The following is a 114,828-nucleotide window of genomic DNA, read 5'->3' on the forward strand; positions in this document are numbered from 1 at the left end:
TACGTCCAGGGCCAGGAGATCCACTACCGGCGCAACCCCGCCTACGCCTGGCCCCCCGCCGGAGCGGCCCACCAGGGCCCCGCCCACCTTTCGGAGATCACCTACCGGTTCCTGCCCGAGGCCGCTGTCCGCGTCGGCGCGCTCACCTCGGGCCAGGTGCAGGTCATCGAGGGCGTCCCCGCGACCGAGGTCGCCCTCATCGAGAAGGACCCGGAGCTGACCCTGCGGACGGCGCTCAACTCCGGCACCGCCTACTCCTACTACTTCAACACCTCCCACGCCCCCTTCGACGACCGGCGCGTACGGGAGGCGTTCCGCGAGGCCGTGGACCTGGACGCGGTGCTGAGATCCGTCTACCAGGGCACCGCCACCAGGGCGTGGAGCATCGTCGGCAGCGAGAGCCCCTTCTACGACCCGTCCCTGGAGAACACCTACGGCGGCGACGTGGCCAGGGCCAACGCGCTGCTCGACGCCGCAGGGTGGAAGGAACGGGACGCCGAGGGGTTCCGGGTCAAGGACGGCGAGCGGCTCACCGTGCGCGAGGTCGCCTCGGCGCCGTTCGTCCGGGACCGCCGCGACATCCTCGCCCAGGCCATCCAGGCCCAGGTCAAGCAGAACGCCGGCATCGACTTCCAGGTCAAGATCCTCGACCAGGGCAGCGCGCAGCAGGCCGTGGACGACGACGCCTACGAGGTGTTCGGCAACTCCCGCGGCGACTCCGACGCGGGCGCCGCGCTCAACCTCATCCTGCCGGAAGGGGCCGCCATCAACCGCACCCGCTTCGCCGACCCCGACCTGGACAAGTGGCTCGCCGCCGCCTCCGCAAGCTCCGGCCAGGCCGAACGCAAGGAGCTCTACGCCAGGGCGCAGCGGGCGGTCGTGGCGGACCACGCCGTCGTGTTCCCGCTCTACGTGCCCGCCGACCAGATCGCCGCGAGCAAGAACGTCCAGGGGCTCGGCTTCGATCCCGCCTCCGGCACCCCGGCGAGCGCGTACGACGTGCGGATCGGCACATGATCAGACGGCTGGGCGCCGGGCTGGCGGTGCTCTGGGCCGCCGCCACCGCCTCGTACGCCGCGCTGCTGCTCGCCCCGGGGGACACCGTCGACATCCTGGTCGGCGACGGCCCCGACACCCCGGAGATCCGGGCCGGGATCGTCGCGGAATGGGGGCTCGACCGGCCCGAGATCGTGCAGTACCTGTCCTACCTGTGGCGCCTGCTGCACGGCGACCTCGGCCGCTCGTACCAGCAGCAGCGCGGCGTCGGCGAGATCCTGGCCGGCCAGATCGGGCCGACCGCGCAGCTCACGCTCGCCGCGGCGGCCACCGGCGTGGTGCTGGCCGGCCTCATCGCGATCGGCACGGCGGGCAGGGGGCGGTGGCCGCGTGCCGTCGCCTCGGCCGCCGAGCTGGTGTCGGTGTCCGTGCCGCCGTTCCTCATCGGGATCGTGCTGCTGTCGGTCTTCTCGTTAACGCTCGGCTGGTTCCCCGTGTCCGGGGCGGACGGGCCGGCGGCGCTGGTGCTGCCCGCGCTGGCGCTCGGCCTGCCCGTCGCGGGCGTGCTCGGCCAGGTGCTCCGGGGCGGGCTGGAGCGGGCGCTGGAGCAGCCGTTCGCGGTGACGGCCAGGGCGCGCGGGCTCACCGAACGCGCCCTGGTCGCCCGGCACGCCCTGCGGCACGCGCTCATCCCGGCCGTGACGCTGGCCGGCTGGTTCACCGGCGCGCTGCTGGGCGGCGCGGTGATCACCGAGGTGCTGTTCGGCCGGCCCGGGCTCGGCCAGGTCGCCATGCAGGCCGTGACCGGTCAGGACATGCCCGTCGTGATGGCCGTCGTGCTGCTGTCGGCCGTCGTGTACGTCACGGTCAGCACGCTGCTCGACCTGGCCTACCGCGTCATCGACCCGCGGATCAGGGGCTGACCGCCGATGTCCCCGACCTCCCGCGGCACCGCCCGCCCCGCCGACACCCCCTCTCCCGACGACCCGCGCCGCGCCGTCGACTCCTCCCACCGGCCCGCTCCCGAAGTTCCGGGCGGCGCTGTCGGCTCCTCCCATCAGCCCGCTCCCGAGGACCTGCGCGGCGCTGTCGAGCCCTCCCACCGGCCCGCTTCCGAAGATTCGCGCCGCACTGTCGAACCCGCTCCCGAGGATTCGCGCCGCGTCGGCCGGTCCTCGCGTGAGGGCCGGGGGCGTGGTGGGCGGTTCGGGTCTGTGGGGCTGCGCCGCCTCTTTCGTCCTGCTGTGCGCGGGAACGTCCTGGGGTGGCTCGTACCGGGTGCTCTGCTCGCGCTGCTGGCCCTCGCTGTCGCCGCGCCCGGTCTGCTGACGGCCGCCGACCCCCTGGCCGCCGATCCGATGGACGCGCTCGCCCCGCCCGGCGGCGCCCACTGGTTCGGCAGCGACCACCTCGGCCGCGACGTGCTGGCCAGGGTCGTGTACGGGGCCCGCCACTCCATCAGCATCGGCGTGGCCGCCACCTTCCTGGCCGTCACCTCCGGCGTGCTGCTCGGCCTGGCCGCCGGGCTGTCGCCGAAGTGGCTGGACGAGGCGCTGGCCCGCTCGTTCGACGTGCTGTCCACCCTGCCCGAACTGCTGCTCGCCCTGCTCATCGTGGCGATCACCGGCCCGGGGACGACGAACGTGATCTTCGCGATCGCCGTCGCCCAGATCCCCAGCTACGCCCGCGTGGTCCGCGCCCAGACCTTCGTCGTCCGCCGTTCCGGCTACGTCGAGCAGGCCGTCACCTTCGGCCGCTCCCGCCTGGCGATCACCGCGGGGCACGTGCTGCCGAACGTGCTCGGCCCGATCCCCGTCCTGGCCACCATCGGACTCGGACAGGCCGTGATCGCCGGTTCCGGGCTCAGCTTCCTCGGCATGGGGCCGCAGCCGCCCGCCGCCGAGTGGGGCGCGATGCTCTCCGAGGCCCGCAACTACCTGCGGGTCGCCTGGTGGGAGGCGTTCTTCCCGGGCCTCGCGATCACGCTCACCGTCGTCTGCCTGACCGTCGTCGGACGCCGCCTGCAACGCCGTTTCGAGGGGAGGACACCATGACCTCGCTGGTGACCGTGGAGGACCTGCGGGTGAGCTTCGGCGGCGCCGAGGTCGTGCGCGGCATCTCGCTGTCGGTGGCGCCCGGCGAGTGCGTGGCGATCGTCGGCGAGTCCGGCTCCGGCAAGAGCGTCACCGCCCGCACCCTGCTCGGCCTCGCCGGGCCCGGCTCGGAGGTGCGTGCCGGGGCGTTCCGGGTGTCCGGCGGGGACGCCCTCGCCTTCACCCCGGCCGACTGGCGGCGGCTGCGCGGCGGGTTCGCCGGACTCGTCCTGCAGGACGCGCTGGTCTCGCTGGACCCGCTGCGCACGGTGGGCGCCGAGATCGCCGAGGTGCTCGCGGTCCACGACGTCGTGCCCCGGGCCCGCCGCGCGGACCGGGTGCTGGAACTGCTGGACGCGGTGGGCGTGCCCGAGCCCGCGACCCGCGCCGGCCAGTATCCCCACCAGCTCTCCGGCGGGCTGCGGCAGCGGGCCCTGATCGCCTCCGCCATCGCCGCCGACCCGCCGCTGATCATCGCCGACGAGCCGACCACGGCGCTCGACGTCACCGTCCAGGCCCAGATCCTGCGGCTGCTCGCCGAGCGCCGGGCCGCCGGGACCGCGCTGCTGCTGATCAGCCACGATCTGGCCGTGGTCGCCTCGATCGCCGACCGCATCCTGGTCATGAAGGACGGCCGGATCGTGGAGGAGGGGCCCGCCCGCGACGTGCTGTCCGCGCCCGCCCACGACTACACCCGGGCGCTGCTGGCCGCCGTCCCGTCCGCGGCCTCCCGCGGCACCCGCCTCACCACCGGCGCCCCGCGCGCCCGTGCCACTCCTGACCTGTCCGCCCGGGTCCTCGCCGGGACCGGGCTCGCCCGCTCGTACGGCTCCCGCCGCGTCGTCCACGACGTCTTCTTCACCCTGCACGCCGGCGAGACGCTCGGCGTCGTGGGGGAGTCCGGGTCGGGCAAGACCACGCTCGCCCGGCTCGTACTCGGCCTGCTCGAACCCGGCGCCGGCCAGGTCACCCTGCACGGGCAGCCGTGGAGCCGCCGGCCCGAACGCGCCCGCCGCCCGCTGCGCCCCCGCATCCAGCTCGTCTCCCAGAACCCGCTCGACTCCTTCGACCCGCGACACACCGTCGGCCGCCTGATCGCCGAGCCGCTCCGCCTGCCCCGGGCCGGACGCCGCGAGCGCGTCCTCGACCTGCTGGCGCGCGTCGGCCTGCCGCCCGGGACGGCCGCCCGCCACCCCAGGGAGCTGTCCGGCGGCCAGCGACAGCGCGTCGCCATCGCCCGCGCCCTCGGCCCCCGCCCCGACGTGCTGGTCTGCGACGAGCCGGTCTCCGCGCTCGACGTCTCGATCCAGGCGCAGGTGCTCGACCTGCTCGCCGACATCCAGGCCGAGTACGGCACCGCGATGGTGTTCATCTCCCACGACCTGGGTGTGGTCCATCACGTGGCCGATCGCGTGCTGGTCATGAAGGACGGCCGGGTCGTGGAGGAGGGCGACGTCACGGAGGTGTTCGCCCGGCCGCGCGACCCCTACACACGCGCCCTGGTGGCCTCCGTGCCCCGGCCGGCGCGGGCCGACGCCGCGTGGATCAAGCCTGGAGCCGGGCGGTGATGGACGGGCCGGAGGCGGCCACGAACAGGTCGACGTCGCGCATGGCCTCGCTGAACACCGGCGCCGGCACGTCCGTCAGCGGCGCGGCGCGCCACCCGCCCTCCACGAGACGGTCGAAGCCGACCTCCCCCGTGATCGCGTGGTCCTCGTCGTACAGGTGGTGGCTCAGCCTCGCCCGCCACCGGCCGCCCGCCATCACACGCCGGGCGTCGCCGTCGAGCTCGGCGCCGTCCCACGCCCCCAGGAAGCCGGACGTCCAGCCCCGTTCCTTGAACAGCGCGCGGAGCCTGCGGTAACGCACCACCTGCTCGGCGAACCGGTGGGAGGAGACGCCGCTCTCCTCCGCCGGCGTGAGCAGGTAGACCTCGCGGAAGGCCTGCTTGAACGGCTGGCGCAGCTCCTCGCCCCGTACCACCTCCCGCCAGGCGCGCACCTCCTCGGCCCGCGCGCGGGCCGGATGCCACAGCCGCACCGGCACGTCCGGCACGGTCAGCCCCAGCTCGGCGCGCCACACGCCGGGCGAGATCTCGAACTCCCAGATGAGCCGGTCCGTGATCGGATGCCCCTTTAGTAGTCGGTACGGCGGAGCCGACGTGCCGGCGCACCCGGCTTCCAGCGCCCTGACCAGGGTGGCCCGCTGCTGCCGGGTCCGCTTGACCAGCTCGCGCAGCCGCTCGACCTCCTCGGGGTGCTCCCGCGTGACCGCCACGGGAACCGTCTTCAGCTTCCGGTCGCCGTGCCACCACGACAGCTCGACCTCGTCGTCGGCCGAGATCACCGCCGTGTGCTCGCCGACGGCCTGCCGCACCGGCCCGTCGGGCAGCCGGAACGCCACCTCCAGCCGGTCGGCCAGGGCGGGCTCGACGCGCTTGAGCATGCGGGCGAGCCGCCTGGGCACCCCGGCGTGCCGGGTGGCCCGGCTCGCGGCGCGGAGCGCGGAGACCACCTCGGGGGTCGGGTGCTCCTCGGCCGCGCGGGCGATCTCGAACAGCACCGCCTGGGAAGGCAGCGTCCCGGCCCCGGTGGGCGCCACCGCGACCCCGCGCACCAGCGTGTCGAGCAACCCGGGCAGCCAGGGCTCGTCCCGCCGGAGGGCCAGCCGCACGGCCCGGCCGATGGCAGCCTTCTCCCCGCTGCCGAACGCCTTCTCCGCCTCGTACGGGATCTCGCCGGCCTGGATCGCCGCGACGCGGGCCGCGGCCGTCTCCAGAGCCGTCCGGGCGAACTCCGGGTAGCCGGGCAGGCCGCCGAGCCAGTCGGCCAGGCCGGGCGGCGGCGGCCCGTCCGGCCGCACCGCCTCCCAGAACAGCGACCGCCGCTCCACGTCCCAGCCGAGCAGCACGTCCAGCTCCGCGACCGCGATCGGCCCGCGCTCCCCGGCGAACCGGGCGCGCACCTCGGCGTCCATGCCGGCCAGCCCCGCCGCCACCACGACCATGACGGGGTCGTCCGACCGCCGCCCGTCCTCCAGGAGGCGCCCGACCAGCTCGCGGGCCGGCGCGACCAGCACCTGCCGGGCAGGCTCGCCGAGCGCGTACCGGACCGACACCGGGATGCCGTCGCCGTCCGGGATCGGCGAGCCGCCCAGCCCGACGAACCCGACGCTCAGCCGGGAGGCGTCGGGCCAGTGGGTGGGGTCGTTCGCGGTGCCGGTGAGCAGGTTGAGAAGACGCTGCGCGAGGGGGGAGAGGTGCATGCGGATCGTCCCTGTCGGAGGCGGGTTCGGCGGTGCAAGATCTAGCAGCAGCGGGCGACAGAATGAGACCGCCGCGGGCGGGCGGCTGCGCGCGGGCTTGTGACGGCTCCCGCCGTTGATCGAAGATGGCCACGGGCAAGGCACGCGGCGTCTCGGGCGCGGCCGGAGAGGACTGGCGATGGACACGACGTTCTGGGAGGAGGCGGACCGCCTCCTGGTCCGCTACGGAGGCACTTTCACCCCGCGGGTCATCGAACGGGCCTCCGGCGCGCATGTCTTCGACCGCCAGGGCAGGCCGATCCTCGACTTCACCTCGGGGCAGATGAGCGCCATCCTCGGCCACGCGCACCCCGACATCGTGGCCACCGTCTCGTCCGCGGTCGCGTCGCTCGGCCACCTCTACAGCGGCATGCTCAGCGCCCCGGTCGTGGACCTCGCCGCCAGGCTCACCGCGACCCTACCTCCGGCGCTGGGCAAGATGCTGCTGCTCACCACGGGGGCGGAGGCGAACGAGGCCGCGATCAAGATGGCCAAGCTCGCCACCGGCCGCTACGAGATCGTCTCCTTCGACCGCTCGTGGCACGGCATGACCCAGGGCGCGGCCTCGGCGACCTTCTCGGCCGGGCGGCGCGGCTACGGCCCGCCGACGCCGGGCAACCTCGCGCTGCCCGCGCCGAACGCCTACCGGTCGCCGTTCCGGTCCTCCGACGGGTCGCACGACTGGGAGGCGGAGCTCGCCTACGGCTTCGCCCTGGTCGACCAGCAGTCGGCGGGGAGCCTCGCCGCCTGTCTCGTCGAGCCCATCCTGTCGTCGGGCGGGATCATCGACCTGCCGCCCGGCTACCTGCGCCGCCTCAGGGAGCTGTGCGACGAGCGCGGCATGCTGCTGATCCTCGACGAGGCGCAGACCGGCCTCGGCCGCACCGGCGCCATGTACGCGTTCGAGCGCGACGGCGTCGCCCCCGACATCCTGACGCTGTCGAAGACCCTCGGAGCCGGGCTGCCCGTGGCGGCCGTCGTCACCACCGCCGAGATCGAGCAGGTCTGCCACGACCGGGGCTTCCTCTTCTACACCACGCACGTCTCCGACCCGCTGGCCGCCTCCGTCGCGCTGACGGTGCTGGACGTCATCGAGCGCGACGCCCTCGTCGAGCGCGCCGCCCGGCTCGGCGACCGGCTCGCCGACCGGCTGCTCGATCTCCGCGACAGGTACGAGGTCGTCGGCGACGTCCGCGGCCGTGGCCTGCTCCAGGGCATCGAGCTGGTGGAGGACAAGCGGAGCAAGGCGCCCGCCGACGCGCTGGGCAACGCCGTCACCTCGGCCTGCCTCGAACGGGGCCTGCACATGAACATCGTCCAGCTGCCCGGCATGGGAGGCATCTTCCGCATCGCCCCGCCGCTCACGATCACCGACGACGAGCTGCACACCGGCGTCGACATCCTCGAAGCGTCGCTCAAGGCCGTGGCCGGGTGAGATGACCCCGGATATGGTGCTGCGGTGATCCGGGACGCTTCGGCCGCTTCCGCGCCGCGCCGCGCCGGCATGCGGCAGGTCGCGAAAGAGGCGGGCGTCTCCCCGACGACCGTGAGCAACGTGCTGAACAACCCCGAGCTCGTGGCCGAGGAGACGCGCCGGCGCGTGCACGCGGCCATGGAGCGCGTCGGCTACCTGCCGAACGACGCCGCCAGGCGGTTACGGGGCGCGCCCAGCCCGCTGGTCGGCGCGGTGACCCTCGACATCGCCGGCCCGTTCTTCACCGAGGTGTGCCGCGGCGTCGAGGACAGGCTGCTCCAGGACGGCTGCATGCTCATGACCTGCAGCACCGACCTGCAGCCGGGGCGGGAGCAGCACTACCTCCAGGAGCTGGAGAAGCAGGGCGTGCGCGGGGTGCTCATCACCCCGGTCGAGACCGACCTGGACCCGCTGGTCACCCTGGCCGGGCGCGGCGTCCCGGTGGTGCTGCTGGACCACAGGTCCGACGGCCGGCTGTGCTCGGTGTCGATCGACAACCAGTGGGGCGGCGAGCAGGTCGCCACCCACCTGATCGAGCTGGGGCACCGGCGGATCGCCCTGCTGGGCGCGTCGATCGAGGTGCAGCAGACCGCCGAGCGCCACGCCGGGGTGCGCAGGGCGTTCGAGCGGGCCGGCCTGGACCCCGGCAGGGGCGTGCTGGACGTCCGGGTGCCGTCGCCCGACATCACGGTGACCGCCGCGGCGGCGCTGGAGGACGTGCTGAGCGCCGCCGACCCGCCCACCGCGATCCTCTGCCTCAACGACGCGGCGGCCCTCGGGGTGATCGGCGGCCTGCGCGAACGGGGGATCGCGGTGCCGCAGGAGATGTCCGTGGTCGGGTACGACGACGTGGCGTTCGCCGCGCAGCTCGCCCCGCCGCTGACCACGGTGTGGCAGCCGAAGCGCGAGCTGGGCCGGGTCGCGGCGGAGCTGCTCCTGGACGAGGCCCGGCCGGGTCACCGGCACCAGAAGCTCGTCTACCGGCCGCGGCTGGTCGTCCGCGAGTCGACGGCGGCGCCCCGCCGCTGAGCGCGCCGATCCCGAAAGTTTCACGCTTCCGCGCCCGGCCCGCCGCTCTGACCTGAAAGGTAACAACCCGGCCCGTCAGGAGAGCCCGGCCACGATTGAACTCTGAGCAGGGGATTTCTACGGTGTAGGCGCTCAGCGGTCCATCGAAACCTCCCTTCTGATTGGACGCTCAATGAAACGTTTATCCCGTCCCACGCACCTCGTCGCGGCGCTCGGCAGCACGGTCTGCCTGGTGGTCGCGGGTGCCGTCGCCCTCCCCTCGCACGCCGCGGCGGTGGCGTGCGAGGTCGACTACGCCGTGGCCGCCCAGTGGCCCGGCGGGTTCACCGCCAACGTGACCATCCGGAACGTGGGCGAGGCGGTCGACGGCTGGCGCCTCGACTGGTCGTTCACCGCCGGGCAGCAGGTCAGCCAGGCGTGGAACGCCACCGCCACGCAGAACGGCTCCGCCGTCAGGGCCGTGGACGCCGGCCACAACGCCGCGATCCCGCAGGGCGGCAGCGCGACGTTCGGCTTCAACGCCTCCTGGAACGGCTCCAGCAACCCCGCTCCCGCCTCGTTCGCGCTCAACGGCGTCACCTGCACCGGCGACCCCGGCGAGCCGACCCCCACCGTGACCCCCACGGTGACCCCGACCGTCACGCAGACGCCCGTGCCCGAGGGGAACAAGCAGGCCGAGGACCTCGACCGCGGCCTGATCAGCGTCCGCTCCGGCAGCGGCAACCTGGTCTCCTGGCGGCTGCTGGGCAACGAGGCGCGCGCGACGTCCTTCAACGTCTACCGGGGCGGCACGCGCGTCGCGACCGTCACGAACTCCACCAACTACCTGGACTCCGGCGCGGCGAGCGACGCCTCCTACACGGTGCGCCCGGTCACCGGCGGGACCGAGGGCCCGGCCTCGGAGCCCGCGCTCCGGTTCGCGAGCGGCTATCTCGACGTGCCCATCTCGCCGCCCAGCGGCGGCCACCACGCCAACGACGCCAGCGTGGGCGACCTGGACGGCGACGGCCGCCTGGACCTGGTGCTGAAGTGGGAGGCGAACAACTCCAAGGACAACTCCCAGTCCGGCGTGACCGACCCCGTCTACATCGACGGCATCAAGCTGGACGGCACCCGCCTGTGGCGGATCAACCTGGGCCGCAACATCCGCGCCGGCGCGCACTACACGCAGTTCCAGGTCTACGACTACGACGGCGACGGCAGGGCCGAGGTCGCGATGAAGACCGCCGACGGCACCGTGGACGGCCGCGGCACCGTCATCGGCGTCGCGAGCGCCGACCACCGCAACTCCAGCGGCTACATCCTGTCCGGCCCCGAGTATCTGACCATGTTCAACGGCCAGACCGGCGCCGCCATGTCCACGGTGAACTACGACCCGCCCCGCGGCACCGTCTCCTCCTGGGGCGACAACTACGGCAACCGGGTGGACCGGTTCCTGGCCGGCACCGCCTACCTGGACGGCCGGCGGCCCAGCCTGATCATGGCCCGCGGCTACTACACCCGCAGCGTGATCGCCGCCTGGGATTTCCGCGCCGGCGCGCTCGTCAAGCGCTGGACGTTCGACTCCAACGCCTCCGGCAACGGCTCGTACGCCGGCCAGGGCAACCACGCGCTCACCATCGGCGACGTGGACGGCGACGGACGCGACGAGATCGTGTACGGCGCGGCCGCCATCGACGACAACGGCCGCGGTCTCTGGAATGTCGGATGGGGCCACGGCGACGCCGCTCACCTGGGCGACCTCAACCCCGCCAGGGCGGGCCAGGAGTACGTGAAGATCTCCGAGTCGGCGAGCCGGCCGGGCCTGTACATGGTCGACGCCCGCAACGGCCAGGTGCTGTGGCAGACCGGCACCGGCTCCGGGTCCGACGGGGAGGGACCGGGCCGCGGCGTGGCCGGAGACGTCTACGCCGGCAGCCCCGGCGCCGAGTCCTGGGCCGCGGGCGCGGGACAGAACGGGCTGCGCAACACCTCCGGCACGGTGGTCGGCCGCCAGCCCTCCTCGGCCAACTTCCTGTCCTGGTGGGACGGCGACCCGGTGCGCGAGCTGCTGGACCAGACCCGGATCGACAAGTACGGCACCGGCGGCGAGAGCCGCCTGCTGACCGCCTCCGGGGTGCACAGCAACAACGGCACCAAGGCGACCCCGTCACTGTCGGGCGACATCCTGGGCGACTGGCGTGAGGAGGTCATCTGGCCCACCACCGACGACCGCGCCCTGCGGATCTACTCCACGCCCCACGCGACCACCACCAAGATCCACACCCTGCTGCACGACCCGCAGTACCGGGTGGCCCTGGCCTGGCAGAACACCGCCTACAACCAGCCGCCGCACCCGAGCTTCTTCATCGGCGACGGCATGGGCACCCCACCCCAGCCCGACGTCTACCTGCGCTGATCGCCGGCGGAGGCCGCGGGAGAGCGGGCGCCGACGGCGGGCGCCAGGAAGACGGCGGAGACGACGAAGGCGAGCACCACCAGCATGGCCGCGCGCAGACCCCAGTGGTCGCCGAGGAAGCCGAGCGCGGGCGGGCCCACGAGGAAGGCGATGTAGCCGATCGTGGCCACCAGGCTGACACGCGCGGTCTCGTCCGGTCCCGACTCTCCCGCGGCCGACAGCGCGACGGGGAAGCCCAGCGACGCGCCGAGACCCCAGAGCAGCACCGCCGTCCCCGCCAGGACGGCGTGGTCCGAGAAGATCACCACGAGGAGGCCCAGCGCCCCGAACACGGCGCTGGCGCGCATGACGGCGGCGCGCCCGTAGCGGTCCAGGAAGAAGGCGCCGCAGAAGCGGCCGACGGTCATGGCGGCGGCGAACCCGGTGTAGACCAGGGAGCCGGACGCGGCGCTGAAGCCGTGCCCGTCCACCATGAGCAGCGGCAGCCAGTCGTTGGCGGCACCCTCGGCCAGGGCCATCGCCAGCACGATCGCGCCGATCAGGAGGAGCCTGCCGTCCTTCCAGACCTGCGGCTTCGACCGGCCGGTGCGGGTCTCGTCCGGCAGGCTCCTCCCGGTGCCCGCGGGGATGGCGCGGATGGCGTACCAGAGGATCGCGGCGGTGATCACGGTGACCGCGGCCAGGTGCCAGTGGACCGGGAGGCGGGCGGCCGTGGCCGCGATGCCCGCGCAGGCGCCGATGACGGTGCCCAGGCTGAAGCAGCCGTGCATGGTGGGCATCGTCGTCGTGCCGCTGATGCGTTCGACGTCGGCGCCGTCGACGTTGATGGCGACCTCGCCCGCTCCCATGCCCGCGCCGAACGCGAACAGGCCCGCCGTGACCAGGAGCGCGGACGACGTCAGGGCGCCCGCCGCGATGACCGCCGTGCTCGCGACGATCAGCCCGGTGCCGGCGCCGATGACCGGCCGGGTCCCGTAACGGGAGACGAAGCGGCCGGAGCACAGGATCCCGATCATCGAGCCGAGCGACAGGCCGAACAGCACCAGGCCCATCTGGGCGGTGGACGCCTCCAGCCGGTCGCGGAGGTCGGGGGTGCGGGTCACCCATGACGACAGCGCGATCCCGGGGAGGAAGAAGAACAGGAAGAGGGCGTGCCGGCGCCGGCGCGTGGCGAGGTCCATGCGGGGAGATCTCCGTGGGGGTGCGGACAGTCCGGCAGGTCTGGGGCTTCCGCGCCCACCGAGCGTACAGAAGCATGTTAATGGGGACGTTGATGCACATTCTGCCCCGATCCGATCTTGTCGTGCCGGGCCGGATGTGCGCGGCAAGATCCCAGCTATTGACGCCGTACGGCACTTGTCTGCATCTTCTTATGCGAGTTGTCGAACACGTGTGAGCAGCCATCGAGCGTTGCATCCGGTGGGGCGTCGCACCAGCAGGGAAGGTGATCGCTTGTCCCGGCCCGGTACGGCCCCCGCTCCGGCGCGGACGCCCGCGTGGCGCTACGCCATCGGGATGTTCGGCACATCGATCCCGATCAACATGATCAAGGGATCGATGATCCTCTTCTACGTCGACATCCTCGGGCTCGACGTGCGCGCCTACGGCGTGGTCATGGTGATCTACGCGATCATCGACGCGATCGACAACCCCGTGCTCGGCCACCTCTCCGACCGCACCCGGAGCCGGTTCGGCCGGCGCCGGCCGTGGTTGCTCGTCGGCGCGCCGATGCTCGCGGCCTGCATGATCGGCTTCTTCTCCGCACCGGCTTCGCTGGACGGCATCGGCCTCCTGCTCTGGTTCGCGGTGTTCGCGATCCTCTGCGAGGCCTTCGACTCGATGCTCAACGCCAACTACGGAGCGCTGCTCCCCGAGCTCTACCCGCGCGAGCGTGACCGCGCCGTCGCCAACGGGCTGCGCCAGGGCTTCCAGCTCGTGGCGCTGGTCATCTCGCTCGCGGTCACCCCGTTGCTCACCACGCAGGTGTTCGGCACCGAGGAGACCACCCAGGGCTTCCGGACCACCGCGATCATCTACGGCGTGATCGCGCTCGTCGTGATCGTGTTCATGGCGCTCGGCGCCCGCGAGAACCCCCGCTACTCCACCCGCGAGCGGCCGCCGCTGCTGCGCAGCGTGTGGTCGATCGTGCGCAACCGGATGTTCTGGACGGTCGGGCTCACCGGCGCCTGCTACGGGATCGCCATGGCGCTCGTGCTCTCGGGCATCCAGCTGTACGTCCGCTACTCGCTGGGGCTCCCGGTCGGCAACGCGCTCTACCTGCAGGGCATCGTCATCCTCGTCTCGGCCGGCGGCCTCGTGGTGTGGACGCGCGTCGTCGCGCGCCGCGGCGCCCTGTGGGCCTGGCGGGTCGCCTTCGCGGTCCTCGCGGCCAGCTTCGCCGCCCTGTTCCTCGCCACCGACCTGGTCACCGCGATCGCCGCCGGGGTGCTGGTCGGGACCGGGTGGTCGGGGATGCTCGCGACGAACGACCTCATCGTCGCGCGGGTGCTGGACGCCGACGCGGCGCGCAACGGAGAACACCGCGAAGGGCTCTTCCTGTCGGCGTTCGGCTTCTTCGGCCGGCTCAACGGGATCGTGACCGGGCTCTCGCTCACCTCGCTCGGCGTCTTCTTCGGCTACAACTCCGGCGACGACCCCGGCGCCGACCCCGGCCTCGCGTTCCGCGTGTACCTGTGCGTCTACCCGTTCATCCTGACCACGATCGGCGCGGTCGCGGCCCGCTTCGTCTCGGTCCCCCTCGAAACACCCCCCGAAGCCTCCGAACCACCCCCCGGCTCGGCCGCGGAGCCACCACACGGTTCGGCGGCGGAGCCGCCTTCCGGTTCTGTGGGCGGGACATCCGGCTCGGTGGCCGGGCCGCCTCCAGGTTCGGCGGGGGAGCCACCCACCGGTTCGGTGGCCGGGCCGCCATCCGGTTCGGTGGATGGGCCGCCCCTCGGTTCGGCGGCGGAGCCGCCTTCCGGTTCTGTGGGCGGGACATCCGGCTCGGTGGCCGGGCCGCCTCCAGGTTCGGCGGGGGAGCCACCCACCGGTTCGGTGGCCGGGCCGCCATCCGGTTCGGTGGATGGGCCGCCCCTCGGTTCGGCGGCGGAGCCGCCTTCCGGTTCTGTGGGCGGGACATCCGGCTCGGTGGCCGGGCCGCCTCCAGGTTCGGCGGCGGAGCCACCCACCGGTTCGGTGGCCGGGCCGCCATCCGGTTCGGTGGATGGGCCACCCCCCGGCGCGGCGGCGGAGCCGCCTCCCGGTTCTGGGGGCGGGGCGTCCGTCAAGCCTGTGGCGGAGCCGTCATCCGGGGTCGCGGACGAGGCTGTGGAGGGGCCGCGGTGAGGCGCCGGGTCGTGATCACGGCTGATGACCTCGGGCGGGAGAGCGGGACGACCGAGGTGATCGTGTCGCTGCTCGCCGAGGGGCATGTCAGCGCGACGACGCTCATCTGCGTCTCGCCGGTCGCGGAGGAGGCGGCCGGACAAGTACGGAAGCTCGGCGTACTGCCTCGGGTGCACGTCACGCTCACGAGCGAGCGCGGCGTCCCCCGGTGGCGGCCGCTCGACGGCGCGGCGAGCCTGGTCGAGCCGGACGGGACGCTCAGTGTGGATCCGATGGCTCTGGGCGCTCGCGGGGAGGCCGAGGATGTCATCGGGGAGGCGGACGCGCAGCTGCGGTGGATGCGGGAGCGGGGTTTCACCCCCGTGGCCGCCGACTCCCACGCCGGCACCCTCTACGGCCTGCACGGCAGGTCGTGGCTCGCCGAGGCGCTGGAGTGGTGCGCGCGCCACGGCCTCGCCTTCAGGCTGCCCCGGGACCCGGCGCCGTACTTCGGCGGGCCGCTCCCGCCGCCGCTCGCGGCCCTCCACGAGCGCGCCGTCGCGCACGCCGACGCGCTCGGCGTGGCCATCCCCGAGACGATCGCGACCAACCGGAGCACCGCGTCCGAACTCGGCGCGTACGAGCGACTCCGGGACGACTACCTCCGCCGGCTCGCCGCCCTCCCCGAGGGCACGAGCGAGTTGTTCCTGCACCCGTCACGCGAGGACGCGGTCGAGGGACCGGACGGCGTCGTGCGGTCCTGGGAGGCCCGGCTGCTGCGCGACCCGGTCTGGCACGACGCCCTCCGGCGGGAGGACGTCGAGGTGGTCGCGGGCTGGTGGCCCTGACGCGGGCTTCCCCGTACGGACGATCGAGCCCTACGCGGCGTCCACCTCGCCGGAGGAGGCGGCGCGGGCCGGGAGGACCAGGGCGGTGATGACCACGACCACGGACAGCGCCGCGCCGATCACGAAGGCCAGCCGCATGCCGCCGAGGTCGGCGAGCACCTCGGTGACCCCCGCCGCCGCCAGCGCTTCGGAGCGCGTGCTCATCACGGTGATCACGAGCGCGGTGCCGAAGGCCGCGGCGACCTGCTGCAGCGTGCTCAGGATCGAGCTGCCGTGGGAGTAGAGCCGCGGCGGGACCGCGCCGAGCCCGAGGGTGAACACCGGGGTGAACGTCGCGGCCAGGCAGACCGACAGCAGCGTGTGCAGGCCGAGGATCTGCCAGTAGGGCATGGTCATCGAGACCTGGGTGAAGCCGGCGAGCGTGAGCATGATGCCGATCGCGCCGGGGATGACCAGCACCCGGCCGCCGTACTTGTCGAACAGGCGGCCGACGGCCGGGCCGAGCAGGCCCATGGCGAGGCCGCCCGGCATCACCAGCAGCCCGGTCTCCAGGGCGCTGAGCCCGCGGACGCTCTGCAGGTAGAGCGGCAGCAGGATCATCGAGCCGAGCATGGCCATGAAGGACACCGCCATCATGATCAGCGCGATCGTGTAGGTGCGGTGGCGCAGGGTGCGCAGGTCGAGCAGCGGCACGCCGCGCTTCTGCAGCGACAGCTGGCGGAAGACGAAGACGGCGATGGTCGCCAGCCCGGCCGCCACGATGGCGGCGGCCACCCGGACGTCACCGCCCTCGAACCGGCTGAGCCCGTAGACCAGGCCGCCGAAGCCGGTGGCGGCGGCTGCCACGCTGAACCAGTCGACACTGCCGAGCTGGGGAGTGCCGACGTTCTCCAGCCGCTTCAGGCCGCCCCACGCGATCAGGGCGGCGATGGGGAGCACCACGGCGAACAGCAGACGCCAGGACCCGAACTGGAGGATCACCCCCGAGACCGTCGGGCCCATCGCGGGCGCGACCGACATGGCCAGGGTGACGTTGCCCATCACCCGGCCCCGGTCCTCCTGGGGCACCACCCGCATCAGCGTGGTCATCAGCAGGGGCATCATCACGGCCGTGCCGGACGCCTGGACGATGCGGGCGGCCAGCAGCACCTCGAACGACGGCGCGACGACGGCCAGCGCCGTGCCGGCCAGGAACAGGCCCATCGCGGTCGAGTAGGCGGCGCGGGTGGTGACGCGCTGCAGGAACCAGCCGGTGATCGGGATCACCGCCGCCATGGTCAGCATGAAGGCGGTCGAGAGCCACTGCGCGGTCTGCTCGGTGATGTGCAGCGCGGCCATCAGCTGGGGTATCGCGTTGATCATGATCGTCTCGTTGAGGATGACCACGAACGTGGCGAGCACCAGCAACCGGATCACGGCCGGTGTGCGGCCCGGGGTGGTGGCCACGGGCTTGGCAGGTGGGTCGAGCAGTCGGCTGGACACGGTACCTCGATCGGGATAGTCAGGCGAGACATGGTCATGGCCGGCATCCCGGCACTGTGACTCACTGGAAGTCGTGGTCATGTACAGACTGACGGACGCCACTGACAAAACTCATCGACGACGCCCAGCCTTCCGTCACTCGCCAGGAAATGTCACCCGATTTTCCGCTCGAGAAAACTATGTACTCCAGATAGGGAAACGGCTTCGTCAAGGAGTCGCCGCAGAGGTCAGGGAGCGAGGAGGGCCGCCGCGAGCACGGTGGCGAGCCATTCCTCGTACTCGGCCTCGCTCCACCCGCACACCTCGGTCAGCTTCTCGAAGTTCTCCGTCGAGGTGAGCACGTAGATCTGCGCGGCCGCCCTGCCGGGGTCGAGGCCCGGGCGCAGCGCGCCGAGGGCGTGCAGATGCTCGGCCGGTCCGCGGCTTCCGGTCAGCCTTTCCCGCTCGATCCCCGCCAGCACGTCGCGCAGCCCGGTGTCGGACGGGGCCGCGGCGGCCGCCGCGCGCAGCACGCGGTGCACGGGGGTGACGCGCCGGAGGATCGAGGTGGCCATCGCCGCGTATCGGGCCAGCTTGCGTGCCGGGTCGGGCTCCTCGATGATCGCCCGGACCCCCGGCCGGTCGCTCTGCGGCACGGGCACGGCGTCCCCGGCCAGCGTGATGTCGTAGACCAGCTTCGCCAGCGCGGGCTTGCCGCCGGGGCAGGACGTGTAGAGCGTCTGGACGGCCACGCCGGCGTCGCGCGCGACCTGCGCCATCGTGGTGTCGGCGTACCCCTTGCCGACCATCAGCTCCCGCGCCGCCGTCGCGATCCGCAGCCGGGTCGCCTGCGCGTGCTCGCGGCGCAGGCTGCTGGAGTACGAGCGGCGCTTCCTCAGCTCAGTCATCGCCATCATGCTTCCAGATATATTGACTGGATTCATCTCTAATGAAAAAGTGCTGATCCAGCCAAAAGGAAGGCATGCTATGTCCCTGGCTCTCAGCGCGTCCAGGATGGTGGCCCTGTTACTGGTAGGCGTGTACGCGGGCGGCGTCCTCTTCGTGGTGCTCGCCCCGTCCGTCGGCCGGATCCCGGGGCCCGCGTACGTCCGCTACTGGCAGGCGCTCAACGCCGACTACGGCCAGCGCATGCCGCCGCTCCTGCTGATCAGCGTCGCGGCCCTGCTCGTCGTCGCGGTCCTGTCATGGCAGCGCGGATGGCTCGTCTTCGGCCTGAGCGCGGCCGCCCTGATCCTGGTCGTCCTCACGGTCGCCCTCACCGTCGCCGGGATGGAACCCCTCAACCAGGTCGCGAACGCCTGGGACCCCGACGCGCTGCCCGCCGGCTGGGACGAGATCCGTCAGCGGTGGCTCAACCTGCACCTCGTACGGACCGGGCTCGCCCTCGCGGCGTTCGCGTGCCTGATCGTCGCCCGGACCGCCGACTGAAAGGTGCTATTCGAACAGGTCCGCGGGCCCCGTGCCGTGACGGAGGATCTCGGGCTCGCCCTGCGAGAAGTCGACGACGGTCGTCGGGGTGGCGCCGCACTCGCCGGAGTCGATGACGGCGTCGACCGCGTGGTCGAGCCGCTCCTTGATCTCCCAGCCCTGCGTCAGGGGCTCGGTCTCGTCGGGCAGCAGCAGCGTGCTCGACAGCAGCGGCTCGCCCAGCTCGGCCAGCAGGGCCTGGGTGACGACATGGTCGGGGATCCGCACGCCGACCGTCTTCTTCCTGGGGTGCAGCAGGCGCCGCGGCACCTCCTTGGTGGCGGGCAGGATGAACGTGTAACCGCCGGGAGTCGCCGCCTTGACCAGGCGGAACACGGCCTTGTTCACGTGCACGAACTGACCGAACTGGGCGAAGTCCCGGCACACCAGCGTGAAGTGGTGCTCGTCGCCGAGGCCGCGGATCTCCCTGATCCGGTCGATGCCGTCCTTGTTGCCGATCCGGCAGCCCAGGGCGTAGCACGAGTCGGTCGGGTACGCGATCAGCCCGTCCGCGTGCAGCAGATCCACCACCTGGTTGATCAGTCGGGGCTGGGGGTTGTCCGGGTGTACGTCCAGGTACTTCGCCACCCTTGGATCTTAGGAGCGGTCACGGGGTGACACGACACGCGGTCCCCGTACGGGGTCACACGCCGCCGGGCTCGGCCGTCCGCTCCCACATCGACCGCATCTCGGCGAACCCCTGCTCCATGATGTCGACCATGGCCTGCCTGGCCCGCTCGCCGTCGCGGCGCTGGAGCGCCTGGGCCACGTCGATGTGGAGCTGCAGCGCCTGCTCGTGGGGGTAGTGGGGCATCAGGTGGTAGTGGTGACGTCCGGCCAGCACCTCGGCGACGATCAGTTGCAGTTTGGCGAACATCTCGTTGCCCGAGGCGGCCAGCACCCGGCGGTGGAAGTCGATGTCCAGGCTGAGGAAGCGCGACTCGTCGCCGGCCTTCCCCGCGGCCCACATCTTGGCCGCGAGCCCGACCAGCTCGCTCGCCTCGTCGTCGCCGATCCGCTCGGCGGCCAGCCAGGCGGCGTGCGGCTCGATCGCGGTCCGCAGCTCGGTGATCGAGCGCATCTGCGCCATCCGCCCGCCGGAGGCGAGCCGCCAGCGGATCACCTGCGGGTCGAAGACGCTCCACGCGCCGGCGGCCTGGATCATGATGCCGACCCGGCGCCGGGTCTCGATGAGCCCCATGGAGGCGAGCACCCGCAGCACCTCGCGGATGACCGAGCGGGAGACCTGGTAGCGGTCGACCAGGTCTTCGATGCTCAGGACGGAACCGGCGGCCACGTCGCCGTTGCAGATGGCGGTGCCGAGATGGTCGAGGACTCGTGCGTGCAGCCCAGCCTCGGCAAGGGATCGCTGAGTGGGTGCGCCCCCTGGGGAGGACTGGTTCACGGCTGAAAGCATATCAGTTGACGCCAAGCCTTGAATAAATCAGCTTTTTTGCCCTAACATCCCGGCATTAGTCAGATGTTAGACGAGTGTGGCGCCCTTCAGGGGGGCGGCGGCCATGCCAGAAAGGCGAGATGACGTGCGACGTCGATCGATAACCGGTACTTCTCTGGCCGTGGTTGTCGCCATGAGCCTGACCGCCTGCGGCGGAGGCGACGGCGGCGGCGGCGCGTCCGACACGGTCCGGGTCACCCTGGCCAACCACGTGTGGACGGAGAACGTCAAGCAGGCACTGCCCGAGTTCGAGAAGCAGACCGGGCTCAAGGTGGAGATCACCCAGCTCGGCGAGGACCAGCTCTCCGACCAGTACAACGTCAAGCTCAACGCCGGCTCGGCCGACATCGACGTGATGATGTACCGGCCCCTGCAGGAGGGCAAGCTCTTCGCCAGGAACAAGTACCTGGCCGACCTCACGGAGCAGGTGAAGTCCGAGAGCTGGGACTTCAGTGACTTCCAGCCCGGCCCGGTGCAGTCCACCACGTACGAGAGCAAGCCGGTCGGCATCCCGATCATCACCGAGCAGGAGGTCCTCTACTACCGCAAGGACCTGCTGGAGAAGGCCGGTCTGAGCGCCCCGCCCAAGACCCTGGACGAGCTGAAGGCCGCCGCCGCCAAGATCAAGGAATCGGAGCCTGACGTCGCCGGCTTCGTCGCCCGTACGGGCAAGTCCGCGGCGGTCACCCAGTTCTCCAGCTTCCTCTACAGCTTCGGCGGCGACTTCGTCGACCAGAGCGGCAAGTCGGCGGTCGGCACCGACGCGGCCAAGCAGGCGTACGCCTACTACGGCGAGCTGATCAAGGACTACGGCCCCGCGAACGTCAGCACCGACATGGGCTGGCCCGAGGCGATGGCGATCTTCACCCAGGGCAAGGCCGCCTTCTACACCGAGGCGAACTCGCTCTACAAGAACGCCACCGACGCGGACAAGTCCAAGGTGTCGGACCAGGTGGGCTTCGCGCCGTTCCCGGCCGGCCCGGCGGGCTCGAAGCCGTACAACATCCCGTCGTGGGCGCTGGGCATCAACGACGCCTCCGAGAACACCGAGAACGCCTGGAAGTTCATCGAGTGGGCCACGGGCAAGGAGCAGACGCTCGCCCAGCAGAAGTCCGGCGTGCCGGGCGCCCGGACCTCGGTCTGGGCCGACCCCGAGGGCGTCTCGACCTTCCCCGAGGACCTGGCCGAGGCCATCGCGGCCAGCACCGAGAACGGCGTCGGCCATGACCGGCCGCTGGTGGTGAAGGTCGCCGAGGCCCGCGAGATCGTCGGCCAGCCGATCGTCGACGCGATCACCGGCAAGGACGCCGCGGCTTCGGCCGACACGGCCCACACCGCCTTCCAGCAGTTCCTGGACGACGAGGCCGAGTAAGCGGCACGCGCGGGCGGCGGGCCGAGCGCCCGCCGCCCGCCCACCCCTGGAGACCTCATGGCAACGATCACCAGCAAGGCGCCGAGCGGCGCCTCCGGCACGCCCGGCTGGGTGCGCTGGGTCAACGACCACCGCAAGTGGCTGTTCGCCGCGCCCGCGATGACCTTCGTCGCCGCGCTGCTCGTGTTCCCCCTGGCCTGGACGGGGTACCTCAGCCTCACCGACGCCGAGGGATCGGTCCGCGCCGAGAGCGAGTTCGTCGGCTTCCAGAACTACCTCGACGTGCTGTCCGACACCACCAGGTTCTGGCCCGCCGTCGGCCGGACCGCCACGTTCACCGGCGTCGCGCTGCTGTTCGAGATGGTCCTCGGGATGGCGATCGCGCTGCTGCTCTGGCGGCCGTTCAAGGGGCAGAAGTGGGTGCGGGTCGCGATCCTGCTGCCGCTCGTCGCCACCCCGGTCGCGGTCGGCATGATGTGGCGGCTCATCTTCGACCCGAACATCGGCATGGCCAACCAGGTGCTCGGCTGGATCGGCATCGGGCCGCAGCCGTGGCTCGCCGGCGAGCACACCGCCCTGCCCACCACGATCTTCATCGACGTGTGGCAGTGGACCCCGATGGTGGTGCTGATCCTGCTCGCCGGGCTCACCTCGCTGTCGGAGGAGCCGCAGGAGGCGGCCAGGATCGACGGCGCCAGCACCTGGCAGCGGTTCCGGCACGTCACCCTGCCGCTGCTGATGCCCACGGTGACCGTGGCGATCCTGCTGCGCGGCATCGACGCGCTGAAGACCTTCGACATCCTCTACGCCACCAAGGGCCGCGGGGGCGGCTCGTTCCACGAGGTGGAGACCCTGAACGTGTACGCCTACGGGCTCAGCTTCGACTACAACGAGTACGGGGTCTCCTCCACCGTCCTCATCCTGTTCTTCCTGATCATCATCGGGGCGATGTGGGCCCTGACCGCCCGGCGCAAGGAGGCGCGGCGATGAGGCCCAGTCTCGCGTACCGGGTGTTCCGGGTGGCGGCGCTCACCGTCGTGGTGCTCGCCCTGGTGGCGCCGCTGGTCTGGATGGTCGCCGCGGCGTTCAAGACCAACGTCGACATCTACGACCCGGGCAAGGCCCTGGTGTTCTCGCCCACCCTGGACAACTTCGGCAAGGTGCTCCAGCAGGCGAACTACGTCACGTTCATCGTCAACAGCCTCTGGGTGGCGTTCGCCGCCACGGTGGCGTCGCTGATCCTCGGGCTGCCGGCCGCCTACTCGATGAGCCGGTTCAACATGCGCAAGTCCGCGCTGGTGGTGCTGATGGCCCGGATCATCCCCGGCGTCTCGCTCCTGGTGCCCTGGTACTACGTCTTCTCCAACCTGCGGATGGTCGGCGGCTACGAGGTGCTGATCATCAGCCACATGTTCGTGTCGCTGCCGCTGGTGGTCTACATCATGATGGGCTACTTCGACAGCCTGCCCACGGAGCTGGAGGAGGCGGCGCTGGTCGACGGGCTGACCCACATCGGCGCTTTCCGCCGCATCACGCTGCCGCTGTCGGTGCCGGGCATCGCGACCGCCGGGATCCTGTCCTTCATCTTCTCCTGGAACAACTTCATGTTCGCGCTCGTGCTCTCCGACGCCGACACCAAGACGCTGCCCGTCGCGATCTTCGACTTCGTCGGGTACGCCAGCATCGACTGGGGCGGCCTGATGGCCGCGACCACCGTGGTCACCCTGCCGATCATGGTGATCGCCCTGTTCGTGCAGAAGTACGTGGTCTCCGGCCTCACCGCCGGCGCGACGAAGGGCTGAGCCGATGACGACCATCGCGCGCGTCGAGACCTTCCTCGTCGCCCCCCGCTGGCTGTTCGTCCGGGTGGAGACCGGCTCCGGGATCGTCGGCTGGGGCGAGGCCACCTGCGAGGGGCGGTCCGAGACCGTCAGGGCCGCCGTGGACCAGCTCGCGGAGCTGCTGATCGGCAAGGACGCGCTGCGGATCGAGGACCACTGGCAGGTGCTGACCAAGGGCTCGTTCTACCGCGGCGGCCCGATCCTGGCCAGCGCCGTGGCGGGCCTCGACCAGGCGCTCTGGGACATCGCCGGCAAGCATTTCGGCGCCCCGGTGCACCAGCTGCTCGGCGGGCCGGTCCGGGACCGGATCCGGGTGTACGGCTGGGTCGGCGGCGACGAGCCGGGCGAGGTCCGCGACCACGTCGCCGCCCAGGTCGAGGCCGGGCTCACCGCGGTGAAGATGAACGCCTCGGGCAGGATGAGCCCGGTCGCGTCGGTCGCCGAGCTGAACGGCGTGGTCGCCCGGGTGGCCGCCGCCCGCGAGGTGCTCGGCGACGACCGTGACGTCGCCGTCGACCTGCACGGGCGGTTCACCCTCGCCAGCGCCCGCCGGGTGGCGCCGCTGCTGGAGCCGTACCGGCCGCTGTTCCTGGAGGAGCCGGTCGTACCGGAGAACTCGCACCTCATCGGCGAGTTCGTCCGCTCGACCACCATCCCCGTCTCGACGGGGGAGCGGCTCTACAGCAGGCAGGAGTTCCTGCCCGTCCTCCAGGCCGGCATCGCGGTCGCCCAGCCGGACCTCTCGCACGCCGGCGGCATCACCGAGGTACGCAAGATCGCGGCGCTCGCCGAGGTGTACGACGTGCAGCTCGCCCCGCACTGCCCGCTCGGCCCGATCGCCCTCGCGGCCTGCCTGCAGGTCGGCTTCGCCACGCCCAACTACCTGATCCAGGAGCAGAGCCTCGGCATCCACTACAACCTGGGCGCCGACATGCTGGACTACTGCGTGGACAAGACCCCGCTGACCTTCGTCGACGGGTACGTCGAGCGGCTCACCGGGCCCGGCCTGGGCATCGAGGTCGACGAGCAGGCGGTGCGCTCGGCCGGCAAGCGGGGACACGCCTGGCGCGGCCCCGTCTGGCGGCACCGGGACGGCTCCTACGCGGAATGGTGACCATGACATCCGACTTCACCGCCACGCTCGCCGCCACCCGGCTGCTGGCGATCATCCGCGGCTCCGGCGGGGCGGCCGCCGTCGCCGCCGGGACCGCGCTGCTCGACGAGGGCGTCCGCGTGCTGGAGGTGGCCCTGACCACCCCCGGCGCGCTCGACGCCATCGCGGCCATCCGGGCCGCCGCGCCGGCCGGCACGCTGGTCGGCGCCGGCACCGTGCTCACCGAGGCGGACGTCGCCGACGTGGCCGCCGCCGGCGCGCAGTTCGTCGTCACCCCGGCCGTCGTCGACTCCATCGGCGCGGCGGCCAGGCGTGGGCTCCCGGTCGCCGCCGGAGCGCTCACCCCGACCGAGGCGTACACCGCGACGCGGATGGGCGCCGCCGCGGTCAAGCTCTTCCCCGCCTCCCTGGGCGGCCCCGCCTACCTGAAGGCGCTGCGCGACCCGTTCCCGAACCTCCTGTTCGTCGCGGTGGGCGGCGTCGGCCTGGCCGAGCTGCCCGGCTTCCTCGCCGCGGGCGCGATCGCGGCCGGCGTCGGGGGGCCGCTGGTCGGCGACGCGGCGTCCGGCGGCGACCTGGACGCCCTGCGCGAGCGGGCCCGCGCCTTCCTGGCCGCGACGTCGTGACCCCTCGTTGAGAAAGGCATCCACGTGAAGATCACCGCAGCGGACGTCATCGTCACCAGCCCCGACCGCAACTTCGTGACCCTCAAGATCACGACGGATGACGGGATCACCGGGCTGGGCGACGGCACCCTCAACGGGCGGGAGCTGGCGGTCGCGTCGTACCTGGCCGACCACGTCGCCCCCCTGCTGATCGGACGGGACCCGCACCGCATCGAGGACACCTGGCAGTTCCTCTACCGCTCGGCGTACTGGCGGCGCGGCCCCGTCACCATGGCCGCCATCGCCGCCGTGGACGTGGCGCTCTGGGACATCAAGGCCAAGGCCGCCGGGATGCCGCTCTACCAGCTGCTCGGCGGAGCCTCCCGGAACGGGATCATGGCGTACGGGCACGCCTCGGGCCGCGACCTGCCGGAGCTGTTCGACTCGATCCGCCTGCACCTGGAGCTGGGGTACCGGTCGATCCGGGTGCAGACCTCCGTGCCGGGGGTCGACGCGGTGTACGGCGTCGCCGCCCAGCCGAGCATCGGCGGCAAGCGGTACGACTACGAGCCGGCCCAGCGCACCCCGCTGCCCGCCGAGGAGGACTGGGACACCCGCGCCTACCTGCGCCACCTGCCCGGCGTCTTCGAGGCGGTACGGAACGAGTTCGGCCCCGAGCTGCCGCTGCTGCACGACGGGCACCACCGGATGACCCCCATCCAGGCGGCCAGGCTCGGCAAGGACCTCGAACCGTACGACCTGTTCTGGCTGGAGGACTGCACCCCGGCGGAGAACCAGGAGGCGCTGCGCCTGGTCCGGCAGCACACCACCACCCCGCTGGCCATCGGCGAGGTCTTCAACACCGTGTGGGACTACCAGACCCTGATCCGCGAGCAGCTCATCGACTACGTCCGCTCAGCCGTCACCCACACCGGCGGGATCACCGCCATGCGCAAGCTCCTCGACTACGCCGCCCAGTACCAGATCAAGTCCGGCATCCACGGCCCGACCGACATCTCGCCGGTCGGCATGGCCGCCGCACTCCACCTGGACCTGGCGATCCACAACTTCGGCATCCAGGAGTACATGCGGCACGGCGCGGCCACCGACGAGGTGTTCCGGCAGTCGTTCAGCTTCACCAACGGCTACCTGCATCCCGGCGAGCTGCCGGGGATCGGCGTGGAGCTCGACGAGGAGGCGGCGGCGCGCTTCCCGTACCAGGCGGCCTACCTGCCGTTCAACCGGCTCAAGGACGGCACCGTCCATGACTGGTGACCGTCCGCCCACCCGGCACATCGTGGTCATGGGCGTGTCGGGCGCGGGCAAGACGACCGTGGCCCGCGGCATCAGCGAGGCGACCGGGCTGCGGTTCGCCGAGGCGGACGAGTTCCACTCGGAGGCGAACGTGGCCCGGATGCGCGCCGGCGTCCCGCTGGACGACGCGGACCGCTGGCCGTGGCTGCGCGACCTGGCCTCCTGGATGGCCGACCGGCACGCCGAAGGCGTCTCCACCGTCCTGGCGTGCTCGGCGCTCAAGCGCGCCTACCGCGACGTCCTGCGGCAGGGCCCGCCGGACGTGGAGTTCGTCCACCTCGACGGGGCCCCGGAGCTGATCAGGGACCGGATGACCCGCCGCACCGGCCACTACATGGCGGCCAGCCTGCTCGACTCGCAGCAGCAGATCCTGGAGCACCTCGATCCGGACGAGTCCGGGATGGTGCTGGACGTGGCGCTGTCACCGGACGAGCTGGTGGCGGCGGCGCTCACCCGTCTCGGCCTGCCCGGCCGGATGTTTCCCTCTGGTGAAATTATCTGAACGTCCTTGTCCTTAATGCCCGGTTACCGGTACAACGTCAGAGATAGACAGGACTCTGACCGGTGAACTGGCACGCGGGAGCGTTCAGTGAACGGAAGGCCTGACTGAACACGTCGTCTCTTCCGTGTCCCCCAGGAGGACCCCCATGGCCGGATTCTCACGTGCGGTCGCCGCCGGCTCGCTGCCGATGTCGCGCAGGTCGGCGCTGCGGCTCGGCGGCGGCGTGGCGCTGCTGCTCGCCGCCGGGTGCGCCGCCGGGACCAAGGGGGGCGAGCAGCCGCAGCCGTCGGGGGCCGCGTCCGGCGGGGAGGGCGGCGCGCTGCGCATCGCGGTGGGCGGCTACGTCAGCAGCTGGGACCAGGACTTCGTGGGGTTCGACCTCACCGCGCTCATGCTGTTCAAGAACGTCTTCCCCTACATGATCGACTACGGCGTGAAGGACGTCGGCGGGGCGCAGATCCTCGACACCGAGAGCATCGCCCCCACCTTCGCCGAGTCGTTCGAGCCGGACGCCGACAACAAGGTCTGGACGCTGAAGCTGCGCAAGGGCGTCAAGTTCGCCAGCGGCAACGAGATGACCGCGGCCGACGTCAAATGGTCCAAGGACCGGGCGTTCGCCGCCAAGGCCAACGTCGCGGGCGTCTACCGGCTGATCGGGCTCACCGAGGCCGACCAGGTCAAGGTGGTCGACGACTACACGGTGGAGTTCCACCAGGCGTTCCCCAGCGCGCTCACCCGGCAGATCCAGGCCATCTCCCTGTACGTCTTCGACTCCGCCGAGGCCAAGAAGCACGCCACCGACGCCGACCCCTGGGCCAAGGAGTGGTTCGCCAAGAACCCGCCGACCGGCGGCTACTTCGAGGTCTCCAAGGCGGTCCAGGGCCAGGAGATCGAGCTCAGCGCCAACACCGGCTACCCCGGCCAGGACCCGGCCAGGCTGAGCACCATCCGCCTCACCGTGGTCTCGGCCGCCGCCACCCAGCGCCTGCAGCTGGAGGCGGGCGACGTGGACATCGCCCTCGGGATGAGCCGCCGCGACGTCGCCGACCTGAAGGACGCCCAGGGCATCAAGGTGATCTCCGCGCCGAGCAACAACCAGGTGGCCATCCAGATGTCGGTCGCCACCGCGCCGTTCGACGACGTCAAGGTGCGCCAGGCGCTGGCCTGCGCGGTTCCGTACGAGCAGATCATCAGCAACGTGTACGGCGGCGACGCCCGCCCGGCCAAGAGCCTGGTGCCGCTGGACATGCCGGGTTACGCCGAGACCGGCTACCCCTACGCCTACGACCTGGACAAGGCGAAGGCCCTGCTGGCCGAGGCCGGCAAGCCGTCGATCAGCTCCGAGCTCGTCTTCGAGGCCGACAACGCCGAGCAGCAGCAGATCGCCGTGCTGGTGCGGAGCGAGGCCAGGAAGGCCGGCATCGAGCTGAAGCTCGCCCCGCTGGACCCGGCGACCCTCGGCGAGCGCCGCGAGAAGAAGAGCATCCCGTTGCAGCTCACCGCCGGGCAGCTGTGGGTCAACGACGTCGAGTACATGCTCGGCACCAGCTTCACCAAGGGCGCCAACCTGAACTACTCCAACTACGTCAACGACGAGATCGAGAAGATCTTCGAGCAGTCGCACACCACGGTGGAGGAGGCCGAGCGGCTCAAACTGTGGGCCCGGGTGCAGGAGATCCTCGCGGCCGACGTGCCGTGGGTGATCATCTGCCAGCCGAACTTCACTCTCCCGGTGCGCGAGGAGGTCGCCGGCTGGGTCCAGCCGATGGACGGCCTGGCCCGCCTGCGTTACCTGACCAAGGCATAACTGTGCGGATCGCCCGATTCGCCGCACGGCGCCTGCTGCAGGCCGTGCCCGTCCTCCTCGGCGTCGTCGTGGTGACGTTCGTGCTGGTCCGCGTGCTGCCCGGCGATCCGATCCGGACGATCCTCGGCCCCAACGCCACCGAGGCCGACGCGGCGGCGGCGCGTGCCCGGTACGGGCTGGACCAGCCGATGTGGCAGCAGTTCGTGGACTACCTGGGCGGGCTGTTCACCGGTGACCTGGGCGTGTCCATCCAGAGCGGCCAGTCGGTGATGGGCGAGATGGCCGTCCGCCTCGGGCCCACGCTGGAGCTCGTCGTGATCGCCGTGACGATCGCGACGGTGCTGGCCACCGTGCTCGGCATCTGGTCCGCGCGCCGCGCGGGCCGCGCCGGTGACCACACGCTGCGGGTGCTGGCCCTGGTGGGCAACTCGCTGCCGGAGTTCTGGCTCGGCCTGGTGCTCATCCTGGTCGTGTACAGCGGCCTCGGCTGGGTGCCGGCGCCCAGCGGCCGGGTCGACCCGGACACGAACCTGTCGCTGATCACCGGCGCTGACCTGCTGGACGCGGTGCTCACCGGCAACGGCCCGGCGTTCGCGTCGGCCGCCGGCCACCTGGTGCTGCCGGTGGCGACCATGGTCGTCGTCATCGTGGCGCCGCTGATGCGCAGCGTGCGCGCCTCGGCGCTGGAGGTGCTGGGCTCGGAGGCGTACCGGGCGGCCGCCGCGCACGGCCTGCCGGAACGCACGCTGCTGCGCGGCTATCTCGCCCGCGCCGCCCTGGTGCGGCTGCCCGCGCTGGCGGCGCTGGTGTTCGGGTTCGCGATCGGGTCGACGGTGCTGGTGGAGTACGTCTTCTCCTGGCAGGGCTTCGGGCAGTGGGCGCTGCGCGGGCTGCTGTTCCGGGACTACCCGGTGGTGCAGGCGTCGGTCGTGGTGATCGCGCTGTGCTACACGCTGATCTTCCTGATCGCCGACGTGGTGCACGCCGTCCTCGACCCGAGAGTGAGGATCTGATGGCCGACCTGACCACGGCGGGGGAGGCCGGCCCGCCGCGCGCCGCCGCCGCCGCGGACCGCGGCTTCGCCACCACGCTGATCCGGACCGGGTCGGTGATCCTGGGGCTGGTCGTGCTCGCCGTGCTGATCGGGCCGCTGCTGGTCCGCTGGGGACCCGAGGAGATCGACGCGGCGGCCTCGCTGGCCCCGCCCGGCGGGGCGCACCCGCTGGGGACCGACGTCAACGGCATGGACATCCTCAGCCGGGTGCTGCACGCGGGCCGCCTGGACCTGGGCGTCGCCGTCGCGTCGGTCGCCCTGGCCGTGGTGCTCGGCACGCTGCTCGGGATCGTCGCCGGGTACCGCGGCGGGCTGGTCGACGACGTGCTGATGCGGATCCTGGACGTGTTCCAGGCGTTCCCGGCGTTCATCCTGGCGCTGGCGGTCGCCGCCCTGCTCGGGGGCGGCGTGCCCGAGCTGATCCTGGTGATCGCCCTGGTCAACGCGCCCGCGTACGCCCGTCTCGTCCGGGCCGAGGTGCGCACGGTGCGGGAGCTGCCGTTCGTGGAGGCGTCCAGGACGTCGGGATCGTCCGGCCTGGGCACCCTCTGGCGGCACGTGCTGCCCAACAGCCTCACCCCGGTACGCGTCATCGCGCCGCTGAACTGCGGCTGGGCCATGCTCACCCTGGCCGGGCTGTCCTTCCTGGGTCTCGGCGTCACCGTGCCGACGGCGGAGTGGGGGGCCATGATCAGTCTCGGCTCGGCGGACGTGGTCGCCGGGCGCTGGTGGACCTCGGTGCCGCCCGGCCTGCTCCTGCTGGTCAGCGTCCTCGGGTTCAGCCTCCTCGGCGAGGGGCTGCAGGAACGCGCGGGGGTCACCCGATGACCCTGCTCGACATCCGGGACCTGAAGGTCGCCATCGGTTCCGTACAGGCACTCGCCGGTGTGGACCTCACGGTCGCGCGCGGCGAGGTCGTCGGGCTGGTGGGGGAGAGCGGCGGCGGCAAGAGCATGATCGCCAGATCGGTCGTGGGGCTCCTGCCGGACGGCGCCAGCGCCACCGGCCAGGTCCTCTTCGAGGATCGGGACGTGCTGACGATGGACGCCGCGGCGCTGGCGGCGCACCGCGGCGCGGGCGCGGCGATCTGCTTCCAGAACCCGCGCGGCGCGCTCAGCCCGACCCGCGTCATCGGCCGCCAGCTCACCGACCGCCTGGTGACCCACCAGGGCATGGACGCCTCCCAGGCGCGCTCGGCGGCGGTGGACCTGTTCGAGAGCGTCGGCATCCGCTCGGCGGCCCGGCGGTTCGGCAGCTACCCGCACGAGCTCTCCGGCGGCCAGGCGCAGCGCGTCATGATCTCCCTCGCCACCGGCTGCGCCCCCGGGCTGCTCATCGCCGACGAGCCCACCACCGGCCTGGACGTCACCCTCACCCGCGAGATCCTGCTCCGGTTCCGCGAGGCGGCCGACGAGGAGGGCCGCGGCGTGCTCCTCATCTCCCACGACCTCGCGTCCATCGCGCGCATCTGCGACCGCCTCGTCGTCCTGAACGCGGGCGCGATCGTCGAACACGGCCCCACCACCTCCATCCTGACCACCCCAGCCGCCCCCTACACCCGCACCCTCCTCTCCGCCGTCCCCACCCTCCCCACCCCAACCCGACACCCCGCCGAGTCCGCAGAGTCCGCAGGCTCCGCCGATCGCGCCGATCGCGCGCGGGCCGCAGGTGCGGGGGTGTCCGCCGAGTCCGGCGAATCCGTCCCTTCCGTCGGTTCCGGTGATGAGGTTGTGCGGGTTGAGGATGCGCATGTGGTGTACGGGAGCCGGTTCGGGGCGGGGGGGCACCATGCGCTGCGTGGGGTCAGTTTGACTGTGCGGGCGGGGGAGACCGTGGGCGTGGTCGGCGAGAGCGGGAGTGGGAAGAGCACGCTGGCCCGGCTCATGCTCGGCATGATCACCCCGTCGCGCGGGGTGGTCACGCTGGCCGGGCAGGAGCCGTCACGTCTGCGCGGGCGGGAGCTGCGGGCCCTGCGCCGCCGCGCCCAGCTCGTGTTCCAGGACCCGATCGGCTCGCTCAGCCCGCGCCGCACCGTCGCCGACGCGGTGGCCGAGCCCCTGCGCGCCGCCGGGATCAAGGCGCCCGAACGGGCCCGGCGGGTCGCGGCGGTGCTGGAGCGCATGGGCCTGGACGGGACGTACGCGGAGCGCCGCCCGCACGAGCTCTCCGGCGGCCAGGCGCAGCGCGTCGGCATCGCCAGGGCGCTGGCCGGTGAGCCCGACCTGATCGTCTTCGACGAGCCCACGTCCGCGCTGGACGTGACCGTACAGGCGCAGATCCTGAAGGTGATCGGCGAGGTGACGGCCGAGCGGGGCCGCGGCTCGGTGTTCATCTCGCACGACCTGGCTACCGTGCGCGGCTTCTGCGACCGGGTCGTGGTGCTCTACCTGGGCCGGATCGTCGAGGAGGGCCCGGTCGAGGAGGTCTTCGCCCGGCCGCGGCATCCGTACACGATGGCGCTCCTGGCCGCCGTGCCCTCGCTGGACGGCGAGGAGGAGACCAGCCGGGTGCGCCTGACCAAGGACCCGGAGGAGGCCGCCCCGGGCGGCGGCTGCGCGCTCGCGCCGCGCTGCCCGTTCGCGGAGGACGCCTGCCGCACCGAGGAGCAGGAGCTGCGGACCCTGGGCCGCGCCCGCGTGGCCTGCCGCCGCGCCGGCGCGCTTCCCGATCTCGAAGGACCAGAGAGGTGACACATCCCATGCCCGCGATCAGGCTGGCCGTCGACATCGGCGGCACCTTCGTCGACGCCATGGAGCTGGACACGCGCACCCACGCGGTCCGCTTCCGCAAGGCGCCGACGACCCCGGCCCGCCCCTGGGAGGGCGTGCTCACCGCCGTCGAGCTGCTCGGCACCGACCTGCGCGAGGTGGAGCTGTTCATCCACGGCACCACGCTCGGGCTGAACGCGGTGCTGGAGCGGCGCGGCGAGACCACCGGGATCATCGCCAACGAGGGCTTCCGTGACGTCTTCCTGCTGGGCCGGGGCAACGTGCCCTCGGACCACATGTACGACTTCCAGTACCAGCGCCCGGAGAGCCTGGTCCGGCGCGCCGCCACGATCGGGGTGCGGGGGCGGCTCGACTACAAGGGCCGCGTCGTGGAGGACCTGGACCCGGACGACGTGCGGGAGGCCGCCCGGATCCTGGTGGAGGAGCAGGGGGTCCGGACGATCGCGGTCTGCTTCCTGCACTCCTACCTCAACCCCGAGCACGAGAAGCAGGCCGCGCGGCTCATCCGCGAGGCGTACCCGCAGGTCACCGTGTCGGTGTCGACGGACATCGTGCGCGAGTACCGTGAGTACGAGCGGACCAGCACCACCGTCCTGGACGCCTACATCCGCCCCATCTTCGAGCGTTACGTCGACCGCCTGGAAGCGGGCCTGGCCGAGGACGGCTTCGACGGCCGGTTCCTGATCATGCGGTCCGGCGGCGGTTCGATGACCTCGGGGGTGGCCAAGACCTCGCCCATGCACACCGTGCTGTCCGGCCCGGCCGGCGGCATCGTCGGAGCCGCGCACGTCGCCGCCGCGCTCGGCCGCGACAACCTGCTGACCTTCGACATCGGCGGCACGTCGCTGGACACCTGCGTGATCGAGCGGGGCGCGGCGGTGGCGGCCTACGAGGCGAAGCTGGAGCACTTCCCGCTGCTCATCCCCGCCTACGACATCCGCACCATCGGCGCGGGCGGCGGCTCGGTCGCCCACCTGGACCGCGGCCTGCTCAAGGTCGGCCCGCAGAGCGCCGGCGCCGACCCCGGCCCGGTCTGCTACGGCCGCGGCGGCACCCGGCCCACGGTCACCGACGCCGCCGTGACCCTCGGCTACGTCGACCCGGACCGCTTCCTCGGCGGCGACATGCGCCTGCACGACGAGGCGGCCAGGGAGGCGCTGCGCGAGCAGATCGCCGAGCCGCTCGGGCTCGGCGTCGAGGCCGCCGCGGCCGGGATCTTCGACGTGCTGCTGGCCAGGACGGTCGGCGCGGTCCGGCAGATCACGGTCGAGCGGGGCCATGATCCCCGGGTCTTCTCGCTGCTGGCGTTCGGCGGCGCCGGGCCGCTGCTGGCGCCGCTCCTGGCCCGCGAGATGGGCATCCCCGAGGTGATCGTCCCGTTCGCGCCGTCCGGGTTCTCCGCGTGGGGCATGCTGGCGGCCGACATCGTGGACGACGTGTCGCGTACCGTCATGGTCACCCTGGAGGACGCCGACCTGGCCGCGCTGGAGTCGGTGTTCGCCGAGGCCGCGGCCGAGGCGGCGGCCTCGCTGGCCGCGCAGGGCATCCCCGCCGGGCAGGCCGTGCTGGAACGCGCCATGGAGGTGCGCTACCTCGGCCAGGAGCACTCGCTGACGGTTCCCGTCGGCCGCGACCTGCGCCCCGACGTGGTGCGGGCCGCGTTCGAGGAGCTGCACCACGCCCGGTACGGGCACGTCATGGACAACCAGCTGCAGATCCTGAACCTGCGGGTGCGCGGCATCGGGCGCATCGAGAAGCCGGAGCTGCCCCGGCACGCCCCCGGCGACGGCGACGCCTCCCGTGCCCGCACCGGCCGGCGGGACGCCTACGACTTCGGGACGCGGGCGGTGACGGAGTTCGCCGTGTACGACCGGGCCAAGCTGGAGCCGGGCGACGCCCTGGACGGCCCCGCCCTGATCGACGAGGGCACCTCCACCACGGTCGTGCACTCCGGGCAGCGCGTCCAGGTGGACCCCTTCGGTCATCTGCTGGTCACTCTCACTCCGGAGGCTCGGGCATGAGCGAGGCGAACGTGCGGCTGGACGGCGCGACGGCCGAGGTGGTCCGCAGCTACCTGCTGGCCGCGGCCGAGGAGATGCGGGCCACCCTGATCCGCACCTCGTTCAACCCGGTGATCTACGAGGTGCACGACTTCGGGCTGTCCATGTACGACGCGGACCTGCGGCTGGTGGCCGAGGCCACCGGGCTGACGTTCTTCCTGGGGGCGAACGACTTCTCGCTGGCCAAGGGCGTGGAGTACGTGGGCAGGGAGAACCTGCACCGCGGCGACATCGTGCTGCTCAACTACCCGTACTGGAACGCGGCCCACTCCTACGACGCGACCCTGTTCGCCCCGGTGTTCCAGCCGGATCCCGCGGACCCGGAGGCCGACGGCACGCTGGTCGGGTTCCTGTGCGTGCGGGCGCACTGGATGGATCTGGGCGCCAAGGATCCGGGCTATGTCCTGGATTCGACGGACATGCATCAGGAAGGGTTGATTTTTCCGGGTACGAAGGTGTTCTCCCGGGGTGAGCCCGTGCGGGAGATCCATGAGCTGATCCGGTTCAACTCGCGGATGCCGGACCTGGTCATCGGTGACCTGCACGCCCAGGTGGCCGCCCTGCGCACCGGCGAGCGCCGCCTGCTGGAGATCCTGGACAAGTTCGGCCGCCCCACCGTGGACGCGGCCGTCCAGCGCATGGTCGAGGACGGCGAGGCCCGCACCCGCGCCGCCCTCGCGGCGCTGCCGCAGGGCACGTGGACGGCCGAGGACTGGGTCGACGACGACGGCATCACCGAGGACCCGGTCAAGATGCGGGTCACGGTCACGATCGCCGACGGACGCTTCACCGTCGACTTCGACGGCTCCGCCCCGGCCACGCCTGGCCCGATCAACATGCCGTTCGGCGCCACGGTCGCGCTCTGCAAGGTCATACTCAAGTCGCTGACCTCGCCCGACGAGCCGTCCAACCACGGCACGACGGTGCCGCTGGAGGTCCGCGCCGAGCCGGGGACGCTGTTCCACGCCGTCTACCCGCAGCCCACGTTCACGCTCTGGACCGGCATCGTGGCGGTGGAGCTCATCCTCAAGGCGCTGGCGCAGGGCATGCCGGACCGGGTGCCGGCCTCGTCCGGGGGTGACGTGCCCGGCTTCATGATGGTCGGTACGCATCCCGACACGGGTCAGATGTTCGCCGTCAGCAACAACGACCTGGTCGGCTGGGGCGCCACGCCGGACCACGACGGCATGAACGCGGCGACCCACGTCTCCGGCAGCGCCGGGCGGAGCACCCCGATCGAGGTGCTGGAGGCGCGTACCGGGATGTTCTTCGAACGCCTGGAGATGCGCACGGACTCGGGCGGCGCGGGCCGTCACCGGGGCGGAGTGGGCCTGCGGCGCGAGATCCGCTTCACCACGCCGGGCGAGTTCCTGTCGGTGATCAAGAAGACGCGGTCGCGGCCATGGGCCCTGATGGGTGGGCTGGAGCCTGACCCGAACCAAGTGATCGTGTTCCCCGGCACGGATCGCGAGGCCCGGGTCAGCACCAAGCGGGTCAAGGTCCAGCCGGGAGACCGCGTGACGCTGCTGACAGCGGGCGGCGGCGGCCACGGCGACCCGCGCGATCGCGATCCCGAGGCGGTGCGCCGAGACGTCGCCGAGGGCTACGTCTCAGCGGAGGCCGCCCGCGAGATCTACGGCGTGGACGATGGCTGACCCCACCACGCCCAGCCCCGCGCGGCCGAATCCCGCGACGCCTGGCCCCGCGCGGCCGGACCCCGCGACCCCCGGATCCGCACGGTCGGACGGCGGGGTGTCCGGGTCTGCGCGGTCTGGTGCCGGGGTTTCTGGCATCGCTCTGGACGGGGCGACGGCGGAGGTCGTGCGCTGTCATCTGGTCGCGGTGGCCGAGGAGATGCGGGCCACCCTGGAGCGGACCTCGTTCAACCCCGTCATCTACGAGGTGCGCGACTACGGGATCTCGGTCTACGACCCGGACCTGAGGCTGGTCGCCGAGGCCACCGGGCTGAGCCGGTTCCTCGGCGCGAACGACTACTCCATCCGCAAGGGCGTGGAGTACGTGGGGCGGGAGAACCTGCTGCCCGGTGACGTGGTGCTGCTGAACTACCCGTACTGGAACGCGGCCCACTCCTACGACGCGACCCTGTTCGCCCCGGTGTACGGGGACCCCGGGCTGCTGGGCTTCGTGTGCGTGCGGGCGCACTGGATGGATCTGGGCGCCAAGGATCCGGGCTATGTCCTGGATTCGACGGACATGCATCAGGAAGGGTTGATTTTTCCGGGTACGAAGGTGTTCTCCCGGGGTGAGCCTGTGCGGGAGATCCATGAGCTGATCCGGTTCAACTCGCGGATGCCGGACCTGGTCATCGGCGACCTGCACGCCCAGGTGGCCGCCCTGCGCACCGGCGAACGCCGCCTCGCCGACGTGCACGCCCGCTACGGCACGCCCCTGGTGACCGCCGCCGTGGACAGGGCCGTCGAGGCCGCCACCAGGTCGGCCGCCGACGCCGTCGCCGCGCTGCCGCAGGGCACGTGGACGGCCGAGGACTGGCTGGACGACGACGGCATCACCGAGGACCCGGTCAAGATGCGGGTCACGGTCACGATCGCCGACGGGCGCTTCACCGTCGACTTCGACGGCTCGGCCGCGATGACGCCAGGGCCGGTGAACCTCCCCCTGGGCGCCACCATCGCCACCTGCCGGGTCGCGTTCAAGGCCATCACCACCCCGTGGGAGGAGACCAACGCGGGCCACTTCGCGCCGCTGGAGGTACGGGCCGAGCCCGGCACCCTGTTCCACGCCACCTACCCCGCGGCCACGTTCACCCAGTGGACGGGCACGGTAGCGCTGGAGCTGATCTACAAGGCGCTGGCGCAGGGCATGCCGGAGCGGTTGCCGGCGTCGTCCGGGGGTGACGTGCCCGGTTTCATGATGGTCGGTACGCATCCAGACACCGGCCGGATGTTCGCCGTCAGCAACAACGACGCCGTCGGCTGGGGCGGCACACCGGACCACGACGGCATCGGCCCCGCCAACCACCTGGCCCAGACGCAGGCCCGCAACACGCCGGTCGAGGTGCTGGAGGCGCGTACCGGGATGTTCTTCGAACGCCTGGAGATGCGTACGGACTCGGGCGGCGCGGGCCGTCACCGGGGCGGAGTGGGCCTGCGGCGCGACATCCGGTTCACCACGCCGGGCGAGTTCCTGTCGGTGATCAAGAAGACGAGGTCGCGGCCATGGGCCCTGATGGGCGGGCTGGAGCCGGACCCGAACCAGGTGATCGTGTTCCCCGGCACCGACCGTGAGGCGCGGGTCAGCACCAAACGGGTCAAGGTCCAGCCAGGAGACCGCGTGACGCTGCTGACAGCGGGCGGCGGCGGCCACGGCGACCCGCGCGATCGCGATCCCGAGGCGGTCCGCCGCGACGTCGCCGAGGGCTACGTCTCAGCGGAAGCCGCCCGCGACGTCTACGACGTGGCGGCGCCGCTCCCCGTTCCCTCCCCACCCCCGACTGCGGGCGGCTCCACGCTCAAGCCCCCACCTCCGACGGCGGGGGGCTCCATGCTCAAGGAGATGCGATGAACACGGTCGTGATCACCGGCTGCACCGTGGCCGACGGCCGGGTGGCCGACGGGGCGAGCCCTGTCGAGGACGCCGGGATCCTTGTTCAGGGCGACCGCATCGCGGCCGTGGGCACCCGGCAGGAGATCCTGGCCGAGGTGGCGGACCGGACGGACGTGGACCGCGTCGACCTCGGCGGCGCGTACGTCACGCCCGGCCTGGTCAACATGCACACCCACCTGTCCCTGTCCCTCCCCGGCGCCGGCGGTGACCAGGTCAAGGACCTGAACCCGCACGAGCTGGCCCTCTACATGGCCGACGGCGCCCGCCGCACCCTCGACTGCGGCGTCACCACCGTGCGCTGCGTGGCCGAGAAGGACCACGCCGACTTCGCGCTCCGGCGCGCCATCGAGGCCGGCCGGGTGCCCGGACCCCGCATGTTCACCGCCGGGCGCGCCCTGGTCTGCACCGGCGGGCACGGCCACGAGGGCACCGACACCCTGGAGTGCGACGGCGTCGACGGCTTCAGGCGCGGCACCCGCGCCCAGCTCAAGGCCGGCGCCGACCTCATCAAGGTGATGATCTCCGGCGGCATCGCGGGACAGCACGAGTCGATCGACACGCCCCAGCTGTTCGCCGACGAGATGGCGGCGGTGATCGAGACCGCGCACGCCTGGGGACGCAGGGTCACCGCGCACGCCGGCCCCGCAGCCGTGATCGCCCAGGCCGTGGAGCTCGGCCTGGACTGCGTGGAGCACGGCTACCAGCTCACCCCCGAGGTGGCCGCCCGGATGGCCGCCCGCGGCACCGCGCTGGTGCCCACCCTGCTGGTCACCCGCTGCAAGGAGTTCTTCGACGAGCTGGGCGTGCCGGAGTGGATGCAGTGCCGCTCGCTCGGCGCCGGCCCCGCCCACCTGGACAGCTTCGCCACCGCGGTGGCCGCCGGGGTGGAGGTGCTGCTCGGCAGCGACATGCCGCCGTTCTGGTCGTTCGAGGGCACCAACGCGACCGTGCGCGAGCTGGAGCACATGGCCGAGGTGATCGGCCCGGCCCGCGCGCTCCACGCCGCCACCCTGGGCCCCGCCCGCTGGCTCCGCGCCGAGGCCGACATCGGCACCGTGGAACCCGGCCGGTACGCCGACCTGATCGCGATGGACGAGAACCCCCTGGCCGCGGCGTCCGCGTACCGGGGCGTCCACTGGGTGATGAAGGGCGGCCGCGTCGTGCGGACCGGCCCCCCGACCTCTGGAAGGAAGACACCGTGACCCTGGACGCCGAGGCGGACATCGCCGCCGCCATCGACGACATGTACGCCGCGTTCGTCGCCGGCGACCGCGCCCGCTTCGACGGCCACCTGCACCCCGACGTGACCACCTGGGAGACCCACCTGCCGGGCCCCCTGCGCACCCGCGCCGAGCTGGACGCCTACCGCGACGCCCGGGACGGCGCCGGCCGCCGGCCGGTCATGGACACGCTGACCGCCCGCGACAAGCGCATCGACGTCTGGGGAGAGGTGGGCGTGGCCCGGTACGTCCTGGTGGCCGAGCCGCACGGCGCCCCCGCCCAGCACACCAGGGTCACCGACGTGCTCCGGCACACGCGCGGCCGCTGGCTGATCGCCCACCATCACGCCGAGCTGCTGAGTGAGGGAGCATGACCACCGGCGACACCGACATGGAGATCTACGACCTGCGGGTCACCGTCGACACGATCGAGGGCCGCTCGGTCTGCGGCATGGCCGTCGGCGACTACTTCGAGCTGGAGAACAGCGCCCACCTGCGGATTCCCGACGGCCGCCACTTCTGCGTCTGGGCCCTGGCCGCCGTCCTGCCCTTCCTGGCCGCCAAACAGCGCGACCTCGGCCCGGGGGACTGGCTGGAACGCGACACCCTGTTCTGCTGCCCGGACCCGGAGGAGCGGCTCACCATGCGGCTGGAGCGCGTCCGGCGCCGCCCGATGAACTCGGCGGACCTCACATGAGCCGCGGCTTCGAGATCGGCATCGGCCTGCAGAGCGACAAGCGCCCGGGCGACTACGCCCGGCTGGCCCGCATCGCCGAGGAGCACGGCATCGACGTGGTGTCGGTGTTCGGCGACCTGATGTACCAGCCGCCCATCTTCCCGCTGCTGGAGATGGCCGCCGCCACCTCCCGGGCGCGCCTGGGCACGGCCTGCCTCAACCCCTACTCGATGGCCCCGTACGAGATCGCGGGCCAGCTCGCCGCGCTCGACCTGGCCTCCGGCGGGCGGGCCTACCTGGGCCTGGCCCGCGGCACCTGGCTGGGCGAGGTGGGGCTGGCGCAGCCGCGCCCGCTGACCGCGCTGGCCGAGTGCGCCGAGGTCGTGTACCGGCTGCTCGGCGGCGACACCTCCGGCTTCTCCGGCGAGGTGTTCACGCTGGCGCCCGGCACCGCGCTGCGCTACCCCGTACAGCGTCCCCGCCCGCCGCTGCTGATCGGCGCCTGGGGCGCTCGCGGCGCGGCGCTCGCGGGACGTCTCGCCGACGAGATCAAGGTGGGCGGCAGCGCCAACCCGGCGATGGTGCCGGTGATCAGGGAGCGGCTGCGTCCGGGTGCCGAACAGGCCGGGCGGTCCGCCGAGGACGTCGGCATCGTGCTCGGCGCGGTCACCGTCGTGGCCGCCGACGGCGCCGCCGCCCGCGCGAAGGCCCGGCGCGAGGTGGCGATGTACCTCGCCGTCGTGGCCGACCTGGACCCCACCGCGAACGTCCCCGCCGACCTGCTGGCACGGGTCAAGACCGAGACCGCGGCCGGACGCCACGACGAGGCGGCCGGGCTCATCCCGGACGACCTGCTGGACCTGTTCGCGTTCTCCGGCACACCCGACCAGGTGGCAGCCCAGGCACAGCGCCTGATCGACGCGGGCGTCCACCGCGTCGAGTTCGGCACCCCGCACGGCCTCACCAACGATCAGGGCGTGTCTCTGATCGGGGCGGAGGTCGTCCCCATGCTGAGGCCCGCGACGCGATGAGACCACCACGGGGTCGTGCCGACGCCGGGCGCGGCGACACGATCAGACCACCACGAGGCCGTCCCGACGCCGGGCGTGGCGACGCGATGACGGCTGTCACGATGCGGAGGTCCGCGACGTCATGACGACTGTTACCGTGCTCACCGCCCCCGGGCTCGTCGCGGATCTCGGGCTGCTCGGGGAGCTGGCCGTGCGCGAGTTCGCGGCGCTCGGGGTCGCCGGGCTGGTGGTCTCGCCGCCGGACACGCCGTCCTTCCAGGTCGCCCTGGACGCCGCCGGAGCGGACGGACTGGTGGTCGCGCTGCCCGGCGCCGATCCTGAGGTGCGCGGCCTGATGGATCCGCCCAGGCCGTACGCGTCGCGGCTGGTCTGGCTGGACCTGGGGGTGACCGGCCCGCACCCGGCCGGCGGCGCCACCCACCTGTACGGACGCGGCGCGCAGGGCCTGACCTGGGCCATCCGGCACGTCGTGCACCGCGCGGCGGCCCGGCCCCGCCGCGTCCCCTACGGCCCGCACCCCGACCAGTACGGCGAGCTCCACCTGCCGGGGACGCGGCCCGCTCCCGTGGCGATGCTGCTGCACGGCGGCTTCTACCGGTCCATCTGGGCCGCCGACCTCATGGACGCCCTCGCCGCCGACCTGGCCGCCCGCGGATTCGCCGCGTGGAACGTGGAGTACCGCCGCCCGGACAGGCACGGCTGGGCCGCGACCGTGTCCGACGTCGCCGCCGCTTACACGGCGCTCAGCACCCTGCCGGACCTCGACCGGCCGCTCGGTGACCGTTCGGACCTCGACCCCGCCCGCGTCGCCGTGATCGGCCACTCCGCCGGCGGTCAGCTCGCGCTGCGCCTGGCCGCCGACCTGTGGCAGTCGGGACGCCCGGCCCCCGCGCTGGCCGTCTCCCTCGCCGGGCTGCTTGACCTGGTGGAATGCGACCTGCGCGACCTCAGCGGCGGCGCGACCGCCATGGCGCTGGGCGGCCGCAGCACCGAGATCCCGGAGGAGTACGCCAGATCCAGCCCGCTGGCCCGTCTCCCGCTGGGCGGCCCGCAGCTCGTCGTGCAGGGCGCCCAGGACGACCCGGACCTGGTGGACTTCAACCGCCGGTACGCCGCCGCGGGGACGGACGACGACGTCACCTACCTGGAACGCCCCGGCGACCACTTCGACGTGATCGACCCGGCCGCCCCCATCTGGGACGCCACCGCCGAGCTGATCGCCGCGAGGCTCAGGGCAGCTCCGTGACCGGCCGCCACCGCACGGGGCTGGACAGCACCATCGTGCTCGACGGCCGCCCGTACTGAGCCAGCCGGTCGATCAGCCCTTCGAAGTCCGCCATCGACGCCAGCGCGACCACCAGCAGGCAGCACGTGTCACCGGTGACCCGGTACACCTGCACGATCTCCGGCTGCTCCAGCGCCTCCTCGTGGCGCAGCACGCAGCGCGCCCCGTAACAGGACATCCGGATGAGCGCCCGCACCGTACGCCCGGCCCGCCCCAGGTCGACGTGCGCGTGGTAGCCCTCGATCACCCCGGTCTCCTCCAGCCGCCGCACCCGCTCGGCCACGGCGGGGGAGGACAGGTGCACCCGCCGGGACAGCTCGCTGAAAGAGAGCCGGGCGTCGGCCTGCAGCTCGGTAAGGATCGCCCAGTCCATCGCGTCCACGGCACCCACCCATCACTCTCGGCAGCGGTGAAGGCGTACCCGCGGTCCTGCTTTGAGAACGGAAAGTCTCCCCGTCCCAACGCCTTCGACATGCCATTTCATCACAGTTCGTCTTCGGTGAACATTGAGGTGAACGAGGAGGAAGCGATGGTGACCCCCAATCTGAGCTTCGCGCAAGCCACGCCGTACGACGAGTACGTCGGCACGGACACCCTGCGCGCGCTGCCGGGCGCGCGCACCGACGCGCCCGAGGAGCCCGCCTTCCTGGTGACCACTCAGGTGATGGAGCTCTACTTCGGCCTGGTGCGCACCGAACTGCGTCTGGCCGCCCGCCTGCTCGGCACCCCCGACCTGCCCCCGGCGACCGCCGCCATCGCCCGCGCGGCGGCCTACCTGGAGGTGGTCAACACCGCCTGGCGCCCGCTGAACCGCCTCACGCCGCGCCAGTTCAACGCCTTCCGGCCGGTGCTCGGCGAGGGCTCCGGGTTCCAGTCGGCGCTCTACCGCGAGGTCGAGTTCCTGCTCGGCGACAAGTCCGAGTCCCTGGCGCGGGTGCACCGCGGCAATCCCGAGGCCCACGGCGAGCTGCTGGCGGCGCTGCGCGCGCCCAGCCTGTACGACGTCGCCCTGTCCGTGCTGGCCCGGCTCGGCTACGAGATCCCCGCCACCACCCTGGCGCGCGACCCGGCTCAGCCGTACCAGCCCGAGCCCTTGGTCGAGCAGGCCTGGGCCCGTGTGTACGCCGAGCGCGGCGCCGGCGACCACCTCTGGGAGCTCGCCGAGGCGCTGACCGACGTCGCCGAGGGGTTCATGCGGTGGCGCACCCTCCACCTCATGGTGGTACGCCGCGCGATGGGCGCGAAGACGGGCACCGGAGGGTCGAGCGGCGCGAGCTGGCTGGAGCGGTCGCTGCGCCGCGAGATCTTCCCGGAGCTGTGGTCGGCCAGGACCCTGATCTGAGCGTCTAGAACAGCCTGGGCGTCACGACGGACACCACCGTCGTCACCTCGTCGGTGTCGTTGTACATGCTGTGCGGCACCGTCGAGCGCAGGTGGACGCTGTCGCCGGGGTGGAGCCGGTGCTCCACCCCGTCCACCTCGTACAGCAACTCCCCGCTCAGCACGTAGGCGAACTCCTCCCCGGAGTGCCCGTACGCCGGCTCCCGCCGCCCGCCCGGCGCGATGTGCACCAGCAGCGGCTCCAGCACCAGGCTGGGCCCGCGCGAGGACAGCATCCGGTACGTCTGGGCCCCCGACACGTACTCGGTCGCCGCCGTCTGGGCCCGGGTGAGGGTGAAATGCTCCGGCAGCCGCTCGGCGTCCCGTCCGGGCTGGTGGCCGGGGGAGTCGTCGAAGAACTCGGCGACGCCCCGGTCCAGCGCCGCCGCGACGCTGTTCAGCGCGACCAGCCCGATGGTGGAGATCCCGCGCTCCACCTGGGAGAGGAACCCGATCGACAGGCCGGAACCGGCCGACAGGCCGCGCAGTGTCATCCCGCGTTCCTTGCGGAACTGGCGCATCCGCGCGCCCACGAGCTCCTGACGGGGCTCGTCCGCGGACCGGCCTCCCGACGTCACCGGTGACCTCCAGGTAAAAGGGGGGTTGTTCAGCAGCATGAACATATTTCACGCAAGGCGCCGGGGCCAACCCTTTCCGGCGAACCCGATGGTCAGCCGGTATGTAACGGTTTCCGCATCACACGGGCGTATCAGGTGCGTCACCGTTGAAGAGCTCACCTTGCTTCGCCACCACCATGCCCCGAAGGTTCACTGAACGGGGTGAAGGGGGAAGGATGCGGGGGCCGCTGGTCGTCAGAAGGGCGTTCAGCGAGCCGCTGCTCCTCCTGGCCGCCTTCGGGTCGATCCTGCTGGCGACCACCACGCTGGTGGCGCTGACGATGTACGTCTCCTGCATCGGGGACGCCGGTGTCCGCCGGGCGATGGAGACGGCCTCGTACCGCGAAACCACCACCACGATCAGCTCGCTGGTCACCGCCGAGACCCTCCCCAGGTACGACCGGGCCGTGCGCGACGTGCTCACCGGAATCCACGGCACACCCCCGGCCCTCACCGTCAGCCTCCGCTCCGACTCGTACGTCATGCCGGGACAGGACGGCGAGAAGGCGCCCGAGCTGCTCAGGTTCGGCAGCCACGACGGGCTCGACCGGCACGCCAGGCTGGTCTCCGGCAGGTGGCCGCGCACCGGCGGGCCGGTCGTCGAGGCGGCGATCCCGCTGCCCGCGGCCTCGGCCACCGGGTTCGGCGCCGGCCGGGAGTTCGTCACGGAGGGGCGGCTCGACCACCGCCCCGTCACGGTCCGCGTCGTCGGCGTCTTCCAGCTCGACGACCCCGCCGACGAGCGCTGGGCGGGCGAGGAACTGCTGAGCAGGGGCGTGGAGCACGGGGACTACACCACCTACGGGCCGCTGATGGTGGCGCGGGAGACGTTCACCGCGCGCTTCGCCACCAACGTCAGGGCCGTCTGGACCGCGGAGCCGGACCTCGGCACGTTAACGCTCGACCGCCTGCGCCCGCTGGCGGAGGCGCTCGGCCAGGTGCGCGAGCGGCTGACGGCGGCGGGCTGCGTGAACTGCCTGACCGCCGGCCGGCTGCCCGGCATCCTCACCCAGCTCGCCACCGCGTCCCTGGTGACCCGCTCCACCATGCTGGTCCCGGTGCTGCAACTGCTGGTGCTGGCCGCGTACACGACGATGCTCACCGGGCGGCTGCTCGCCGACCACCGCCGCATGGAGACGGCGCTGCTGCGCTCGCGCGGCGCGGGCACGGCGCGCCTGGCCGCGCTGGCGGGAGGCGAGGCGCTGCTGGTGGCGGTCCCGTGCGCGATCGCCGCGCCGTGGCTCGCGCCGCCGCTGCTCGCGCTGGTCCACCGGCTGCCGTGGATCGAGGCCTCTGGGGTGCGCCTGACTCCGTCTGCCGATCCCGGCGCGTTCCTCGTCGCGTTCTGCGTGGCCCTGGCCGCGGCCGTGCTGCTGGCCCTGCCTGCCCTCGCCGGCGCCCGGCGCACGTACGTGGAGGAGCAGACGGCGCGCGGCCGCGGCGTGCGCGGGCTGATCGAGAGGGCGGGCGCGGACCTGGCGCTGCTGGCCGTGGCCGGGCTGGCGATCTGGCAGCTCCAGCACTACGGCGCGCCGGTCACCGGGACGGCGGCGGGCGGCCTCGGCGTCGACCCGCTGATCGTCTCCGGCCCGGCGCTGGCCCTGCTCGCGGGCGGCATGCTGGGACTGCGGCTGGTGCCGCGCGTGTCGCGGCTGGCCGGGCGGCTGATGTCGCGCAGACCCACGCTCGCCCCCGCGCTGGGGGCCTGGCAGGTCGGCAGGCGGCCGCTCAGGTACGCGGGACCCGCGCTGCTGCTCACGATGGCGATCGCCATCGGCATCCTGTCCATGGCCACCACCTCCACCTGGCAGGCCTCACAGCTCGACCAGGCGGTCCACCGGGCGGGGGCGGGCCTGCGCCTGTCCGGGCCGGCCGCCGGGCCCGAGCTGGGACCGCTCGGCCGGGGCACCGCCTTCACCACGCTGCCCGGCGTCACCGCGGCCTCCCCGGCCTTCCGCGGGCAGGCCGAGGTGGGCGGCGAGAGCGCGCTGCTGCTCGGGCTCGACGCCGCCCGGCTCGGTGAGCTGTTCGGCCTGCGTCCCGACCTGTCGGCGCGTACGGTCGCGCAACTGTCCCGGGCACTCCCCGGGGACCGCGCCGGCAAGCTGGACCTGCCCGGCCGGCCGCGCGCCCTCACCGTGCGGGTCGAGGCGGGCGCCGCCGTGCCGGCGCGGCTGGTGCTGTCCGACGCGCTGGGCGCGTGGCACGACCTGCCGCTCGGCGGGCTGCGGCCGGGCGGGAACCGGGTCGAGCTCGATCTGACCCCGCTGGCCGGACGTTCCGGCGCGATCACGTACCCGCTGTCGCTGCGCGGCCTCGTCACGGACGGGCGGACCGCTCTGCGGCTGACCGGGCTGAGCGCGGACGGAGGGGACGTGCCGGTGCCCTCCGGCGCCGTCGCCTTCGGCCCGTCGCGGGAGCCGGGACCGCTGCCCGTGGTGCTCACCCCCGGCCTGGCCGCCTCGCTCGGCCTGGGCGTCGGCCAGACCGGGCCGGCCACCTTCGCCGGCCGGGTCCTGCGGGTGGAGGTGGCCGGCGTCGTGGCGAGCATGCCGACGAGCGCCCCCGGTCAGCAGGCCGTGCTCGCCGACTGGGAGACGCTGCAGGCGCGGGAGCTGGCCGCGGCGCAGCCGCCCAGGCCCGTGACCGAATGGTGGCTCGCCGCCTCCGACACCGCACCGGCCCGCGCGATCCTGCGCGAGAACCCCCAGTGGGACGTGACCGTCGTCGACCGGGGCGAGCTGACCGCGAAGCTGCGGGACGACCCGCTGGCCAGCGGGCTGCGCGGGGCGCTGGTCCTCGGGTTCGGCGCGGCGCTGGGGTTCGCGCTGCTCGGGTTCCTGATGAACGCCGTGGTCGCGGCCCGGGAGCGGAGGGCCGAGTTCGCCGTCCTGCGGGCGCTCGGCGCCGGCTCCCGGCAGATCTTCGGGATGCTGGTGACGGAGCAGGCGTTCGTCGTCGGGCTGTCGCTGGTGTCCGGCACCGCGCTCGCCGTGGTCGTCGGGAACCTGGTGGTGCCGCACATCGTGCTGACCGGGCAGGCGTCGGCGGTCACGCCCGGCGTGCTGTTCCAGGTCCCGTGGGCGGCCACGGCCGCGATGCTGGCGCTGGTGGCGGGGGTGCTGCTGTTGATCGTGGCCGGGCTGGCGCGGCGTCTGCGGCGCGGGCAGACGCTGGAGGAGCGATGAGGGCCCGCGTGAAGGGGCGGCTCGCCGTGCTGGGCTTCCGGACGCACGGCGGTGCGACGGGGCGGCTCGCCGTGCTCGGCGTCCGGACGCACCCCGGCGCGACGGCGCTGCTCGCCGTGCTGACGGCGGTGGCCTGCCTGCTCGTCGCCGGGCTGCCCAGGCTGACGCAGGCGTCGTTCGACGAGGCGCTGCGCCGGTCGCTGGCCACCGCCGACGCCGTCCAGACCGACCTGACGGTCAGCGGGCAGCCGGTCACCCTCGACGGCGACCTGCACGAACGCGCGCAATTCGAAGCCGGCGACCGCCACTGGCGCGGGCTCCTCCCGGCGGCGCTGCGCCCCCTGATCAGGCCGGACGGCCACGTGAGCGCCAAGACCGTACGCACACCCGTCACCGGGACCCGCGGCACCTTCGTCAACCTCGGCTGGCTGTCCGACGCCGGACGGCGGGTGGACTGGGTCCAGGGCCGCGAGCCCGGCGAGCCGTCCACGACCGGCCACGGGGGCGTGACCATCCCGCTGATCGAGGTGGGCGTCGTGGACGAGGCCGCCCGCGTCATGGGCCTGCGGATCGGCCAGACCAGAGTGATCGGCGAAAGCGCCCACGCCGCGGTGCGGATCGTCGGCGTCTTCGAGGCGAAGGACCCCGGCGACCGCTCCTGGAACCACGACCCCGACATCCTGCACGTCACCCACGTCGTGCCGCTGGAAGGCCCGGAGGAGTTCCACACCACGGCGCTGATCTCCGACGAGGGCCTGACCGCGCTCAACAGCAGGACACGCAACCTCGTCTACCGCTGGGTCCTCCCCGTCGACGGGCGGGCCGCGAGCGCGCTGGACGTGCCGGAGGCCGGCGCGGCGGTCGCCGGGTTCCGGCAGCGGCTGGCGGTCGAGAGGTCGGGCACCACCAGCTACCGCCTGATCACCGGGCTGCCCCAGGTGCTCGACGAGTTCCAGGCCGGGCTGTCCGCCGCGCGGACCGTCATGTATCTGGTGCTCGGCGGGCTGCTCGCGGTCGCGCTCGGCGTGATCGCGCTGGGCGTGCGGCTGCTGACCGACCGGATGGCGCCCGCGCTGGCCCTGGTGCGGGCGCGCGGCGGGTCGCTGTGGCAGGTGGCGGGGGCGGGGTCCGCGATGGCCGCGTTCGCGGTGGGCCCGGCGGCACTGGCCGGGTACGGGCTGTCCTTCCTCGTGCCGGGGCCCGCGCCGCCGGTCGCCCACCTCGGACCGGCGGTCGTGGTCGTCACCGCCGTGGCCTTCGCCGCGGCGCGGCTGGTGGTGGCCCACCGCACGCCGCTGCCCGAGCGCCGCGACGACGTGGCCGCCGTCCGGCCGTCCGCGCGGCGGCTGACGCTGGAGGCCCTGGTCGTCGTACTCGCGCTGGCGGGGGCCTACCTGCTGCGGGCCCGCGGGCTGTCCGGCTCCGCGGAGCGCGATCCGTTCCTGCTGCTGATCCCGGTCGCGCTGACGCTCGCCGCCGCGCTGATCACCATGCGCTGTTACCCGTACCCGCTGCGGCTGCTCGTCCGGCTGGCCGCGCGGGGGCGGGCGGCCGTGCCGTTCCTGGGGCTGACCCTGGCGGCCAGGGCGCGGTCCGCCGGCGTGCTGCCGGTGCTGGTCCTGCTGCCCGCGCTGAGCGTGTCGGTGTTCGCGGCGGTGATCTCGGACGGGATCGCCACCACGCAGCGGGTCGCGTCCTGGCAGCGGGTGGGCGCGCCGATCAAGCTGACGTCGGACGAGGACATCCCGCCCGCCGTCGTCGAGCGGGTACGCCGGGCTCCCGGCGTCGAGCAGGTGGCGCTCGCGCTGACGGGCCGGGCGCAGATCAGGCCCACAGGGGAGCGGCCCGTGGCCATCGCGGTGGACCTGCCGGAGTGGCGGCGGGTCATCGGCGACGCGCCCATCACCCTGCCCACGCTGGAAGGGAGCACGTCCGCGCTGCTCTCGCCCGGCCTGGGTGAGCGGGGCACCTTCGAGATCATGTGGCTGTCCCCGGCGAAGCTGACCACCCAGGGTGTGATCGACTCCCTTCCGGGGTTCCGCCCCGGCGGGCCGTTCCTGCTGGTGCCGCGGGAGGTGCTGCCATGGCCCGCCGCCGACACCCTGCTGATCAGGGGCGACGTCTCGCCCGCCGAGCTGGCGCGGCTCGTCCCTTCGGCCACCGTGGAGACCCAGGAGCAGGCGCTGGCCGCCATCCGGGCCGATCCGCTCACCGGCACGGTCCGCTCGACGCTGCTCGTGGTGACGGTGGCGCTGGGGGCGTACGCGCTGGCCGCGATCGTCCTGTCCCTGGTCGTCGGGGCGCCCGACCGGGCCAGGGCGATGTCGCTGCTGCGCACGCTCGGGCTGACCGAGAGGCAGGCCCGGCGGCTGACCGTGCTGGAGCTGCTGCCCCTGGTCCTCGTCACGGCGCCGGCGGGTCTCGCTCTCGGCCTGGGGCTGCCGGTCGCGCTCGGGCCGGGCGTGGACCTGTCCTCGTCCGCCGGCGGCCTGCCCGTCGGCGACTACGCGCCGGGACTGCTCACGCCCGTGGCGCTGGCCGCCGGGCTGGCCGTCTGCACCCTGCTCGGCGCGTACGCGCACGGCGCCGCCGTCCGCCGCCGCGACCTGGGCGCCGTCCTCCGGTCCTGAACCCGGGCCGGGGCGAGGCCGGGCCTCGCCCCGGCGGCGGGTCAGAAGGTGCGGCGGTCGGGGAGCATGTCGTCGTCGGGGATGGACGACACGCCGCGCTGGGCAGCCTGGGCGCCGGTCACCCCGGCCCAGCGGAGCAGCGTGTCCGTGGCCGCCTGCCGCTCGGCGTCGGGCAGGCGGGCGATGTTCGCGCCGTGGTTGGCGCCGGGGGCGACATACAGGTACGAGTCATGGCGGCTGGGCGTGAACCGCTCCGCGCTCCACGGGTCGTTTTCCCCGTAGACGAACATCATCCGGCTGGACTGCTTGCGCACCCAGTGGTCGACGTCCAGCATCGGCAGCGGGTTGTGGTGGGAGCGCAGCTCGGCGGGGATGACCGAGTTGGGCTGGTAGAGCCCGGGGTAACGGGTCAGACCGCGCAGATGCCCGAACTTCAGCGTGGGCCAGCCGAGCTGGGTGGCGGCCTGGTAGTAGTAGGGGACGTAGTAGCCGATGCCCTGGTCGGTGTAGAAGGAGAAGCCGGCGACGGTGTCGATCCAGTCGTAGATCTCGTCGTCGGTCGCCGTGCCGGGCGGCACGTCCGCGCAGTCGCTCTCGTTCGAGTACTGCCAGAAGGCCCACACCGCGTCGAGCACGGTCATCTCGAACGACCGGTCGGCGCTGCCGAGCGACTGGGTGAAGGTGTAGCCGTTCCGCGCGGCCTCGGCCTCGAACCTCGGCACCAGCCTGGCGCGCCGCTTCAGCGCCTCCTTCTGCACGTTCTCCAGCGAGGTGCGGCAGGCGGCGTCGCCCACGTTCTCGAAGAACTCGTCATAGGCGCGGTCGGCGGGGTTGACCCGGTCGTTCGGCGCCACGTAGGCGACCACGCCGTCCACGTCGTCCGGGTAGAAGCGGCGGTGGTAGACCGAGGTCATGCCGCCCTTGCTGGCGCCCGTCTGGATCCACTTGCCGCCGTAGACGGTCTTGAGCGCCTGGACGATGCGGTGCTCGTCGCTCGCCTGCTGCCAGATGTCGAGCTTGCCCCAGTCGGCGGGGTCCGGCCGGGAGCTGCGGAAGAACCGGTGCTCGACCGAGACCTGGTTGGCGCCCAGCAGCCGGGTCGGCTCGGTCTGCGAGGTCGACGGGTTGACGGCCAGGCCGTAGCCGCCGGTGTAGAGCACCACGGGCGCGTCGTCGGACCGGTGCAGCAGGGTGAGACGCTGCTGGTACGTGCCCTTGCCCGGACGGCGGTGGTCCACCGGCTGGGTGAGGGTGAGGACGAAGAAGCGGAAACCGCTCGGCCGGGTCTCGGAGACGACGGTCAGGCCGGGGATCGCGGCGAGCTTGTCCAGCAGGGGATCGGCGACGGTGGTGGCGGAAGCGGCGCTCGCGGTCGCGGCGGCGGCCGAAGCCGGCTGGGCGAGTGCGCCGGTGGTGACTAACGCGAGGGCGAGTGCGGCCGAAAGCAGACGGGGGCGCGGGGACATGCTTCTCCTGGTTTGCGTCGAGGAGCAGGACGTCTCACTTATACCGATCTGCCGGTTCCAAGGCGACCCTCCGGCCCAGCGGCCCCACGCGGCCGGCCGAGCCGGAGGCGTATACGGTCAGTCGTCGGTGATGGGGGTCGGGTCGTAACCGCGCCAGCCGTCGTTGCGGCGCAGGAAGAGGCCGGCGAGGAAGCTGAGCAGCCCGCCGGTCATGGTCCGGCCCGTCATCGTGGACACGTCCCGCGCCGGATCGTGCTCCACGAAATCGATCGCGGCCACCTTCGGGTGCTGGCCCAGCGCGTACAGCGCCTCGTACAGGTCGACCGGGTGCAGGCCCTCCGGGGTGGCCGCGCCGGTGCCGGTCGCGTAGCCGAGCTCCAGCACGTCGACGTCCACGGTGACGTAGATCGCGTCGGTGCCGTCGCCGGCGACCTGCACCATCTGCTCGATCACGGCGTCGATGCCCGCCCGGCGGACCTGGCGGCCGGTGATGATGGTGCCGCCGTGCCCCTCCACCCACCGCTTGTAGTAGCTGGCGTTCATGAAGCCGTGGATGCCGACCTGCACCAGGTTCTTCCCGGAGAAGGGGAGACCGGATTCGAGGAGCTGGCGGATCGGCGTGCCGTTGGTCGGGCCGTGGTCCATGACCCGTACGTCGTTGTGCGCGTCGAAGTGGATGAGGCCGAGCTTCTGCCCGGGGTGCGTGCGGGCGAAGGCGCGGGCGGCCGGCGCCGTGATGGCGTGGTCCCCGCCGATCAGCACCAGGAACGAGTCACCGCTGGCCCGCCAGAGGGCGGACATGGTGTCCTCGATCCGCTGCAGCCCTTCGTACTGGTCCAGCACCGGCACGGCGATGTCGCCCAGATCGCGGGCTGTCATGCTGGCCAGATCCACGTCGAAGTCGGGACTGTAGGTGGTGAAGGACGGCGTGGACAGGCGCAGCGCGTCAGGCGCGGCGAAACAGCTCGTCGGCAGGATCGACGTCGTCGACAGGCCCACGCCCACGAGGCCGACGTCGAAGGACGAGTCGAAGTCCCAGGGGCGCAGCCAGTTCCACACCCTGGGCTCGAAACGGTCCTCGAACTTGCCGTTGAGCACGATGCCGGGCTCCTTGAGGTGCGTCACCTCGTGCGCGCGCAGCCACGCCTCGCGTGCGGTCATCACTGTCTCCTCACTCGATCCGAGCTAGAGGACCCGGCGCAGGAAGGCCTGGGTCCGTTCGTGGCTCGGGCGTTCCAAGATCTCGGAAGGGTGGCCCTGTTCGACGAGCCGCCCCTGGTCCATGAACACCACCCGGTCGGCGACCTCGCGGGCGAACCCCATCTCGTGGGTGACCACGATCATGGTCATGCCGTCGCGGGCCAGCCCGCCCATCACCGACAGCACGTCGCCCACCAGCTCCGGGTCCAGCGCCGACGTCGGCTCGTCGAAGAGCATCAGCCGCGGGCGCATGGCCAGCGCGCGGGCGATCGCCACCCGCTGCTGCTGGCCTCCGGAGAGCTGCCTCGGGTACGCCGACTCCTTCTCCGCGAGGCCGACCTTGGCCAGCAGCTCGCGACCGGCCTGCTCGGCCTCCCGCTGACGGGCCTTGCCGAGCCGTACCGGCGCCTCGACGACGTTGCCGAGGACGGTCATGTGGGGGAAGAGGTTGAACTGCTGGAAGACCATGCCGATCTGCTCACGCTTGCGGCAGATTTCGCGGTCCTTCAGCTCGTAGACCTTGTCGCCCTTGCGGCGGTAGCCGACGAGCTCGCCCTCCACCTCGATCCGGCCGCCGTCCACCTTCTCCAGGTGGTTGACGCAGCGCAGCAGCGTGGACTTGCCCGAGCCGGACGGCCCGATCAGGCAGACGACCTCGCCGGGGTACACGTCCAGGTTGATGCCGCGCAGCACCTCCAGCCTGCCGAAGGACTTGCGGACGCCGCGGATGCGGACCGCGGGTGTCGTCATGGGTGTGCCCTCCCCGCGGCTACCCGCGTGTCGTGCGGCCGGAGGCGGCGCAGCACGCCGCCGAGGAAGGTCTCGGGGGTCCGCCGGTCACGCGACGTCCTGCGCTCCAGGTAGGTCTGGCCGAGCGTGAGCACGCTGGTCACGATGAGGTACCAGAGGCTGGCCACCATCAGCAGCGGGATCGTCTCGTACGTCCGCGAGTAGATGACCTGCGCCGAGTAGAGCAGCTCCGGCATCGCGATCACGCTGATCAGCGAGGTGTACTTCAGCATCGAGATCGTCTCGTTGCCGGTGGGCGGCAGGATGACGCGGATGGCCTGGGGCAGCACGACGCGCCGCATGATGACCGACCGGCGCAGTCCGAGCGCCTGCGCGGCCTCGGTCTGGCCGTGGTCGACGGAGTTGATCCCGCCGCGGACGATCTCGGCCATGTACGCGGCCTCGTTGAGCGACAGCCCGATGATGGCCACCAGCGCCGGGGTGAGGATGTCGTTGGCCGGGATCTCGAAGAACTGAGGGCCGAACGGCAGGCCGACGGTCAGCACGGGGTAGAGCGCCGAGATGTTGAACAGGAAGATCAGCTGGACGAGCAGCGGGGTGCCGCGGAAGAACCACGTGTAGAAGTTCGCGCCGGCCTTCAGCACCGGGTTGGGCGACAGCCGCATCAGCGCGATGACGATGCCGAGGACCACCGCGATCGACATGGACACCGCGGTCAGCCAGAGCGTGGTCCACAGGCCGGACAGGATCGCCGAGGAGAAGAAGTACTGCCCGACGACGTCCCACTGGAACCGCTCGTTGGTGACGAGGGAGGAGACGACCGCCACCGCCACCACGAGCACGACGGCCGCGGCGACCCAGCGGCCGGGATGCCGCAGGGGCACGGCGCGCACGTCGTCGCCGTGTCCCCGCGGGTCTCCGCCCTCGCCGCCGTCCAGGATGGCGGTACGGTCAGCTGCGGGCATCGTTCACAGTGATCTTGGTCAGCGCGCCGTCCGCGACGCCGTACTTCTCCAGGATCTTGAGGTAGGCGCCGTCGTCGACGAGCTTCTGCAGGGCCTTCTGCAGGACCGGCACGAGCTTGCTGCCCTTCGGCAGTGCCATGCCCACCGGCGCCTCGTTGATCGGCTCGCCGACCGGCTTGATCTTGGAGTCGGGCTGGGCCTGGAGGTAGGAGTTCTGCAGGCTGTCGCCGCACAGCGCCTCGATGCGACCGCTGGTGACGGCCAGCATGCCCTGCTGGAGCTGCTGGAACACCTGCAGCTTGACGGCGGGCTTGCCTTCCTGCTCGCACTTGGTGCTCTGCTCGGACAGGTACATCTCCTCGGCGCTGCCCCGCACCACGCCGATGGTCCGGCCGCAGCTGGTCTCCAGCGTCAGGTCGTCTATGTCGCTGTCGGCGGGGACGACGAAGCCGGAGGAGTCGATGATGAAGTCGACGAAGTCCACCTGCTCCTGACGCTTCTTGTTGTCCAGCATCGCGGAGATCGTCACGTCGTAGCGGCCCGCCGCCAGCCCCGGGATCAGGCTGTCGAAGCTGGTGTTCTGCAGGTCGATCCTGGTGCCCAGCACGTCGCCCAGGGCCTCGGCCAGGTCGATGTCGAGCCCGGTCGGCTTGCCGTTCTCCTCCACCGCCCACGGCATGCCGATCGTGAGGTCGGTCGCGCCCTTGATCTCGCCGGTGAACCCGGCCGCCTTGAGCTCCTCGGCCAGCGCGGGATCGGCGCTGGCCCAGGTCCCGGCGGGCTTGGTCGTGGTCTCGCCGCCGCCGGCCGCGTCGCCGGAGCCGCTCCCGCACGCGGTCAGCGCGAGCGTCACGCTCAGCGCGAGGCCGAGCAGCCTCATCGTCCTGTTCATCGTCCGCCCCCTACCTGGAACACGTCAGTGGAGCGCGGAGCACCCGCCGGGGCGGGATCCGGTTGGGAGCAGTCATCGAACCTCCAAGCACGGGTGGGATTGCCGGAATCCTCGCAGAGTGACATTCCGCTGACTGCCGACAGATGTTGCACGTCGGAGCGTGGGGAACGACATTTGTCAACGAGACCGGCCGTGTCGGGGCCGGGGCTCACCCGGCCGCTCGGCTACGCGTCGCCTAACGCGGAGATGCCGGTGCCGGTCGTGTCCGTGCCGTACGGCGTGCGCAACCGCATGAGCCGCGCCAGCTTCAGCTCCAGATGGGCGACCAGGCGGTCGTTGCCGTTCCCCAGGTCCAGGCCGGTGATCTCCTCGATGCGGCGCAGCCGTCCGTAGAGCGAGGCGCGGTGCAGGTGCAGCCGCTGGGCGGAGCGCGCCACGTCGCCCGCGTTGTCGAGGAAGACCTCCAGCGTCTCGGCCAGCGGGGCTCCCGTGCTCTCCCGGTCGATCAGCAGGCGGATCCCGGGATGGAGGACGACCTCCTCCGGCTGGTCGTTCACGAGCTGCGCGATGCGCGAGTACACCCCGAGACCGGTGTGGTGCACGGTCCTGGCCATGCTGCCCAGCGAGGCGGCCACCTGGGCGCCGCGCAGCGCCTCCCGGTAGGAGGAGACCAGCTCCGTGAGCTGTGGGTAGGCGCAGCCCACGCCCGCCCAGACGGTGAACGAACCGTCTGCCGGCAGGGCCAGCTCGATCTTCTCCCGGGCCGTCTCGGCGAACCTCTGGTCCAGCGTGTGCCTCGGCACCGCTCCGTCGTCCGGCCTGGCCATCACCAGCAGACCGTGATTCTGGCGTACCAGGCTCAGGGTCTGCCGTGAGGGAAGGGCCATCCGCACCGATTCGAGAGCCGCCGACAGGCTCGACCGCTCCGCCTCGCCCAGCCCCGCCCCGGTGCCGGAGACGGGCAGGAACACCGCCACGGCGGCCGGCCACTCGTGCCGGAAGATGTCCGCGTCGGCGATGCGCTCGACCGCGCGGACCCGGGCCTCGGCGTCGTCGGACAGCAACCGGATCAGGCTCTCCCGCTCGCTGAGGCTGCGCAGCTCGTCGATGTGCCGCTGGCGCTGGAACACCTCGGCGACGCTCTCGGCGGCGGCCTCGATCCGCCGTCGCCGCTGCTCCGACAGCTCGGGATCGTCGACCTGCACCCAGATGTACGCCACGGCCTTGCCGCCGGCCCGCGCGACCGCGCCCCAGCGCGGGCAGGTCATCCCGATGGCGGGGTTGGCCGGCAGCAGGAAGGCGCCCCTGCGTTCCTGGGCCCGGTGCACGGCGGTCCAGCGCAGGATGTCGGGGCCGGCGTGACGGCGCAGGATGGCCTGCTCGCGGGCCGGGTCGTTGCCGCTGGGGTGGTAGGTGTAGACGTACTGCCGGAGTTGCATGTCGTCGATCGCCACCGGCCGGTCGAGGGCTGCCCCCAACCGGTCGGCGATGCGCTGCAACTCGGCAATCATGCCGTCATCGTAAGGGGCATAACCCCGTGATTTGGACAAAAAGCCGTTAAAGCGATATATGGCCCAGTTGGTCGAACTCCTCCGGTGTGGGGTCGTCCTCGGTGAGCAGGGAGGGAACGGTGAAGCGGAACCTGCAGACCTGGTCACCGCGCGACTTGACCGACGTCCAGCGCACCTCTGTCTCCGGGTTGTATCCCTGGAACAGCCCCCGGTGGTTGGAGGAGTCGAACAGGTAGCCGAGCCGCAGCCCCTCCTCGCCCTCCGACGCCCAGACCTCCGCCAGGGGGCAGTAGGTGCAGTCGAGGTAGTAGGCCCCGTCGCTGATGTGCTGGCGCTCCTTGAAGACGAAGACCGCCTCGCTCGGGTCGCGCTCCTGCAGGCCGTCGGTGCTCCCGAAGTTGGCCATGGTCAGCGGCTTGCCGAGGGCGAGCATGCGGTCCCTGATGACGCCGCCCCTGTCGGCGCCGAACCGGTACGCCGCCTGCCGGATCGTCTCCTCACCGGAGGCGTCGTAGGCCCTCACCAGCTCGCGCGACACGTACATCTGCATGGCGGCGAGCAGGCCGGTGGTGCGCCGGTTCACCTCGATCAGCCGGACCGGGTCCGCCGCCAGCGCGCCGAGGCGCGGCACGCGCCGCACCGGATCGGCGCCCGTGACGCGCAGGCGCCAGGGCCGCGCGGCGGCGTCGTCGGCTTCGAGGACCACCCCGGCGCCGTAGCCCGCCGTGATGCCGGCCGTCAGCTCGGGCCAGTAGAGCCCCAGGGCGGACAGCGCGGCGGTCTCGCCGATCAGCTCGGTCAGGTACGCGCGGCCGGGGGCCTCCGGCAGGGTCAGCACGACGGCCGGCCCGTCGGTGGCGACCGAGAGTTCGCCCTCGGCGGCAGCCAGCTCCCATTCGCCGCTGTCCCAGTGTTCGAGCAGCGCGGCCGGGTCGCGGCCGGTGACGAACGAGGCGGGCTGATCGCGCATGGCCGTGCCGCGGAAGACGCCCTCCTGGCGCACTCCCCGGGCGATCGCCGCCAGGCCCCGCGTCCCGTGCCGGCTCTCCACGGCCTCGTGGAACACCTTCAGCATCAGCCAGTGGTAGTCCTGGAAGGACCGCAGCGACGCCAGAGACGACGCTCCCTGGTCGTGCGTGCCGGACCCCGTGATGTCGTCGGCGGTCATCGGAGTGTGCCGTCCTCTCCTCGCTCGTACACGCGTCGGCCGGACTGCCACGTCTCGGCCACCCGGCCCCGCAGGTCTGACAGATCGGTCAGTTCGCCCTCAAGCAGCACCAGGTCCGCCGTCAGTCCCGGCGCGACGCGGCCGATCCGGTCCGCGAGGCCGAGCAGCTCCGCGGCCCGCGAGGTGGCCGCCGCCCAGACCGCGTACGGGGGCAGGCCGCACTCCGCGAGCAGCTGAAGCTCGCGCAGGTTGTCGCCGTGCGGGCCGATTCCGGTGTCGGTGCCGAGCGCGATGTTGACGCCCGCCCCGATGGCCCTGGTGACGGCCTCACGGTGTACGGAGGCTACCTCCAGCGCCTTGTCGAGCACGGCGGGCTCGTGCAGTTCGCCGCGCTCGGCCGCCTCGATGACCGACATGGGCGCGATCAGGGTGGGCACCAGCCAGGTGCCTCGCGCCAGCATCAGCTCGATGGCCTCGTCGTCGAGGAAGATGCCGTGCTCGATGGACCGGACTCCGGCCCGTACGGCGTTCTTGATGCCTTCCACGCCCTGGGCGTGCGCCATCACGTGGACGTGGGCCGCGTCCGCCTCGGCCACCAGCACGGCGAGCTCGTCCGGGCGGAAGTGGGCGTGGCGCGGATCGTCCGCGGGCGACAGCACGCCGCCCGTGGTGGCGACCTTGATCACGTCCGCGCCGGCGCGCAGCATCGTGCGCACCGTCTTGCGCATCTCCTCGGGGCCGTCGGCGATCCCCGACGGCACACCCGGATGCTCGGGGAAGAGGGCCAGGTTCACGCCGCAGCTCAGGTGGCCGTCGTTGTGCCCGCCGGTCTGGCTGATCATGTTCACCGCGATCAGGGTGCGCGGGCCCTCGATCAGGCCGCGTGACAGCGCCTGCTTCAGTCCCAGGTCGGCGCCCGCCGCGTCCCGCACGGTCGTGATGCCGGTTTCGAGCGTCTTGCGGCAGTTGACCACTGTCTTGAAGAAGTGCAGCGAGAACGGGTCGGAGACGCGGTTCACCAGGTTGATGTCGGAGAGCGTCAGGTGGACGTGCGTGTCGATCAGGCCGGGGAGGACGATCTTCCCGGTCGCGTCGACCACCCGGACGTCGTCGCGGGCGGCCAGGCCGGTGCCGACCGCGACGATGACGCCGTCCTCGACGAGCACGTCCGCCCGCCCGGGAGCCGCGCCCGTGCCGTCGAAGACCCGGCCGCCGGCGAAGAGGATGCCGGCCATCAGACGTGGAACCCCCGGCGCGGGCCCGTCTCCAGCGGACGGCGCGGCGGCGTGGAGTAGACCGGCTCCAGCGGCTCCCACGCCCAGGCGCCGTCGCACGCGTCGAGCGTGTAGAACCAGTACATGCGCAGCTCGGAGTCGCCGGTGTCGATGCCGTGCGGCGCCCACGCCGGCACGTACACCGTGTCACCCGGCGCCACCTCGTAGCCGTCGTCGCCCACGTAGATCGTCGCGGTGCCTTCGAGCACGTGGTAGATCTCCGCCGGGGCGTGCCGGTGGATCGTGTAGTGCAGGTGCGGGTCGACGCCCGCCGTGCCGATCACGAACTCCTTGGTGCCGTTCGCCGGTTCGAGCAGGTAGCGGCAGCGCAGCCGCATCCCCTTCGACGGCTCGACGGGGACCCACGAGACCATGTCCTCGGCGACCGCCCACCGGTCGAACAGGCCCGTGGACGGGGCGGTGTTCGGGTTCACGCCCGATTCCAGCGCCGTGTCGGGCAGCAGCCGCGAGGTCACGGTCTTGTCGTGGCCGCCGGTGGCGTAGGCGACCAGGAACCGCGCGGGCTCACTGCCGATGTTGGCGATGGAGTGCGCCTCCCCGGGCGGGAAATAGGCGGCGCCCGGAGCAGACAGCTCCACCGAGCCGCCCGGACGCCAGAGCCGCAGCGTCCCCTCGACGATGAAGATCGCCTCGGCGTGCCCGTTGCTGTGCGTGGGCACGACCTGGCCGGGCGCGATCGTGACTTCGCCGAAGGTGATGTCCGCGTCGGCCCCGAGGGTGTCGGGCAGCAGGCCGAGCACCCGCGTGTCGCGGAACTCGGGCAGTTGGTGGAGGTTGTCCCCGGAGACCGAGGCGACAGACCGCGGGAAGTGCATCGAAGCGGGCAACAAAAGCTCCCAGTGCGACAGTTATCGGGCACAAGACCCGTTTTCGCCGACGATGCTAGGCCGGGGGCGGGAGCGGGGGGACCGGGTATTCGTCGTGTGCATCCGGCGCGGGGCACAACATCTGTCGAGCGCGCCGACTGCCGCTCACAGCGCCGCGGCGTGGTCGTGCACCAGGTCGTGCATCCGGTACCAGCAGGGTGACGTCTCCTGGAGGAGGTGGGCGTCCATCAGCTGGTCCAGCAGCCGCCGCGCCCGCGGCATGCTCGTGTCCAGCAGCGCGGCGGCCGTGTCGGCGCCGAAGCCGGCGCGGCCGCCCGAGCCCAGCAGCCGGTACACCCGCCGCTGCTCGTCCGGCAGCCGATCGTACGACCGGTCCAGGGCGGCGGCGACGCTGTGCGGGCCGTCCGCCAGCTCGGCCAGCCGGTCGCAGGCCAGCCGGTCGAGCAGATGCCGCACCCCCCAGGCGGGGCGCGCCCTGAGCCGGGCGGCGGCGATGCGGATGGCCAGGGGGAGCAGCCCGCAGCGCCGCACGACCTCCGCCAGGACGTCCGACGGGGCGCGGCGGTCCAGGCCGGCCAGCCGGGTGAACAGCGCGATCCCGGCGGTGACCGGCAGGACGTCCAGCGACAGGCCGCGGGCGTCGCCGTGACAGGTCAGGCGGCGGCGGCTGGTGACGATCACCAGGCATCCCGGCCCCGCGGGCAGCAGCGGGAGGAGCTGGTGCTCGCCGGCGGCGTCGTCCAGGACGATCAGGACCCTGCGTCCGGCGAGCACGCTGCGGTAGAGCGCGGCGCGGTCGTCGGGGTGCCAGGGGATGTGCTCGTCCGGGACGCCGAGGGTGCGCAGCACGCGGGCGAGGGCCGTGCCCGGCTCGACGGGCGCCTTCGGGGCGTGGCCGCGCAGGTCCACGAAGAGCTGGCCGTCGGGGTACAGCGGCGCGAGCCGGTGCGCGGCGTGCACGGCCAGCGCCGTCTTGCCGATGCCCGCCATCCCGTTGACGCAGACGACCGGCACCGTGTGCGCGCTGCGGTGGCCCTCCACGACCGCCAGCTCCCGATCCCGGCCGGCCAGCGCGGCGACGTCGGCGGGCAGTTGCCGGGGCACGGTCACCGGAGGCGGCCCCGCCACCGCCGGGCCGGGCCGGCCGTGGGCGGCGGCGTTCAGCGTCGCCCGGTCCGCGCCGTTCAGCTCCAGCGCCTCCGCCAGCAGCAGCATCGACGTGACGCGCGGCCGCAGGAGGGCGCCGCTCTCCATGCGGCGCACGGTTCTGACGTTGAGACAGGCCCGTTCGGCGAGTTGCTCCTGGGTCAGCAGCGCGCGCTCCCGCCACCCGCGCAGCAACGCCCCCAAGGACATCCCGGCACAGGGATCCCCCACGGTTCCGACACCCCCCGGTTCGATTTCGTCAGCCCTGCCGGTGCGGACAGAGAGGACCATCGAAACCGTGTCCACGCTGTTCAGGCCACTGGTGAGACGACATCGGACGGAATCGGACGGGCCGGGCCATCCCGGATCCCCGTTCGAATGCGATTGATGGGAGCGGCGGCGAGTGACCAGAATGAGCGCCATGGGCGAGCGGGAGGATCACGGCCATGCGCACGATCTATGCCCCTACCAGGGTCTGGCGCCCTTCGAGAGCGGGAGGGCCGAGCTGTTCTTCGGCCGTACGAGGGCGACCCGCGACCTCCTCGGCCGTCTGAGAAGGCGGCTGACGGACCACGGCACCGTTCTGCTGGTCTCCGGCGCCTCGGGCGTGGGCAAGTCCTCGCTGCTGAGGGCGGGGCTGATGCCGGCGCTCGCCGGATCGCACGACTGGCCGCGCCTGCTCGTCACGCCGACCGCGCGGCCGTTCCGCGCGCTCTCCGAAGCCTGGGCGCGGGCGTTCGGGGGGCACCCGGAGGAGATCGGGCGGACACTGCGTGACGACCCGCGGCCGCCCGGCCGGCTCGTCCTGGTGGTCGACCAGTTCGAGGAGCTGTTCACCCTGGTGACCGACGAGCGGGAGCGCCAGGCGTTCGTCGGCGCCCTGCACGCCATGGCGGCTCGCCCCGGAGGCGCCGCGGTGATCGTCGGGGTGCGCGCGGACTACTGGGAACGCTGCGCCGCCTATCCGCATCTCGCCGAGGCCATCCAGGACGGCCAGGTGATCGTCGAGCCGATGACGGAGCCGGACCTCCGGCTGGCCATCACCGGCCCCGCCGCCGCGGCGGGCCTGGAGCTCGAACCCGGCCTGGTGGAGATCATCCTGGCCGAGCTGCGCGCCGGGCCGTCGGCGGGCGATCGCTACGGGGCCGCGGCCCTCCCCCTGCTCTCCCAGGCGCTGCGCAACACCTGGGAGCGACGCGAGGGCCGCACCCTGACCGTCCGCGGCTACGAGGAGTCCGGCCGGGTCCGCGACTCCGTACGACGTACGGCCGACGAGGCGCTCGGCGAGCTGCCACCGGAGGACCGCAAGGCCGCGCTCAGGATCTTCCGGCGGATGATGGTGATCACCCCCGGCGGCCGGCCGGCGCGGCGCGCGGCGACGCTGGCCGAGCTGCACGCCGCCGCGTCCGCGCGCCCGGGGGAGGGCGGGGAGCGGGTCGCGGCGCTGCTGTCCGCGTTCGCCGGCCGCCGCCTGCTCACCCTGCACGAGGACTCCGTCGAGATCGCCCACGACGCGCTCCTGACGGCCTGGCCCACCCTGCGGCAGTGGCTCGAACCCGACCTCGCCGCGCAGGAGGTGTACGACCGGCTCCTGGACGCCGCCGGGCAGTGGGCCGAGAACCACCGCGACCCCGCCTTCCTCTACCGGGGCCCCCGGCTGCTGGCCGTCCAGGACAGCAGGCCCCGCTGGGACCGCGACCCCGGCAGCTTCCCCCCGCCGGGACCCACCGCGGAGAGTTTCATCACGGCCTCCGTGCGGGAGGCACGGCGCGTGAGCCGCCGCCGCCGTCTCGTCATGGGCGGTCTGTCGGTGCTGTCGGTGCTCGCCCTCTGCGCGGCCGGCGCCGCCGTCGCCGCGGCCGACGAGGCCGTACGGCAGCGCGCGGTGGCGATCTCGCGCCAGCTCGCCGCGCAGAGCGAGGTCACCGGAGACGCCACGCTCTCCTCACTGCTGGCCGTGGCCGCGTGGGACATCGCCCCGACCGACGAGGCGCGCAACCGCGTCCTGTACGCGGCGACCCGCACCGGCAGGGGGACACTCACCGGGCACGCGCGCGGCGTCATGGCGCTGGCGTTCAGCCCCGACGGCTCCGCCATCGCGACGGGAAGCGACGACGGCACCGCGCGGCTCTGGGACACCGCGTCGCGCCGGCAGCTCGGCGCGCCCATCACCCGGCCGAAGTACGACTGCTCGGACGTCCGCCTGGCCTTCAGCCCCGACGGCCGCACGCTGGCCACCGCGTGCGCGGGCAGCGTCCGGTTCTACGACGTGGCCACCCGCCGCGAGCTGGGCCGGCCGCTGGAGCACGAAGCGGTCGTGTCGGCGCTGGCGTACCGTCCCGACGGGAAGACCCTCGTGACCGGCGACTTCAGAGGTGTCGTCCGGCAGTGGGACGCCGCGACGCACCGCCCGCACGGCCCTCCGATGGGCCGCCCCGACCACGGGCCGGAGCTGGCGAACATCGTCCGCGAGGTGACCTTCAGCCGGGACGGCACGGTCATGGCGGTCGCGAGAGGCAGGGCCGTACGGCTCTGGGACCCCGTCACCTCCCGCCCGCGGGGCGAACCCGTCGCCCGGCAGGCCGACACCGTCCTCGACGTCGCGCTCAGCCCGGACGGCGCCACCCTCGCCACCGTCAGCCAGGGAAGGACCGCCCTGCTGTGGGACCTGGCCTCGCGCGAGCGGACGGGCGAGCTCAAGGACCACCCCGCCGGGTTCACCGCGATCGCCTTCAGCCCGGACGGCACCCGGATCGCCACAGCGGGAGCCAGCGGCCGCACCGTCCTGTGGGACACCGCGGCCCGCCGGCGGCTCCTCACGCTCGCCGACAACGTCGGCGTCCTCGAATGCGTGGCGTTCAGCCCGGACGGGACGCTGCTCGCCGCGGCCGGCCTGGACGGCGTGGTGCGCCTGGCGGACCCGCGGATCCGCCAGCAGATCGGGACCCATGTGCCCGCGCGCTCGGCCGTCGCGCTGAGCCCCGACGGACGCACGCTCGCCGCCGGGGCGGCCGGCGAGAAGGATCCCGCGATCCAGCTGTGGGACACCGCCACCCAGCGGCCCGCGGGCCCGCCGATGAGGCCGACGGGCACCCGCCGCTCCGTGGCCACGATCGAGTTCACCCCCGACGGCCGCACGCTCCTGACCTCCGGCGTGGACGGCCTGCGGCTCTGGGACGTCGCGGGCCGCCGCGAGCTCGCCCACGACCAGGCCCTCGACGGCGTGGCCGAGCTCAGCCCCGACGGCAGGTTCGCCGCCGTCCAGGTCGGTCAGGACATCGCGTTCTGGGACCTCGCCCGCCGCGGGGAGACAGGGCCGCGCCTGCGCGTCCCCGGCCACACCGACGTCGTCACCGGGATGGCGATCAGCCCGGACGGCGCGACCCTGGCCAGCGCGGGCTTCGACGAGCGGGTGCGGCTCTTCGACGTGGCCACCCGCCGCGAGATCCCCGGCTCGCCGCCCGCCGCCGCCGGCGGGCTGGTCAACGACCTGGCGTTCAGCCCCGACGGCCGGACGCTCGCCTACACGGCCGCCGACGACGCGGTCCGGCTGTGGGACGTCGGACGCCGCCGCCCGGCGGGCATCGCCCTGATCAACGAGGACGGGGCGACCGGCGCGCTCGCGTTCAGCCCCGACGGCCGGATCCTCGCCACCGGCTCGGCGGGCGGCGGCGTGCAGCTCTGGGACCTGCGGATCCACCGGAGGCTCGGAGCGCCGATGACCGGCCACACCGGCGGCGTGACCGACGTCGCCTACGGCCCTGACGGGGCGTCCGTCGCCACGGTGGGCGGCGACGGCGCCGCGCGGCTCTGGAACGTCCGCACCCCCGCCGACCTGGTGGCCGCGGCGTGCGCCAACGCGGGCCGCGCCCTCACCCGCGAGGAATGGGAGAACCACGTGCAGGAGGAAGAGTACCGCCGGACGTGTCCATGACCCCGGAGCCGGGCCCTCTCGGGGGGAGAGCGCGCATGTTCCTGCGAGGACTGCGGCGGCGGACGGACCGGCCCGTCCCCGAGCTGGTGGCGCTGTTCCGCTCGATCATCGACGGCGGCCGCGACGTCCACCCGATCGCGTCCGACTTCCTGGAGCACTTCATGGACGGCGCGGGCGCGTCCAGGACGATGTCGTCGCGGTGGCTGCGCTCGTTCCGGGTGATCGAGAAGGCCGAGCGCAGGAACCAGCGCCGGTTCGAGCGGCAGCTCACCCGGGAGGCGGGGCTGCTGCCCGACGGCGGGTCGAGCTGGTCGCACGACCACTGGGACGCGCGGATCAACGCCTTCATCGGCACGGAGCTGTTCTACGTCAGCAGGATGAGCCTGCTGCGCTCGCACGGGTCGTTCGTGCTGACCAGGGACGGGCCGGAGGTGCGCGTGTCGGGTACGGTGCGCCACCGCTGGTTCGACCCCTACGACTGGGACCGGGGCCGATGGGTCTACATCCCCCGCCACGGGTTCGTGCCCATCGCCGTCGGCCGCGAACTCGTCGAGGCCGACGAGGCGCGCAACTTCCTGATGGAGTGCCGCCACGTCCAGACGCTGGAGGGCCGGTGCGTGGCCGGCCGGTGGCCGCGGCGCGGCCGCGCGAGCTTCGCGTGGTCGCTGGTCCGGACGGGGGACGGATGACCGCGGAGCGTCCCCGCCCGCCGGGCCCCGGCACCGCCGGCACGGCGGACTTCGTACGCTCGCTGGCCCTGCTCAGGCAGTGGGCCGGCGAGCCGTCCCTGAGCAGGCTGCGCGTCCTCGGCGGTCAGACGTCGACCGCCGACGGGACCAAGGTCGACGCCCTGCCGAAGAGCACGACCTCGCACGTCCTGCGGCAGACCGACAGGCTGCCCCGGTGGGACTTCGTCCGGGCCTTCGTCACCGCCTGCTTCCACTACTGCGACCATCCGCCCGAGCTGATCCCCGCCGAGCTCGAACGCTGGCGGGCGGCCAGGGCGGCCCTGGCCGAACCGGCCGCCCCCGCGCCCGAGCCGCCCCCCGCCGACGTCCCCCCGCCCGATCCCGCCGTCCGGCTGCTGGCCCGGCGCGTGCTCCGGGAGGAGGACCGGGCACGCAAAGGGCTGCTCGGCGGGTACAGTCTCGCGCCGCTTCCCTTCGGCCCTGACGACGCCTCGGGCGGCGGGGCGGCGCACGACCTGCACGCGATCGGCCGGTTCTTCGGCGGGCTGCGCCCGCGGCGCCTGCTGGTCGTGGGGGAGTCGGGGGCGGGCAAGACGGTGCTCGCCGTCGAGCTGGTGCTGCAACTGCTGGAGCCCCTGCTGGGGGGACGGCCCGGCCGGGACCGGCCGGTGCCGGTGCGCCTGAACGCGGCCCGGTGGACCCTGGGCAGGCCGTTCGAGTCCTGGCTGGCCGAGCAGCTCGCGCAGCAGTTCGGGCTCGCGGCCAGGGACGCGCACCGGCTGGTGCGCGACCGCCTGGTGCTGCCGGTGGTGGACGGGCTGGACGAGCTGGACCCGGAGCCGTCGTCGGGTCCGCCGCGCCGGGCGATCGGGCTGCTCGCCGAGCTCAACCGCTACAGCGACCTCTCCGGGCGGCGGCCGGGCGCGGTCGTCGTGACCTGCCGCGCCGACCGCCACGCCGAGCTGCGCGCGGCCGGGGCGGGGTTGGACAACGCCGCCCTGATCAGGCTGAGACACCTCAACACCGAGCAGATCGGCACCTACCTGCGCGCCCGCTGGCCGGACGGCCACCCCTTCGCCCCGCACCGCGACGCCGTCCACGCGGCGCTGTCGGGGCCGGCGGGCGAGGCCGTGCACGCCGCGCTCGCCACGCCGTGGCGGCTGCTGCTGACCGTGACCGCCGTGGAGTCCGGCGGCCACCCCGACGACCTGCTCCACGCCGACCCGGACGCCGACCCCGCCGCCGGAGCGGCACTGATCGCCGGAAGGCTCCTGGACGCGTACGTGCCTGCGGCCACCCACCTGGCACCCCGCACCCCCCACGGCACCCCCTACCGCCCTGACCAGGTCCGAGCATGGCTCGTCCGCCTGGCCACCCACCTACACGACCAGTCCACCCTCGCCACCGAGGCGGACCGACCGAAGCCCGGCTTCCTATCCCACCTACGCGGGCACCGCAACGGGCCGCCGCCTGGCCTTGGCCTCCACCCGCGCGGGCAAGTGGGCCGCGCTGCCGAGACGGACGGACCGACGTCCGGTCTCAGCCCTCACCTGCGGCAAGCGGGTCGCGGTGCGGAGGCGGACGGGCCTCTCGGCCTCCACTCGCGCGGGCAAGCGGGTCGCGGTGCCGAGACGGGCGGGCCGCCGCCCGGCCTTGGCCCTCACCCGCGCGGGCGAGTGGGTGGCGCTGCCGGGGTGGGCGGGTCGGTGCCCGGCCTTGGCCCACACCTGGGTGGGCGGGTGGGGCGTGGTGTTGGGGTGGGGCGGATGGCGCCTGGGTTGACGGCGATCGATCTTGTGCCTCATCTGTTGTGGCCGATCGGGGGGCGGCGGCGGGTGCGGGTGCTGCACAGTCTGGGTTGTGTGGTGTTCGCGGTGATCGCGATGCTGGCGTTCTGGACGGGCTCGGCGGCCGGTGAGCTCCCGGATCAGTCGCTCACCCTGGCGCTGATGGCGGGGTGGGTGGGCATCGCCACCGTGCTGTCGCTGGCGCCGTGGCCGGCCGCCGCCGGTGGGCGGACCGGGGTGCCGCGACGGCGCCGGGTCACCGGCGGTCTGGTGGGCGCGCTGGGGGGAGTGCCCGTCGGCGTGCTCGGAGGGCTGACCGGGCTCGCGCTGACCGGGGGAAGGGCCTTCGGTCCCGGCTTCGCGGTCGTCGCCGGGGGCACGGGGGGACTGGTGCTGGGCGCCGTGATCGGGCTGACGGCGGCCGGCCGGCCGGGAGCCGAGCGCATGACCGTGCCGGAGGCGATCCGCGCCGAACCCCTCACCCTGCTGGGCTTCGGGCTGTGCGGCGCGCTCACCGGCCTGCCGCCGCTGCGGCTGGCCGGCGCCGGTCCGCTGCCGCTGGCCGCGGGGGTGGCCGCCGCCTTCGTCCTCGCCTTCGCGCTCGGGGTCGTCTTCACGATCGCCACCGGGGGCTGGAGCAAGGACGCGGAGCTGGCCCACCCGCGAGAGGCCCTGCACCGCAACGCCGTCATCGGGCTGGCCTTCGGCCTCATCGGCGGCGTCGCGGCCTTCCTGGTGTTCCTCATGAACCACGACGTCGCCGCGTCGCTGCTGTGCGCGCTCGTCGGCGGCGTGACCTTCGGCCTGGCCTTCGGCGCGGTCGCCTGGGCCCGCACCATGATCGGCCTGGCCGTCGCGGCCGCGCGTGGCCTGCTGCCGCTGCGGCTGTGGGCCTTTCTCGACTGGGCCTGCGAGGCCAACCTGCTGCGCGTCAGCGGCGCCACGTACCAGTTCCGGCACCGCGAGCTCCAGGACTTCCTGACTCCCGGCGACAGATGACGCCGGAACGGGGCGAAGATCCGACACGCGGGGAGTTCCCGAACGGCGGCCGGTCACCAGGCGCGGGTGCGGCCCACCCAGACGTTGCGGGCACGCAGGTGGGTGTCGCCGGTCGGCCCCGGCAGCTGCTGGCTCCAGCCGGGGTCGCCGGGCCCGTCCAGGCCGGACGCGTACGAGCCCATCTGCAGGTTGATGATGAGGTACTGCGGGACGCCGGCCCAGTTCTCGCCCTTGTGGGTCGCCACCCAGGAGCCGTCGAGGTAGTAGTCCAGCCCGACGTCGTCGCCGTCTTTGTACATCCAGACCCGGTACTTGTGCCAGGCGGCCGGGTCCGCGACGGGCACCCGCTCCCGCGTGACGAAGTAGTCGTCGCCGGCCTCCTCGCCCTCATCGCCGCTGGAGGTCTTGTTCCAGGTGTTGAAGAGGTTGGTGGAGTCGCCCACGTACTCCAGGATGTCGGTCTCCGGCGGCCACGCCGGCCATTCCCCGGTCGTCCAGAACGCCGGCCAGATGCCCGGCCCGGTCTGGGCGCTGAACTCGCCCTCGATGTCGTACTCGGGGAACTGGTCGTTGACGATGATCTGTTCCTTGGCGTGGATGGCGCCGGAGCGGTACCACAGCGGGGCGTACGGCTTGTGCGGGCTGGTCCCGTCGGCCGCGGCCAGCCGGGTCGCCTTCAGGGTCAGCACGCCCCCGGAGAGTGAGATCTGGCCGGCGTGCATCCGGGCGGCGCCGTTGTGGGTGTCGTCGTCGCCTCCCCAGGGATAGAGGCGGTTCCACTCCCGGTCGAAGGCCGTCCAGCTGTCGAAGGACGACTTCTCGATGATGTTCTCCCACGTCTCGGCACGGGCGGGAGAAGGGGACGGGGTCGCGGCCGTAGCGCCGGTGGGCAAGGCCGCCACCCCCAGGGACAGGCCGGAGACGGTCAGAAATCTACGCCGGTCGACGCCATGATCAGACATCTGTTTCCTTTGCCGGTTCCGCCACAGAGTGCCCGCACGTGAGTCAATGATCACTGTTAAGGCGGCAACAGTATGCCTCACGGAACGAAGATCGGCGAGCCCTCGTCAGGGATGCCGCAACGACGTCAGCCCCGCGTCCCAGCGGCCGAGGACGTACTCGGCCCACAGGCGTTCCAGCCGCAGCGCGCACGCCGCCCCGTACAGGACGTCTCCGGCCAGCCACGGGTGTTCGGCGGCGAAGTTCTCGCACAGGTCGTGGCAGGCGATCTGCTCGTGCACGGCGTCGGCCTGCACGTGCTCGTCGTAGAAGAGCGCGGCGGTGTCGTCGCCGCCGAGCCTGCGCAGCCCGATGGCGTAGCGGCGGTTGGGCAGGGAGGAGGTCATCTCCAGCGCGGCGAGATGCCCGATCAGGGCGCCGCGCAGCCGCCGGTGCAGGCCGAACAGCGACATGGCGTTGGAGATGGCCAGCGTGATGCCCGGCACGCGGCCGAGGTGGGCGCCGTAGGAGTCGTCCAGGCCGAGGCCGCGCATGGTGGCGCGGAACAGCTCGGAGTGCATGCGCTCGGCCCGGCCGCCGCCGTACTCGTCGGCCTGGATCTCCACCAGCGCGGCCTTCGGCCGGCCACGGAGGCGGGGGATCGCCCAGGTGTGCGGGTCCGCCTCCTTGAGGTGGTAGATCGACCGGTGGATGACGAACTCGCGGAACTGTTCCAGGCCGGCCCGGCGGGACAGGAAGGCGGACAGGGAGGGGCCGTCGTCGTCGGCGGTCAGCTCCCTGAGCGCCCGCCGCACCTCGACCGGGCCGTCGAGCGGCGGCCGGGGCACGGCCGCCGCGAGCGTCTCCTCGAAGCGCCGCTCCAGCTCCATGCGCGCGGCCAGCAGCGGCGGCGCCCACTCCCAGCGCTCGTCCACGTCGTCGAAGCCCTGGTAGTGCAGCTCGTAGCAGGCGAACAGGGCGAGCTGGAAGTCGTCGTCGCAGAGCTCGGCGCCGGTGACGTCCAGCGAAATCGGGCTGTCGTCCGGCGGACGGGTCAGGCGGTCGAAGAGCGTCGCGGTGACCGGCCCGCGCGGAGCGGGCAGCCTCGTGGCCGGCTCCCGCCCGGTGGCGCCGCGACCTTCCCTCCTGGCCCTCCTGGCATCAACCGCTGTCACGCGTCCCCCTTCTCGCCCGGGAACTGCCCGGGGACCGACGCGCAAAACCCGGGTGTCCCTCCTGTTTCGCCGGGAAGAGGGGTGGGATGTCGCATCAGGGAGATGACGTGGTGACGGTGACGCCTTGCGAGGACGGGCCCCTGCTGATCCGGGGGCCGTTCGAGCTGGTGACTCAGGACGGCGTGCCGATCCCGGCGGGGCGGGCGACGGTCGCGCTGTGCCGGTGCGGGTTCTCGTCGGTCAAGCCGTTCTGCGACGGCTCGCACAAGGTGGCCGGCTTCCGGGCGCCCAGCGAGCGCGAGGCCCCGGCCTGACGCAGCCACCGTACGGAGTGGGCCGCCCGGCGGAGCCTGCGCCCGGCGTACGGCACGCCGCCGCACACGGCGGCCCCGACCGCGAGCCAGGCGCACGTCGCCCGCTCCACGATCCAGACCGGGGCGAACAGCGACGACGTGCCCGGGAAGACGCGCCGCCCGCCCGCCCTGCGCCGCCCCGCCTCCGCCACCCCCACGGCCAGTACGGCGCCCGCCACGGGCAGGACATACCGGCGGCGCAGCAGGCAGAAGGCCAGCGCCGGCAGCACGGACAGGAACAGCGCCATGCGGCCGGGTTGCGCCAGGTCGTCGTACGCCTGCCGGACGCGCTGGCTCCAGAAGCGGGCGGCGTCGGGCGGCAGGCGCCGGACGTAGAGATCCAGCGGGCGCAGCTCCCTGCCGCCGTGCGCGCGTACGGTACGGATGAGTTCGAGATTCTCGAACAGCACGTCGCCGTCGTAGCCGCCCATCCGGGCGAAGAACGAGCGGCGCACCCCGAACGTACCGGGATAGTCGGCCCCCAGACCGCGGTTGAGCAGGGTGCGGGCGGTGTCCCAGCGGGCGTGCCAGGGCAGTCGCGCGAAGTAGTTCTGCGGCCGGACCAGCTCGGCCTCGTCCAGGAGACGATCCACCCTGGCCAGGGCCCACTCGTCGTAGCGCACGTCGTCGTCGGCGATGATCACATGCTCGGCGCGGGCCAGCCGCATGCCGGTCAGCACGCCGCCGACCTTGCCGTTGGCGCGGAGCAGATCGGTGTCCGGGCGGGCGTGCGTCACGAGGCCGCGCCAGGCGGCGGCGTGGCGCTCGAACAGCGGCGCGGGAGAACCGTCGACCACGACGACCCGTACGCGGCGGCTCAGGGCGCGCAGGTAGGCGGTCAGCTCCTCCAGGCCGGAGTCGTCCTCCCAGCGCAGCGGGAGCACGTAATCCATCAGGCGGCGTCTTCCATCCCTCATGCCGGTCGCACCGTACCCGGGAAGGCCCTCAGGAAACGACGGCCGATGCGTGCCGGGAATAAATCGAGGTTAGAATGCTCACCGGTTGACCGGCTCTTGAATCCCGGCCCCCACGTGCGGCTACACCGTGGAATTCGACAATCTACATAGTCTTGCCCCCGCGAAATGGGTGCCGGCCCCGATAGCCGGATTCCTGTTCCTGGGCCAAACTGGTAAGTGAGCGGACCCGATTGCTCGAAATTCCTTGAAGTGACGAGGTTCGCGCCGACGACGAGCCAGGTCGACAGGGGATGAGGGCATGTTCGCGCTGGACGGTCAGACGGTCACGTGGCAGGCGCCGGCCGTGTGGCTCCTGCTGGGCCTCCTGCTCCTCGCCGCGCTCATCGCCCGGGTGGTGCGCGTCGTCGGCGAGGACGAGCGGCTGGTGGTGCGCAGGCTGGGCCGCGTGACGGGAGTCCGAGGGCCGGGGCTCGCGGTCGTCTGGCCGATCCTGGAGCGCGACGTACGGGTGTCGCTGCGCACGGCGGGGCTGGACGTGTTCGGCAAGGAGGCCGTCACCCGTGACGGCGTGAGCGTGCGGGTGCGGGCCGGCGTCATGGCGGCCGTCGAGGACCCGGTCCGCTTCGCGACGGCGGTGGAAGGCCCGCTGACGGCCACCACGATCGTCGCCGAGAACGTGCTGCGACGCGAGATCGCCCGGCTCGACCTGGCCGAACTCCCCGCCCTGGTCGCCGGCGCGGGCGCCGACCTGGCCGCCCAGGTCAGCGAGACGACCCGGCAGTGGGGGATACGCGTCACGCTGCTCGACATCACCGACATCCAGGTCCCGCTCAGCGCCGATCTGATCGCGTGGGGCAGGGGCGACCGGCGGCAGGAGAGCCTGCCCGCATGACGTCACAGGGAAGGAGACCCATGAAGATCACGAGCAACACCATCCCCGGCATAGGGACCGTCCATCACACCGACACCTGGCGGGGAGACCACCTCGCCGTCATCGTCACTCCCGCCGGACGCACCCTCCTGCTCTACGACGAAGCGGACCCCGACACGCCCGCGCACACCGTGGAGCTCGAACAGCAGGAGGCCGACCAGCTCGCCGACCTGCTGCGCGGCCGTCCCACGGCAGACCGGCTGACCGAGGTCGAACGCCGCCTGGCCGCCGTGGAACGCCGCCTGGCCGCCGCCGCGTAGCCCTCAGAGGAACCTCCAGAGGGTGTTGCCCGCTCCCTCGTCGGCGAGCACGACCTGCGCGCCCTGGGACGTCCCGGCGAGGCCGAGGACCCGGCCGCCGTTGGCGCACTGGATGCGGAAGGCGGCCCCCGGCCCGGGGCGCAGCCGCCAGCGGTGGTCGGCCGTGCCGTTGTCGGTCCACTGCAGGACGCGCGACCCGGAGGCGGTGCCCATGTTCTCCACGCCCAGCACCTTCTGGCTGTGGCCGTTGCGCAGCCGCAGGTAGCCGCCCGTGTCGACGACCGCCGTCCACAGGTGGTCGGCGGTGCCGGTGTCGCCCCACTGGACGACGAGCGCGCCGTCTGCCGTGGACATGCCGGTGACGCCGAGCACCATCCCGGTGGCCACGTTCTGGACGCGCCGGGCGCCGCTCGGCACGAACCGCCACCGGTTGTCCGCGCCGCCGTTGTCGGAGTCCTGGACCACCGGGGCGCCGTTGGCCGTCGAGCCGTTCTGCACGCCGAGCAGCTTGCCGCTGTGGACGTTGCGGATCTTGACCGAGCCGTCGCCGGTGTCGGTGACCGTCCAGCGGTGGTCGGCGGTGCCGTTGTCGTCCCACTGGACCACCCGGGCGTTGTCGGCGGCCGACATGTTCTCGACCCCGAGCACCTTGCCGCTGTGCGCGTTGCGGAACCGCAGGGCGTCGCTGTCGACGATCGGGACCCAGTCGTGGTCGGCGGTGCCGTTGTCGGTCCACTGGAGCGCCGGAGCGCCGTCGGCGGTGGACATGTCCTGGATGCCGAGGACCAGCCCGCTGGCCGCGTTGAGCAGCCGGAAGCCGGAGCCGGTGCCGCCCTGACCGCCGGTGTTCCAGTAGACGACGTAGTTGTGGCCGTGCGCGTCGTGGAACGGCCCCAGCCGCACCGTCGCCCCGCCCGCCGTCGCCGTGAAGGCCAGGGACGAGGTGCTCGTACGGGTGATCGACGAGGGGACCAGGACCGGGGCGGACGACAGGCCGGTGTTGCCGTAGTCGCCCGACAGCACGACCGGGCCGTAGGTGACGGCCTGCAGACCAGGGTTGTCGTTGGCGGCCTTCATGACCACCCGCATGGGCAGCCGCACGGTCACGGTGTCGCCCGGCGCCCACGACCGGGTGAGGCCGGCGTAGCTGCCCGGGCTGACAGGGATGTTCTGCTGCACCCCGTTGACGCTGATCGTCGCGCCCTGGGTCCACGCCGGGATGCGGACGCGCATCGTCCACGTCCCGCCCACCTCGCCGGTGACCCGCAGCGACGTGGTGTCGCCGACCGGGTACGAGGTCGTCTGGGTGACCGTGATGCCGCGCTGGCTCCAGTCGAGGGTGGAGGGCGCGAACAGGTTCACGAACAGCGTGGTGCCGTCGTAGAAGTAGATCGAGTCCATCAGCTTGGTGTTGGTCTCGATGCCGGTGCCCTGGCAGCACCAGAAGGAGTCGTAGTCCGTGCTCCAGGTGCCGCCGCCCCAGGCCGGGCCGACGCCCCGGCGCCCGCCGGGGTTGAGCGGGGTGAAGTACGTGACGTGCCCGCGCGCGTCGGCCGGGTTCTGCTGCCCGATCAGATGGTTGAGCAGGGCGTTCTCGTAGTAGTCGAAGTAGTCGGCCCGGGTCGGCGACAGCAGCCACAGCTCCCGGGTCAGCTTCAGCATGTTGTAGGTGTTGCACGCCTCGCCGGTGTCCCTGGTCAGGTGGGCGGCGATCGCGTTCGGGGCGCGGAAGTGCTCGGCCTGGCTGTTGGAGCCGTTCGCGTACGTGTGCGCGCCGACGGTGATCGACCAGGCGTTCGCGGCGATGTCGCGATAGCGGGTGGTGCCGGTCGCCTTGTACTCGCGGGCCGCCCCGATCCACTTGGGCACCTGCGTGTTGGCGTGCAGCCCGTTGAGCTGGTCCTGGCCCGCGGCCAGCGGGTTGAACACGGCCGCGTGGTCGAACCGCTGGGCCGTGGTCAGCCACCGGGAGTCGCCGGTCATCTGGTACAGGTCGGTCAGCACCGCGTTCATGCCGCCGAACTCGGTGCCGAGCATGGCCTGCAGCTGGCTCGCGCCGAGCCGCGAGGTGCGGGTGTCCACCCATCCCGCCAGGGCGAGCAGCACGGTCCTGGCCCGGGTGTCGCCGATCAGCCGCCACACGTCCAGCAGCCCGGCCAGCGTCTTGTGAATGCAGTAGTACGGGACGTTGCCGTTGGTCAGCGTGCGGTTCTCCACGGCGGTGATGTCGGACTCGGGGAAGCCCGACAGATAACCGGCCGTGAACCCGGCGGCGGCGTTGTTGGCCTGGCACCGGGCCAGCTCGGTGACCATGTGGACGGCCTTGTCCCGGCAGGTGGTGTCGCCGAGCACGGCGTAGGCCTGCGCCCACGCCGTCAGGAAGTGGCCCTGCATGTGCGACCGGAACGGGAAACCGGGCGCGTCCCAGCCGCCGTTGGCCGCGGCGCCGCCGGTCGGCAGGCGGTGGTTGGCCCGGAAGACGTACAGCAGCCGGTCGACGTCGACGAAGCGCAGGTAGTTCAGGGTGCGGTTCTGGTTGTCCAGCCAGCGCCCGGAGGTCAGCCGGACCTGGCCGAGGTCGAAGGCGTGGGCCGAGACGCCGATGTCGGATCTGGCCCACGGCAGCGCGGCCGCGGACGCGGGGGAGCCGCCGGCCACCTGGCCGGCGGCCGAGAGCGCGACGGCGGCACCCGTGGCCTGGAAGAGCCGGCGGCGGCTGATCTCGCTCATGAGACCACCCGGAAGGTCGCGTCCTGGCGGTCGGTGGCGCTCGACGAGGAGCTGACCGGGTCGATGCGCAGCACGTACCCCTGGTGCCGCAGGTGGTGGGTCGGGAAGTTGTGCGACCGGAACGACGACCAGCCGCCGTCCGCCAGCCCGGCCACGCGGTGGAAGGTGGCGTCGGCGCGGAACACGGACGAGCCGTCGTCGGGGTCGAGCCGGACCGCGTAGTTGCTGTGCCGCAGGTAGTTGCCCGGCACGTTCACCGACTGGAACGAGACCCCGGCCGGATCGGCCAGCCCCGGCACCATCCGCCACAACTGATCCTGGTGCGGGTCGAACGGGTAGGGGTCGATGCGTCCCACCCGGTCGGCGTGCCGGACGAAATAGTCGGGGAAGTTGTACGACTTCAGCCGCACCCAGTTCGGCAGCCCCCACCGCGCGACCATCGCGTTGTACTCGGCGTCGGTGATCGAGGCGATCGAGCCGTGCTTGGAGTTCAGCGGCGGGGTGTAGTCCCGCTGGTTGGCCGCCGTCCACGCGCCGGCGCCGATGTTCGACGACGACCACAGGTAGTAGTCGTTGTTGACCGGGCTGAAGGAGTCGCCCCACAGCCGCCAGCCGCCTTCGTTGGTCTTCTGCAGCAGCGGCGCCTCGATCGCGTTGCCGATCCGCAGGCCGCCGGTGTACGTGGTGAAGCTGTTCGGCTGTCCTGTGGCCGAGCGGGCGCCGTAGAGGTTCCCGTCGTTGAGGTTCTTGTAGTAGAGGTACGTCGTGCCGCCGTCGACGACGATGTCCCCGTCGAGCACGTTGAAGGCGGGGCTGAAGAACGGCTGCTGGGCGCTGACCGACTGGAAGTCGCTGGTGTAGTTGACCGCCAGGATGTCCCGGCCGCCGGTGTTGAACGAGTAGACGATGCCGTACTGGCCCCGCGAGGCGTCGCGGAAGACCGTGGGCGCCCAGGTGTGGCCGCTGGTGGTGTGCATGCGCAGCCGCCGGTAGCCGGTGAAGGCGGTCAGGTCGGCCGAGTCCCAGACGTGCAGATACTGGCTGGTCGTGCCGAAGTCGAGGCCCTTCAGGTCGGTGGCGATCACCACGAAGGCGCCGTCGAGCTTGCGGTGGATCTGGGGGTCGCGCAGGCCCTGCTGCCCGGCGGTCGGAGTCGCGACGGGGTTGTTCTGGTTGAGCGGCGCCCAGTTCAGGCCGTCCCGGCTGACCGCGAGGTGCAGGCCGTAGTCGGCGGCCGACTGGTTGGGGGACTCGGTGAAGTACGCGAACACGTAGGCGGTGCCGGCCGCCTGCGCCGCGCGGGGAAAACCGGCCACACCGGTGGCCGCCAGCGCGGCCGAGGCCAGGGCGGCCTTGCCGAACTGCCTGCGGCTCAGGGACATCCAGGGCTCCTTGGCTAGATCGGAGCGGACGGCCACAGCATGTGTTAGCGCTACCATTTCTTTCCGCCGAACCACATGGCCTGCTCCGGTGGGTGCGTCGTCGCGGAGTACATCCGACACCCCGCCCCGACGTCAACGGGGGCGATCCGCACCGGCGGTGCAGACCTGCCCCCGAAGCGCCCGCATCTGGAGTTTCCCGGTGAAGCGGACCGCGCCGTAGCGTCCGCGACGTGAAACTTTCACCGGCGGCCGCCGTCGCCGAGCCCGTCGCGTTCGCGACGGGACGACCCGGCGGAGCGCGTGACTACTGGAGCCCGGCGCGGACGGACGTGATGCGCTGGGTGTTGAAGCCGAGCCAGTGCATCCGGCCCACGTAGCGCGCGTGCTCGACCTTGATGCAGCGGTCCATGATCACGGTCACGCCGCCGTCCTCGGCGATCCGCGCGCCCTCCTCGTTGATCACGCCGAACTGGCACCACAGGGCGCCGGCGCCGATCGCCACGGCCTCCTCGGCGATGGCGGGCAGCGCGTCCGGCGCGCGGAAGACGTTCACCAGGTCGACCGGGACGGGCACGTCGCGCAGGCTCGGGTAGCAGGTCTCCCCGAGGATCTCCTTCTCCCGGGGGTTCACCGGGATCACCTGGTAGCCGTGCCGCTTGAGGTAGTAGCCGACGAAGTAGCTGGCCCGCAGCTCGTTGCCGGACAGGCCCACGATCGCGATCGACCTGGTGGCGTGGAGCACGCGCTGGATCGTCAGCGGGTCCTGGTAACGCCCGAGCTCGGTCATGCCGTCTCCTCCTTCTCCCCGATCGCCTTGGCGACGCGGGCGAACCCCTGCTCCAGATCCCAGATCAGGTCCTCGACGGACTCGGTGCCGACCGACAGCCGCACCGTGCCCGGCCCGACGCCGGCCGCCCGCAGCTCGGCGTCGCCGAGCTGGCGGTGCGTCGTGCTCGCGGGGTGGATGACCAGGCTCTTCGCGTCGCCGACGTTCGCCAGGTGCGACCAGAGCGTCAGCCCGCCGATCAGGCTCTGCCCGCCCTCCCGGCCGCCCGCGCAGTCGAAGGAGAACACCGCGCCGGCGCCGCGCGGGAGGTACTTCTCCACCAGCGGCCGGTATCTGCTGCCCGGCAGGCCGGCATAGCTCACGTTGGAGACCAGCTCGTGCGACTCCAGGAACGCCGCGACCGCCCGCGCGTTCTCGACGTGGCGGTCCATCCGCAGCGACAGGGTCTCCAGTCCTTGCAGGAACAGGAAGGCGTTGAACGGCGAGAGCGCCGCCCCGAGGTCGCGCAGGGTCTCCGCGCGCAGCTTCATCAGATAGCCGTACGTGCCGAACGTCTCGTGGAAACGCAGGCCGTGGTAGGCCGGAGACGGGTCCGCCACCACCGGGAACCGCCCGTTGGACCAGTCGAACGCGCCGGACTCGACGACCACGCCGCCGATGCTCGTGCCGTGGCCGCCGATGAACTTGGTCGCCGAGTGGATCACGATGTCGGCGCCCCACTGGATCGGGCGGCACAGGTAAGGCGTCGCGAACGTGTTGTCCACGATCAGCGGCAGCCCGTGCTCGTGCGCGATGGCCGCCACGGTCTCGATATCCAGCACGTTGCCGGCGGGGTTGCCGATCGTCTCGCCGAAGAACGCCTTCGTGTTCGGGCGCACCGCCTGGCGCCACGCGTCGGGATCGTCCGGATCGACCCAGGTCAGCTCCACGTTCATCTTGCGCAGCAGGTGCTTGAACTGGTTGACCGTCCCGCCGTACAGCGCCGAGGACGAGACGACGTGGTCGCCAGGCTCCAGCAGCGTGAAGAGCGCGGCCGCCTGCGCGGCGATCCCGCTGGCGAACGCCACCGCGCCGCAGCCGCCCTCCAGGTTCGCCACCCGCTCCTCGAACACCGCGACGGTGGGGTTCATGATGCGCGAGTAGGTGTTGCCGTACTCCTGCAGGTTGAAGTACGCCGCCGCGGACTCGGGATCTTCGAAGACGTAGCTGGTCGTCTGGAAGATCGGCACCGCGCGGGCGCCGGTGTTCGGGTCCGGCCGCTGCCCGGCGTGCAGCTGCCGGGTCTCGAACCCGAACTCGCGGGCTTGTTCGGCACGGGAAAACTGGTCGGTCACGAAGGCCTCTTCTTCGACGTCATCCGGTCCCGCCCTGAGCCAGGAACCGGCGGATCATGGGAGTCTGGCGCGCTTCTTCGAGCAGGAAGCAGTCGTGGCCGTACGGTGCCTCGATCACCTCGAACTCGACCGGCTTGCCGAGGTCGCGCAGCGCCCGCGCGACCTCCTCCGACGCCTTCGGCGGGTAGAGCCAGTCGGAGCTGAAGGCGATCAGCAGCGTCCGCGCGGCGACGCCTTCGAGCGCCCGCGTCAGCGATCCGCCGCCGTGCTGCCGCGCGAGGTCGAAGTACGTCAGCGCGCGCGAGACGTAGAGGTAGGTGTTGGCGTCGAAGCGCTTGACGAACGAGCCGGCCTGGTGGCGGAGGTAGCTCTCCACCTCGAACTCCGGCTCGGTGATCGTGTAGCGGAGGTCGTCGGCGAACTGCAGCCGCCTGCCGAACTTGTCGTCGAGCGCCGGCGCGGACAGGTAGGTGATGTGGCCGACCATCCTGGCCACGCCCATGCCGCCGTCGGGCGCCCGGCCCGTGCCGTAGTAGTGGCCGCCCTGCCAGGCGGGGTCACGCATGATCGAGTCACGCGCGATCGCGTTCCAGGCCATGCCCTGCGGGTGGAGCGCGTGCGTGCTGGCGATCGCCACGACGGCGTCGACCTGGTCGGGGTACAGGACCGCCCACTCCATGGCCTGCATCCCGCCAAGCGAGCCCCCGGCCACCGCCGCGAGCCGCTCGATGCCCAGGACGTCCAGGAACGCGCGCTGGGTCCGTACCATGTCCGCCACCGTGATCACGGGGAAGTCCGCCCCGTACGGCCTGCCCGTCGCCGGGTCGATGGACGACGGGCCCGTCGTGCCGCCGCAGCCGCCGAGCAGGTTGGTGCAGATGACGAAGAAGCGGTCGGTGTCGAAGGCCTTGCCGGGGCCGATCATCCCGTCCCACCAGCCGAGCCCCTTGCCGGCGGCGCCGTCGCGGTCGGCGGCCCCGAACCCGTCGCGGGTGCTCTCCTCGGACGGCACCTTGGCCAGGCCGGCGGCGTGGGCGTCGCCGCTGAGCGCGTGGCACACGAGGATGACGTTGTCGCGCTGGGGCGAGAGGACTCCGTAGGTCTCATACGCTACGCGCACCGGGTGCAGATCTCTGCCGCAGTCGAGGGGGACAGGCTGCGGCAGGTCGAGATACTGGGTTTCCACGGTGCCGGCCGTGCCGGCCATGCCGGCCGCGAGCGTCGAGGCTGGCTGTGACATGGGAGCTATGGTAGCCGCCACCGTGGGTGTATGGTCAAATACCTACTGGAAGTACAGGAAGTAGCCGAAGGGTGCGGGACATGACGACTGTCGCCAACGGAGTGAACGTGCAGGCGCTGCTGGACGCGCGCGAGGTGCTGAAGACCGCGCCGGAGGCCGCGCAGTTCGTCTGGCGGGCGTCCTCCAAATGGCAGAACGGCGTCCACAGCACCACCACCGTCAAGGAGTTCTTCGGTCTGGGGCAGGAGCAGACCCACAAGAACGAAGCGGTGTTCGACGCCGACCACCCTGACGTCTTCGCGGCCGAGGACAACGGCATCACGCCGATCGAGTACCTCCTCGTCGGCCTGGCCAGCTGCCTGACGGCGGGTGTCGCGTCCGTCGCGCAGAACCGTGGCATCCAGCTGCGCTCGGTCGAGGCGACGCTCGAAGGCAAGCACGACATCCGCGGGATCCTCGGCGCCGACGCCGACGTCCGCAACGGCTTCACCGACATCAAGGTGACCTTCAACATCGACGCGGACGCCTCGAAGCAGGACATCGAGGCGCTGGTGGCCCAGTCGCAGAAGCGCTCGGCCGTGTTCGACGCCATCACCAACCCGACAGACGTCACCGTCGAAGTCGCCTGAGGGCCGAGCCATCAGCGAGCGTGTCACAACGGTCGTCATCGGGGCGGGGCACGCGGGCCTCGCGGCGAGCCGCTTCCTCGGCGACCGTTCGATCGATCATGTCGTGCTGGAGCGCGGCGAGGTGGCGAACTCCTGGCGGCGCGAGCGCTGGGACTCCTTCCGCTTGCTCACCCCCAACTGGCAGAGCCGCCTGCCCGGCCTCGGCTACGAGGGCCCGGACCCCGACGGCTACATGACCATGGGGGAGGTGACCGAGTTCATCGAGCGTTTCGCCGTGCTCTCGGGCGCTCCCGTACGAACGAGCACCAACGTCACGTCCGTCCGGCGGACCGACGGCGGATACGACGTGACGACGGACCACGGCGAGATCGGCTGCCGGGCGGTCGTCATCGCCAGCGGCGCCTGCAACCAGCCGGTGGTGCCCAAGTTCAGCGAGGCGGTGCCGTCCTCCGTGCGGCAGCTGACGCCGTTCGGCTACCGCGAACCCGGTCAGCTCCCCGACGGCGGCGTGCTCGTCGTGGGCGCGTCGGCCACCGGCGTGCAACTGGCCGCCGAGCTGCGCAGGTCGGGCCGGCCGGTGATCCTCTCGGTGGGCGAGCACGTGCGGCTGCCCCGCACCTACCGCGGGCGCGACGTGCTGTGGTGGATGGACGCCTCCGGCGTGTGGGACCAGCGCTACGACGAGGTCGACGATCTCACGCGGGCCAGGCGGCTGCCCTCGCCCCAGCTCGTCGGCACCCCCGAACGCGCGACGCTCGACCTCAACGCGCTCACCGCGATGGGCGTCGAGCTGGTGGGCCGCTGGGCGGCCGTGCGCGACGGCCGCGCGCTGTTCTCCGGCGGCCTGCGCAACGTGTTCTCGCTCGCGGACCTCAAGATGAGGCGCCTGCTCGACGGCTTCGACGCGTGGGCGCGCACGTCCGGCCGCGAGGCCGAGGTCGGCCCGCCCGAGAGCTTCGAGCCGACCCGGGTGCCCGAGTCGGCGCGCCTGCAGCTCGATCTGAACAGCGGCGAGATCCGCACGGTCGTGTGGGCGACGGGTTTCCGGCCCGATTACGGCTGGCTGGACGTGCCCGTGGTCGACGAGAAGGGCCGGCTGCGCCACGACGGCGGCGTGGTCGACAGCCCGGGACTGTACGCGCTGGGCCTGCCCATGCTGCGGCGGCGCAGATCCACCTTCATCAACGGCATCGAGGACGACGCCCGCGACGTCATCGGCCATCTCGCCCAGGACCTGGCCGTACGTAGCTGAGCCCTGTTTCCGGCGAGGACCCCGGCCTCGCCGGCTCCGTCGCATCAGCCCGCACGGCGTCCGACGCCCTTTCCAGGCACCCGGCCGGGGCGGAGGCCTGGAACCGAAAATCTATGTTCGCCGTAGTAGACATCCGAAGACGTACGCGCTAGAGTTCCTGTCATCGAAAGGAACGGATCCGCCGGGCAGCAGAAGAGTTACCGCAACACGACGAACTGCCCGTGACGAGGTTTGAGTAGGTGAAGGCAGAAGGTCGGACGTGATGGGCCAACGCAGTGGTAAGGGGTCCTGATCGTGGACGCGCTGCCGAAGTGGAAGTGGACAGTCAGTCCGGCAAGTTGAGGAAGGGAGTGTTGAACGCCATCGAAGGATCGCCCGTCGCCGGCTGAGTCCCGCCGGACGGGTGCCGCAGTTCCACAAGATTGGAAGGTGGTCTACGGTCACGCATTCGCGATCCCCGCATCACCGCCGCACATCAGGGCGGATGCGGAATACAGTAGGCCGGCCGAATGGCCGGTAGATGGTGTTGAACCTCTTCGGGCCCCGGCGCATACAGGCGCCGGGGCCCTTGTTCGCATGATGAAAGGCATCTATGGATCAAACCCACACACCCGGCGCCCGCCCGGGCGGCACCGCGGGCAGCGTCACACACGAGGCCGACGACCGGTTCGAGGATGAGGACTACCCCGCCTACAGCATGGGTGCGGCAGCCGAGATGCTCGGTGTCACCCCCACGTTCCTGCGGGCCCTCGGCACCGCCAAGCTGATCGAGCCGAGACGCTCCAGCGGCGGCCACCGCCGCTACTCCCGCTACCAGCTGCGCCTCGCGGCCCGTGCCAGGGAACTCGTCGACCAGGGCACCCCCGTGGAAGCCGCCTGCCGGATCATCGTCCTGGAAGACCAGCTCGCCGAGGCGCTGCGCATCAACGCCGCGTACGAACGCGAGCGCAAGACCGGAGACTGACGCGGCGGCTTCGCCACCCTGCGGCCTGGTCTCCGACCGCGCTGACCAGGCCATCCCTCCCGAGGGGAACCGACGTGGCATCCTGGCTCGCGCTGGACCGTTGCCCGCCGACGGACGGCAAGAAATCGGCGCCGCCGAAGCAGCGCCGATTCCTCGATCAGCGTCCTATGGGACAGCGCCGCGGTCGAACGCCTTCATCTCCCTCCCGTGGACGGCCAGCGCGTAGATGACGAGGACGTCGAAGACGATGACGATCGTCGACCAGACCGGGTAGGCGGGCAGCCAGGCGAAGTTGACGAGCGCCTGGAGGGCGGCGAGGGTGATGCCGACCACTCGTCCCCAGGTCTTGCCCGTCATGACGGCGACGCCGGCGAGGAAGACGACCACACCCATGACCAGGTGGAACCATCCCCAGAACGTGTAGTTGACGGGAATCGCCAGGTTGTTGGCGGTGACGACGTAGAAGTCGGTGTTGAAGATCCCCACCAGGCCCATGAAGGCCTGGAAGCATCCCAGGATCATCATCCCGATGCCGGCGAGTGCCACCCAGCCGACCCAGCCGGTCGGCTGGGGCGCCTCCATCGTGGGCCGGGCAGGAGCCTGTTGCGGCGTTTCCTGACGGGCTTGTGGAGGCACCTGACCTCGGGACGTCTCCTGCGGTCGTGCGTAGCGTGGATTGGTCATTGCCGGCTCCCTTCGCACGGCAGAGCTTGCGAGGTGGCCCGCTTGCGCGGCCCCGCCTGTGCGCCGAATTCGTCCGGACGCTGTCTCCCGGTGATTCAGCGATTCGGGCAGCTCAGGCGTGTACCTAAAAACACCCTATTCGGTTCTTATGTTCAGGACCTTCGCTTCTCGCCCGCATTTCTCCAAAGGTGTTCAAAATGGTCATTGCCCGGGTCGAAGCGGAACATCTTCCCCATGGGACTTCTTTATCCATTTATGGTGATCGTACGGGTGAGAAAAGGGGATCGCGTTCCCTCTGACGGAGGGCATCGACCGGCCGAGTCCCCGCTCAGGCCGCCTCGGCGCGGTCGAGCTGGCTCGTCGAGGGACATGGCCGCGGCGATGAGCGCCAGGTGCATGAACGCCTGCGGGAAGCTGCCCAGTCCTCGCCCGACGGCCCGATCTCCCACCCGGACGGCCCGCATCAGGCGGTGCCGGCCGGAGGGGCGGGGGAGGGGCCCGGTTCCATGGGGTCGGCGACCTGCCCTGCGCCCATTAGTCCCGACGCCACCGCAATCGGAACAAATCGGGACAATTTGCGCGACGGAATGCACTGAAGACCTTACACACGGTTGACTATCGTGACCAAGCGGGAATACTGGTTTCCCTGTTGGCCGTCGTTCGACTGAGACTGAGGATGCACATGTCGCTTGGCCTCGCCCTGCCTCAGGCAGAGCCGCACCGGGCACGCAGCCGTGCCCACGTCGCGGAAGGGCTCGGTCAACGCCGACGCGGTCCAGGCCGGACGCCGCGCGAGAACCCCACGCGCCGCTAGCAAACTCTTCGGCGGTCGACATCTTTCCGCCGGCTCTCCTCGACCCCAGGACTTGTCATGCCGCCAGACTCCTTCAGCGTTCCCGCAGCGATCATCGCCCTGGTCCTCGCCCTGGCCCTCGTGGGCGTCCTCCTCCACCACGTCCGCGTACGCCGCGATCTCGCCCAGGCCCGCGGGCAACTCGCCCAGGCCCGCCAGGAACACGAACACCGGACGCGCGAGACCAGCGCCACCGAGCAGCGGCTGGCCCACGCGGAGCGCCAGGCCCAGGAGAGCGCGGAGCTGCTGCGCGAGGCCCGCGCCCAGCAGGAGCTCGTCCGCGCCGAGACCGAGCACCTGATCACCAAGCGCGTCCCCGCCCTGCTGTCCCACCTGCGCAGCCCGCACGTGATCGTGCCCGGCGTGCAGCACCAGGCGCTCGCGGGCACGGACGTCGACAGGCAGCACCGCGCCCTCCTCGACGCGTTCACCCGCGGCGTCAGAGAGGAGGGCGAGCGTATCGACGAAGCGGCCCAGGCGGTCATCAGGGGCGCGATGTCCCGCGTGCAGACCCAGGCGCTGCGCGCCCAGGACCTGCTCGCCGGTGTGCAACAGCGCTACAGCGGCGACGAGCACACCGCGCTCCTGCGCGAGGTGCTGGGACTCGACATGTTCAACGAACTGATCATCCGCCGCGTCCAGGTGACCGGCATCGCGTGCGGCGCCACGCCCGGCCTGTCGCGTGACGACACCTACCTGGTGGACCTGATGGTGGGCGCCATCTCCCGGGTGGAGAACTTCGAGCAGCGCATCGAGGGCCCCGCCAACCACCTGCGCCGCCGGATCGGGGTCGCCGCCCGCGCCGCGGAGTCGATCCTGTTCATCACCGCCGAGCTGCTGGCCAACGCGGTCCACCACTCCTACGGCACGCTCAAGGTGACCATCGCCGTGCACGAGACCAACAACGGCGCCGCCATCGTCATCGACGACGCCGGTGTCGGACTCAACGAGGAGCAGTACGCCCGCGCCACCCGCCTGCTGAGCGGCACCCAGCCGGCCCGCCTCGTCGACCTGGGCAACCCGCCCCACACCGGCTGGGCCGCCATCGGCCGCCAGGTCGCGCACTACGGCCTGCAGGTCACGGTCAAGAAGAGCGCCTTCGGCGGCGTGCAGGCCGTGCTGAACATCCCCACCGCCCTGCTCGTGGAGATGCCGGAGGACAGCCGGCCGTCGGTGCTGGCGCCCGAGCCGGTCCGCGCCGCGGCCCCCGCCTTCCGGCCGGAGCCCGTGGCGCCAGCGCCCGTCGCCTCGTTCGCGCGGACCGAGCCCGCGGCGGAGACGCGGCAACAGACAGGAGAGGACCTGGCCCCGCTGCCGCAGCGTCGCCGCCAGTCGCCGCCGCGCCCCGCGTCCGGCCCCCGGCCCGGCGCGGGCGGTTCCCAGGGCCCCGACGGCAAGGTGCTCACCACCCCGGAGGCGGCCCAGAAGCGGTGGGGGGACTTCCAGATCGGAGCCGAAGCGGGCCGCCGCGAAGCGCTCCCGACCCAGCAGCACGACATCACCGAAGGGAATTGACCGTTCCATGGACGCTCACAGCGCTTCTGGCCGTGTTCCGACCAAGGGACGCGCGTTGTCCCTCGACGTGTCCTGGGTCCTGTCGCCCCTGATGGCGCTGCCCGGGGTCACGCGAGGCGTGGTGCTGAGCCGTGACGGGCTGATCCTCGGCGGTTCGGCCGACGTGACGACCGAGACCGGCGAGCGCGCCGCCGCCATGACGAGCTCCGTGCTGGGGGCCGCCCGAGCCCTGTGCGACGGCCTCAGCGGCGGCTCCGAAGGCGGGGTGGTGGACATCGTCATCTCGGCCGACAGCGGCTACTACTACATCGCCCCGGCCGGCGACCGCGCCGCCATCGTCGTCGCCGCCACCGGCGCGGTCAACGTCGGCGCGCTGGCCTACGAGGTGCAACTGCAGGTGCAGAAGCTGATCAAGGCTCTCGACGAGGCCAGCGCGGCCAGGGTGCAGGGCGTGCGGACATGACCTCAGGACGACAACGGCGGCGGGTCGTCCCGGACTACATGGCCGCCGCGAGACTGACCGTGCCCGAGCACATCAGCGTCCAGCGGACGACCCTGGTCTACATCGCGCCCGACGCCGCCACCAACGGGCTGGACCCTCCGGGCTCGCATCTGCTGGCCCTGCTGCGGGACGGGCCGTTGTCGGTGTACGAGTGCGCCGCGCACCTGGGCCTGCCCTACTGCGTGGTGCGGTTGCTGGTCGCCGGGCTGGTCGGCGGCGGAACGCTGCTGACCCGCGATCCGCCGGCCACCGACCTGCCCGACATCGAGATCTTGGAGTTGGTACTCAATGGCCTCCGCGCTCTCTGACAGTCGCGTCAGCGCCGAGCACATCCCGGTCAAACTGGTCATCGCAGGGCCGTTCGGGGTGGGCAAGACGACCATCGTGGGCGCGCTCTCGGAGATCAAGCCCCTCAACACCGAAGAGGTGCTCACCCAGGCGGGCACGCTGGTCGACGACCTCACCGGCGTGAACGAGAAGACGACCACGACCACCGCGATCGACTTCGGCCGCCTCACCCTGCCGGGCGTCGTGCTCTACCTGTTCGGGGCGCCGGGACAGACCCGCTTCCAGGTCCTGTGGGACGAGCTGGTACGCGGCGCGCTGGGGGTCCTGGTGCTGGCCGACACCCGCCGCATCGACGAGAGCTTCGCCGTGCTCGACCTGGTGGAGAACGCCGGCATCCGCTACGCCGTGGCCGTCAACCACTTCCCCGACTCGCCGGACTACCCGCTGGAGTCCGTGCGCCAGGCGCTCGACCTGGACCCGCGCACGCCGCTGATGGTGTGCGACGCCCGCGACCCCGCCTCCGCCCGCGCCTCGCTGATCGCGCTGGTGGAGCACGTCAGAGAGCTGGTGTTGTCATGACCCTGCGCTACATGCCCGACGCCGGGCGCCTGTACGGGCCCGAGTACGCCAGAGACCCGCAGGCCGTCTACGCGGAGCTGCGCGCGCGGCACGGCGCGGTCGCGCCCGTGGAGATCGCCCCGGGCGTCGAGGCCCACCTGGTGATCGGCTACCGGGCCGCCCTGGACGTGCTGACCAACGCCGGCGGCTTCTGGAGCAAGAACTCCGGCGCCTGGCAGGCGCGGCTCCCCGAGACCCCGGAGACCGGCGGGGTGATCGCGATGCTCGGCTACCGGCCGAACGCGCTGTTCTCCGACGGCGCCGAGCACGCCCGCTACCGCAAGGTGATCGCCGACTGCTTCCAGCAGATCCAGCCGCACAAGCTGCGCCAGCTGGTGACCGAGGTGTCGGACTCGCTCATCGGCCGGTTCGCCACGAAGGGCGAGGCCGACCTGGTCGCCGACTTCGCCCGGCTCATCCCGGCCCGCGTCTTCAACCTGCTCTTCGGGCGGCCCGACTCCGACAGCGAAGGCCTGGTCCAGGCCCTGTCGGACATGATGGAGGCCGACGGCGAGACGGGCGCGCGAGGCAGCGAGGCGTTCAGCCGCTACATCGGCGAGCTGATCCAGGCCAAGCACGCCCAGCGGGGCGACGACCTGACCTCCTGGTTCATGGACCATCCGGCCATGCTGCGGACCGACGAGCTGGCGGAGACCCTCGTGTTGGTGACGGCCGCCACCTACGACCCCATGGCCAACCTGATCTCCAACACGATCTCCCGGATGGTCAGCGACGACCGCTACTACAGCTCGCTCACCAATGGCGCGCTCAGCACGTACGACGCCCTCATGGAAGCCCTGCGCGCCGAGCCCGCCATGGCGAACTACGGCCCGTACTTCACGCTCCAGCCCGTGCACTTCCACGGCACCTGGATCCAGCCGGCCGAGCTGGTCCTCGTCTCCTACGCCGCGGCCAACACCGAGCCCACCGGCATCCCCGAGGAACTGCGCTCCGACGGCGGCGCGTACCTGGGCTTCGGCGCCGGGTCGCACCGCTGCCCGGCCAGCGACCCGGCCGTGCTCATCGCGATGACCGCGATCGAACGCCTGACCTCTCACCTGTGCGACCTCGAACTGACCGTGCCCCGCGACGAGCTGTCGTGGCGGCCCGGCCCGTTCCATCGCGCGCTGGCGCACCTGCCGGTGCGCTTCACCCCGATCCGTCCCGACCAGCCAGGAGAATCCCCGTGGGCAATGCGGCCCCCGTCGTCCTCGATCCCTTCGGCTCCGACCTCCCCGGCGAGGTCCGCCGACTACGCGACCTCGGCCCCCTGGTCCTCGTAGAGCTCGCGGGAGGCATCCCGGCCTGGGCGGTGACCCGGCACGACCTGCTCAAGCAGCTCATCCTCGATCCGCTGGTGAGCAAGGACAAGCGGCACTGGCGGCTGCTGCCCCAGGCGCTCGCCGAGCCGGGCTGGACCTGGATCATGACCTGGATCGGCGTGTCCAACATGCTCAGCGCCTACGGCGAGGAGCACCGGCGGCTGCGCAAGCTGATCGCCCCGAGCTTCACCGCGCGCCGTACCAAGGCCATGCAGCCGATCGTCGAGGACATCGTCGCGGAACTGCTGGACGCCATGGCCGCGCAGCCCCGGGGCCAGGCCGTCGACCTCCGCGCCGCCTACGCCCACCCGCTGCCGATGCGGGTGATCTGCGAGCTGTTCGGCGTCCCCGAGGGCATGCGGGAGGAGATGGCCCAGGTGATGGAGGCCATCATGGACACCACCGCCACCCCGGAGCAGGCGGCTGCCACGGCCGCCCGGATCGGCACCGTGCTGCCCGCCCTGGTCGCCCACAAGCGCGAGCACCCGGGCGACGACCTGACCACCGAGCTGATCAACGTCCGCGACAGCGGCGACTCGCTCACCGACGACGAGCTGCGTGACACTCTGCTGCTCCTCATCGCGGCCGGGCACGAGACCACCGTCAACCTGATCGGCAACGCGGTGCACGCCCTGCTCACCCATCCGGACCACCTTCAGCGGGTCCTGTCGGGAGAGGTCTCCTGGGACGCGGTGGTCGAGGAGACGCTGCGCTGGACGCCGTCGATCGCCAACCTGCCGCTGCGCTTCGCCATCGAGCCGATCGAGATCGGCGGCGTACGGATCGAGGCGGGCGACGCGATCATCACCAGCTACCTGGCGGCCGGGCACGACCCCGACCAGCACGGCCCGGACGCCGACCGGTTCGACCCGACCAAGGAACGCGACGAGCACCTGGCCTTCGGCATCGGCGTGCACCGCTGCATCGGGGCTCCGCTCGCCCGGCAGGAGGCGCTCACCGCCCTGCCCGCGCTGTTCGCCCGCTTCCCGGACCTCCGGCTGGCCGTGGACGAGAGCGAGCTGCTCCACGTGCCGTCCTTCATCGCGCACGGCTGGGCCCGCCTGCCGGTCCTGCTGCACCGCTGACCGGCACCGGCCGGCCTCGCGACCGGCAGGAAGAACGGGAGACACACGCGCCCCCCGGTCCGGCCCCTCAGCCCCGGGGGTGCGCGCGGCTCACGGTGTCACGCGTAGAGGAAGTAGTAGCGGTAACGGCCTTCCCACTCGCATGAATAGTCGTCCCACCAGCCCTGGTTTATGCCGTGGCTGCCGATCCGCTGGCACTCCGAGTAGTCCCTGAAGACGCCGGCCAGCCTTTCGGCGTGCGCCGGGGCGGCGCCGATCGTCAGCGACACTCCGAGGACCATGACGGCCGAGACGAGAACAGCGCGTGCCTTTCGCATTCGTCCTCCTGCGACTGGGGGGGTGATCATCACGGTGGACATTATCACCAACCCGGCGTTGGAAAGATTGTCACGTCGAATCGGCCGGGGCAAGAGGATGAAACTTTCACGGCGTTAACCCGAGGTTGCGCGGGTGTTTACTGCCGGTAAGGCCGGTGTCGCTTGCCGAGTGGCTTGTCAAGGCCCCGTGGGTGCTTATCCGACCGCCTGTGCACGCCATGGATGATCTGGTCGGCCTTCGAGCCCTGTGATCCACAAAGTACGATTTATGCCGCTTTTTCAGTCCGGTCTGGATGAAGTGCGGAAAACTTTGACCAGCGTCACTTACGTGTCATATCGTCTCCCCGCCCATATCGATGTGAGCCGCGACACTCGAGCAGGACATTGTTCTAGCAGGGTTCTAGCAGGCGCTATGGCCGGGGACCGGGGAAGCGGCGATCATCCGACCAACCGGAGTCGCACCATGCAAGCTCGAATCCGCACGGCCATGATCGTCGGCATGGCGATGACCGTGCTGGCCGCCGTCGGTGTGTCGGTGGCCTCGGCGCCGCCGGCCCACGCCGCGCAGGTGGTCACCGACATCGCCTACGCGCCCGCGCAACCGGCCGGCAGCAAGGGCCATCTGCTGGACCTCTACCTGCCGTCCACCGGCATCACGCCCCGGCCGCTGCTGATCTGGCACACCGGCTCGGCGTGGACGAGCGACGACGGCAAGGCCGGCACGGACGCGATCGCGGCAATCTTCAACCCCCTGGGCTTCGCCGTGGCCGGCGTCAGCGTCCGGAACAGCGCACAGGCGATCTTCCCGGCCCAGGTGCACGACATCAAGGCGGCCATCCGCTGGCTGCGTGCGAACGCCGCGACGTACCAGATCGACCCGAACCGCTTCGCGATCATGGGCGACTCCTCGGGCGGCTGGCTGACGGAGATGGCCACCCTGTCCGGCGGGGTGGCGGCGCTGGAGGGCACCGTCGGCACGACCGGCGTCTCCAGCGCCGTGCAGGTGGGACTCGCCTTCTACAGCCCGACCGACTTCCTGCAGATGAACGCGCAGAACCTGCCGACCGGCGGGCTCGACCACGACTCCCCGGCCTCCCCGGAATCCCTCCTGGTCGGCTGCCCGATCCAGACCTGCCCGGCCAAGGTGGCCCAGGCCAATCCCATGACCTACGTCGACGCCAACGACCCGCCGCTGATGTTCCTGCACGGCCAGGCCGACTTCCTGGTGCCGCACGGGCAGAGCGTCCTGCTCTACAACAGGATCAAGGCCCAGTGCGGCGACGCCACCTTCGTCTCGGTGCCCGCCGCGGACCACATGATGTCCCAGATCATGGACCCCGCCCAGTACGGCAACCAGACCGTCTACACCACCACCGACTGCTCCGAGACCGTGGGCACCGGGACGCTGAACCCCACCTGGGCCAACTTCGCGACCTTCCTGCGCGGCGGGCTCAAGCTGGGCACCTCCTGTGAGGTCGCCTACGCCACCGGCGCCTGGAACGGCGCCTTCAACGGCACCGTGACCATCAGGAACACCGGCACGACCCCCGTCGACGACTGGACCGTGACGTGGGCCTGGTCGGGCAACCAGCAGATCACGAACGCCTGGAACGCCACGGTGACCCAGACCGGCGCCCAGGTGACCGCCCGCGACGCCGGCCACAACTCCTACATCGGCCCCGGCTCCAGCCAGAGCTTCGGCTTCTCGGCGACCGCCACCGGGACGAACCCCGTTCCGGCCCAGTTCAAACTCAACGACATCGTCTGCACGAAGGTGCCCGCCTGAGACGACGCGCGCCGGGCCCGAGCGTGAATAGCGCCGGGTCCGGCGCCGGATTCGCGGCCGTCACATTCGCGGAAATGGCGGTGTGAAGCGGAAAGAAGCATTTCCGAAATGCGACACGTTCCGTCGGATCTCGATTACGGAATGTCGCGGGCCGGATCACTCGCGGACATATTGCCTTATCCGAGGATCGGCCCCTATCCTTGCTGACGGCTCGCCGGACCATTCCGTTGTATTCACCCGCCGGTCGGGAGCCGATTGATATCCCGGGCCCGAAATAAATCGGATGAGCCGCCTCACGCTGCCCGAGGACCGTTGCCCGGGATCGTCGACGAGTTAGGGGACGTGTGCGTACATCCAACATGTTCGTCAGGAGCCTCGGCGTTTATGTGCCTGACAGCGTGAGCGTCGAGCAGGCGGTTCGCGAGGGCTGGTATCCGGAGGAGGAGGCCGAGAGATTTCGGCAGATCGGCGCGGCGGTGGCGGGCGACATGCCCGCGCCCGAGATGGCGCGGCTCGCGGTCCTGGACGCGTACGACCGCTGGGGTGAGTCCTCCCCGCGCGAGCTCGACCTCCTGCTCTACCCGTCGGTCTGGCACCAGGGCCCGAACGGCTGGCAACCTCAGCACTACCTGCAGAAGCACCTCCTCGGCGGGAACGTTCCGGCGTTCGAGATCCGGAGCGGCTGCGTGGGGATGATCAGCTCGCTGGAGCTGGCGGCGAGCTACCTGCGGGCCGGCGAGGACCGGCGGACCGCCATGGTCGTCTCCTCGGACAACCACGGCACCCCGCTGGTGGACCGCTGGCGGATGACGCCCGGGGCGCTGATCGGCGACGCCGCGGCCGCGCTCGTCCTCGGCAAGGAGTACGGCATGGCCGAGCTCCTGTCGGTGAACGCGACGGTGATACCCGAGGCCGACGCGGTCAACGACGGCGCCTACCCCCTGTTCCCCCCGGACGCCACCGTCGGCAGGGGGCTGAGCTTCGGTGACCGCCACGAGGAGTTCCGCCAGCGGCTGCTCAAGGCGCAGGGGACCGGGATCCACCTGACGATCCAGAAGACGATGATGCAGCAGGTCGAACAGACCCTGGACGAGGCCGGGATCGGGCTCTCCGACATCACGCGGGTCGCCTTCCCGCACGGCCGCCGCGAGGACCTGGACGGGCAGATGTCCTGGCTGGGCATCGACGAGGACCAGACGACCTGGGACTACGGCAGGCGCGTGGGCCACTGCGGCGCGGTGGACCAGTTCATCGCCTTCGAGCACCTGATCGCGACCGGCGGGCTGGTGGCCGGCGACCACCTGCTCATGGTCGGGTTCGGCTCCGGGACGTCCGTCGCCGCGGCGGCGTTCAGGGTCCTGTCCACCTCTCCCGTCACGCAAGGGGCACGCGCATGACCGAGCTCACCCAGAGACTGGTCGCCTTCGTCCAGGAGAACCTCGTCCTGGACGGCGACGACATCGAGGTCGACGAGACGACCCCGCTCCTCGTGTCGGGCCTCCTGGACTCCCTGCGGACGGCGCGGCTGCTGAACTTCCTCCGCAGGGACCTCGGCGTCGCGATCCCCGCGGCGAAGCTCGACCCCGACAACTTCCGGGACGTCGTGACCATCGTGGCGATGGTCCGAGAGCTCGAATCCGTCTAGCCGGGACGAGGGCAGAGTCATGAAGTTGGCGGACACGTACATCAGCGGAGTGGGAACCTTCGTGCCCCGGACCGTCGTCAGCGTCGCGAAAGCCGTCGCCAAAGGCTGGTATCCAGCCGAGGAGGCCGAGCTGCACAACCTGGCCGGGGCGGCGGTGGCCGGTGACGTGCCGGCCCCGGAGATGGCCCTGCACGCGGCGCGGAGCGCGCTCAAGCGCAGCGGGCGGGCGCAGGCCGATCTGGACCTCCTCCTGTACGCCTCGACCTGGCACCAGGGGCCGGACGGCTGGCCCCCGCACTCCTACCTGCAGCGTCACCTCGTCGGCGGGGACGTCCTGGCCACCGAGGTCCGGCAGGGCTGCAACGGGATGTTCATCGCCCTGGAACTCGCGGCCGGCCACCTGGACGCCGCCCCCGGCCGGCAGGCCGCCCTGCTGGTCGCCGCCGACAACTACGGCACCCCGCTGATGGACCGGTGGCGGATGGGCCCCGGCTACATCGGCGGCGACGCGGCCAGCGCGCTCGTGCTCACCAAGGAGACCGGCTTCGCGCGGCTGACGTCCGTCTGCACGACGACGGTGGCCGAGGCCGAGGAACTGCACCGGGGCAGCGAACCCCTGTTCCCGCCGGGCGTCACGGTCGGGCGCCGGATGAGCTTCGCGACCAGGAACGAGCAGTTCCGGCACCAGGTCATGCCCAAGGGCGAGGCCACCTCGGCGCTGTTCAAGATCCAGCGGGCGTTGATGGAGATCGTCGAGCGCGCGCTGGCCGAGAGCGGGATCGAGGCCCGCGATCTCGCCCGGGTGGCGTTCATGAACTACTCCGAAGAGATCGTCGAACAGCGCTGCATGGCCATGCTCGACCTGCCGATGTCCCGCTCGACCTGGGACTACGGCCGCACCATCGGCCACTGCGGGGCCAGCGACCAGATCCTCTCCCTCGACCACCTGCTGACGACCGGGCAGCTGCGCCCCGGCGACCACATGCTGATGCTCGGCACCGGGCCTGGAGTGACCGTCTCCGGAGCCGTCATCAAGATCATCGACACTCCTCCATGGGTATGAACCGAAGGGAAACCAACGCAGATGGTCGACAGTCCGCGGGTGGAACCAGTGGCGGTGGTCGGGATCGGCTGCCGCCTTCCCGGCGACGCCCGCTCACCGGACGAGTTCTGGGACCTGCTGTGCTCCGGCCGGAACACGACCGGGCCGCTGCCGGCCGAACGCTGGCGCCGGTATGAGAACCGGAGTCCGGAAGACGCCGCCGCGCTGCGCGACGCCGTGCGCCACGGCAGTTTCCTGAGCGACATCGAGGGCTTCGACGCGGAGTTCTTCGGACTGTCGCCCCGCGAGGCCGAGCTGATGGACCCCCAGCAGCGGATCCTGATGGAGACCGCCTGGGAGGCCCTGGAGCACGCCGGCCTGCCGCCGCACCGGCTGGCCGGCACCGACGCCGGGGTGTTCGTCGGCGTCTGCACCGCCGACTACGGCGGCCGTCTGCTGGAGGACCTGCCCCAGATCGAGGCGTGGACCGGCATCGGCGCCGCCACCTGCGCCGTCGCCAACCGCATCTCCTACTCACTCGACCTGCGCGGGCCCAGCATGGCGGTCGACACCGCCTGCTCGGCGTCGCTGGTCGCGCTCCACCTGGCCGCGCAGAGCCTGCGGCTCGGCGAGAGCGACGTCGCCCTCGCCGGCGGCGTCAACCTGCTGGTCACCCCGGGCCAGACCCTCACGCTCGGCACCGCCGGAGCGCTGGCCCCCGACGGGCGGTCCAAGTCGTTCGACGCGTCGGCCGACGGCTACGGACGCGGCGAGGGCTGCGGCGTGGTCGTGCTCAAGCGGCTGTCCGACGCCCAGCGCGACGGCGACCGGATCCTCGCGCTCGTCATCGGCAGCGCCGTGAACCAGGACGGGCACACCAACGGCATCATGGCGCCGTGCGGCGAGGCCCAGGAACACGTGATGGTCAAGGCCTGCCGGCAGGCGGGCGTCGCGCCGTCCACCGTCGACTACATCGAGGCCCACGGCACCGGGACCCGGCTCGGCGACCCGCTGGAGGCGGGGGCGCTCTCCTCCGTGTACGGCACGCCGCGGCCCCCCGGCGACCCGTGCCTCATCGGCTCGGTCAAGTCCAACATCGGTCACCTCGAAGGCGCCGCCGGCATCGCCGGTGTCATCAAGGCGGTCCTCGCCCTCGACCGCGGCGAGATCCCCCCGAGCGTGCTGACCACCCTGAACGAGGCCATCCCGTGGGAGGACTCGGGCCTGCGCGTGGTGACCGGGCGATCGGCCTGGCCGGAGCGCGACCACCCGCGCCGGGCGGGCGTCTCCAGCTTCGGCTACGGCGGCACGGTCGCGCACATCGTGCTGGAGCAGGCGCCTCCCGCCCAGCAGACGCCGGAGGACGAGGTGACGGGGGAGCGGCTGTTCCCCCTGTCGGCCGCGTCGGAGCAGGCGCTGCGGCAGTACGCGGGCAAGCTCGCCGATCACCTGGACAGCGGGCTCGACCTGGCGTCGACGGGCCACACGCTGGCGCTCCGGCGCACCCACCTGGCCCGCCGCGCCGTCGTGGTCGGGGCGGGCGCGGACGAGCTGGCGGCCGGCCTGCGCAGGCTCGCGGAGGACGTGCCGGCCGAGGCCGTACTCACCGGGGACGTGCTGCCCGAGCCCGGTCCCGGGCCGCTCTGGGTCTTCTCCGGGCAGGGCTGCCAGTGGCGCGGGATGGGGCGGGAGCTGCTCGCCGTGCCGGAGTTCGCATCCCTGGTCGACGAGGTGGAGCCGATCTTCGCCGAGGAGATCGGCTTCTCTCCCCGGCAGGTCCTGGCCGACGGCGAACTCGACACCATCGACCGCGTCCAGACCATGATCTTCGTGATGCAGCTGGGCCTCGCCAGGCTCTGGAACGCGTACGGGGTCGCGCCGGAGGCCGTCATCGGCCACTCCGTCGGCGAGATCGCGGCGGCGGTGACGGCCGGCGCGATGTCCGTCGCCGACGGCGCCCGCCTGATCTGCCGCCGCTCCCGGCTGCTGCGCCGGGCCGAGGGCAAGGGCGCCATGGTGATGGTCGGCCTGTCCTTCGAGGAGGCGGCCGATCGGCTGGCCGGCCGGACCGACCTGGTGGCCGCGATCGCGTCGGCGCCCGGCTCCACCGTGCTGTCCGGCGACGTCGCCGCCGTCGAGGAGGTGGTGAACGAGTGGCCGGCCGAGGGCATCGTGGTGCGGCGAGTGGCGTCGGACGTCGCCTTCCACAGCCCGCACATGGAGCCCCTGGCCGTCGAGCTGGCCGCCGCCACGGCCGATCTCTCGTTCGGGGCGCCCCGCATCCCCATGTACACGACCGCGCTGGCGGACCCCCGGTCGACGCCGATCCTGGACGGCGCGTACTGGGCGGCGAACCTCCGCGACCCCGTGCGGCTGGCCGCGGCGACGACGGCCGCGGCGCAGGACGGCTACCGCGTGTTCCTGGAGATCTCGCCTCACCCCGTGGTGGCGCACTCCGTCACCGAGACGCTCTCGGAGAACGGGTTCGAGGACGTGTTCGTCGGCACGTCACTGCGCCGCAACCAGCCGGAGGCGGCGACCTTCCTCGTCGCGGTGGGCACGGCGCACTGTCACGGCGTCGACGTGGACTGGAGCCGGCTGCAGCCGACCGGCGGCCTGGCCGACCTGCCGCCGTACGCCTGGCAGCACCGCCGCCACTGGCGCGAGGCGTACGCCGACGACGGCAACCGAGGGCACGACGTGCGCTCCCACACCCTGCTCGGCGCCGCGACCAGCCTCGCGGGCAGCCGGACCCGGATGTGGCGGACCAGCCTGGAGGACGCCAACCGGCCCTACCCGGGCAGCCACGCGCTCAACGGGGTCGAGATCGTGCCCGCCGCCGTGCTGGTCAACACGTTCCTGCACGCGGCCGAGGACGAGGACGTCACGCTCACCGACGTGGAGATGACGCATCCGCTGATGACCGCGGAGCGCAGGCAGGTCCAGGTCGTGCACGAGCCGCCGGCGGTACGGCTCGCGGCCCGCACGCCGGCCGGGCCTGGCGAGCCCGAACCCGCCTGGCTGGTGCACGTCACCGCCGACGTGGCCGCCCCCGGCCAGGTGAAACCCGACGTGCTGCCGGACGCCGGCGATCTCAGCCCGATCGACCCAGGGTTCGTGCACCGGCGGCTGGCCGCCGTCGGCGTGCCCTCGACGGGCTTCGGCTGGACGATCGGGACGCTGCTGGCCGGAGACGGCGCGCTGCGGGCGACGGTACGCACCGGGGAGCCGGGAAGCTGGGCACCGGCGCTGGACGCGGTGATGTCCGTGGCGCCCTGCGTGTTCCCCGGCGACCCGGTGCTGCGCATGGTCGTGCACATCGACGAGGTGGTGCTGACCGGCACGCCGCCCTCGACGGTGATCGTCCACGCGGCCGTGGACCCGGCCGCCGACGACACCGTCCGGGCGCTCCTGGCCGACGTGGACGGCCGGGTGGTGGGACACCTCACGGGACTCCGCTATCCGGTGATCGACGCGCCCGCCCCGGCCGACGAGGATCTCCGGGGACCGGCGGAGTCGTTCGCCGGCCTGGCGCCCGAGGACCTGCGCGAGCGCGTCCTGCCCGAGATCCGCGCGGAGATCGCGGCCGTGATGAGGACGGCCCCCGAGGACCTGGCGATCCGGCGTCCCCTCGTCGAGCAGGGGCTGGACTCGGTGATGACCGTCATGGTCAGGCGGCGCCTGGAGAAGCGCTTCGGCCGCCGTCTCCCCGCGACCCTGCTGTGGCAGCAGCCCACCATCTCCGCGATCGCGGACCACCTGGTGGAGCTGCTCGCGACTCCGGTCCCGGCGGCGGAGACCGCTCCTGAGAGCATGCCCGCGATCGGGGGGTGAGACCGCCGCCTCACCGTGCGCCGGAGGGCGAGCCGTCGGGATTCGTCAAGCTCTGAGTCCGGCGTGTCCATCGAGCCCGGCACCCCTGACGAGGAGGTGCCGGGCTGCGCCCCCGGCCGGCCTGTGCTCGTCAGCGTGACGGTTCCGTGGGCTCACCCGACCCGGCGAACCGGCGCAGGGCGTCCAGTCCCGACAGGCTGTAGACGTCCTCCACCGCGTCGGCCAGCAGGTGGCAGGCCCTGAACCGGTCGAGCGGCGTGAGCCCGAGCCGGGTCAGGTGCAGGTACGTGTAGTTGAGCAGCACCCGGTAGCGCAGGAAGCGCGGGTCGGTGAAGACCGCCGCGTGGTAGGCCGGGTTCTCGTAGATCAGGCGTTGCAGCTCGTTCGGCTCGTGGTGGGGAGCGGGCGGGTCACCGGGCCGCGCCCGGAGCGCCTCGCCCGGCTCGAACGTCGGCTGGACCAGCCGGCCGCTGTCCAGCAGCGTTCCGGCCCGTCGCCGGTAGTCCTCCAGCAGCGCCGCCCACTCGCGTACGAACGCCACGGGCGGCGCGGCGGGGTTGTCCAGGGCGGCGACGACGTCCCGCACCCGCTCGGTGAGCGCGGCCCGCCGTTCCCGGAAGCCCTGCTCGAAAGCGGCGCGGACGCCTTCGGGGTCGGCCGCCCACGTGATGAAGCCCTCCGCGTGCATCCGGTACGACAGGTAGCTCCGCGTGATGTGCTGCGAAGTGTGCGCGACGGTCAGCATGAGGCTCAGCGCGAGCCCGGTCCTGCTGTCACGGCCGGCACGCACGTGCTCCAGCATGCCGAACAGCAGCGGGGTGGCATCGGCGTAGAACGCGGTGAGCAGGTCCACCGCCTCGTCGCTGCCGAGCACGTGCCGGCGGGAGTCGTACGGCGCGTCGTGGATGGAGTTGTCCGGCGGCCACGGCGTGAGCGGCCCGTGCTCCTGCTCCCGCATGGCGAGCAGGCGGTGCCTGGCCAGGCTCGCGGCCGGGTCGAGCGCGGCCGTCGAGGGGTGTGCGCGCAGGTAGGCTCCGATGACCTCGTCCACCCGCGGGCGCACGACCCCCTCCCAGACGGCCGGCGCCGCCTTGACGTTGATCCGCAGGTGCGGGCCCTGCCGCCAATGGCGCAGCACGTACGCCGCCTCGATCTGACCGCGAAGCCCGTCGAACAGCGGCCGCACGGCATCCAGCAGCAGGCCGTCCTTGTCCGCCGCGTGGTAGTAGACGTGCACGCAGTGCCAGGTGGGAGCGTCGGACACGGTCAAGGGGGTCACCTCCGGGAGTCGGCGAGTCCGGCGAGGGCGCGGACCGCCAGGTACGACACGTGGCGCTCGGTCCCGGCACGCAGCCCCAGCCGGTTGTGGAACAGGTGGACGCAGCGCATCAGGATCAGCGACACCGTGCGCCGCTCCGGCGGCGCGGCCAGGGCGAGCAGCGCGTGCGGCGAGCCCGAGTCCCGCGGCGCGCACCGGCCGGCGGCGTGCAGGGCGGCGAGCTCGTCGCGGAGCGCGCACACCGATGCCGCCCACGTGGCCAGCAGGTCGCCGCCGGAGCCGGGCGTGTCCCACAGCCTGCGCGTCTGGGCGAGGAGAGCGCCTTCGCGGCGCCGCCAATCCTCCGCGCTGACGGACTCGTCACTCACCGCTCGCGCTTGGCCGGCGCCGGCGGCGAGGCGGTGGGTGGTGCGGTCCTCTCGTGCCTGGCGGGCGGTGGCGAGGCGGTGGGCGGCGGCGGGCAGGTCCGGCTCGCACGCGGCGGCTGCGACGGTCAGCGCGGCCAGCCCGATCGCCGCGCGCCGGGCCATCTCCGTACCGGCGCGCAGCACGTCCAGGGCGAGCCGGCTCGACTCCGCGAAGTGCCGTTCGGCGGCGGCGACGCAGGCGGCGTCCCCGTACGCCTCGTATTCCGGCCGGTAGCCGATGAACGCCACCGAGCCGGCGGGACGCAGCCGCTCGTCGTAGGACGTGCGCCGCTCGCCCGCGGCCATGGCGGCCGCGAACGCGCGGTAGGCCGCCGCGTCGACCGGCGGCGACGGGTGGGCGGCGAAGTGCGCCGCCGCCCGCTCGCGCACCAGGTCATGGACGCGCGACGCCCGCGCCGGGTCCGGCACCTCCAGCCGCAGCCGCACGTGCTGACCGCCCTCCCAGTAGCGCAGGAAGAACGCGCGGCGCACGGTGCCGTCCGCTGCCAGTTCCCGCGTCACCGGGTCCACCACGTCGTTGATCAGCGGGTCGAGGTCGCCGGAATGGAACAGGTGCGCGCCGATCCAGCGGCTGCCGGCGTCCGTCATCGGCCCGGCCGCGCGGAGAGCTGGACGACGTACTCGGTGACCCGGCGGCCGGGGCCGTAGCGGGGCGCTTGGGAGGGATCGGGCAGGGCCTCCTCGATCACCAGCAGCGCGCCGGGGTCGCGCAGCGCGCGCAGGAACCCGTTCAGCAGCAGCATGTCGGTGACGTCCACGTACATCGGCTTGCGGTCCTTGCTCAGCAGCCCCACCAGCAGGCCGTCCCGCAGGTCCACCACCCGGGCGAAGAACCGGCGGGGCACCTCGTGCAGCGCCAGCCACTCGGCGAGCCTGGGGAGGTACGAGGCCTCGCCCTCGCCCTTGGCCGGCACCGGGAAGGTGCCTGCCCGGAGCCGCCACACCGCCCGGGCGAACGTGACCCGCCCGAGGTCCATCCGCGGCCACCGTTCCACCTCGCCCTCGCCCGGCACCTCGCTCCGGGTGCGGAACACCCAGCCGGGCACCATCGCCGTGGACGGCTCCCCGAACGTCCGCACCAGGAACTGCAACCACGGCGGCAGCCAGTACTGGGCGGTCATGCCCAGGTGGACCGGCCGGACCGGGCGGCCCGCGCCGTCGAACAGGGTCAGCCTGTCGCATCCGGGGTCGTAGCCGACGGTGAGCTCCGCCGGCGAGACGCGCGGGAGGTGCGCGTCCGGGGCGGTGAAGGGGTGGTCGAGGGCGAGGTCGGCCGCGGCCGGACGGGCGTTGAGGCCGCCGCCGACGAGTCCGCGGAACTCGGCCACCAGGACGTCGCCCTGCGCGGCGCGGAGTTCGCCGGCGGGCGGCGCGTCACCGCCGGCGAGGACGACCAGCCGGTGCAGCCGCGACAGGCCGCGCCCGTACCCGGCGGAGATGGAGTTGACGACCGCGCGCAGGGCGCCCGGTCCCGGCACGGCCTGCAGGTAGCAGCAGATCGACCCGGGGGGCCGGACGAAACTCGGCCAGTCGCCGGCCATCTCGGCCAGGCGGGCGGCCGTGAGGTCGACCACCGGCCCCGGCTCCCGCGCGCCGGTCTGTTCCCAGAAGCTCCGCCGCAGTCCGGTGAGCCGTACCAAGCCGCGCGGCGGCTCGGCGTCCGGCACCTCCCGCGTGCCCGCCACCGGGTCGCGCAGCATGCCGCGCAGCAGCGCTCCGCCCTCGCCCGGCGCCTCCTGGTGTATCTCGCGGTAGAACGTCAGTGCGGGGATCCGGCCGCCGGGGCCGTGCCGGTCCAGGAAGAACGCGGCGGCGGCGATCTTGACGGGCAGGTCGGGGTCGAACAGGCCGAGCAGCCCGCGCAGCGCGTCGAGGTCGTCGCACACGTCGCGCCAGGCCGGCGCGCTCAGCCGTCCCGCGACGCCGGGGATGACGGCGCTGTGCCAGAGCAGGTTCTTGTCCGGCAGCGACGGCCCCGGCGGCAGCACTTCCCGCAGCGCTTCCCGTACGACCGCGGACGCCTTCTCGTCGCCGGGCCGGGTGACGCCGTCGCGCAGGGCCGCCGCGACCCGGCCGACAGCTCGCGTGTACGGCGCCGGGCCGTCCTCCGCCAGCCACGACGCCAGCCGGCCCACCGGGTCGTGGCCTTGCTCGTCGTACGGCGCGACGAACTCCAGCAGCCCCGCGTCGGCCAGCGGCTCGATCCCGGGGGCGGCGGCCAGGGTGGGGCAAGGGTGCCCGCGCACCCAGTCGAGGGCCTCCCGCACCGCCGGGCTCGACGGCACCGCGGACAGCGGCTCGCCGTGACCGGCTCCGAGGAACCAGATCCGGTCGCCGTCTTCGGCCGCGGTCGGGTTGACGCGGAGCCGGGCGCGCTCCCGTACGCGCCGATGCCGGGTGAGCGCCGCCCACAGCGGGCGCAGGACCGCCCGATCCAGCTCGACCACCAGGCGCCAGGCGGGTTCGCCGCCGGTCGCCGGCGCGGGGCCGTCCGCCTCCCACCGGCCCAGGCCGCTGAGCGTGAACGTGGCGTACGGGCTGGTCTTGACGGTCGCCCGGGCGAGATAGCGGGCCAGCCGCAGCAGCTCCTGCCGTTCCGGCCGGCGGTCGGCGGGGCCGGCGAGCCAGGCGTCGAGGCGTCCGGCCAGCACCGGGCTGCCCTGGGCCAGGCCGTGCCGGAAACCGGCGTCGGACACCGCCTCGCGGAGCAGCGCCGTCTTCTCCCGCGACTCCTCTGCCAGGGCGGCGGGCAGCGCCGCGCGCAACTCGTCCGCGCGGCGCCGCAGGGCGGTCCACGCGCCGACGCGGGCGGTCAGGTCGGCGGGGAGGGCCGCCAGCGCGTCGGCGGTCGCGGCCCCGCCGCTCAGGCGGCGTCCGGAGAACACCGCGCGCCGTAGCGCCACCAGCCCGGACCGGGCCGGACCGGGCGCGGTGCCGCCGATCACGTCGTGCAGCGGATCGGACAGGTCCGCGCCCTCCCGCCGCAACCAGGCGGAGACGTTCACCAGCTCGTCCACCAGCCGCCACGTCCGGGTGCAGCGCATCCGGTCCAGCCCGGCCACCGGCAGCGCCGCGACGCGGACAGCGAGGACGGGCGAGACGGCATAATCGGGATCAGCGAGCCTTGCCAGGTCGCCGTCCCCGGTGACGGGGACGGTGTGCGTCACATCGGTCAATCGAACGCGCTCCTCGTGAGGGTTCGCCAGGGGCCGAGGGCGCCCACGGCACGGGCGCCCTCGGCCCTGCTCGTCATACCGGTGACCCGGGGGTCACCGGCGGGCCGACGCCTCCGGCGTCACGCCTCCGGAGCCCAGCAGCTGGTGGCCGTCAGGTAGGACGAGCAGTAGCCCAAGGCGGAGGAGGCGCCGGTCTCGATGGCGCCGTGGCCCTCCACCACGAGGGAGTCGGCCGACACGACCTCAATGGAGTCGACGTCCAGGCCGCGCAGGTCGAGCTTGAGGTTCTCAGCGGACATGTGCTTCTCCTTCTGATTCCGATCAAAGGTGATCTGTACGGGTCAGGCTCTCGTCGGAGCGGGGCATCACCTCCTCGTGCACAACGGCCGGCATGGGGCGGGCCACCAGGGGCCCGCCGGTCGGGGGAGTGCCCAGCAGCAGGAAGGACAGGCTCCGCAAGGGGGTCCCGGCGAGGCCGAGCACCTCGTCGGTGGTCTCGTTGGCGCCGTCGGAGTGGATGCGCGCGGCCAGGCCCAGCGCGGTGGCGGCCAGCGTGGCCCGCTGGACGACCAGGCCCGCCTCCATCTGTTGCATCCGATACCAGCGGTCCCCGAACAGGCGCGCGCCCGCGACCGGGTCGCCCGCGGGGACCAGCGCGGCGGCGGCCCCGCGCAGCGCCACCCGGGTGTTGGCCAGCAGCCGCCCCGTGGCCACCTCGTCCCCCCGCTCGGCGCCGGCCAGCTCGTGGAGCGTCCGCCGGGCCGGGTCGTACCAGTAGGCGCCCCGCGGCAGGCCCTCCACCCGCAAGGCCAGCAGGCACAGCGCGGTCGCGGCCGGCCCTGTCTCGGCACCCGGCAGGTCGGCCGGGTAGCCCTCGCCCGCCGCGGCCAGCACGGCACCGAGGGCCGCGCCCCTGAGGGGCACCGGCCGGTAGCCGGCCAGCGGGGACGTGCGGCGAGACGCTCCCGGGCCGGCGCGGATCCCGGTCGCGGGCTCAGGAGCCGGGAAGGCCCGGCCCGCCCGCGCCGGCGGCCGTGGCCGCAGCGCCTCCGCCGGCTCCGGCGAGCCCGTGGGGGAGGCGGCGGAGCAGGCTCGGTGCAGGGCCGCGGCGAGGCCGTCAGGCATGGGCTTGGGCAGCGGCGTGCTCTCGCCGGCCACCGGGCGCTCGATCAGCTCGCGGGCGGACGGGGAGGCGTCCGGGCGCCCCGCACCGCCGGGTGGCAGGGTCAGCGTGAGCACGGCCAGCGCGGCCTCCCGGGCGCCGTCGAGCCCGAGGAGCCGGTCCACCTCACCGTCCGGGAACCGCAGCCAGGCCCGGCACGGCAGCCCCAGCCGCCCGCCGGCGGCCAGCGCCTGGGCGACGAGCACGCCGGTCTCCTGGCAGATCAGGCGGTAGCCGAAGTCGCCGTACTTGAACATCGACCGCCAGAACACCGCAGACAGGACGATCGCCACGTCCGCCGCCGGACCGTCCGCGAGCAGGCCGGCCAGTGCCCCGGTGTGGTCGCCGCCGCGCACGCGCTCCAGCACGTGGTGCACCGGATCGTAGTGGTACAGGGCGGCCGGCAGGCCCTGCGGGCGCGGCTCGCCCGCGGCCACGTACGCCTCGATCGCGTACAACCCTCCGCCCGACGGCGCCGGCCGGCCGGTGAGGAGCATGGGCGGCCGCCCCGCGGGTTCGCCGCCGTCGTCGAGCTGATGGCACCAGACGAGCCTGGTCATGCCGAGCAGGTCCCGCAGCAGTTCGCCGATCCGGCCGAGGGCCGAGCCGTCGCCGGACTCCCAGGGGAGCCGCGTCCGTACGGCGTCCGGGTAGCGCTTGTGCCTGGTCGGCGCGCCGCCCCAGTCGATGGACAGCGGGCCCCGGTTCCGCATCGCGGCCAGGTAGCGGCGGGTGGCCGCGCCGGCCTCGTTCGCCGCCGTGGTCGGGTGCATACGGGTTCGCCTCGCTTCCTTCGTCGTGCCGGTGGTGACCGGGGTCAGGGGAACGGATGAGGATAGGGATTCAGCTCTTCGGACCCCAGGTCGCGGTCCCGGTGACCGAGGAGCCGCGGCAGGCTCAGCAACCGCGGCAGGCCGTGGACGCGCCGGTAGCGGTGACCGAACGTCATGGGCGCCGTACCCGGCACGATCACCTTCGCGGCGGACATGCCGCACGCCTTCGCCTCGGGCGAGGTGATGTCGACGGCGATCACGTCGAGGCCGCCGGCCAGGAAGCGTGCCGCCAGCTCGGCCACGTCCGCGCGGAGGTCGTCGTGCGCGGGCCACCCCGCACGGGCCGTCACCTCGGCGACGGTCAGCGTGGGCCCGTCCAGCGGCAGGAAGCCCAGCCGGTCGAACGCGTCCGGGTGGGCGTAGGCCAGGGGATGGTGCTCCAGCAGCCGCACCTGCTCGGGGTCGGCCGCCAGCCGGGCCGACGACGCCGGGTCGTAGCGGTCGATGTGGCCTGCCAGCATCGGGCCCAGGTCCTCCAGCGCCCGGCGGAGCGCCCGCTGCGGCACCAGGTGGGAGGCGGAGCCGCACAGCACGCGCGGCCGGTCCGGCCGGTCCAGCGCGTCGACGGCCATCACCCAGAACACCGGCACCCGCTGCTCCATCAGCGCGGCGAACGCGTGCACGTCGTAGCCGAGCCGGTCGCGTACCCGCTGGGCGAGCATCGGGATGCGGCGGTCGGAGGCCGAGCCGAGGTCCACCCGCGGAATGGGCATCCGGGCATACCAGGTGGCCAGGGCCGCGTCCCGCTCGGCCACCTCCAGCAGGCCGTACAGGATCGCCTCGGCCGGGTGGCCGCCCAGGGCACAGCCGTTGGAGCACTCGTAGGCGAATCCGAGGTCGTCCGCCGGGCGGGGGCCGAAGAAGGCGTAGCTCTCCGGCACCAGCACCGGCGCGTCCCGTGCGAACGAGTACGCCCACACCCACGAGGTGGGCCGATCCGGACGGAAGCGGGTGAACAGAAAGCCGGGCCGGTCGTACCAGTCGTCCGGATAGAGGCCCAGCGTGCGCGGGTCGAGCGCGTCGCCGGCGATGTCGTCGTAGGCGGCGCGCACGACGGTCCGCCGGCCGCGCGGGGCGATGCCGGCGATCCGTTCCAGCGCCTCGGCGACGGCGGTGGCCCGCGCGGACGCGAAGTCGCCGCTGCGGCCGTAGCCGTGGTGGCTCTCGTGCTCGGTGCGAGCCGGGCTGAGCCGCGCCACCGCGAGCGGGCCGCCGCCGCGCTCCTGCGCGACCAGAGCCTGCACGGTGCCGGTCTCCGGGTCGACGAACCGCTGTTCCCACTCCGCCGCCCGGTGGCCGATGCCGCTGACCCGGAAGGTCGCGGGGTCCGGCTTGGGCGCGGGACGGGGGACGTACCGAGCCGCGTGCGGTCCGTCGTCGGGCCGCACGCCGCAGTCGGGGCAGAACGGGTCGGGAAGGAACGGGTGGTGGCGTACTTCGGCGTTCGGCAGGCGGACCTTCAGCAGCGCGCCGGCGGTCCGCGCGGAACCGGGGTCACGCCGCAGCCGGCGCACCTCGTCGGCGACCAGCGCGGCGACGGCGCGCGTGACGAGCGGTGTGAGCAGCGCGCTGGGCCGGGAGCCGAGGTCCGCGCCCCACCGGGCGCGCAGCCTGTCGCGAGCCACCGCGTCCGGCCGGTTGCCCGCGCGTCTCCGTTCCACACAGGTCGGGCAGCCGGGCAGGGGCGGGCGCGCGGCCGGGCCCACCAGCGCCCAGCCCGCCTCCACGCGCACCGGCAGCCACGACGCGCCGCTCTCGGCCGCGCGTCGCGCCACTCCCGGGTACGGCCGCACGTCGTCGGCGTCGCTCGCGACCACGATCACGGGACCGGTGGCCGAGGCGAGGGCCGCGCGGATGGCCGCGTACAGGCGGCCCTCACCCAGAACGGTCACCGGGTCCGCGTACGCGGTGACGGCGGCCTCAGTCATCGAGCAGCGCGACGTGGGTGACGAAGGGGAGCAGCCGGGCGGCCTCGGGGTCGCCGTCGAGTGGCACCGCCACCGGCACCTTGCCCAGGCGGCGCAGCCCCCGGGCCATCCTCCGTACGGCCTCGGAGGGGTCGCCGTCCGGCGGCCAGAAGGGACGGGCCTCGGCGTACGCGGGCTGCCCGGCGGTCCGCGACTGCCAGCGGAGCAGCAGCCGCTCCAGGCCGTCGCGCAGCGCCGCCGGGGCGGTGGCGGCGACGGACACGATCGGGTCCTGGCCGGGGACGGTGAGGGAGATCGCGGGCACGCCGAGAACGGCCGTGTGATCGCTCACCTCCGGCGTTTCACCGGCCAGGACGAGCTGGCGCAGCAAGGCCTCCGCGATCGGATCTTCCGTGGGACCCACCGGCGCGCCCCTCCCGTCCGCCTCCAGAGTGCCCGCCAGCAGGTGCTCGCACCGGGCTCGCAGACCGGCGGCCAGCGCCTCCGGCCAGCTCAGCCCGGCACCGGTGCCCACCGGAGGGCACGGCGTGCCGAAACCGGTGAGCCGGAGATCGGACACCGGCACAGGAAGAGGCCGGCCCTCCGGCAGTTCCACGCCCCATATCGTCGCTTCCGGGTCGGCACTCGGGTCGACGGTGAGCAGACCGTACGTGGCGAGTGCGGCGAGCAGGCAGCGGAGCCGGGCCGTCCGCTGGTCCGGTCCCCAGCCGAACACCTGCGGAGGCGGCGCCCAGCCGGGCAGCGCCCCGAACGGGTCCGAGACGGTCGCCCCGCACACCGCCAGCGGGGACTGGGCCAGCGCCTGCTCGTCCAGCATGCCGAGGAGGCCCAGGCGCGAGTCGACCAGCTCGGGGGTGCGGCCGAGCAGGCTCTCCGCCTCGATCGGCGTGGCCGTCGCCAGCACCGCGGCCCGGTCCCCGATCGCCTCCGGGCCTCCGCCAGGACGGGTGCCCGCACGTGGACGGGCCAGGAAGCGGTGCGGGAGCGTGTCGAGATTGCGCAGGTCGACCCGGGTGAGCAGGCGCTCCCGGTCCGTGTCGAGCCCGGTCACCTGGGAGAAGCAGGCGAGCGCCAGCATGGCGGCGACGACCTTCGGCACCGGTCCTGTCAGCCAGTCCTCGTTCGACGACGCCGGGGCCGCGGCGGGCAGCGCGGCCAGCCGGTGCCAACCGGACTCCGCGGCTGTCACCGAGGGCCGACCCACCCTGCTGAGCCAGACCTCCGCAGGACCGGCGAGAGCCTGGCCCAGCACGACGTCGCCCGCCTCGGCCAGGCGGGCCGTCGCCACCAGGTCGTCGAGGTCCGCGCTGACCTGGAGCACGACGTCGGCGTCCCCGGTGACGGCCCGGACGAGCGCGTCGCCGGCGGGAGAGAGCGCCCGGATCTCCTGGCGGGGATCGCGCCGGACGGCCTCGGCCGCCCGGCCGGCCGCCGTGGCGACGGGACAGATCACGGCGACGTACCGCCACCCTGAACCGACACACGCCTCCACCAGCGCCTCCAGCAGCGGGCCCGCCCCGGCCAGCACCAGGCGGGCGCTGCGGATCCGCTCGAATCGCGCCTCCGGCGAATCCAGGGCGTAACCGATGAAGGCGATCTCTTCCGCGTACGCGCGCAGCTCCGCGTCGGTCAGTCCGTGTGGCCGCGCCTGCCGGTCATCCACCACGAACCGGTGTTCGGCGAGCCGGCCCACGAGGCTCTCGACCATGGCCTGCTTGTCGGCGGAGAGGTTCGACGTGAGCTCGTCCAGGGTGTGCCGGCCGGTCAGCGCGGGCGCCAGCCTGCCGAGCCAGGCGTACGCGTGCCGTCCGCGTAGCGTGCACGCACCGTAGTCACTGTGCACGTAGGCCCCGTCGGGGCATTCGACGAACCGGACGTCGTCGCGTAGTCGTGGTCTCATCGCCGCATCAGTGTTTGGGAGCGCTCCCATGAGCGAAATGCTACGAACTGACGTCCTATATGTAAACCCGAAATCGGCCCTATCATGCAGCGCCTATCGTGGCTATAATCACGGGATTCTCGCATATTCATAACGGAATGCTCACATTCAGTGATGGGAGCCCGCGTTTCTCGCCATTTCGTCGGCATGGAGCGCACCGCGTTCCGCGAGGCATCCCGTCCCTTGACGGATCAGCGTCGTCCGCCCTGGACAGGTCATACCGGGGTGCCTGAGCCGGCCGTTCCCGGCTCGGTTACTCTCGGCGCGTCGCTCTGCGATCAGGTCAGAGCGCGACCGGACTCGGGAGATGCCAAGGTATGCATGAGCCATCGGAGCGGACTGACGGATCGCCCGTCCGGATCGGCGCGCTCGCCCCGCTGACCCGGCCCGGCTGGACCGAGGCGGGCCGGCACCTGCTCGCCGGACTCGAACTGGCCGCCCGCGAGGTCAACGACGCCGGCGGGATCGCGGGAAGGCCGCTCGAACTGCTGGTACGAGACACCGCCGCTGATCCCCACAGGGCGGAGGCGGCCGTGGAAGAGCTGGCCCGCCTGGGCGTGGCCGCCGTGGCGGGGGAGTACCACAGCGTCGTCGCCCGCGCCGCCGCCGCCCAGGCCGACGCACTCGGCGTGCCGTACCTCTGCTCGTCAGCGGTCCTCGACGCGCTCACCGAGCAGCCGACGGACCGGGTCGCGCGCCTGGCCCCGGCGCAGTCCCGCGGCTGGCGCATCTACGCGGACTTCCTCCTCAGCGGGGGCCACCGCCGCGTCGCCGTGGCGGCCGAGCCGAGTGTCTACTGGGCCTCCGGGACCCGCATCCTGCGGGACCACCTCGCCGAGCACGGAGGCACCGTCGTCGAGCTCGACGCGCGCGCGGCCGTGTGCGACGAACTCGCCGGCAGTGGTGCGACAGCCCTCCTTCTTCTCGCCGGTTCCCCGGAGCCCGCGGTGCCGATCGTCAAGGCCGTCCGCAGCGACCGGCGCCTCGCCGAGATCATGATCGGCGCTCCGGCCGGGCAGCCGGAGTTCGCCGGCTGGGCCGCGTCGCTGGGCGGCGACGGCGCCGCGATCCCGTTCCTGCGCTACCTGCCCGAACGCCTCGGCCCACTCGGCGCGCGCGTCGGGACGGCCCTGCGTGAACGGCTGGCCGAGGCGCCCTCCTTCGTCGCCTTCGAGGGCTACGACACGGTCACCGTCCTCGCCGAGGTGCTGCGCACGGGCGGATCCTGGTCCAGCGTCGCGGTCGAAGGCACCCGCGGGGAGATCCGGTTCTCCCGCACCCCGGGCATCAGCGTCTGGCAGTGGGCTTGGCCCCCGATCCAGGTCGCCGACCGAGACCCCGCCGAACCCGATCGCTTCCGGATCCTGCACACCGGCTGAAGACCGCCGAGCGTGGCAACACGGCTGGCAAAGACCGGTCATGGAGGTTGTCGAGTCTCCGGGCCCAACGGATAGTCGAGGGTGTCAGGCCTGTCCCCGTACCCCGAGGAGAAGCATGGACGGATCGGCCACCCGCGATCGGCGCCGCACGGGCACGGTGCGGCGCCTCTTATCGGCGACCGTCGGACTCATCGCGATGGTCTTCCTCGTCGCCCCGCCCGCCGGCGCCCTGGCGCTGCCCACCCCCGCGCAGCTGGTCTCGAACCTCGACCTCGAGTGCTTCAAGACCAGCCCCTACCAGCCGCCGGCCGTCGGGCTGGCGCTGCGGCACATCAACCCGGTGCTCGTCGGCCTGCCCATCGAGCAGGTCTCCCTCGGCGCGCGTGACCAGCTCTGCGTCCCGGTCGCCAAGAACGACGTGATCCCGCCGGACGGCGTGCTCGACTTCGTCCGGTACGTCGACCTGTCGTGTTACCGGGTCACCGGGTCCTCGATGGACAAGTCGCTCGTGCTCAGCCATCTCAACCGCGTCCTGAGTGACCTGCCCCGCAAGCAGGTCCTGCTGAACCGGCCGGAGCAGCTGTGCGTCCCGGTCGCCAAGAACGGCGTGCTGCCCCCGGCGGAGGTGCTCCGGGTCGTCAGGCACATCGACCTCCTCTGCTACGGCGCCACCCCGAACGTCCCGATGAACAGGCCGCTGGCGCTCCGGCAGCTCAACCCCGTGCTCGTCGGCAAGATCCCGCCGGCCGACGTACGGGTGGGCTACTCGCGCCAGCTCTGCGTGCCGGTGTACAAGGGCGGGGACAACATCCCGCCCGAGGTCATGGATCTCGTCAGATGGATCGACCTGGAGAAGTACGACATCACGGCGCGTGAGATGGCGCCCGTCGACCTGACCCTGCGGCACCTCAACCCGGTGCTCGCCCGCCTTCCCGAGGAGAAGGCGACGCTCACCGCCGCGGTCCAGCTCGGCGTCCCCGTCGCCAAGGACGGCCGGATACCGCCCGGCTGAGCGACGTCTGACGAGCCTGCCGGTGGCCCGTGGTTCTCCCATGGGCGCCGGCAGGCTCACGTGTGCTTGCGGCGCCGGTAGTGGCGGGCGACGCGGACGCGGTTGCCGCAGCGGGCCGCCGAGCACCAGCGGCGGCGCGGGTGGGCGGGCAGGAACAGCATGACGCAGTCGGCGGCGTCGCACTGACGGACCGTGGCGACCGCCGGGTCCGCCAGCAGGCCGGCCGCGCCCTCGGCGAGCCACGTCGTCAGGCGCGCGCCGGGGGTGCCGGTGCGGCGGTGGGTGGCCGTGACGGTCTCGCCGTTCCAGGTCAGCTCGCTGATGGCGGGCGCGGCACGCTGAGCCCGGTTGACGGCTTCGAGATCGGCGGCCGGTGGCCGGGTCCCGGCACGCACGTGCTCCAGGGCGCGCGCGATGTGCTCGCGGAGTTCGCGTACGGCGGCCAGGTCGGCGGCGGTGAACTCGGCGGCGAGGAGCTCCCGCGCCTCGGCGAACCGGTCGGCCTGCAGGCCCAGCCAGACGCGCAGGTCGCCGGGCGTGGTCAGCAGGTCGCCGGTGGCCGGGCGGGTGTTGACCAGGTCCAGGGCGAGGGGTTCACCGGTCAGAGGGCCGAGCTCACTCATGCCCTAATGCTATCTCCGTGCTTTGACACGTTAGATCGCTGATCGCTATAACTAATGTGTCTTCTGCGATGAAAGGCATTAGCCATGACGTTCCCCGCGCTCGCCCGCACCGTCCACCGCCACCTCGACGTCGACGGCGCCCGCGTCTTCTACCGCGAGTCACTTCCCGAGCGGGCCGACGCGCCCGTCCTGCTGCTCCTGCACGGCTTCCCGTCGGCCTCGCACCAGTTCCGCCGCCTCATCGACGTGCTGGGCGCCCGTTACCGGCTGATCGCCCCCGACTACCCCGGCTTCGGGCACACCGAGGCCCCGGCCGGCTTCACCTACTCCTTCGACCGGCTCGCCGACATCACCGAGGGCTTCGTCCGGAAGCTCGGCCTGACCCGCTTCGTGATGTACGTCTTCGACTTCGGCGCACCCGTCGGCTTCCGGCTCGCCGAGCGGCACCCCGAGTGGATCGCGGGCCTCGTCGTGCAGAACGGCAACGTCTACGAGGAGGGCCTGTCCGCCGGAGCCCGCGACTTCATCGCGCTGCGCCCTGACCGGCCCGGCGCCGAGGACACCGTCCGCGACCTGCTCACCCTGCCCGGCACCCGCGGCCAGTACGAGACCGGCGTCGCCGACCCCGAACTCGTCGCCCCCGACGGCTGGACCCTCGACCAGCACTTCCTCGACCTGCCCGGCCGCAAGGAGGCCCAGGTCGCGCTCGCCTTCGACTACCACACCAACGTCGAGCGGTACCCCGCCTGGCAGGAGTGGCTGCGCACGCACACCCCGCCCACCCTCATCACCTGGGGCGCGAACGACCCGTTCTTCCCCGAGCCCGGCGCCCGCGCCTACCTGCGCGACCTGCCCGGCGCGGAACTCCACGTCCTCGACACCGGCCACTTCGCCCTTGAGGACCGCCTGCCGGAGATCGCCCCGCTCGTCGCCGGCTTCCTGGAGCGGGTGTGGGACCGAGGGCCGCGTTGACCGCCGGCACCACGCTTCCAGTGGCCGGCTCGCGACGCCCCACTATGATCGGCGGCATGGCGCTGCGACTCATCCAGGTGAACTTCAAGGCCCGGGACGACGCGGCGCTCGGCCGGTTCTGGGCCGAGGCGCTCGGCTGGAACGTCTCCAGCGAGGCGCCCGGCGTGACCAACCTCGAACCCGAGGGCTTCGCCTGGCCGGACCCCGACGCCTTCTACGTCGACCTCGTCACCGTCCCGGACCCCGAGACGGTGAAGTACCGCGTACACCTCGACCTCGCCACCACCTCCGCCGCCCACCAGGCCGAGCTGGTCGCGCGCCTGCAGGAGCTCGGCGCGACGCCCGCCGACGTGGGTCAGGGCGACGTCCCGTGGACAGTCCTGGCCGACCCGGAGGGCAACGTGTTCTGCGTGCTGGAGCCCCGGGAGATCTACCGGGACACCGGGCCGATCGCCGCGGTGGTGGTCGACTGCGAGGATCCGCGCGCCATGGCCCGCTTCTGGGACGAGGCGCTGGACTGGACCCTGCACGAGGTGACCGACGACCACGCGCGGCTGCGCTCCGCCAAGGGCGTCGGCCCGTACCTGGAGTTCCTCCGTACGCCCGGTGCGAAGACCGGGCGTAACCGCATCCACCTCGACCTGCTGCCGCACCCCGTCGAAGACCAGAAGGCGGAGGTGGCCCGGCTCAAAACTCTGGGCGCCACCGCCGCCGACGTCGGCCAGGGCGACGTCCCGTGGAAGGTCCTGGCCGACCCGGAGGGCAACGAGTTCTGCGTCCTCGGCCGGGGCTGAGCGCGCGTCTCGCGGCCATTGTCGGCTGGGCCCGGCGCACCGGGACGATCCTGGAGCCTAGCCTACCTACATGTAGGTAGGCTAGGAGGGTGATTCCATCATGCGCCGTCCACGTGACCGATCTGACCAAGACCTACGATGACCGGGCCGCCCTCGCCGGTGTGTCGATGAGCATCGAGCGCGGCAGCCGAACGGTCGTGCTTGGACACAACGGCGCCGGCAAGTCCACGCTGCTCGAAATCCTCGCGACGCTGCGCACCCCCACCACCGGGAAGGTGAGCATCGAGGGGTTCGACGCGGTGACCCAGGCGCGAGAGGCGCGCCGGCTCATCGGCCTCACCCCGCAGTCCAATGCGCTCGATCCGCTCGCCACCCCTGTCGAAGTGCTCGACTTCCAGGGTGCCGCG

General features: G+C 72.5%; 92 protein-coding genes and 1 pseudogene (2 of these 93 running past the window's edge). 57 read left to right on the forward strand and 36 right to left on the reverse strand.

Annotated elements, in window-relative coordinates:
* The 4 genes in view from ACZ6YG_RS29575 to ACZ6YG_RS29590 are tightly spaced (at most 6 nt apart) and all read left to right on the forward strand, a layout consistent with a single transcriptional unit that may run on beyond the window.
* Positions 1–1,017: the 3' portion of an ABC transporter substrate-binding protein gene (locus ACZ6YG_RS29575; protein WP_466019788.1), read on the forward strand. It extends 579 nt beyond the left edge of the window; 1,017 of the gene's 1,596 nt are visible here — the last part of the coding sequence; its start codon lies beyond the left edge, outside the window; it ends in the stop codon at positions 1,015–1,017.
* Positions 1,014–1,919, forward strand: coding sequence for an ABC transporter permease (locus tag ACZ6YG_RS29580; protein WP_466019789.1), 906 nt, complete (start codon positions 1,014–1,016; stop codon positions 1,917–1,919). The genes ACZ6YG_RS29575 and ACZ6YG_RS29580 overlap by 4 nt, the downstream gene beginning before the upstream one ends.
* Before the next feature lie 6 nt (positions 1,920–1,925).
* Positions 1,926–3,050, forward strand: coding sequence for an ABC transporter permease (locus tag ACZ6YG_RS29585; RefSeq protein WP_466019790.1), 1,125 nt, complete (start codon positions 1,926–1,928; stop codon positions 3,048–3,050).
* Positions 3,047–4,657 (forward strand): dipeptide ABC transporter ATP-binding protein, encoded by a 1,611-nt coding sequence (locus tag ACZ6YG_RS29590; protein WP_466019791.1) that lies wholly within the window; start codon positions 3,047–3,049, stop codon positions 4,655–4,657. The genes ACZ6YG_RS29585 and ACZ6YG_RS29590 overlap by 4 nt, the downstream gene beginning before the upstream one ends.
* Here the strand turns inward: ACZ6YG_RS29590 and ACZ6YG_RS29595 are convergent.
* A complete protein-coding gene (locus tag ACZ6YG_RS29595; protein WP_466019792.1) occupies positions 4,635–6,353 on the reverse strand; it encodes a DUF4132 domain-containing protein in 1,719 nt (572 codons plus the stop codon). The genes ACZ6YG_RS29590 and ACZ6YG_RS29595 overlap by 23 nt on opposite strands.
* 178 nt (positions 6,354–6,531) lie before the next feature.
* Here ACZ6YG_RS29595 and ACZ6YG_RS29600 point away from each other — a divergent pair, with 178 nt between their 5' ends.
* The 3 genes from ACZ6YG_RS29600 (at position 6,532) to ACZ6YG_RS29610 (ending at position 11,293) form a co-directional block, all read left to right on the forward strand.
* Positions 6,532–7,827: an aspartate aminotransferase family protein gene (locus ACZ6YG_RS29600; protein WP_271276395.1), complete on the forward strand. Its 1,296-nt coding sequence runs from the start codon at positions 6,532–6,534 to the stop codon at positions 7,825–7,827.
* 24 nt (positions 7,828–7,851) lie between these two features.
* Positions 7,852–8,895: a LacI family DNA-binding transcriptional regulator gene (locus ACZ6YG_RS29605; RefSeq protein WP_148033105.1), complete on the forward strand. Its 1,044-nt coding sequence runs from the start codon at positions 7,852–7,854 to the stop codon at positions 8,893–8,895.
* Positions 8,896–9,067: 172 nt separating this feature from the next.
* Positions 9,068–11,293, forward strand: coding sequence for a rhamnogalacturonan lyase family protein (locus tag ACZ6YG_RS29610; RefSeq protein WP_466019793.1), 2,226 nt, complete (start codon positions 9,068–9,070; stop codon positions 11,291–11,293).
* On the opposite strand, the gene ACZ6YG_RS29615 is transcribed toward ACZ6YG_RS29610, so the two are convergent.
* The gene (locus ACZ6YG_RS29615) at positions 11,281–12,474 is read right to left on the reverse strand and encodes an MFS transporter (RefSeq protein WP_397197895.1); all 1,194 of its coding nucleotides are present in this window, start codon (positions 12,472–12,474) and stop codon (positions 11,281–11,283) included. The two genes, ACZ6YG_RS29610 and ACZ6YG_RS29615, sit on opposite strands and share 13 nt — an antisense overlap.
* Before the next feature lie 271 nt (positions 12,475–12,745).
* Between ACZ6YG_RS29615 and ACZ6YG_RS29620 the strand changes: the two genes are divergently transcribed.
* Both ACZ6YG_RS29620 and ACZ6YG_RS29625 read left to right on the forward strand, forming a co-directional pair.
* On the forward strand, positions 12,746–14,641 hold the full coding sequence (locus tag ACZ6YG_RS29620) for an MFS transporter (protein ID WP_466019794.1): 1,896 nt from the start codon (positions 12,746–12,748) through the stop codon (positions 14,639–14,641).
* An 11-nt stretch (positions 14,642–14,652) separates the two neighbouring features.
* Complete coding sequence (locus ACZ6YG_RS29625; protein WP_466019795.1) at positions 14,653–15,468, forward strand: ChbG/HpnK family deacetylase; 816 nt, start codon at positions 14,653–14,655, stop codon at positions 15,466–15,468.
* A 30-nt stretch (positions 15,469–15,498) separates the two neighbouring features.
* Here ACZ6YG_RS29625 and ACZ6YG_RS29630 read toward each other — a convergent pair whose 3' ends face one another.
* Complete coding sequence (locus tag ACZ6YG_RS29630; RefSeq protein WP_466019796.1) at positions 15,499–16,950, reverse strand: MDR family MFS transporter; 1,452 nt, start codon at positions 16,948–16,950, stop codon at positions 15,499–15,501.
* Between the two features lie 227 nt (positions 16,951–17,177).
* Positions 17,178–17,837, reverse strand: a complete 660-nt coding sequence (locus ACZ6YG_RS29635; protein WP_466019797.1) for a TetR/AcrR family transcriptional regulator — start codon at positions 17,835–17,837, stop codon at positions 17,178–17,180.
* A gap of 79 nt (positions 17,838–17,916) precedes the next feature.
* On the opposite strand from ACZ6YG_RS29635, the gene ACZ6YG_RS29640 reads away from it, so the two are divergent.
* Positions 17,917–18,378 carry a DUF1772 domain-containing protein gene (locus ACZ6YG_RS29640; RefSeq protein WP_364234876.1) on the forward strand — a complete coding sequence of 154 codons (462 nt, stop codon included), beginning with the start codon at positions 17,917–17,919 and terminating at the stop codon, positions 18,376–18,378.
* Positions 18,379–18,384: 6 nt separating this feature from the next.
* On the opposite strand, the gene ACZ6YG_RS29645 is transcribed toward ACZ6YG_RS29640, so the two are convergent.
* On the reverse strand, positions 18,385–19,005 hold the full coding sequence (locus ACZ6YG_RS29645) for an L-threonylcarbamoyladenylate synthase (protein WP_148033098.1): 621 nt from the start codon (positions 19,003–19,005) through the stop codon (positions 18,385–18,387).
* Positions 19,006–19,060: 55 nt separating this feature from the next.
* A complete protein-coding gene (locus ACZ6YG_RS29650; protein WP_222709044.1) occupies positions 19,061–19,822 on the reverse strand; it encodes a FadR/GntR family transcriptional regulator in 762 nt (253 codons plus the stop codon).
* 184 nt (positions 19,823–20,006) lie between these two features.
* On the opposite strand from ACZ6YG_RS29650, the gene ACZ6YG_RS29655 reads away from it, so the two are divergent.
* The 19 genes from ACZ6YG_RS29655 (at position 20,007) to ACZ6YG_RS29745 (ending at position 42,029) form a co-directional block, all read left to right on the forward strand.
* Complete coding sequence (locus tag ACZ6YG_RS29655; protein ID WP_466019798.1) at positions 20,007–21,245, forward strand: ABC transporter substrate-binding protein; 1,239 nt, start codon at positions 20,007–20,009, stop codon at positions 21,243–21,245.
* A gap of 57 nt (positions 21,246–21,302) precedes the next feature.
* A complete protein-coding gene (locus ACZ6YG_RS29660; protein WP_148033095.1) occupies positions 21,303–22,235 on the forward strand; it encodes a carbohydrate ABC transporter permease in 933 nt (310 codons plus the stop codon).
* Positions 22,232–23,047 carry a carbohydrate ABC transporter permease gene (locus ACZ6YG_RS29665; RefSeq protein WP_148033094.1) on the forward strand — a complete coding sequence of 272 codons (816 nt, stop codon included), beginning with the start codon at positions 22,232–22,234 and terminating at the stop codon, positions 23,045–23,047. The genes ACZ6YG_RS29660 and ACZ6YG_RS29665 overlap by 4 nt, the downstream gene beginning before the upstream one ends.
* A gap of 4 nt (positions 23,048–23,051) precedes the next feature.
* Entirely contained in the window at positions 23,052–24,200 is a 1,149-nt protein-coding gene (dgoD, locus tag ACZ6YG_RS29670; RefSeq protein WP_466019799.1) for a galactonate dehydratase, read from the forward strand.
* A gap of 2 nt (positions 24,201–24,202) precedes the next feature.
* The gene (locus tag ACZ6YG_RS29675; RefSeq protein ID WP_466019800.1) at positions 24,203–24,826 is read left to right on the forward strand and encodes a bifunctional 4-hydroxy-2-oxoglutarate aldolase/2-dehydro-3-deoxy-phosphogluconate aldolase; all 624 of its coding nucleotides are present in this window, start codon (positions 24,203–24,205) and stop codon (positions 24,824–24,826) included.
* A gap of 24 nt (positions 24,827–24,850) precedes the next feature.
* Complete coding sequence (manD, locus tag ACZ6YG_RS29680) at positions 24,851–26,080, forward strand: D-mannonate dehydratase ManD (protein WP_466019801.1); 1,230 nt, start codon at positions 24,851–24,853, stop codon at positions 26,078–26,080.
* Complete coding sequence (locus ACZ6YG_RS29685; protein ID WP_271276385.1) at positions 26,070–26,621, forward strand: gluconokinase; 552 nt, start codon at positions 26,070–26,072, stop codon at positions 26,619–26,621. The genes manD and ACZ6YG_RS29685 overlap by 11 nt, the downstream gene beginning before the upstream one ends.
* A 145-nt stretch (positions 26,622–26,766) precedes the next feature.
* On the forward strand, positions 26,767–28,428 hold the full coding sequence (locus ACZ6YG_RS29690; RefSeq protein WP_466019802.1) for an ABC transporter substrate-binding protein: 1,662 nt from the start codon (positions 26,767–26,769) through the stop codon (positions 28,426–28,428).
* Positions 28,429–28,430: 2 nt separating this feature from the next.
* A complete protein-coding gene (locus ACZ6YG_RS29695) occupies positions 28,431–29,441 on the forward strand; it encodes an ABC transporter permease (protein ID WP_148033088.1) in 1,011 nt (336 codons plus the stop codon).
* Complete coding sequence (locus ACZ6YG_RS29700; RefSeq protein ID WP_148033087.1) at positions 29,441–30,310, forward strand: ABC transporter permease; 870 nt, start codon at positions 29,441–29,443, stop codon at positions 30,308–30,310. Before ACZ6YG_RS29695 ends, ACZ6YG_RS29700 begins: the two co-directional genes overlap by 1 nt.
* Positions 30,307–32,172 carry a dipeptide ABC transporter ATP-binding protein gene (locus ACZ6YG_RS29705; RefSeq protein ID WP_466019803.1) on the forward strand — a complete coding sequence of 622 codons (1,866 nt, stop codon included), beginning with the start codon at positions 30,307–30,309 and terminating at the stop codon, positions 32,170–32,172. The genes ACZ6YG_RS29700 and ACZ6YG_RS29705 overlap by 4 nt, the downstream gene beginning before the upstream one ends.
* Positions 32,169–34,232 carry a hydantoinase/oxoprolinase family protein gene (locus tag ACZ6YG_RS29710; protein WP_466019804.1) on the forward strand — a complete coding sequence of 688 codons (2,064 nt, stop codon included), beginning with the start codon at positions 32,169–32,171 and terminating at the stop codon, positions 34,230–34,232. The genes ACZ6YG_RS29705 and ACZ6YG_RS29710 overlap by 4 nt, the downstream gene beginning before the upstream one ends.
* The gene (locus ACZ6YG_RS29715; protein ID WP_466019805.1) at positions 34,229–35,926 is read left to right on the forward strand and encodes a hydantoinase B/oxoprolinase family protein; all 1,698 of its coding nucleotides are present in this window, start codon (positions 34,229–34,231) and stop codon (positions 35,924–35,926) included. Before ACZ6YG_RS29710 ends, ACZ6YG_RS29715 begins: the two co-directional genes overlap by 4 nt.
* Positions 35,919–37,814 (forward strand): hydantoinase B/oxoprolinase family protein, encoded by a 1,896-nt coding sequence (locus ACZ6YG_RS29720; RefSeq protein WP_466019806.1) that lies wholly within the window; start codon positions 35,919–35,921, stop codon positions 37,812–37,814. Before ACZ6YG_RS29715 ends, ACZ6YG_RS29720 begins: the two co-directional genes overlap by 8 nt.
* Positions 37,811–39,058, forward strand: a complete 1,248-nt coding sequence (locus ACZ6YG_RS29725) for an amidohydrolase family protein (protein ID WP_466019807.1) — start codon at positions 37,811–37,813, stop codon at positions 39,056–39,058. The genes ACZ6YG_RS29720 and ACZ6YG_RS29725 overlap by 4 nt, the downstream gene beginning before the upstream one ends.
* A complete protein-coding gene (locus ACZ6YG_RS29730; protein WP_466019808.1) occupies positions 39,055–39,450 on the forward strand; it encodes a DUF4440 domain-containing protein in 396 nt (131 codons plus the stop codon). Before ACZ6YG_RS29725 ends, ACZ6YG_RS29730 begins: the two co-directional genes overlap by 4 nt.
* Complete coding sequence (locus ACZ6YG_RS29735) at positions 39,447–39,773, forward strand: TIGR04076 family protein (protein WP_466019809.1); 327 nt, start codon at positions 39,447–39,449, stop codon at positions 39,771–39,773. The genes ACZ6YG_RS29730 and ACZ6YG_RS29735 overlap by 4 nt, the downstream gene beginning before the upstream one ends.
* A complete protein-coding gene (locus ACZ6YG_RS29740; protein ID WP_466019810.1) occupies positions 39,770–40,783 on the forward strand; it encodes an LLM class flavin-dependent oxidoreductase in 1,014 nt (337 codons plus the stop codon). The genes ACZ6YG_RS29735 and ACZ6YG_RS29740 overlap by 4 nt, the downstream gene beginning before the upstream one ends.
* A gap of 121 nt (positions 40,784–40,904) precedes the next feature.
* Positions 40,905–42,029: an alpha/beta hydrolase gene (locus tag ACZ6YG_RS29745; protein ID WP_466019811.1), complete on the forward strand. Its 1,125-nt coding sequence runs from the start codon at positions 40,905–40,907 to the stop codon at positions 42,027–42,029.
* Here the strand turns inward: ACZ6YG_RS29745 and ACZ6YG_RS29750 are convergent.
* On the reverse strand, positions 42,013–42,441 hold the full coding sequence (locus ACZ6YG_RS29750; RefSeq protein WP_219546296.1) for an Lrp/AsnC family transcriptional regulator: 429 nt from the start codon (positions 42,439–42,441) through the stop codon (positions 42,013–42,015). The two genes, ACZ6YG_RS29745 and ACZ6YG_RS29750, sit on opposite strands and share 17 nt — an antisense overlap.
* Before the next feature lie 156 nt (positions 42,442–42,597).
* On the opposite strand from ACZ6YG_RS29750, the gene ACZ6YG_RS29755 reads away from it, so the two are divergent.
* A complete protein-coding gene (locus ACZ6YG_RS29755; RefSeq protein ID WP_466019812.1) occupies positions 42,598–43,410 on the forward strand; it encodes a tryptophan 2,3-dioxygenase in 813 nt (270 codons plus the stop codon).
* Between the two features lie 4 nt (positions 43,411–43,414).
* Here ACZ6YG_RS29755 and ACZ6YG_RS29760 read toward each other — a convergent pair whose 3' ends face one another.
* Complete coding sequence (locus ACZ6YG_RS29760; protein ID WP_271276375.1) at positions 43,415–44,026, reverse strand: helix-turn-helix domain-containing protein; 612 nt, start codon at positions 44,024–44,026, stop codon at positions 43,415–43,417.
* Positions 44,027–44,241: 215 nt separating this feature from the next.
* Here ACZ6YG_RS29760 and ACZ6YG_RS29765 point away from each other — a divergent pair, with 215 nt between their 5' ends.
* Positions 44,242–47,253, forward strand: coding sequence for an ABC transporter permease (locus ACZ6YG_RS29765; RefSeq protein ID WP_466019813.1), 3,012 nt, complete (start codon positions 44,242–44,244; stop codon positions 47,251–47,253).
* On the forward strand, positions 47,250–49,883 hold the full coding sequence (locus tag ACZ6YG_RS29770; RefSeq protein WP_466019814.1) for an FtsX-like permease family protein: 2,634 nt from the start codon (positions 47,250–47,252) through the stop codon (positions 49,881–49,883). Before ACZ6YG_RS29765 ends, ACZ6YG_RS29770 begins: the two co-directional genes overlap by 4 nt.
* A 41-nt stretch (positions 49,884–49,924) precedes the next feature.
* Here ACZ6YG_RS29770 and ACZ6YG_RS29775 read toward each other — a convergent pair whose 3' ends face one another.
* The 10 genes from ACZ6YG_RS29775 to ACZ6YG_RS29820 form a co-directional block, all read right to left on the reverse strand.
* Positions 49,925–51,349, reverse strand: a complete 1,425-nt coding sequence (locus ACZ6YG_RS29775) for a S28 family serine protease (RefSeq protein WP_466019815.1) — start codon at positions 51,347–51,349, stop codon at positions 49,925–49,927.
* A gap of 117 nt (positions 51,350–51,466) precedes the next feature.
* On the reverse strand, positions 51,467–52,510 hold the full coding sequence (locus tag ACZ6YG_RS29780; protein WP_397197884.1) for an agmatinase family protein: 1,044 nt from the start codon (positions 52,508–52,510) through the stop codon (positions 51,467–51,469).
* 24 nt (positions 52,511–52,534) lie between these two features.
* Positions 52,535–53,299, reverse strand: coding sequence for an amino acid ABC transporter ATP-binding protein (locus ACZ6YG_RS29785; RefSeq protein ID WP_219546251.1), 765 nt, complete (start codon positions 53,297–53,299; stop codon positions 52,535–52,537).
* Positions 53,296–54,264 (reverse strand): amino acid ABC transporter permease, encoded by a 969-nt coding sequence (locus ACZ6YG_RS29790; RefSeq protein WP_219546250.1) that lies wholly within the window; start codon positions 54,262–54,264, stop codon positions 53,296–53,298. The genes ACZ6YG_RS29785 and ACZ6YG_RS29790 overlap by 4 nt, the downstream gene beginning before the upstream one ends.
* Positions 54,251–55,156, reverse strand: a complete 906-nt coding sequence (locus tag ACZ6YG_RS29795; RefSeq protein ID WP_466019816.1) for an ABC transporter substrate-binding protein — start codon at positions 55,154–55,156, stop codon at positions 54,251–54,253. The genes ACZ6YG_RS29790 and ACZ6YG_RS29795 overlap by 14 nt, the downstream gene beginning before the upstream one ends.
* A gap of 224 nt (positions 55,157–55,380) precedes the next feature.
* Positions 55,381–56,667, reverse strand: coding sequence for a PucR family transcriptional regulator (locus tag ACZ6YG_RS29800; protein ID WP_466019817.1), 1,287 nt, complete (start codon positions 56,665–56,667; stop codon positions 55,381–55,383).
* A gap of 46 nt (positions 56,668–56,713) precedes the next feature.
* Positions 56,714–57,835, reverse strand: a complete 1,122-nt coding sequence (locus ACZ6YG_RS29805; RefSeq protein WP_466019818.1) for an L-2-amino-thiazoline-4-carboxylic acid hydrolase — start codon at positions 57,833–57,835, stop codon at positions 56,714–56,716.
* Positions 57,832–59,070 (reverse strand): metal-dependent hydrolase family protein, encoded by a 1,239-nt coding sequence (locus tag ACZ6YG_RS29810; RefSeq protein ID WP_466019819.1) that lies wholly within the window; start codon positions 59,068–59,070, stop codon positions 57,832–57,834. The genes ACZ6YG_RS29805 and ACZ6YG_RS29810 overlap by 4 nt, the downstream gene beginning before the upstream one ends.
* Entirely contained in the window at positions 59,070–59,957 is an 888-nt protein-coding gene (locus ACZ6YG_RS29815) for a cupin domain-containing protein (RefSeq protein WP_271277317.1), read from the reverse strand. Before ACZ6YG_RS29815 ends, ACZ6YG_RS29810 begins: the two co-directional genes overlap by 1 nt.
* Before the next feature lie 144 nt (positions 59,958–60,101).
* Positions 60,102–61,334 (reverse strand): helix-turn-helix domain-containing protein, encoded by a 1,233-nt coding sequence (locus tag ACZ6YG_RS29820; protein WP_466019820.1) that lies wholly within the window; start codon positions 61,332–61,334, stop codon positions 60,102–60,104.
* 190 nt (positions 61,335–61,524) lie between these two features.
* Between ACZ6YG_RS29820 and ACZ6YG_RS29825 the strand changes: the two genes are divergently transcribed.
* From ACZ6YG_RS29825 to ACZ6YG_RS29835, 3 genes are read left to right on the forward strand one after another with little or no spacing between them, the layout of a single operon-like run.
* Entirely contained in the window at positions 61,525–65,037 is a 3,513-nt protein-coding gene (locus ACZ6YG_RS29825; protein ID WP_466019821.1) for an nSTAND1 domain-containing NTPase, read from the forward strand.
* 35 nt (positions 65,038–65,072) lie between these two features.
* Positions 65,073–65,726, forward strand: coding sequence for a hypothetical protein (locus ACZ6YG_RS29830; RefSeq protein WP_148033072.1), 654 nt, complete (start codon positions 65,073–65,075; stop codon positions 65,724–65,726).
* Complete coding sequence (locus tag ACZ6YG_RS29835; RefSeq protein ID WP_466019822.1) at positions 65,723–68,512, forward strand: NACHT domain-containing protein; 2,790 nt, start codon at positions 65,723–65,725, stop codon at positions 68,510–68,512. The genes ACZ6YG_RS29830 and ACZ6YG_RS29835 overlap by 4 nt, the downstream gene beginning before the upstream one ends.
* 53 nt (positions 68,513–68,565) lie before the next feature.
* Here the strand turns inward: ACZ6YG_RS29835 and ACZ6YG_RS29840 are convergent, their stop codons facing one another.
* The gene (locus ACZ6YG_RS29840; RefSeq protein ID WP_466019823.1) at positions 68,566–69,474 is read right to left on the reverse strand and encodes a glycoside hydrolase family 16 protein; all 909 of its coding nucleotides are present in this window, start codon (positions 69,472–69,474) and stop codon (positions 68,566–68,568) included.
* 105 nt (positions 69,475–69,579) lie between these two features.
* A complete protein-coding gene (locus ACZ6YG_RS29845) occupies positions 69,580–70,626 on the reverse strand; it encodes an iron-containing redox enzyme family protein (protein WP_466019824.1) in 1,047 nt (348 codons plus the stop codon).
* Between the two features lie 86 nt (positions 70,627–70,712).
* Here ACZ6YG_RS29845 and ACZ6YG_RS29850 point away from each other — a divergent pair.
* Positions 70,713–70,835, forward strand: a pseudogene (locus ACZ6YG_RS29850) (hypothetical protein); the annotation flags it as partial.
* Here the strand turns inward: ACZ6YG_RS29850 and ACZ6YG_RS29855 are convergent.
* Positions 70,799–71,872 carry a glycosyltransferase family 2 protein gene (locus ACZ6YG_RS29855; protein ID WP_466019825.1) on the reverse strand — a complete coding sequence of 358 codons (1,074 nt, stop codon included), beginning with the start codon at positions 71,870–71,872 and terminating at the stop codon, positions 70,799–70,801. The pseudogene ACZ6YG_RS29850 and the gene ACZ6YG_RS29855 overlap by 37 nt on opposite strands.
* 322 nt (positions 71,873–72,194) lie before the next feature.
* Between ACZ6YG_RS29855 and ACZ6YG_RS29860 the strand changes: the two genes are divergently transcribed.
* Both ACZ6YG_RS29860 and ACZ6YG_RS29865 read left to right on the forward strand, forming a co-directional pair.
* Positions 72,195–72,788 carry an SPFH domain-containing protein gene (locus ACZ6YG_RS29860; protein WP_466019826.1) on the forward strand — a complete coding sequence of 198 codons (594 nt, stop codon included), beginning with the start codon at positions 72,195–72,197 and terminating at the stop codon, positions 72,786–72,788.
* Positions 72,789–72,808: 20 nt separating this feature from the next.
* The gene (locus tag ACZ6YG_RS29865; protein ID WP_466019827.1) at positions 72,809–73,087 is read left to right on the forward strand and encodes a cation:proton antiporter regulatory subunit; all 279 of its coding nucleotides are present in this window, start codon (positions 72,809–72,811) and stop codon (positions 73,085–73,087) included.
* A gap of 3 nt (positions 73,088–73,090) precedes the next feature.
* On the opposite strand, the gene ACZ6YG_RS29870 is transcribed toward ACZ6YG_RS29865, so the two are convergent.
* The 5 genes from ACZ6YG_RS29870 to metX form a co-directional block, all read right to left on the reverse strand.
* Positions 73,091–75,817: a beta-L-arabinofuranosidase domain-containing protein gene (locus ACZ6YG_RS29870; protein WP_466019828.1), complete on the reverse strand. Its 2,727-nt coding sequence runs from the start codon at positions 75,815–75,817 to the stop codon at positions 73,091–73,093.
* A complete protein-coding gene (locus ACZ6YG_RS29875; RefSeq protein WP_466019829.1) occupies positions 75,814–77,199 on the reverse strand; it encodes a glycoside hydrolase family 43 protein in 1,386 nt (461 codons plus the stop codon). Before ACZ6YG_RS29875 ends, ACZ6YG_RS29870 begins: the two co-directional genes overlap by 4 nt.
* Before the next feature lie 304 nt (positions 77,200–77,503).
* The gene (locus ACZ6YG_RS29880) at positions 77,504–77,986 is read right to left on the reverse strand and encodes a CoA-binding protein (protein WP_397197875.1); all 483 of its coding nucleotides are present in this window, start codon (positions 77,984–77,986) and stop codon (positions 77,504–77,506) included.
* Complete coding sequence (locus tag ACZ6YG_RS29885) at positions 77,983–79,320, reverse strand: O-acetylhomoserine aminocarboxypropyltransferase/cysteine synthase family protein (protein ID WP_148033064.1); 1,338 nt, start codon at positions 79,318–79,320, stop codon at positions 77,983–77,985. The genes ACZ6YG_RS29880 and ACZ6YG_RS29885 overlap by 4 nt, the downstream gene beginning before the upstream one ends.
* 19 nt (positions 79,321–79,339) lie before the next feature.
* Positions 79,340–80,560 carry a homoserine O-acetyltransferase MetX gene (metX, locus tag ACZ6YG_RS29890; RefSeq protein ID WP_466019830.1) on the reverse strand — a complete coding sequence of 407 codons (1,221 nt, stop codon included), beginning with the start codon at positions 80,558–80,560 and terminating at the stop codon, positions 79,340–79,342.
* A gap of 80 nt (positions 80,561–80,640) precedes the next feature.
* Here metX and ACZ6YG_RS29895 point away from each other — a divergent pair, with 80 nt between their 5' ends.
* The 3 genes from ACZ6YG_RS29895 (at position 80,641) to ACZ6YG_RS29905 (ending at position 83,405) form a co-directional block, all read left to right on the forward strand.
* Positions 80,641–81,189, forward strand: coding sequence for an OsmC family protein (locus tag ACZ6YG_RS29895; RefSeq protein ID WP_148033062.1), 549 nt, complete (start codon positions 80,641–80,643; stop codon positions 81,187–81,189).
* Positions 81,190–81,226: 37 nt separating this feature from the next.
* On the forward strand, positions 81,227–82,441 hold the full coding sequence (locus tag ACZ6YG_RS29900) for an NAD(P)-binding domain-containing protein (RefSeq protein WP_466019913.1): 1,215 nt from the start codon (positions 81,227–81,229) through the stop codon (positions 82,439–82,441).
* 592 nt (positions 82,442–83,033) lie between these two features.
* Positions 83,034–83,405, forward strand: a complete 372-nt coding sequence (locus ACZ6YG_RS29905) for a helix-turn-helix domain-containing protein (RefSeq protein ID WP_148033060.1) — start codon at positions 83,034–83,036, stop codon at positions 83,403–83,405.
* A gap of 165 nt (positions 83,406–83,570) precedes the next feature.
* Here the strand turns inward: ACZ6YG_RS29905 and ACZ6YG_RS29910 are convergent, their stop codons facing one another.
* Positions 83,571–83,987, reverse strand: coding sequence for a DUF7144 family membrane protein (locus tag ACZ6YG_RS29910; protein ID WP_148033059.1), 417 nt, complete (start codon positions 83,985–83,987; stop codon positions 83,571–83,573).
* A gap of 973 nt (positions 83,988–84,960) precedes the next feature.
* Between ACZ6YG_RS29910 and ACZ6YG_RS29915 the strand changes: the two genes are divergently transcribed.
* From ACZ6YG_RS29915 to ACZ6YG_RS29940, 6 genes are read left to right on the forward strand one after another with little or no spacing between them, the layout of a single operon-like run.
* The gene (locus tag ACZ6YG_RS29915; RefSeq protein ID WP_466019831.1) at positions 84,961–86,457 is read left to right on the forward strand and encodes an ATP-binding protein; all 1,497 of its coding nucleotides are present in this window, start codon (positions 84,961–84,963) and stop codon (positions 86,455–86,457) included.
* Between the two features lie 55 nt (positions 86,458–86,512).
* Complete coding sequence (locus ACZ6YG_RS29920) at positions 86,513–86,920, forward strand: roadblock/LC7 domain-containing protein (RefSeq protein WP_219546228.1); 408 nt, start codon at positions 86,513–86,515, stop codon at positions 86,918–86,920.
* Positions 86,917–87,267, forward strand: coding sequence for a DUF742 domain-containing protein (locus ACZ6YG_RS29925; RefSeq protein WP_148033056.1), 351 nt, complete (start codon positions 86,917–86,919; stop codon positions 87,265–87,267). Before ACZ6YG_RS29920 ends, ACZ6YG_RS29925 begins: the two co-directional genes overlap by 4 nt.
* Positions 87,248–87,826, forward strand: a complete 579-nt coding sequence (locus ACZ6YG_RS29930) for a GTP-binding protein (protein ID WP_148033055.1) — start codon at positions 87,248–87,250, stop codon at positions 87,824–87,826. The genes ACZ6YG_RS29925 and ACZ6YG_RS29930 overlap by 20 nt, the downstream gene beginning before the upstream one ends.
* On the forward strand, positions 87,823–89,148 hold the full coding sequence (locus ACZ6YG_RS29935) for a cytochrome P450 (protein WP_187281286.1): 1,326 nt from the start codon (positions 87,823–87,825) through the stop codon (positions 89,146–89,148). Before ACZ6YG_RS29930 ends, ACZ6YG_RS29935 begins: the two co-directional genes overlap by 4 nt.
* Positions 89,052–90,272: a cytochrome P450 family protein gene (locus tag ACZ6YG_RS29940; RefSeq protein WP_466019832.1), complete on the forward strand. Its 1,221-nt coding sequence runs from the start codon at positions 89,052–89,054 to the stop codon at positions 90,270–90,272. The genes ACZ6YG_RS29935 and ACZ6YG_RS29940 overlap by 97 nt, the downstream gene beginning before the upstream one ends.
* Positions 90,273–90,370: 98 nt before the next feature.
* Here the strand turns inward: ACZ6YG_RS29940 and ACZ6YG_RS29945 are convergent, their stop codons facing one another.
* Entirely contained in the window at positions 90,371–90,589 is a 219-nt protein-coding gene (locus ACZ6YG_RS29945) for a hypothetical protein (protein WP_148033053.1), read from the reverse strand.
* A 463-nt stretch (positions 90,590–91,052) separates the two neighbouring features.
* Between ACZ6YG_RS29945 and ACZ6YG_RS29950 the strand changes: the two genes are divergently transcribed.
* The 5 genes from ACZ6YG_RS29950 (at position 91,053) to ACZ6YG_RS29970 (ending at position 98,896) form a co-directional block, all read left to right on the forward strand.
* A complete protein-coding gene (locus tag ACZ6YG_RS29950) occupies positions 91,053–92,375 on the forward strand; it encodes a cellulose binding domain-containing protein (protein WP_187281285.1) in 1,323 nt (440 codons plus the stop codon).
* 386 nt (positions 92,376–92,761) lie between these two features.
* The gene (locus ACZ6YG_RS29955; RefSeq protein WP_466019833.1) at positions 92,762–93,772 is read left to right on the forward strand and encodes a ketoacyl-ACP synthase III family protein; all 1,011 of its coding nucleotides are present in this window, start codon (positions 92,762–92,764) and stop codon (positions 93,770–93,772) included.
* Positions 93,769–94,020 (forward strand): acyl carrier protein, encoded by a 252-nt coding sequence (locus tag ACZ6YG_RS29960; protein ID WP_466019834.1) that lies wholly within the window; start codon positions 93,769–93,771, stop codon positions 94,018–94,020. Before ACZ6YG_RS29955 ends, ACZ6YG_RS29960 begins: the two co-directional genes overlap by 4 nt.
* 19 nt (positions 94,021–94,039) lie before the next feature.
* A complete protein-coding gene (locus ACZ6YG_RS29965; protein ID WP_148033050.1) occupies positions 94,040–95,083 on the forward strand; it encodes a ketoacyl-ACP synthase III family protein in 1,044 nt (347 codons plus the stop codon).
* Positions 95,084–95,122: 39 nt separating this feature from the next.
* Positions 95,123–98,896, forward strand: coding sequence for a type I polyketide synthase (locus ACZ6YG_RS29970; RefSeq protein ID WP_466019835.1), 3,774 nt, complete (start codon positions 95,123–95,125; stop codon positions 98,894–98,896).
* 130 nt (positions 98,897–99,026) lie between these two features.
* On the opposite strand, the gene ACZ6YG_RS29975 is transcribed toward ACZ6YG_RS29970, so the two are convergent.
* From ACZ6YG_RS29975 to ACZ6YG_RS30005, 7 genes are all read right to left on the reverse strand, one after another.
* On the reverse strand, positions 99,027–100,160 hold the full coding sequence (locus tag ACZ6YG_RS29975) for a thiopeptide maturation pyridine synthase (protein WP_466019914.1): 1,134 nt from the start codon (positions 100,158–100,160) through the stop codon (positions 99,027–99,029).
* An 11-nt stretch (positions 100,161–100,171) separates the two neighbouring features.
* Entirely contained in the window at positions 100,172–101,191 is a 1,020-nt protein-coding gene (locus ACZ6YG_RS29980) for a lantibiotic dehydratase C-terminal domain-containing protein (protein WP_466019836.1), read from the reverse strand.
* Entirely contained in the window at positions 101,188–103,770 is a 2,583-nt protein-coding gene (locus ACZ6YG_RS29985) for a lantibiotic dehydratase (RefSeq protein WP_466019915.1), read from the reverse strand. Before ACZ6YG_RS29985 ends, ACZ6YG_RS29980 begins: the two co-directional genes overlap by 4 nt.
* Before the next feature lie 128 nt (positions 103,771–103,898).
* Entirely contained in the window at positions 103,899–104,078 is a 180-nt protein-coding gene (locus ACZ6YG_RS29990) for a thiopeptide-type bacteriocin (protein ID WP_148033045.1), read from the reverse strand.
* 22 nt (positions 104,079–104,100) lie between these two features.
* Complete coding sequence (locus ACZ6YG_RS29995; protein WP_466019837.1) at positions 104,101–105,714, reverse strand: SagB/ThcOx family dehydrogenase; 1,614 nt, start codon at positions 105,712–105,714, stop codon at positions 104,101–104,103.
* A 44-nt stretch (positions 105,715–105,758) separates the two neighbouring features.
* Positions 105,759–107,702, reverse strand: coding sequence for a TOMM precursor leader peptide-binding protein (locus tag ACZ6YG_RS30000; protein WP_466019838.1), 1,944 nt, complete (start codon positions 107,700–107,702; stop codon positions 105,759–105,761).
* Complete coding sequence (locus tag ACZ6YG_RS30005) at positions 107,695–109,602, reverse strand: hypothetical protein (RefSeq protein WP_466019839.1); 1,908 nt, start codon at positions 109,600–109,602, stop codon at positions 107,695–107,697. Before ACZ6YG_RS30005 ends, ACZ6YG_RS30000 begins: the two co-directional genes overlap by 8 nt.
* Before the next feature lie 356 nt (positions 109,603–109,958).
* On the opposite strand from ACZ6YG_RS30005, the gene ACZ6YG_RS30010 reads away from it, so the two are divergent.
* Positions 109,959–111,020 (forward strand): ABC transporter substrate-binding protein, encoded by a 1,062-nt coding sequence (locus ACZ6YG_RS30010; RefSeq protein WP_148033041.1) that lies wholly within the window; start codon positions 109,959–109,961, stop codon positions 111,018–111,020.
* 115 nt (positions 111,021–111,135) lie between these two features.
* A complete protein-coding gene (locus ACZ6YG_RS30015) occupies positions 111,136–112,032 on the forward strand; it encodes a hypothetical protein (RefSeq protein ID WP_261808712.1) in 897 nt (298 codons plus the stop codon).
* Between the two features lie 56 nt (positions 112,033–112,088).
* On the opposite strand, the gene ACZ6YG_RS30020 is transcribed toward ACZ6YG_RS30015, so the two are convergent.
* The gene (locus ACZ6YG_RS30020; RefSeq protein ID WP_466019840.1) at positions 112,089–112,655 is read right to left on the reverse strand and encodes a CGNR zinc finger domain-containing protein; all 567 of its coding nucleotides are present in this window, start codon (positions 112,653–112,655) and stop codon (positions 112,089–112,091) included.
* Positions 112,656–112,739: 84 nt separating this feature from the next.
* Between ACZ6YG_RS30020 and ACZ6YG_RS30025 the strand changes: the two genes are divergently transcribed.
* The 3 genes from ACZ6YG_RS30025 to ACZ6YG_RS30035 all read left to right on the forward strand — a co-directional run.
* Positions 112,740–113,627: an alpha/beta fold hydrolase gene (locus tag ACZ6YG_RS30025; RefSeq protein WP_466019841.1), complete on the forward strand. Its 888-nt coding sequence runs from the start codon at positions 112,740–112,742 to the stop codon at positions 113,625–113,627.
* 56 nt (positions 113,628–113,683) lie between these two features.
* Positions 113,684–114,421: a VOC family protein gene (locus ACZ6YG_RS30030; RefSeq protein WP_466019842.1), complete on the forward strand. Its 738-nt coding sequence runs from the start codon at positions 113,684–113,686 to the stop codon at positions 114,419–114,421.
* A gap of 113 nt (positions 114,422–114,534) precedes the next feature.
* Positions 114,535–114,828, forward strand: the beginning of a protein-coding gene (locus ACZ6YG_RS30035) for an ABC transporter ATP-binding protein (protein WP_466019843.1). It continues 612 nt past the right edge of the window; 294 of the gene's 906 nt are visible here — the first part of the coding sequence; its start codon is at positions 114,535–114,537; the stop codon falls past the right edge of the window.

The sequence above is a fragment of the Nonomuraea sp. NPDC054003 genome, assembly GCF_055585125.1.

What these genes read in the sequence shown, in the direction of transcription:
- ACZ6YG_RS29580 (WP_466019789.1), top strand. Translation starts at nt 1,014, where the DNA reads ATGATCAGACGGCTGGGCGCCGGGCTGGCGGTGCTCTGGGCCGCCGCC.
- ACZ6YG_RS29585 (WP_466019790.1), top strand. Translation starts at nt 1,926, where the DNA reads ATGTCCCCGACCTCCCGCGGCACCGCCCGCCCCGCCGACACCCCCTCT.
- ACZ6YG_RS29590 (WP_466019791.1), top strand. Translation starts at nt 3,047, where the DNA reads ATGACCTCGCTGGTGACCGTGGAGGACCTGCGGGTGAGCTTCGGCGGC.
- ACZ6YG_RS29595 (WP_466019792.1), bottom strand. Translation starts at nt 6,353, where the DNA reads ATGCACCTCTCCCCCCTCGCGCAGCGTCTTCTCAACCTGCTCACCGGC.
- ACZ6YG_RS29600 (WP_271276395.1), top strand. Translation starts at nt 6,532, where the DNA reads ATGGACACGACGTTCTGGGAGGAGGCGGACCGCCTCCTGGTCCGCTAC.
- ACZ6YG_RS29610 (WP_466019793.1), top strand. Translation starts at nt 9,068, where the DNA reads ATGAAACGTTTATCCCGTCCCACGCACCTCGTCGCGGCGCTCGGCAGC.
- ACZ6YG_RS29615 (WP_397197895.1), bottom strand. Translation starts at nt 12,474, where the DNA reads ATGGACCTCGCCACGCGCCGGCGCCGGCACGCCCTCTTCCTGTTCTTC.
- ACZ6YG_RS29635 (WP_466019797.1), bottom strand. Translation starts at nt 17,837, where the DNA reads ATGACTGAGCTGAGGAAGCGCCGCTCGTACTCCAGCAGCCTGCGCCGC.
- ACZ6YG_RS29640 (WP_364234876.1), top strand. Translation starts at nt 17,917, where the DNA reads ATGTCCCTGGCTCTCAGCGCGTCCAGGATGGTGGCCCTGTTACTGGTA.
- ACZ6YG_RS29655 (WP_466019798.1), top strand. Translation starts at nt 20,007, where the DNA reads ATGAGCCTGACCGCCTGCGGCGGAGGCGACGGCGGCGGCGGCGCGTCC.
- ACZ6YG_RS29660 (WP_148033095.1), top strand. Translation starts at nt 21,303, where the DNA reads ATGGCAACGATCACCAGCAAGGCGCCGAGCGGCGCCTCCGGCACGCCC.
- ACZ6YG_RS29665 (WP_148033094.1), top strand. Translation starts at nt 22,232, where the DNA reads ATGAGGCCCAGTCTCGCGTACCGGGTGTTCCGGGTGGCGGCGCTCACC.
- dgoD (WP_466019799.1), top strand. Translation starts at nt 23,052, where the DNA reads ATGACGACCATCGCGCGCGTCGAGACCTTCCTCGTCGCCCCCCGCTGG.
- ACZ6YG_RS29675 (WP_466019800.1), top strand. Translation starts at nt 24,203, where the DNA reads ATGACATCCGACTTCACCGCCACGCTCGCCGCCACCCGGCTGCTGGCG.
- ACZ6YG_RS29685 (WP_271276385.1), top strand. Translation starts at nt 26,070, where the DNA reads ATGACTGGTGACCGTCCGCCCACCCGGCACATCGTGGTCATGGGCGTG.
- ACZ6YG_RS29690 (WP_466019802.1), top strand. Translation starts at nt 26,767, where the DNA reads ATGGCCGGATTCTCACGTGCGGTCGCCGCCGGCTCGCTGCCGATGTCG.
- ACZ6YG_RS29700 (WP_148033087.1), top strand. Translation starts at nt 29,441, where the DNA reads ATGGCCGACCTGACCACGGCGGGGGAGGCCGGCCCGCCGCGCGCCGCC.
- ACZ6YG_RS29705 (WP_466019803.1), top strand. Translation starts at nt 30,307, where the DNA reads ATGACCCTGCTCGACATCCGGGACCTGAAGGTCGCCATCGGTTCCGTA.
- ACZ6YG_RS29715 (WP_466019805.1), top strand. Translation starts at nt 34,229, where the DNA reads ATGAGCGAGGCGAACGTGCGGCTGGACGGCGCGACGGCCGAGGTGGTC.
- ACZ6YG_RS29720 (WP_466019806.1), top strand. Translation starts at nt 35,919, where the DNA reads ATGGCTGACCCCACCACGCCCAGCCCCGCGCGGCCGAATCCCGCGACG.
- ACZ6YG_RS29725 (WP_466019807.1), top strand. Translation starts at nt 37,811, where the DNA reads ATGAACACGGTCGTGATCACCGGCTGCACCGTGGCCGACGGCCGGGTG.
- ACZ6YG_RS29735 (WP_466019809.1), top strand. Translation starts at nt 39,447, where the DNA reads ATGACCACCGGCGACACCGACATGGAGATCTACGACCTGCGGGTCACC.
- ACZ6YG_RS29740 (WP_466019810.1), top strand. Translation starts at nt 39,770, where the DNA reads ATGAGCCGCGGCTTCGAGATCGGCATCGGCCTGCAGAGCGACAAGCGC.
- ACZ6YG_RS29745 (WP_466019811.1), top strand. Translation starts at nt 40,905, where the DNA reads ATGACGACTGTTACCGTGCTCACCGCCCCCGGGCTCGTCGCGGATCTC.
- ACZ6YG_RS29750 (WP_219546296.1), bottom strand. Translation starts at nt 42,441, where the DNA reads ATGGACTGGGCGATCCTTACCGAGCTGCAGGCCGACGCCCGGCTCTCT.
- ACZ6YG_RS29755 (WP_466019812.1), top strand. Translation starts at nt 42,598, where the DNA reads ATGGTGACCCCCAATCTGAGCTTCGCGCAAGCCACGCCGTACGACGAG.
- ACZ6YG_RS29765 (WP_466019813.1), top strand. Translation starts at nt 44,242, where the DNA reads ATGCGGGGGCCGCTGGTCGTCAGAAGGGCGTTCAGCGAGCCGCTGCTC.
- ACZ6YG_RS29770 (WP_466019814.1), top strand. Translation starts at nt 47,250, where the DNA reads ATGAGGGCCCGCGTGAAGGGGCGGCTCGCCGTGCTGGGCTTCCGGACG.
- ACZ6YG_RS29775 (WP_466019815.1), bottom strand. Translation starts at nt 51,349, where the DNA reads ATGTCCCCGCGCCCCCGTCTGCTTTCGGCCGCACTCGCCCTCGCGTTA.
- ACZ6YG_RS29780 (WP_397197884.1), bottom strand. Translation starts at nt 52,510, where the DNA reads ATGACCGCACGCGAGGCGTGGCTGCGCGCGCACGAGGTGACGCACCTC.
- ACZ6YG_RS29785 (WP_219546251.1), bottom strand. Translation starts at nt 53,299, where the DNA reads ATGACGACACCCGCGGTCCGCATCCGCGGCGTCCGCAAGTCCTTCGGC.
- ACZ6YG_RS29790 (WP_219546250.1), bottom strand. Translation starts at nt 54,264, where the DNA reads ATGCCCGCAGCTGACCGTACCGCCATCCTGGACGGCGGCGAGGGCGGA.
- ACZ6YG_RS29795 (WP_466019816.1), bottom strand. Translation starts at nt 55,156, where the DNA reads ATGAACAGGACGATGAGGCTGCTCGGCCTCGCGCTGAGCGTGACGCTC.
- ACZ6YG_RS29800 (WP_466019817.1), bottom strand. Translation starts at nt 56,667, where the DNA reads ATGATTGCCGAGTTGCAGCGCATCGCCGACCGGTTGGGGGCAGCCCTC.
- ACZ6YG_RS29805 (WP_466019818.1), bottom strand. Translation starts at nt 57,835, where the DNA reads ATGACCGCCGACGACATCACGGGGTCCGGCACGCACGACCAGGGAGCG.
- ACZ6YG_RS29810 (WP_466019819.1), bottom strand. Translation starts at nt 59,070, where the DNA reads ATGGCCGGCATCCTCTTCGCCGGCGGCCGGGTCTTCGACGGCACGGGC.
- ACZ6YG_RS29825 (WP_466019821.1), top strand. Translation starts at nt 61,525, where the DNA reads ATGGGCGAGCGGGAGGATCACGGCCATGCGCACGATCTATGCCCCTAC.
- ACZ6YG_RS29830 (WP_148033072.1), top strand. Translation starts at nt 65,073, where the DNA reads ATGTTCCTGCGAGGACTGCGGCGGCGGACGGACCGGCCCGTCCCCGAG.
- ACZ6YG_RS29835 (WP_466019822.1), top strand. Translation starts at nt 65,723, where the DNA reads ATGACCGCGGAGCGTCCCCGCCCGCCGGGCCCCGGCACCGCCGGCACG.
- ACZ6YG_RS29840 (WP_466019823.1), bottom strand. Translation starts at nt 69,474, where the DNA reads ATGTCTGATCATGGCGTCGACCGGCGTAGATTTCTGACCGTCTCCGGC.
- ACZ6YG_RS29855 (WP_466019825.1), bottom strand. Translation starts at nt 71,872, where the DNA reads ATGGATTACGTGCTCCCGCTGCGCTGGGAGGACGACTCCGGCCTGGAG.
- ACZ6YG_RS29860 (WP_466019826.1), top strand. Translation starts at nt 72,195, where the DNA reads ATGTTCGCGCTGGACGGTCAGACGGTCACGTGGCAGGCGCCGGCCGTG.
- ACZ6YG_RS29865 (WP_466019827.1), top strand. Translation starts at nt 72,809, where the DNA reads ATGAAGATCACGAGCAACACCATCCCCGGCATAGGGACCGTCCATCAC.
- ACZ6YG_RS29870 (WP_466019828.1), bottom strand. Translation starts at nt 75,817, where the DNA reads ATGAGCGAGATCAGCCGCCGCCGGCTCTTCCAGGCCACGGGTGCCGCC.
- ACZ6YG_RS29875 (WP_466019829.1), bottom strand. Translation starts at nt 77,199, where the DNA reads ATGTCCCTGAGCCGCAGGCAGTTCGGCAAGGCCGCCCTGGCCTCGGCC.
- ACZ6YG_RS29880 (WP_397197875.1), bottom strand. Translation starts at nt 77,986, where the DNA reads ATGACCGAGCTCGGGCGTTACCAGGACCCGCTGACGATCCAGCGCGTG.
- metX (WP_466019830.1), bottom strand. Translation starts at nt 80,560, where the DNA reads ATGTCACAGCCAGCCTCGACGCTCGCGGCCGGCATGGCCGGCACGGCC.
- ACZ6YG_RS29895 (WP_148033062.1), top strand. Translation starts at nt 80,641, where the DNA reads ATGACGACTGTCGCCAACGGAGTGAACGTGCAGGCGCTGCTGGACGCG.
- ACZ6YG_RS29905 (WP_148033060.1), top strand. Translation starts at nt 83,034, where the DNA reads ATGGATCAAACCCACACACCCGGCGCCCGCCCGGGCGGCACCGCGGGC.
- ACZ6YG_RS29910 (WP_148033059.1), bottom strand. Translation starts at nt 83,987, where the DNA reads ATGGAGGCGCCCCAGCCGACCGGCTGGGTCGGCTGGGTGGCACTCGCC.
- ACZ6YG_RS29915 (WP_466019831.1), top strand. Translation starts at nt 84,961, where the DNA reads ATGCCGCCAGACTCCTTCAGCGTTCCCGCAGCGATCATCGCCCTGGTC.
- ACZ6YG_RS29925 (WP_148033056.1), top strand. Translation starts at nt 86,917, where the DNA reads ATGACCTCAGGACGACAACGGCGGCGGGTCGTCCCGGACTACATGGCC.
- ACZ6YG_RS29930 (WP_148033055.1), top strand. Translation starts at nt 87,248, where the DNA reads ATGGCCTCCGCGCTCTCTGACAGTCGCGTCAGCGCCGAGCACATCCCG.
- ACZ6YG_RS29935 (WP_187281286.1), top strand. Translation starts at nt 87,823, where the DNA reads ATGACCCTGCGCTACATGCCCGACGCCGGGCGCCTGTACGGGCCCGAG.
- ACZ6YG_RS29945 (WP_148033053.1), bottom strand. Translation starts at nt 90,589, where the DNA reads ATGCGAAAGGCACGCGCTGTTCTCGTCTCGGCCGTCATGGTCCTCGGA.
- ACZ6YG_RS29950 (WP_187281285.1), top strand. Translation starts at nt 91,053, where the DNA reads ATGCAAGCTCGAATCCGCACGGCCATGATCGTCGGCATGGCGATGACC.
- ACZ6YG_RS29960 (WP_466019834.1), top strand. Translation starts at nt 93,769, where the DNA reads ATGACCGAGCTCACCCAGAGACTGGTCGCCTTCGTCCAGGAGAACCTC.
- ACZ6YG_RS29965 (WP_148033050.1), top strand. Translation starts at nt 94,040, where the DNA reads ATGAAGTTGGCGGACACGTACATCAGCGGAGTGGGAACCTTCGTGCCC.
- ACZ6YG_RS29980 (WP_466019836.1), bottom strand. Translation starts at nt 101,191, where the DNA reads ATGACGGACGCCGGCAGCCGCTGGATCGGCGCGCACCTGTTCCATTCC.
- ACZ6YG_RS29990 (WP_148033045.1), bottom strand. Translation starts at nt 104,078, where the DNA reads ATGTCCGCTGAGAACCTCAAGCTCGACCTGCGCGGCCTGGACGTCGAC.
- ACZ6YG_RS29995 (WP_466019837.1), bottom strand. Translation starts at nt 105,714, where the DNA reads ATGCACCCGACCACGGCGGCGAACGAGGCCGGCGCGGCCACCCGCCGC.
- ACZ6YG_RS30000 (WP_466019838.1), bottom strand. Translation starts at nt 107,702, where the DNA reads ATGACTGAGGCCGCCGTCACCGCGTACGCGGACCCGGTGACCGTTCTG.
- ACZ6YG_RS30005 (WP_466019839.1), bottom strand. Translation starts at nt 109,602, where the DNA reads ATGAGACCACGACTACGCGACGACGTCCGGTTCGTCGAATGCCCCGAC.
- ACZ6YG_RS30010 (WP_148033041.1), top strand. Translation starts at nt 109,959, where the DNA reads ATGCATGAGCCATCGGAGCGGACTGACGGATCGCCCGTCCGGATCGGC.
- ACZ6YG_RS30015 (WP_261808712.1), top strand. Translation starts at nt 111,136, where the DNA reads ATGGACGGATCGGCCACCCGCGATCGGCGCCGCACGGGCACGGTGCGG.
- ACZ6YG_RS30020 (WP_466019840.1), bottom strand. Translation starts at nt 112,655, where the DNA reads ATGAGTGAGCTCGGCCCTCTGACCGGTGAACCCCTCGCCCTGGACCTG.
- ACZ6YG_RS30025 (WP_466019841.1), top strand. Translation starts at nt 112,740, where the DNA reads ATGACGTTCCCCGCGCTCGCCCGCACCGTCCACCGCCACCTCGACGTC.
- ACZ6YG_RS30030 (WP_466019842.1), top strand. Translation starts at nt 113,684, where the DNA reads ATGGCGCTGCGACTCATCCAGGTGAACTTCAAGGCCCGGGACGACGCG.